Source organism: Methylobacterium sp. Leaf94 (assembly GCF_001426045.1).
In the GTDB taxonomy this organism is placed as follows: Bacteria; Pseudomonadota; Alphaproteobacteria; order Rhizobiales; family Beijerinckiaceae; genus Methylobacterium.
The window spans coordinates 52,822-167,498 of record NZ_LMRM01000003.1 but is presented as its reverse complement, the minus strand read 5'-3'; the positions used below and the strand labels follow the sequence as shown (position 1 = coordinate 167,498).

Annotated in this window: 94 protein-coding genes, 2 tRNA genes and 3 pseudogenes (1 of these 99 running past the window's edge); 40 read left to right on the top strand and 59 right to left on the bottom strand. The window is 68.2% G+C overall.

Annotated features, from left to right (window positions below; translation table 11 throughout):
* Positions 1-65 precede the first annotated feature (65 nt).
* Positions 66-526: pseudogene (locus ASG63_RS03495) on the top strand (helix-turn-helix domain-containing protein); the annotation flags it as partial.
* 259 nt (positions 527-785) lie between these two features.
* Here the strand turns inward: ASG63_RS03495 and ASG63_RS03490 are convergent.
* Positions 786-1,820: an IS110 family transposase gene (locus ASG63_RS03490; RefSeq protein ID WP_056212119.1), complete on the bottom strand. Its 1,035-nt coding sequence runs from the start codon at positions 1,818-1,820 to the stop codon at positions 786-788.
* Positions 1,821-1,868: 48 nt separating this feature from the next.
* On the opposite strand from ASG63_RS03490, the pseudogene ASG63_RS23945 reads away from it, so the two are divergent.
* Positions 1,869-2,302: pseudogene (locus tag ASG63_RS23945) on the top strand (transposase); the annotation flags it as partial.
* Positions 2,303-2,650: 348 nt separating this feature from the next.
* Here ASG63_RS23945 and ASG63_RS03485 read toward each other — a convergent pair.
* The 10 genes from ASG63_RS03485 to ASG63_RS03450 form a co-directional block, all read right to left on the bottom strand.
* A complete protein-coding gene (locus tag ASG63_RS03485) occupies positions 2,651-4,063 on the bottom strand; it encodes a hypothetical protein (RefSeq protein ID WP_056212117.1) in 1,413 nt (470 codons plus the stop codon).
* Between the two features lie 727 nt (positions 4,064-4,790).
* Positions 4,791-6,812 (bottom strand): hypothetical protein, encoded by a 2,022-nt coding sequence (locus ASG63_RS03480; protein ID WP_156394056.1) that lies wholly within the window; start codon positions 6,810-6,812, stop codon positions 4,791-4,793.
* A 446-nt stretch (positions 6,813-7,258) separates the two neighbouring features.
* Entirely contained in the window at positions 7,259-8,755 is a 1,497-nt protein-coding gene (locus ASG63_RS24940) for a hypothetical protein (protein WP_156394055.1), read from the bottom strand.
* Positions 8,756-10,449: 1,694 nt separating this feature from the next.
* A complete protein-coding gene (locus tag ASG63_RS03470; protein ID WP_056212111.1) occupies positions 10,450-10,692 on the bottom strand; it encodes a hypothetical protein in 243 nt (80 codons plus the stop codon).
* Positions 10,685-12,652, bottom strand: coding sequence for an AAA family ATPase (locus ASG63_RS03465; protein ID WP_056212109.1), 1,968 nt, complete (start codon positions 12,650-12,652; stop codon positions 10,685-10,687). The genes ASG63_RS03470 and ASG63_RS03465 overlap by 8 nt, the downstream gene beginning before the upstream one ends.
* A 751-nt stretch (positions 12,653-13,403) precedes the next feature.
* Entirely contained in the window at positions 13,404-14,324 is a 921-nt protein-coding gene (locus ASG63_RS03460) for a Kiwa anti-phage protein KwaB-like domain-containing protein (RefSeq protein WP_056212106.1), read from the bottom strand.
* On the bottom strand, positions 14,321-14,929 hold the full coding sequence (locus tag ASG63_RS24935; protein ID WP_200957524.1) for a hypothetical protein: 609 nt from the start codon (positions 14,927-14,929) through the stop codon (positions 14,321-14,323). The genes ASG63_RS03460 and ASG63_RS24935 overlap by 4 nt, the downstream gene beginning before the upstream one ends.
* Positions 14,930-15,230: 301 nt before the next feature.
* Positions 15,231-15,413 (bottom strand): hypothetical protein, encoded by a 183-nt coding sequence (locus ASG63_RS26320; protein ID WP_244479804.1) that lies wholly within the window; start codon positions 15,411-15,413, stop codon positions 15,231-15,233.
* Positions 15,414-15,521: 108 nt separating this feature from the next.
* Entirely contained in the window at positions 15,522-15,914 is a 393-nt protein-coding gene (locus ASG63_RS26315; RefSeq protein WP_244479803.1) for a metallophosphoesterase family protein, read from the bottom strand.
* On the bottom strand, positions 15,911-16,462 hold the full coding sequence (locus tag ASG63_RS03450) for a metallophosphoesterase (protein ID WP_056212105.1): 552 nt from the start codon (positions 16,460-16,462) through the stop codon (positions 15,911-15,913). Before ASG63_RS03450 ends, ASG63_RS26315 begins: the two co-directional genes overlap by 4 nt.
* A gap of 453 nt (positions 16,463-16,915) precedes the next feature.
* Between ASG63_RS03450 and ASG63_RS26310 the strand changes: the two genes are divergently transcribed.
* The 5 genes from ASG63_RS26310 to ASG63_RS03430 all read left to right on the top strand — a co-directional run bounded on the left by ASG63_RS26310 (position 16,916) and on the right by ASG63_RS03430 (position 22,342).
* Positions 16,916-17,101, top strand: a complete 186-nt coding sequence (locus tag ASG63_RS26310; RefSeq protein ID WP_244479801.1) for a hypothetical protein — start codon at positions 16,916-16,918, stop codon at positions 17,099-17,101.
* 45 nt (positions 17,102-17,146) lie between these two features.
* Complete coding sequence (locus ASG63_RS26305) at positions 17,147-17,653, top strand: hypothetical protein (protein WP_244479800.1); 507 nt, start codon at positions 17,147-17,149, stop codon at positions 17,651-17,653.
* Between the two features lie 31 nt (positions 17,654-17,684).
* On the top strand, positions 17,685-17,855 hold the full coding sequence (locus ASG63_RS24930; protein WP_156394054.1) for a hypothetical protein: 171 nt from the start codon (positions 17,685-17,687) through the stop codon (positions 17,853-17,855).
* A 447-nt stretch (positions 17,856-18,302) separates the two neighbouring features.
* On the top strand, positions 18,303-21,170 hold the full coding sequence (locus ASG63_RS03435; protein WP_056212100.1) for a TrlF family AAA-like ATPase: 2,868 nt from the start codon (positions 18,303-18,305) through the stop codon (positions 21,168-21,170).
* A 158-nt stretch (positions 21,171-21,328) separates the two neighbouring features.
* Positions 21,329-22,342 carry a DNA-binding protein gene (locus ASG63_RS03430; RefSeq protein WP_056212098.1) on the top strand — a complete coding sequence of 338 codons (1,014 nt, stop codon included), beginning with the start codon at positions 21,329-21,331 and terminating at the stop codon, positions 22,340-22,342.
* A gap of 110 nt (positions 22,343-22,452) precedes the next feature.
* Here ASG63_RS03430 and ASG63_RS03425 read toward each other — a convergent pair whose 3' ends face one another.
* The 3 genes from ASG63_RS03425 to ASG63_RS03415 are packed head-to-tail and all read right to left on the bottom strand — an operon-like array spanning position 22,453 to position 25,822.
* A complete protein-coding gene (locus ASG63_RS03425) occupies positions 22,453-23,367 on the bottom strand; it encodes a plasmid partitioning protein RepB C-terminal domain-containing protein (RefSeq protein ID WP_056212097.1) in 915 nt (304 codons plus the stop codon).
* Positions 23,364-24,263 carry a plasmid partitioning protein RepB C-terminal domain-containing protein gene (locus ASG63_RS03420; protein WP_056212095.1) on the bottom strand — a complete coding sequence of 300 codons (900 nt, stop codon included), beginning with the start codon at positions 24,261-24,263 and terminating at the stop codon, positions 23,364-23,366. The genes ASG63_RS03425 and ASG63_RS03420 overlap by 4 nt, the downstream gene beginning before the upstream one ends.
* A complete protein-coding gene (locus ASG63_RS03415) occupies positions 24,260-25,822 on the bottom strand; it encodes a recombinase family protein (protein ID WP_056212092.1) in 1,563 nt (520 codons plus the stop codon). The genes ASG63_RS03420 and ASG63_RS03415 overlap by 4 nt, the downstream gene beginning before the upstream one ends.
* Before the next feature lie 83 nt (positions 25,823-25,905).
* Here ASG63_RS03415 and ASG63_RS24925 point away from each other — a divergent pair, with 83 nt between their 5' ends.
* On the top strand, positions 25,906-26,274 hold the full coding sequence (locus ASG63_RS24925) for a hypothetical protein (RefSeq protein ID WP_156394053.1): 369 nt from the start codon (positions 25,906-25,908) through the stop codon (positions 26,272-26,274).
* Between the two features lie 46 nt (positions 26,275-26,320).
* Here ASG63_RS24925 and ASG63_RS03410 read toward each other — a convergent pair whose 3' ends face one another.
* Positions 26,321-27,937, bottom strand: a complete 1,617-nt coding sequence (locus ASG63_RS03410; RefSeq protein ID WP_056212090.1) for a DUF6538 domain-containing protein — start codon at positions 27,935-27,937, stop codon at positions 26,321-26,323.
* Between the two features lie 99 nt (positions 27,938-28,036).
* Positions 28,037-28,126 (bottom strand) — tRNA-Ser (locus ASG63_RS03405).
* A gap of 244 nt (positions 28,127-28,370) precedes the next feature.
* Between ASG63_RS03405 and ASG63_RS03400 the strand changes: the two genes are divergently transcribed.
* From ASG63_RS03400 to ASG63_RS03380, 5 genes are all read left to right on the top strand, one after another.
* Positions 28,371-29,438, top strand: coding sequence for an HD-GYP domain-containing protein (locus ASG63_RS03400; protein ID WP_056212088.1), 1,068 nt, complete (start codon positions 28,371-28,373; stop codon positions 29,436-29,438).
* Positions 29,439-29,652: 214 nt separating this feature from the next.
* Complete coding sequence (locus ASG63_RS03395) at positions 29,653-30,120, top strand: MarR family winged helix-turn-helix transcriptional regulator (protein ID WP_056212085.1); 468 nt, start codon at positions 29,653-29,655, stop codon at positions 30,118-30,120.
* A gap of 357 nt (positions 30,121-30,477) precedes the next feature.
* Positions 30,478-30,936 carry an NUDIX hydrolase gene (locus ASG63_RS03390; RefSeq protein WP_056212083.1) on the top strand — a complete coding sequence of 153 codons (459 nt, stop codon included), beginning with the start codon at positions 30,478-30,480 and terminating at the stop codon, positions 30,934-30,936.
* A gap of 159 nt (positions 30,937-31,095) precedes the next feature.
* Positions 31,096-31,170: transfer RNA gene (locus tag ASG63_RS03385), tRNA-Thr, on the top strand.
* A 265-nt stretch (positions 31,171-31,435) separates the two neighbouring features.
* Positions 31,436-31,717, top strand: a complete 282-nt coding sequence (locus tag ASG63_RS03380) for a hypothetical protein (RefSeq protein ID WP_056212082.1) — start codon at positions 31,436-31,438, stop codon at positions 31,715-31,717.
* A gap of 465 nt (positions 31,718-32,182) precedes the next feature.
* On the opposite strand, the gene ASG63_RS24920 is transcribed toward ASG63_RS03380, so the two are convergent.
* Complete coding sequence (locus ASG63_RS24920; RefSeq protein ID WP_156389780.1) at positions 32,183-32,335, bottom strand: hypothetical protein; 153 nt, start codon at positions 32,333-32,335, stop codon at positions 32,183-32,185.
* A 522-nt stretch (positions 32,336-32,857) separates the two neighbouring features.
* Between ASG63_RS24920 and ASG63_RS03370 the strand changes: the two genes are divergently transcribed.
* The gene (locus ASG63_RS03370; protein ID WP_056212078.1) at positions 32,858-34,513 is read left to right on the top strand and encodes an acyl-CoA synthetase; all 1,656 of its coding nucleotides are present in this window, start codon (positions 32,858-32,860) and stop codon (positions 34,511-34,513) included.
* Between the two features lie 27 nt (positions 34,514-34,540).
* On the opposite strand, the gene ASG63_RS03365 is transcribed toward ASG63_RS03370, so the two are convergent.
* The 8 genes from ASG63_RS03365 to ASG63_RS03330 form a co-directional block, all read right to left on the bottom strand.
* Positions 34,541-37,516, bottom strand: a complete 2,976-nt coding sequence (locus tag ASG63_RS03365) for an Eco57I restriction-modification methylase domain-containing protein (protein WP_056212076.1) — start codon at positions 37,514-37,516, stop codon at positions 34,541-34,543.
* A 436-nt stretch (positions 37,517-37,952) separates the two neighbouring features.
* Complete coding sequence (gene typA, locus ASG63_RS03360; RefSeq protein ID WP_056212074.1) at positions 37,953-39,773, bottom strand: translational GTPase TypA; 1,821 nt, start codon at positions 39,771-39,773, stop codon at positions 37,953-37,955.
* Positions 39,774-39,930: 157 nt separating this feature from the next.
* Positions 39,931-41,259 carry an MFS transporter gene (locus ASG63_RS03355; protein ID WP_200957521.1) on the bottom strand — a complete coding sequence of 443 codons (1,329 nt, stop codon included), beginning with the start codon at positions 41,257-41,259 and terminating at the stop codon, positions 39,931-39,933.
* Positions 41,260-41,388: 129 nt separating this feature from the next.
* Positions 41,389-42,915, bottom strand: coding sequence for a hypothetical protein (locus ASG63_RS03350; protein WP_244479797.1), 1,527 nt, complete (start codon positions 42,913-42,915; stop codon positions 41,389-41,391).
* Positions 42,916-43,011: 96 nt separating this feature from the next.
* Positions 43,012-44,304: an ArgE/DapE family deacylase gene (locus tag ASG63_RS03345; RefSeq protein WP_056212072.1), complete on the bottom strand. Its 1,293-nt coding sequence runs from the start codon at positions 44,302-44,304 to the stop codon at positions 43,012-43,014.
* Between the two features lie 52 nt (positions 44,305-44,356).
* Positions 44,357-44,695: a DUF3325 domain-containing protein gene (locus tag ASG63_RS03340; protein ID WP_056212070.1), complete on the bottom strand. Its 339-nt coding sequence runs from the start codon at positions 44,693-44,695 to the stop codon at positions 44,357-44,359.
* The gene (locus ASG63_RS03335; RefSeq protein ID WP_056212068.1) at positions 44,692-46,221 is read right to left on the bottom strand and encodes a PepSY-associated TM helix domain-containing protein; all 1,530 of its coding nucleotides are present in this window, start codon (positions 46,219-46,221) and stop codon (positions 44,692-44,694) included. Before ASG63_RS03335 ends, ASG63_RS03340 begins: the two co-directional genes overlap by 4 nt.
* A complete protein-coding gene (locus ASG63_RS03330) occupies positions 46,218-46,556 on the bottom strand; it encodes an iron transporter (RefSeq protein ID WP_407067309.1) in 339 nt (112 codons plus the stop codon). The genes ASG63_RS03335 and ASG63_RS03330 overlap by 4 nt, the downstream gene beginning before the upstream one ends.
* 437 nt (positions 46,557-46,993) lie before the next feature.
* On the opposite strand from ASG63_RS03330, the gene minC (ASG63_RS03325) reads away from it, so the two are divergent.
* Positions 46,994-47,659 (top strand): septum site-determining protein MinC, encoded by a 666-nt coding sequence (gene minC / locus ASG63_RS03325; RefSeq protein ID WP_056212065.1) that lies wholly within the window; start codon positions 46,994-46,996, stop codon positions 47,657-47,659.
* Positions 47,660-47,662: 3 nt separating this feature from the next.
* On the opposite strand, the gene ASG63_RS03320 is transcribed toward minC (ASG63_RS03325), so the two are convergent.
* Together ASG63_RS03320 and ppk2 are read right to left on the bottom strand one after the other, a co-directional pair.
* Complete coding sequence (locus tag ASG63_RS03320; RefSeq protein ID WP_056212064.1) at positions 47,663-48,457, bottom strand: enoyl-CoA hydratase/isomerase family protein; 795 nt, start codon at positions 48,455-48,457, stop codon at positions 47,663-47,665.
* 90 nt (positions 48,458-48,547) lie between these two features.
* A complete protein-coding gene (ppk2, locus tag ASG63_RS03315) occupies positions 48,548-49,465 on the bottom strand; it encodes a polyphosphate kinase 2 (protein ID WP_056212061.1) in 918 nt (305 codons plus the stop codon).
* Between the two features lie 195 nt (positions 49,466-49,660).
* On the opposite strand from ppk2, the gene ASG63_RS03310 reads away from it, so the two are divergent.
* Complete coding sequence (locus tag ASG63_RS03310) at positions 49,661-49,789, top strand: hypothetical protein (RefSeq protein WP_055945825.1); 129 nt, start codon at positions 49,661-49,663, stop codon at positions 49,787-49,789.
* 84 nt (positions 49,790-49,873) lie between these two features.
* Here the strand turns inward: ASG63_RS03310 and ASG63_RS03305 are convergent, their stop codons facing one another.
* Together ASG63_RS03305 and ASG63_RS03300 are read right to left on the bottom strand one after the other, a co-directional pair.
* The gene (locus tag ASG63_RS03305; RefSeq protein ID WP_056212060.1) at positions 49,874-51,499 is read right to left on the bottom strand and encodes an ABC-F family ATP-binding cassette domain-containing protein; all 1,626 of its coding nucleotides are present in this window, start codon (positions 51,497-51,499) and stop codon (positions 49,874-49,876) included.
* 158 nt (positions 51,500-51,657) lie between these two features.
* Positions 51,658-52,851, bottom strand: a complete 1,194-nt coding sequence (locus ASG63_RS03300; RefSeq protein ID WP_056212057.1) for a patatin-like phospholipase family protein — start codon at positions 52,849-52,851, stop codon at positions 51,658-51,660.
* Between the two features lie 424 nt (positions 52,852-53,275).
* Here ASG63_RS03300 and ASG63_RS26770 point away from each other — a divergent pair, with 424 nt between their 5' ends.
* Both ASG63_RS26770 and ASG63_RS03290 read left to right on the top strand, forming a co-directional pair.
* On the top strand, positions 53,276-54,397 hold the full coding sequence (locus ASG63_RS26770; RefSeq protein ID WP_056212055.1) for a histidine kinase dimerization/phosphoacceptor domain -containing protein: 1,122 nt from the start codon (positions 53,276-53,278) through the stop codon (positions 54,395-54,397).
* Positions 54,394-54,834, top strand: a complete 441-nt coding sequence (locus tag ASG63_RS03290) for a response regulator (protein ID WP_056212054.1) — start codon at positions 54,394-54,396, stop codon at positions 54,832-54,834. Before ASG63_RS26770 ends, ASG63_RS03290 begins: the two co-directional genes overlap by 4 nt.
* 6 nt (positions 54,835-54,840) lie before the next feature.
* On the opposite strand, the gene ASG63_RS03285 is transcribed toward ASG63_RS03290, so the two are convergent.
* The gene (locus tag ASG63_RS03285; protein WP_056212052.1) at positions 54,841-56,697 is read right to left on the bottom strand and encodes an ABC transporter ATP-binding protein; all 1,857 of its coding nucleotides are present in this window, start codon (positions 56,695-56,697) and stop codon (positions 54,841-54,843) included.
* A gap of 189 nt (positions 56,698-56,886) precedes the next feature.
* Between ASG63_RS03285 and ASG63_RS03280 the strand changes: the two genes are divergently transcribed.
* Complete coding sequence (locus tag ASG63_RS03280; protein ID WP_056212050.1) at positions 56,887-57,513, top strand: helix-hairpin-helix domain-containing protein; 627 nt, start codon at positions 56,887-56,889, stop codon at positions 57,511-57,513.
* A gap of 89 nt (positions 57,514-57,602) precedes the next feature.
* Positions 57,603-57,818 (top strand): hypothetical protein, encoded by a 216-nt coding sequence (locus ASG63_RS03275; protein WP_056212048.1) that lies wholly within the window; start codon positions 57,603-57,605, stop codon positions 57,816-57,818.
* Between the two features lie 40 nt (positions 57,819-57,858).
* Here ASG63_RS03275 and ASG63_RS03270 read toward each other — a convergent pair whose 3' ends face one another.
* Together ASG63_RS03270 and ASG63_RS03265 are read right to left on the bottom strand one after the other, a co-directional pair.
* On the bottom strand, positions 57,859-58,467 hold the full coding sequence (locus tag ASG63_RS03270) for a GNAT family N-acetyltransferase (protein ID WP_056212046.1): 609 nt from the start codon (positions 58,465-58,467) through the stop codon (positions 57,859-57,861).
* Positions 58,467-60,827: an Orn/Lys/Arg decarboxylase N-terminal domain-containing protein gene (locus tag ASG63_RS03265; RefSeq protein ID WP_056212043.1), complete on the bottom strand. Its 2,361-nt coding sequence runs from the start codon at positions 60,825-60,827 to the stop codon at positions 58,467-58,469. The genes ASG63_RS03270 and ASG63_RS03265 overlap by 1 nt, the downstream gene beginning before the upstream one ends.
* 553 nt (positions 60,828-61,380) lie before the next feature.
* Between ASG63_RS03265 and ASG63_RS03260 the strand changes: the two genes are divergently transcribed.
* Positions 61,381-62,631 carry a NupC/NupG family nucleoside CNT transporter gene (locus tag ASG63_RS03260; RefSeq protein ID WP_056212041.1) on the top strand — a complete coding sequence of 417 codons (1,251 nt, stop codon included), beginning with the start codon at positions 61,381-61,383 and terminating at the stop codon, positions 62,629-62,631.
* Between the two features lie 33 nt (positions 62,632-62,664).
* Here ASG63_RS03260 and minE read toward each other — a convergent pair whose 3' ends face one another.
* The 6 genes from minE to dctP form a co-directional block, all read right to left on the bottom strand.
* Positions 62,665-62,964 carry a cell division topological specificity factor MinE gene (gene minE / locus ASG63_RS03255; protein ID WP_056212040.1) on the bottom strand — a complete coding sequence of 100 codons (300 nt, stop codon included), beginning with the start codon at positions 62,962-62,964 and terminating at the stop codon, positions 62,665-62,667.
* Complete coding sequence (gene minD, locus ASG63_RS03250) at positions 62,961-63,776, bottom strand: septum site-determining protein MinD (protein ID WP_056212038.1); 816 nt, start codon at positions 63,774-63,776, stop codon at positions 62,961-62,963. The genes minE and minD overlap by 4 nt, the downstream gene beginning before the upstream one ends.
* A gap of 13 nt (positions 63,777-63,789) precedes the next feature.
* Positions 63,790-64,503, bottom strand: coding sequence for a septum site-determining protein MinC (gene minC / locus ASG63_RS03245; protein ID WP_056212036.1), 714 nt, complete (start codon positions 64,501-64,503; stop codon positions 63,790-63,792).
* 234 nt (positions 64,504-64,737) lie between these two features.
* On the bottom strand, positions 64,738-66,090 hold the full coding sequence (locus ASG63_RS03240; RefSeq protein ID WP_056212034.1) for a TRAP transporter large permease: 1,353 nt from the start codon (positions 66,088-66,090) through the stop codon (positions 64,738-64,740).
* Complete coding sequence (locus tag ASG63_RS03235; protein WP_056212032.1) at positions 66,087-66,803, bottom strand: TRAP transporter small permease; 717 nt, start codon at positions 66,801-66,803, stop codon at positions 66,087-66,089. The genes ASG63_RS03240 and ASG63_RS03235 overlap by 4 nt, the downstream gene beginning before the upstream one ends.
* A complete protein-coding gene (gene dctP / locus ASG63_RS03230; protein WP_056212030.1) occupies positions 66,800-67,819 on the bottom strand; it encodes a TRAP transporter substrate-binding protein DctP in 1,020 nt (339 codons plus the stop codon). The genes ASG63_RS03235 and dctP overlap by 4 nt, the downstream gene beginning before the upstream one ends.
* A gap of 180 nt (positions 67,820-67,999) precedes the next feature.
* Between dctP and ASG63_RS03225 the strand changes: the two genes are divergently transcribed.
* From ASG63_RS03225 to ASG63_RS03215, 3 genes are all read left to right on the top strand, one after another.
* Positions 68,000-68,656, top strand: coding sequence for a GntR family transcriptional regulator (locus tag ASG63_RS03225; protein ID WP_056212028.1), 657 nt, complete (start codon positions 68,000-68,002; stop codon positions 68,654-68,656).
* A 145-nt stretch (positions 68,657-68,801) separates the two neighbouring features.
* Positions 68,802-70,478, top strand: a complete 1,677-nt coding sequence (locus tag ASG63_RS03220) for a methyl-accepting chemotaxis protein (protein WP_056212025.1) — start codon at positions 68,802-68,804, stop codon at positions 70,476-70,478.
* A gap of 124 nt (positions 70,479-70,602) precedes the next feature.
* A complete protein-coding gene (locus tag ASG63_RS03215; protein ID WP_056212023.1) occupies positions 70,603-71,037 on the top strand; it encodes a YybH family protein in 435 nt (144 codons plus the stop codon).
* 77 nt (positions 71,038-71,114) lie between these two features.
* Here the strand turns inward: ASG63_RS03215 and ASG63_RS03210 are convergent, their stop codons facing one another.
* The 3 genes from ASG63_RS03210 to ASG63_RS03200 form a co-directional block, all read right to left on the bottom strand.
* Positions 71,115-71,813: a GntR family transcriptional regulator gene (locus ASG63_RS03210; protein WP_056212020.1), complete on the bottom strand. Its 699-nt coding sequence runs from the start codon at positions 71,811-71,813 to the stop codon at positions 71,115-71,117.
* Positions 71,814-72,025: 212 nt separating this feature from the next.
* Positions 72,026-73,504: a glucose-6-phosphate dehydrogenase gene (gene zwf / locus ASG63_RS03205; RefSeq protein WP_056212018.1), complete on the bottom strand. Its 1,479-nt coding sequence runs from the start codon at positions 73,502-73,504 to the stop codon at positions 72,026-72,028.
* A 185-nt stretch (positions 73,505-73,689) separates the two neighbouring features.
* Positions 73,690-74,535 carry an SDR family NAD(P)-dependent oxidoreductase gene (locus ASG63_RS03200; RefSeq protein ID WP_056212016.1) on the bottom strand — a complete coding sequence of 282 codons (846 nt, stop codon included), beginning with the start codon at positions 74,533-74,535 and terminating at the stop codon, positions 73,690-73,692.
* Positions 74,536-74,662: 127 nt separating this feature from the next.
* Between ASG63_RS03200 and ASG63_RS03195 the strand changes: the two genes are divergently transcribed.
* On the top strand, positions 74,663-76,402 hold the full coding sequence (locus ASG63_RS03195; RefSeq protein ID WP_082559159.1) for a L,D-transpeptidase family protein: 1,740 nt from the start codon (positions 74,663-74,665) through the stop codon (positions 76,400-76,402).
* A 369-nt stretch (positions 76,403-76,771) separates the two neighbouring features.
* Here the strand turns inward: ASG63_RS03195 and ASG63_RS03190 are convergent, their stop codons facing one another.
* The 3 genes from ASG63_RS03190 to ASG63_RS03180 all read right to left on the bottom strand — a co-directional run bounded on the left by ASG63_RS03190 (position 76,772) and on the right by ASG63_RS03180 (position 79,600).
* Positions 76,772-77,476 carry a carbonic anhydrase gene (locus ASG63_RS03190; protein WP_056212014.1) on the bottom strand — a complete coding sequence of 235 codons (705 nt, stop codon included), beginning with the start codon at positions 77,474-77,476 and terminating at the stop codon, positions 76,772-76,774.
* Positions 77,477-78,086: 610 nt separating this feature from the next.
* Positions 78,087-78,443, bottom strand: coding sequence for a hypothetical protein (locus tag ASG63_RS03185; RefSeq protein WP_056212012.1), 357 nt, complete (start codon positions 78,441-78,443; stop codon positions 78,087-78,089).
* Between the two features lie 110 nt (positions 78,444-78,553).
* Positions 78,554-79,600 carry an alpha/beta hydrolase gene (locus ASG63_RS03180; RefSeq protein WP_056212010.1) on the bottom strand — a complete coding sequence of 349 codons (1,047 nt, stop codon included), beginning with the start codon at positions 79,598-79,600 and terminating at the stop codon, positions 78,554-78,556.
* Positions 79,601-79,876: 276 nt separating this feature from the next.
* Between ASG63_RS03180 and meaB the strand changes: the two genes are divergently transcribed.
* The 3 genes from meaB to ASG63_RS03165 all read left to right on the top strand — a co-directional run bounded on the left by meaB (position 79,877) and on the right by ASG63_RS03165 (position 82,002).
* Positions 79,877-80,875, top strand: a complete 999-nt coding sequence (gene meaB, locus ASG63_RS03175; protein ID WP_056212008.1) for a methylmalonyl Co-A mutase-associated GTPase MeaB — start codon at positions 79,877-79,879, stop codon at positions 80,873-80,875.
* Positions 80,876-80,880: 5 nt separating this feature from the next.
* Entirely contained in the window at positions 80,881-81,507 is a 627-nt protein-coding gene (locus ASG63_RS03170) for a pyroglutamyl-peptidase I family protein (protein WP_056212006.1), read from the top strand.
* A 150-nt stretch (positions 81,508-81,657) separates the two neighbouring features.
* Positions 81,658-82,002, top strand: coding sequence for a CsbD family protein (locus ASG63_RS03165; RefSeq protein ID WP_056212004.1), 345 nt, complete (start codon positions 81,658-81,660; stop codon positions 82,000-82,002).
* A 64-nt stretch (positions 82,003-82,066) separates the two neighbouring features.
* Here the strand turns inward: ASG63_RS03165 and ASG63_RS03160 are convergent, their stop codons facing one another.
* From ASG63_RS03160 to ASG63_RS03150, 3 genes are all read right to left on the bottom strand, one after another.
* Positions 82,067-82,852 carry a 3-hydroxybutyrate dehydrogenase gene (locus ASG63_RS03160; protein WP_056212002.1) on the bottom strand — a complete coding sequence of 262 codons (786 nt, stop codon included), beginning with the start codon at positions 82,850-82,852 and terminating at the stop codon, positions 82,067-82,069.
* Positions 82,853-82,964: 112 nt separating this feature from the next.
* Positions 82,965-83,708, bottom strand: coding sequence for an acetoacetate decarboxylase (locus ASG63_RS03155; RefSeq protein ID WP_056212000.1), 744 nt, complete (start codon positions 83,706-83,708; stop codon positions 82,965-82,967).
* A gap of 29 nt (positions 83,709-83,737) precedes the next feature.
* A complete protein-coding gene (locus ASG63_RS03150; RefSeq protein ID WP_056211998.1) occupies positions 83,738-84,856 on the bottom strand; it encodes a patatin-like phospholipase family protein in 1,119 nt (372 codons plus the stop codon).
* A gap of 454 nt (positions 84,857-85,310) precedes the next feature.
* Between ASG63_RS03150 and ASG63_RS03145 the strand changes: the two genes are divergently transcribed.
* Together ASG63_RS03145 and ASG63_RS03140 are read left to right on the top strand one after the other, a co-directional pair.
* Positions 85,311-86,273 carry an acetyl-CoA carboxylase carboxyltransferase subunit alpha gene (locus ASG63_RS03145; protein WP_056211996.1) on the top strand — a complete coding sequence of 321 codons (963 nt, stop codon included), beginning with the start codon at positions 85,311-85,313 and terminating at the stop codon, positions 86,271-86,273.
* A gap of 330 nt (positions 86,274-86,603) precedes the next feature.
* A complete protein-coding gene (locus tag ASG63_RS03140; RefSeq protein ID WP_082559156.1) occupies positions 86,604-88,109 on the top strand; it encodes a L,D-transpeptidase family protein in 1,506 nt (501 codons plus the stop codon).
* Positions 88,110-88,143: 34 nt separating this feature from the next.
* Here the strand turns inward: ASG63_RS03140 and ASG63_RS03135 are convergent, their stop codons facing one another.
* The 4 genes from ASG63_RS03135 to ASG63_RS03120 all read right to left on the bottom strand — a co-directional run bounded on the left by ASG63_RS03135 (position 88,144) and on the right by ASG63_RS03120 (position 92,799).
* Positions 88,144-88,770, bottom strand: a complete 627-nt coding sequence (locus tag ASG63_RS03135; RefSeq protein ID WP_056211994.1) for a LysE family translocator — start codon at positions 88,768-88,770, stop codon at positions 88,144-88,146.
* A gap of 164 nt (positions 88,771-88,934) precedes the next feature.
* Positions 88,935-89,180, bottom strand: coding sequence for a hypothetical protein (locus ASG63_RS03130; RefSeq protein WP_056211991.1), 246 nt, complete (start codon positions 89,178-89,180; stop codon positions 88,935-88,937).
* 133 nt (positions 89,181-89,313) lie between these two features.
* Entirely contained in the window at positions 89,314-90,030 is a 717-nt protein-coding gene (locus ASG63_RS03125) for a PhoH family protein (RefSeq protein ID WP_055945921.1), read from the bottom strand.
* A gap of 402 nt (positions 90,031-90,432) precedes the next feature.
* Positions 90,433-92,799, bottom strand: a complete 2,367-nt coding sequence (locus tag ASG63_RS03120; protein WP_056211989.1) for an ATP-dependent helicase — start codon at positions 92,797-92,799, stop codon at positions 90,433-90,435.
* Positions 92,800-93,017: 218 nt separating this feature from the next.
* Here ASG63_RS03120 and ASG63_RS03115 point away from each other — a divergent pair, with 218 nt between their 5' ends.
* The 4 genes from ASG63_RS03115 (at position 93,018) to ASG63_RS03100 (ending at position 97,975) form a co-directional block, all read left to right on the top strand.
* Positions 93,018-93,260, top strand: coding sequence for a DUF4160 domain-containing protein (locus ASG63_RS03115; RefSeq protein WP_056211987.1), 243 nt, complete (start codon positions 93,018-93,020; stop codon positions 93,258-93,260).
* A gap of 10 nt (positions 93,261-93,270) precedes the next feature.
* Positions 93,271-93,783 (top strand): DUF2442 domain-containing protein, encoded by a 513-nt coding sequence (locus ASG63_RS03110; RefSeq protein WP_056211985.1) that lies wholly within the window; start codon positions 93,271-93,273, stop codon positions 93,781-93,783.
* A 217-nt stretch (positions 93,784-94,000) separates the two neighbouring features.
* A complete protein-coding gene (locus ASG63_RS03105; RefSeq protein ID WP_056211983.1) occupies positions 94,001-94,252 on the top strand; it encodes a hypothetical protein in 252 nt (83 codons plus the stop codon).
* Between the two features lie 117 nt (positions 94,253-94,369).
* The gene (locus ASG63_RS03100) at positions 94,370-97,975 is read left to right on the top strand and encodes an AsmA family protein (RefSeq protein ID WP_056211982.1); all 3,606 of its coding nucleotides are present in this window, start codon (positions 94,370-94,372) and stop codon (positions 97,973-97,975) included.
* 23 nt (positions 97,976-97,998) lie between these two features.
* Here the strand turns inward: ASG63_RS03100 and ASG63_RS26985 are convergent.
* A pseudogene (locus ASG63_RS26985) lies at positions 97,999-100,356 on the bottom strand (hemolysin).
* A gap of 164 nt (positions 100,357-100,520) precedes the next feature.
* Positions 100,521-102,674 carry a S9 family peptidase gene (locus ASG63_RS03090; RefSeq protein ID WP_056211979.1) on the bottom strand — a complete coding sequence of 718 codons (2,154 nt, stop codon included), beginning with the start codon at positions 102,672-102,674 and terminating at the stop codon, positions 100,521-100,523.
* Positions 102,675-103,127: 453 nt separating this feature from the next.
* Here ASG63_RS03090 and ASG63_RS03085 point away from each other — a divergent pair, with 453 nt between their 5' ends.
* Positions 103,128-103,562 (top strand): MucR family transcriptional regulator, encoded by a 435-nt coding sequence (locus tag ASG63_RS03085; protein ID WP_056211977.1) that lies wholly within the window; start codon positions 103,128-103,130, stop codon positions 103,560-103,562.
* 310 nt (positions 103,563-103,872) lie between these two features.
* The gene (locus ASG63_RS03080) at positions 103,873-104,679 is read left to right on the top strand and encodes a DUF6456 domain-containing protein (protein WP_244479796.1); all 807 of its coding nucleotides are present in this window, start codon (positions 103,873-103,875) and stop codon (positions 104,677-104,679) included.
* A gap of 21 nt (positions 104,680-104,700) precedes the next feature.
* On the opposite strand, the gene ASG63_RS03075 is transcribed toward ASG63_RS03080, so the two are convergent.
* The 3 genes from ASG63_RS03075 to ASG63_RS03065 form a co-directional block, all read right to left on the bottom strand.
* A complete protein-coding gene (locus tag ASG63_RS03075) occupies positions 104,701-105,126 on the bottom strand; it encodes a SufE family protein (protein ID WP_056211975.1) in 426 nt (141 codons plus the stop codon).
* 69 nt (positions 105,127-105,195) lie between these two features.
* Positions 105,196-106,236, bottom strand: coding sequence for a sensor histidine kinase (locus ASG63_RS03070; protein WP_056211972.1), 1,041 nt, complete (start codon positions 106,234-106,236; stop codon positions 105,196-105,198).
* Positions 106,237-106,381: 145 nt separating this feature from the next.
* Complete coding sequence (locus ASG63_RS03065) at positions 106,382-107,386, bottom strand: 2-hydroxyacid dehydrogenase (RefSeq protein ID WP_056211971.1); 1,005 nt, start codon at positions 107,384-107,386, stop codon at positions 106,382-106,384.
* A 276-nt stretch (positions 107,387-107,662) separates the two neighbouring features.
* On the opposite strand from ASG63_RS03065, the gene ASG63_RS03060 reads away from it, so the two are divergent.
* Complete coding sequence (locus ASG63_RS03060) at positions 107,663-108,220, top strand: SH3 domain-containing protein (protein WP_056211969.1); 558 nt, start codon at positions 107,663-107,665, stop codon at positions 108,218-108,220.
* A gap of 28 nt (positions 108,221-108,248) precedes the next feature.
* Here ASG63_RS03060 and ASG63_RS03055 read toward each other — a convergent pair whose 3' ends face one another.
* Entirely contained in the window at positions 108,249-108,665 is a 417-nt protein-coding gene (locus ASG63_RS03055) for a cupin domain-containing protein (protein WP_056211967.1), read from the bottom strand.
* 122 nt (positions 108,666-108,787) lie between these two features.
* Positions 108,788-110,176 (bottom strand): GGDEF domain-containing protein, encoded by a 1,389-nt coding sequence (locus tag ASG63_RS03050; protein ID WP_200957520.1) that lies wholly within the window; start codon positions 110,174-110,176, stop codon positions 108,788-108,790.
* 967 nt (positions 110,177-111,143) lie between these two features.
* Here ASG63_RS03050 and ASG63_RS03045 point away from each other — a divergent pair.
* From ASG63_RS03045 to ASG63_RS03035, 3 genes are read left to right on the top strand one after another with little or no spacing between them, the layout of a single operon-like run.
* A complete protein-coding gene (locus ASG63_RS03045) occupies positions 111,144-111,866 on the top strand; it encodes a hypothetical protein (protein ID WP_056211963.1) in 723 nt (240 codons plus the stop codon).
* Positions 111,811-113,091 (top strand): DNA-packaging protein, encoded by a 1,281-nt coding sequence (locus ASG63_RS03040; protein ID WP_056211960.1) that lies wholly within the window; start codon positions 111,811-111,813, stop codon positions 113,089-113,091. The genes ASG63_RS03045 and ASG63_RS03040 overlap by 56 nt, the downstream gene beginning before the upstream one ends.
* Before the next feature lie 35 nt (positions 113,092-113,126).
* Positions 113,127-114,293 carry a phage portal protein gene (locus ASG63_RS03035; protein ID WP_056211958.1) on the top strand — a complete coding sequence of 389 codons (1,167 nt, stop codon included), beginning with the start codon at positions 113,127-113,129 and terminating at the stop codon, positions 114,291-114,293.
* A gap of 54 nt (positions 114,294-114,347) precedes the next feature.
* Here ASG63_RS03035 and ASG63_RS03030 read toward each other — a convergent pair whose 3' ends face one another.
* Positions 114,348-114,677, bottom strand: partial view of a type II toxin-antitoxin system VapC family toxin gene (locus ASG63_RS03030; RefSeq protein WP_056211957.1) — the 3' portion only. Its footprint extends 117 nt past the window's final position; 330 of the gene's 447 nt are visible here — the last part of the coding sequence; the start codon falls outside the window, past its right edge; its stop codon occupies positions 114,348-114,350.

The following is a 114,677-nucleotide window of genomic DNA, read 5'->3' as shown; positions in this document are numbered from 1 at the left end:
ACGCGGGGTAGCGTCGGCATCTCGGTCGTGATTCATTCCTGGGTTTGGAGCCTGAGGAGGATGCGATGGCTGCTCCGGTGCCGCTGCGATCGGACTTCGATGCGCAAGCCTTGCGCGGTCTGGCCAAGGGGTCGCGTGATCCGGCGCAGACCCGCCGCCTGTTGGCGCTGTCGGTGATCGCCGCGGGTGGTCTGCGCTCGGAGGCGGCCGAGATCGGCGGGGTCGGGCTGCAAACGGTGCGCGACTGGGTCGTGGCCTTCAACGCCGATGGACCGGACGGGCTGATCGATGGCAAGGCCCCCGGGGCCCGTCCGCGCCTGAACGCCGACCAGCGCGATGTCCTCAAGGCGCTGGTCGAACAGGGACCGACGCCGGGTGGCGGTTGTGCGATCTGGCCCAAATCCTGTCCGAGGATCACGGCGTGTCGGTCTCCGAGCAGACCTTGAGCCGGGTCTTGCGGGCCATGGGCTACSSCAAGCTCTCGGCCCGCCCGCGCCATCACGCCCAGGATCCGGGCGCCGCGGCTTTAAACGTATGGCCCGCCCCGTCTGCAAGATGCGTTTTGATGGCGATGCGGTCTGCATCAACGTATCCGGTCTCAGGACCGTGTCCTGGCCAAGATGGATATCCGCGCGCCTCGGGTCCTCATAAAGCCTGCGGTGTCCCGCACCGCATTTAAAACCAGGATCACCACGACGCCGGTTCGACCGTTATGCCATCTGTCCGTCACCTCACGCAGACTGCTTCAACTCCGGCTGGAAGCGCCGGTCGCTGTCGATGTGCGATCAGGCCGTCGCGAGCGCGCCCTGATCGAAAGCTTGTTTTCGACGCAGTAGCGCCCACACGATGCGGGCCAGCTTGGCGGCCAGTGCCACCACGACCACGTTCGGGTGAGAGCGTGCGAGCAAACCTTGCAACCAAACCCCGAGCGGTGTCGGTTTGGCGGCCAGATGGGGCATCGCGGCGCAAGCCCCATGGATGAGCTGCTTGCGCAGATAGCGATTTCCGCGCTTGCTAATGCCCAGCATCTTTGTCCGACCGCCTGTCGAATGCTGACGCGGGGTCAGACCGAGCCAGGCCGCCAGATCCCGAGCTTTGGAAAACGCACTTGCGTCGCCGACCGCAGCAAGGAGAGCGGTCGCGTTGATTATGCCGACGCCGGGGATACTGCTGAGGCGTCGCGCCTGCTCATCGGTGCGCGTCAGGTCGGCAAACTCCTCATCATAGGCTCTGATTCGCTCGTCCAGGGCCGATGCTTCTTCGCAGAGATCCTCGATCAGCCTGCGGGTTCGACCGCTTACGGGCAGCTCGTCCATCCCGATCTCTCGCAAGCGACGCATCAGGACGAGGCGGCCCTTCGGCAGAACGATGCCACGCTCCAGAAGCACCGCGCGTAGCTGATTGATCAAGCTGGTGCGTGCAACCACGAGGCGTTCGCGGGCTCGATGCAGGACCTGCAGGTCCAACTGCGTCTCGCTCTTGAGCGAGACGAACCGCATGGTCGGTCGTGTCGCGGCTTCGGCAATCGCCTCCGCATCGCGGTCATCGGTCTTCTGCGCCTTGACGTAGGGCTGGACGTACTCGGGCGACATCAGCCGGATCGTGTGGCCCTGTGCAGCGAGCGTGCGACCGAGGAAGTGCGCGCCGCAGCACGCTTCCATCGCGACGATGCAGGTCGGCAAGCTCGCCGCGAAGGCAATCACGGCCTCGCGCGTCATGCGGCGCCGAAGCACGATGGCCCCATTTATATCCAATCCCGCCAAGCTGCAGGTGTACTTGCCCAGGTCGATCCCGAGCACTGCGATGGGTGTCTTGATCATCGGTCCTCTCCTGCTGTCGCCGACAGCGTACCGTTAGGACGTGAGGGGCGGAAAGACTTCCCCGACCGTCTGGCGGACATCGCGCAGGCTGTCGGCGGCAAGCCGGTAGAAGTCTGGTTCTGTGACGAGGCCCGTGTCGGCCAGAAGAACACCCTGACCCRACGCTGGGCCAAGGGCGGAACGCGACCCTCGGCCCCCAAGGACCAGCGCACGGCCTCGGCCTACATCTTCGGGGCGATCTGCCCGGCCCGGGGCGTCGGGGCAGGCTTGGTCATGCCCCGCTGCACCACGTCAGCGATGGCCCATCATCTCGAAGAGATTTCGGCGACCGTGGCTCCTGGCGCCCACGCCGTCCTCCTGCTCGATCAAGCCGGCTGGCACACCACCAGGTCGATCACTGCTGCGATGCCTGGAACAAAATCATCGCCCAACCCTGGCGCCTCATGTCCATCGGACTGCGCCGATGGGCCCATGCGTTCTGATCAGTGAGGATTGGTATTACGTTAGCGTTCTGAGAGTGGCGCATGCGAATGCAGAATGCCATTCTGACTGTTTAATTTACTTTCTCTTGCTGCCATCAAATATCCATTGATACGCATTATTCTCGAACAATGAATGCCATCTTTCTATTTACGCAGTTTGATCACCGACGAATCACAGGTCATAGCAATCAGGCATACCTACCTTAAAAGGTGCGGTACGACCGTATGGCCAAATGGCGCCTCAAAGGGGAGACAATAGAATTTGTGCACGATCAGATGGAGGGACCTGTATTGGTCGATGAAAAGCTACCCGATCGGCTCAAAGCTGGAGAGGCCTATACTACTACTTCAGTCATCTCCTACGATGTCATGGTAGCGGTCGATGTACGCCCCCACCGTGATCAACTTGCCATCTTTGTCTTCGATCAAGTCGTTCCAGTGTTTGCGCAATAACTTGACCGTACGGCGAGGATCATCAAACGGGTTCTCCACACGTTTGGAAAGCGCGGCGTTTGTTCGCTGGTAGATCAGCGAAACGCTTCTTCGCTTGATGTTCTCCATGTGTAGTTGCCTTGTGAAGCTCTCGGCAAAGGCGTTCCAGGCACGGGTGTCGACGCGAAAACGCGGCACGTCGATGATCTCGACACCATCGATGAACTGGGTCCGGAACTCGTCGTCGGCGGCTCTCTTGAGGTCGTAGTCAACCCGCTTCTCGAATTGTCGGCCATAGTGCTTCAAGTCGACATGGCTTCCGTTTGAGGACAAATAAATTTTCGCCTCCGTGCCCAACGCCCCCCAAAGTCCTTCGACACGGCCAAGGTATCGAGCCCGGACCCGATTTCGTCGGCTGGGATCCTTCAGCCCAGCCAAGAGCGTGAGGGTACGGGCTCGCCCCACGTGGCCAGCTTTCCGAAAAAGATGCTTACGTTCAGCGTGACAGGCCGCCGAGCACCAGTCGCTCAGTTGAGTCAGGGCAAAATAGCGGCTCCGCCAGTGTCCGCTGCCTTCGGTACCGCCGTCGATAGCTCCGGCGGTCTGCAGATACGGTATGCTGAGCCTTCGGGTCCGCTGGGTCTCGAACCCGACATTAAGTACGATTTGCTCCAACGTCCCGGGTGGAAGGTCTGCATGCAAGTCGATGTGCACGCGTAGGAAGGAAGGATCGGGACGGAAGGTCGCGGCCAAACGGCCCCGCTGCAGCCAAAGGTCGAAGTTGTCAGCCTTCGACGTCGCGTCCTTGACCACGATGGTGGGCAGCCGCACGATAATACCGTCCGCCAGCGTGATGTTCGGTATCTCCTGGACCTTGGCGTGACCATCCGCAACATCGGTCACTGCCCTCCTGACGGCACGCAGCCACTTCAAGATAGGTTTGTGGTGCGTGGCGGTCAGCCAGGCTCTGCACAGCAGCTCGGAGTTGATGCCGCCGTCAAATGCCTGTCGGGTGGCGTTCCCGGAGCCGTAAACGAACGAGTGCGCGCTCTTACCGCCGGGCGTCTCCCACTCGATATGGAACACCTTCGCGTGCACGAGCCCCGACGCCCCGCCGAGCGCCACCTGGACCTGTTGGCCCTTGGAGCGCAGCGCCCGGATCATCTTGACGTCCTCCGGGCGGCATCCATCGTCGATAACGACGGTCAACATGCCGGGAGCGAGGTCCTTCACCAAGCGTTGAAAGAACGTTTTCTCGACGTAGGGTGCCACTACCAGCACCGACCGCGCCTTCCAGCCCGGTCGCTCAAACAGGTCATAGTGGCTCATAGTCGCCTACCTCGACCCCCGAGACACCGAAGTGCGTGCCCGTCGGGAGGATGCGACGGTACGCGGCCGCAGACGAACCCGACGACCGCGGGATTGAGTTCGAAAACCATTTCAGAACCATCCACCGCGGAGGTTCCAGGCAAGTCCCTGAGAGGCCTCAGCTATCGCCCTGCCCCGCGCGGAGGTGGCACGGATGCAGCTAAGTCAGTTCTCACCTGTTCTGATGTGACGAACAGGTGGCCCCGCTCGGCCCGGGATGATGCCGGACACCATCCGCCGAGAGCCGTCCAGGCAAAGTACCGCGCCTTCTAGTGGGCATCAAACGCGACCTCGGGTCGGAAGCTGTCGCCCGAACGGCCAAGCTAATTGAGGTCGGCCCCTCAAGGCTCCCAAGGCGGAGTGAAAATGGTATGCGAAATTCAGCCGATGAGGCCTGAAACGACCTGATTAGGCAGCACGAAACGGACCCAAAACAGCTGCTTCCCTAGGGAAGCCGACCGCGCATGAAATCCCGACCTCCAATTTTTTGAGACGATTTCCCCTCTGCGATAGCGGTTTTTGGTACCGTAATGGTTCCAAAATTCACTGCCCTTGTGAGCATCACTGCACATCAGGCGGCTGCAGCTAGAGCGACGGTTGCTCAAACAGCATGCAGATGTGGTATCTCATGCCCCTGCTTCTCCCCAAGGTATACCGGCACGGGGTCACTCCCGTGCCGGCAACGTCACTATTCAGCAGCTTGCTGGTCTTGGTCGCGGTCCCAGTCAGCAGTCGGATCGTCCTGCGCTTCCGGAGCATCTACCTCCGGATCGCGTCGCTCGGTCCCGGGCTTTCCCATCACCTCACGGTACTTGCGACTCCAAATTAGGAGATCGTCCTCTACCGCACCGAGGAGATCACGCCACTCCCGAACGTCCCGTGTGTCGACACCTTGAGCCTCGACGAGCGGACGCCCATCGTCTCCAAGCACCTTTGAGACGGCCTCATGAGCCTTGCGTAGCCCTTCCATCGCGAGCCCTAGCTCGCTTACGGCATTGTCGAAGCGGTGAGCTGGGGTATCACCTGGCCGTGGCGCCCGAGCCCGTCCAGAGGGGCTGAACTCATTGCGGAGATAGATATCCGTGACGAGCCGGTCACCCCTATCATCGCTCATCTGAAGCACGGTGCCGTCGGGGCCGACAGCCCGAATGGCGACCTCAGCAGCGTAGTCACGAAGTGCTTGGCCTAGCTGCAGAATGCCCTGTGGCCGCTGACGCATAGCCTCCAAGACCTCGGCAGGGGTTCGACGATCGGGCTGATCGTTGTTCGCAGTGCCACGGTCGGCATTGAGCCGGCCCTGGACGATCAGGGGATAGGCAGCACGAACCGCGAGCTCGACGGTATTGGGAGATGGCCCGTCGTCGTTGCCTTCGGCGATGTTACGCCGAGCCTCTTCAAGGGCTGCCGTCACAAGCGCGTCGGTGCCGCGGTCCGTTGGCTTCCACGACTGGTTGTGGGCTGCCTTTCCGAAGGCGTGCCGCAGATAGCGGCGCACCTGATCAGCCTTATCCGGATCGTCAGCGAGAGCCCGCAGGATAAGCGCAGCCGCTAGATCATTGAGTAAGCGCTGATTGACGCGCTTGCGGGTCGACTGACTAGTGACAGCGACCCTGATGGCGGTGCGATAGCTTTCATCCGGGTTCACGAAAAGCCCGACGATCTCCGCCGCCCGTACGGCTGGGTCATCCGAGAGGTGGGCAGCCTTCGCCTCGGCGCGAGTGATTGAGCCTTCATAATAAGCGAGTTGCGTCGCAGTAATTAGATTGCGACGGTAGAGTTCGTCCATCACCTCGTTCGCGAGCGACTCGTTCTCCGGACCGGCACCCCAGGGCTGCGGTGGGTCGACGTGACGGAGCGCAACGTAACTCCGAACTGCGGTCGGGAATGTAGTCGTGCCTCCCGCGAAAGGCTCGAATCCAACCAAGATCAAAGCCGGAATACGCTCACAGCGCAGCGCGACCAAGTCTTCGGGCTCCGCTCCGGCCTCCAACGCCTTGTTTAGGCGCCGTACCGTTCCCCGCACAGGACCTTCGTCTTCATACGGTACATCGCCCGAGCGAACGCCGAGGATGCTGTGGTCCGCTGTAATGCGGGAGGAGCCCTCAGCAGTGACAGGAACCGTTACTGGATCGGTGCCGTCTGCTGGATGGTAGGTGGTGGCGACAAGGGTCACAGCCTCCATCACACCCTGCAGACGGATCGAGTCGCGCCAATCGTTGGCATTGAGAACGTACTTCGCCGCCAGCTGTGCGGCCCAATCCAGATGGTGCCGGCTTTCAATGTCGACCCGAAGTTCGGCAACCGTCGGCGACAGGTAATCAGGCGACCGCGGCTCCGGGATGGGACGGAACTTGCTGTCCTCGCTGCCAGTGCCGGGAGCTACAGCAAATGGGTGCCGACGGGCAGGCAGAATACGAGGATTGCGTGAGTCCGGCATTACCTTGCGAGCCCAGACATACGTCCGGATGCCTAAAAGGGTGCCGCCGGATACAGCAATGCGCTCCGCCTCAGGCTCCCTCGTGTCGCCGATAGACTTCCGCACGGCAGTCGGATTGACGACGGCATCCGCGATTGCCCGCGAGGCGGCTGGAGAAAGCCCAAACGCCTCGACCAGCTTGTCGGCCAGTGTCTGGCGCGCCTTGCTATGGGCATAGTCGGGAAGCGCCTCAACAGGGCGCGGGATGACGTGAGTATCGAAAGAGGCAGTCATGATCAGTTCCTTGGCAATGCGACCGAGCTCGAAGCTCGTCGAAGCCTCGGTCGCGACACGGGAGGTCGTCTTCCGAGGGAGGCCAAGGACGTGAAGTCCGGGCGTATCCTCCTTCCGCTTACCGGCCAGAACCGGCGTCACCGAAGGCGGCAACAGCTTGGATGAGGCCTGATCGAGGCGTACCGGCTTTAGGACAGGGAGTCCTGCTGCCGGCGTAACCGCCCCCCGTCTCGCTCCCGCCTGGCTCCTGGCGGGTGTTAAGGGGGTTGTGGGCCGTCCGCGCTGCGTCGCGGTCCACGTAGACTTATGAAGTTCGGACGGCCTGTCAATAGGTGGGCACTGAAGCGATCCATGGTTTACATGAGTGCTGTGCCGGAACGAAAAAGGCCGGCGATTGCTCGCCGGCCCTAAGCCAATTCAAATTTTTGAAGCCGGAAGACCGGATCTTAGGCCATCACACGCGCTCCAACCTTAACCTCGATGCGAGCGCTCGCCACCATGGCTTCCTGAGGGGTAAGCAGATTGCGCGGCCGGTCGCCTGAGAGGTCGCGCGACGAAAACCGCGGCTGGTGCTTGCTGTTGCCCATTGCGAGAGCTCCGGCCTTGGTCGCCTCCTCGGCAATGTGCCCGTAGGTGGTCCGAACCATCTGCTCGGACATATCGACGAAGGCCGCAGTGTCCGCAATGGAGCATCCAGCGCGAAGACACTGGGTGACTGTGGTGTGGCGGAACTCGTGGACGATAATGTCTCCGAGACCGCAGCGTGAACCCACCAGCTTGATGAGCTTCAGCAGCGAGCCGGCGTCATGCTCAGTGCCGTCCTCCTTCCGGAAGACGTGCATATGCTTCTTCTTAAGATCTTCTGTGCGCCAACGTCGGGTGAAGTCCTTCAGCGCACCTGGAATGAATGACGTCCCTGCTGGCTTCGGCTTACGCTTGGGACCAGCGAACTTCCCTACACGCATGCCAGAACGCCGGATGATGCCACGGTCAGGATCAATCCACCCCTTGTGAGGATGCTCATCCCAGACCAGATTGCACGCCCTCGTGCTTCGAGTGCCTGTGTAGTAGAGAACTAGGATCGCCCGGGCGGCTTGGCGAAAGCTCTCCCGGACCGTCAAGTCCTCAAAATCTTCGGAGACCTTGCGTCGGATAGTGATGCGGCCCGACGCTGGGTCGGTAACCGTTTCCGTAATCCAGCATTCGCGATCCTTGCTCCAGGTGTATCCGCGGTGGCAGACCCAGAGAAGCCGAGCGACTTGCGCGCGCGTCAGCCAATTTTGACGAGGCTCCCCCCGCTCTGGAACCCAAAAACCATTAGCAATGGGCACGGCATGTCGAAACTTGTAGTTGTTCACGGCCGCACGAGCAAAGCTGAGATCCATACGGGTATTTCCAACGGACATTAGGGCGCTTCCCGAACCACCCTTTCGGGCAGGCTTAGTCAGCATATCGGCATTATAAGCCTCGGAGAGGGCAGGCGTTATCTCGCCAATAGTAACTCCCTTTGTGCCTCGCTTTGTGTCCAGCCAGCCAAGCACTCGTGTAAGGCGCCGACACATCTGATTGTAGTCACGCACCTGTTCGACGGTGCCCTTTGCGCCAGGATCGGACCACTTCTTGTAGTCTTCGAAAATTACCGCCACCGGTACGCTTCGAGGGGCATATAAGCCCAGTGCGGCTGCCATGCGGCGCAGCATAGCGCTTTCTTCGGCTGCCGCGATGTTGTCGCCCGTGATCATGAGGGACCGCTTGGGGCCATCGCCGGCCATGTAGGCCATGCCGTGCTTCCCTCCACGGTCCTTCCGGATCAGCACGCGGACGGGCTTCCGCGGCCGTCCACGGCGGGCCTTCGGGAGATCGATCTCGGCAGCCTTGAGACGGATTTCCTTGCCAGCGGCACCTGCAATAAGAGCCATGAATTCTGCAAGAGTGTTGGACATGGTACGCAATCCTTCTACGTTCTCGTCTTATACAAAGATTGTTATTTGCAGGATAGTTTGATGATCTGTATTTACGTTTCATCAGGATGTCCTTTACTTCGACATGGCGGTTGTCTCGGTAGATCCGAAATACAGGCATGAGTATTTCGTCTAGTTTTCAGGAGGCTGGTTGTTGGCCAGCCTCAATTTGGCGGTCTCGGAGCGGCTGACAGGCGCCCATTGCTATGATGGCTTGGCGATTGGTAAGGTGGCGCCCAGCAACAATTGCGACTGCCAAAGCCCCATCCCTAACTGCAACACGCAAGGAGTGCGTGGTGAGGGGGCCATCTGGCCAGAATAGCGCGGCCGCTTCCGGTAGAGTTAGGAGTTCGTCCTCCCTCCAGTCGCTTGGATCCGGCCGCGCCGCGACCCTGGGCGGGATGCGCTTGGTGCTCATTGGGATCCTCCATGGTCCAGGCATGCCACTGCGCTTACGACAATGAAGTCGTTTCCGCCCGAGGGCGCATGCTGCCAAAACGTGAGGTCAAGCTTATGAGCAAGCTCAGTAAGAGTGACCTTTCGTACAGTTGATGTGACGTCGATATCACTCTTAATTTCGGATGCGACTTCGCATTGACGCACCTTTTCGGCTGCGCATTCATTGAACTGGTTCATGCTGTAAACCTCGGGATTGCCCTGTAGGGAGGGCGGACGTCCGGATCGACGCGCAGTTCGAACTACTGCGTCGGCTGGGTTAGCGAGGATCCGGACGGCATTTCAGGTCCCAAGGTGCCTGATCTGCGTTGTCGTCATCCTGGGAGAGGCTCCCAAGATCTTCGATGGTCAATCCCGAGTCTGAAGCGGCAGGGCCGCAAGCATCCAGAAACGCAGCGTCAATGAGTGCAATCACGAAAGCGGTTGCATCAAGTCTGCTGGCGCGAGTGCCTCGATGAAAGGGACGGACGTTAGACTCCACGCCACTTAACGTAGGAATATCGGGGAGCAATATTGCCCCGAGACCCTTATAGGGCCCGAATGAGTTCCTGACCGGTCTAGAAGCGCAGCTGAAGTGTTCGGCGTTCTTCATCGGAATACTCTCCCGATCCTGGGGGACCCGTCGCGTTTAGCGACGACGGGCGGTTGCAGCGAACGGTGTGGGAGCGACGACCTTTCGGGCGACGCATGATCTGAAAAGCAGGCATGGTGGTCTCCGGTCGTGAAGGCGCGAGACGCCAGGAGGCGTTCCTCGCGGGCGAGCGCAAATCTTCTGGCGGCGGAACGCGGTGTTCAGCCGACTGGCGTCGCTGCATCAAGGTGCAGGTAGGTTCGGTTGAATGAGAGCATGGAAGCCTCCCGGATCGCACTTTAAGCGAAGTGCCTGGCCAGAGATGACCGGCGTGAGAGGCTTATGTCGGCCAGGGATCCAAGCCGAAGGTCCGCAACGACCTTAGGCTTTGGTTCCAGCCAGACGATAGGCCCGCATCGCGGCAGCCTGCTGTTGCGTGACATTGCTCATGAAGATCATATGCCCAGAGTTTTCGTTCGCAGTCCAGGACGGAAATCTGCCACCCCGGACAACGTGGTTACTTGGTAAATTAGAGACGAAAGTGTACATAAAATTGATGATGTCGAGTTAACGGAATGTTTCCATTTTCGAGGCGTCGCCATTCCTGACCGCGTTGTCCTCATCCCAGCCCTCGTAGACGAGGCATCCATCATTCAGCATCGCTACGCTCCATCATCCGCGGCGGGGTAGGAAACAGCAGGATGCCCCCTTCATGGTCATGGCGGCGAAGAGCCTTGGTGCGCTTTGCGAGCACCCTACGCTCGGCCTCGACCATCACCTCGGCGGCAATGGCAAGCCTCGCGCGGTCCACGGCGGCCATGTAGACTTCAGAGCCAAGCTCGGTCCTAACCTCGACCAAAGTTCCCAAAAGGGCGAGGACAGCTTCATCCATGGCACGATCCCCCGTCATTGACCCTGGTCAGGTCGGTATGGTTTCGGCCGTAGGCTTCGACGCGCCGTCTGAAATCGACGCCGTCGATACGGCGCATCTCGACCAACGCGGTTGCCAAGGTCTCGATCAGGCCACGGTGACGGGAAACGATCTCGGCGGCACGAGCGGCGCTGGCCTTCAGCGATACCTCAACGAGGCGCCGGAATTGTGCGTCTTCATCTATGAGTGAGGCCGCCTTATCGGCATGGCGGCGCTGGGCTAGGCTTTCCCCCATGCCGTACGAGGCGTGGACGGCCGCCGCCATGTTCGTCGCGAACTCAAGATCGGAATGGGCGCCGGTCGAAGCCTCAAGGCCGAATACCATCTCGCCCGCCCGTCCGGCCAGGGCGGTGGTGATAAGCCTCTCGATGTCGCCGCGCGTGCGGGTGACCTCTCCCCTGGGGTAGGAGGCGACCATGCTGCCACCATGGGCGCCGTCGGTAAGGATCGAGACCGACTTGATCTCGCCCGCTCCTTCCAGGTGGGCGACCAGCGCGTGGGAGATTTCGTGGACGGCGCATCGCCACAAGGAACCGGGTGAGCGGGTGTCCGGCGCCAGGATCTCGGCCCGAAGGTCGGCGATGGTCATAGGCCGCTTGGCGACCCTGGCTTGGCGCCTTGCGGACTTGACCCATCCGGCAAGGACCGCGCCCGTGGCGCCGGCGGCGAGACCCGCGATGCCGGTCAAGTCGGTATCGGCGAGATCCGCGCCCAGGTGCTGGCGAAGGATGCCGGGGATGGCGCTCTCGTCAGGCGGCTTGATCCGAATGATGCGGGATAGCCTGCCAGGGCGGACCAATGCTGGATCGAGGGAGTCCGGGAAATTCGTAGCGCCTATGATGACGAGGTTGGCCGAAGACGGGCCGCTGGATGATACGCCATCCAGGAATTGGAGGATGAACCCTACAATGGGGGCCCAATAGTCGGCGTTTCGAGACCCGACCGTCGCGCGATTGGGGATAGCATCGCACTCATCGAGAAACAGGATGGCCGGTGCCGCATCGGACGCCTTGGCGAAAACGGCCTCCGCCTGCTTGAGGACTCCGTCAATGTAGCTGCTGCCGTCGATGAACCATCTGGCAACACTGGTTGTTATTAATGGTAAATTAGTTGCCTTTGCGATGGATGTAACAAGCGTTGTCTTGCCGGTACCAGGAGGTCCTGCAAACACGACTTGGCGGTCAATTGTTGAGAAGTCTGCGATGTCTCCCCGGCGCCAAGCCTCGACGTCCTCCACGAGGCGCGACGACCATGCCATCGCATCATCGTAGCCGCTGAGGATATGCAGGTCGGGAACGTCGGAACCGAACCGGGAGACCACACTCAGGCTGACCGATGCCGCCTCCAGGCGCCGGATGCAGGTGCGCACGTCGCTTCCGACCCGGATGGCGCTGATCAGGTCAAAGAAGTCGAGGCCGACGCCGAGCTTCTCGGAAGCCGCCCTGGGCTTGCTGCCGGTGGCATCGCGGATGGCCTTGCGGATGACCGCGGGCGTGGGATGGCCGACCCGGATCCGCATGTCCGCGCCGGCAACGAGGGACGGCGGTAGGAAACGCTGGGGCGCGTGGCTCACCGCCACGACGCGAAGCCCAGCGGCCAGGAGCCTGGCGAATTCATCCTCGCCCTCCTGCGGCTTTCTGGCGTGGCGGGTGGTCCCGTCTCGCCCCTCCGTGCGCTGCCAGTCCGCCAAGGCATTGGCAGCGGCCCGCAGCGGAGCGACCCAGGCGGGGGTAGGGGCCTCGATGACGACGCACAGGCCGGGCGAGTGCCGGAAGCGACGGAACTGGGCGGTGGTCATCGCCGCCCGTAGAAGGTGGCGGCCCAACGACCTGTCGGGCGGGATGAGGGTCTCCGCCGGGATGGTCTCGTGTTGGCCGTCCTCGGGATCGGCGAGGAAGTCTTCGGCGATGTCGTAGGTCATGGCTGCCTCTGGACGCGAGGCAGCCGGGCGCACTCACGGCACCGGGTCAACCGTCGCGAAAAATGGGATTGGGACGGCGCATGTCGCGCCTGGAGTGGGATGCGACCGGGCTATGCCTGGCCGGAGTTCCGGCAACCGGTTTTCGAAGGGGAGGGTTGGTTCGTGTCATCGGGAGGGGTCCGTCAAAGAGGCCTCCCGGGCACGCGCAAGGGCGCGAGCTATCCGCGGGAGGGGGAATCAGCTTGCGCCGGCGCGGGAAACCCCGTCCGGTCCGACGTGCATTTATCGAGCGCGAACATGAAGCCCAGGTGCAGCTGATCGTGCCGGAATGCAAGTACTCAAAAAATGAGTTCTGGGGACGACTGTGGACAATGGTTAATCGGGGATAGCCGTTTCTAAGATCCCCAGTCGTTCATGAGCCTTGAGAGGTGACTGCCCGACGTAGCCATTCGAGAGCAGGCACGCCTGCAAACTATGCGGTATAACGCGTAGCGCCATGCTTTACCCACCGCGTCCCGCATTGCTCGTCCAGGACGGCCACCATTGCCGCCGGTACCCACGTCTGCGGCGCCTGGACTTCAATCCGAGAGCTTCGCGGCGATCCATCAGTGCTGAAACGGGCAACCGCAAGATTTCTTGAAAACGAACGAGGAAATCGACGCCACTGCGGCATTACCAACGTCGGCGCCACCTCAATCAGTGCTCCCCCGAATTCATCGAATGATGCTCGATTGCCGCTGAAGGCCGTCCGTCAGCGCACCCGCTCGGTGCTGGGGACATCGAACATCTCCAGGGTCAGGCGCGAGTCTAGGCGGTGGTTCAGGAGAGCCTGGAAGATGGCGCGGCCGCTCTCGACGGTGGGGACGATCCGCCCGTCGTCATCAAAGGTGAGCGCTAGGTTCATGCTCGCGTGTTCCGCAAGCAGCCGCTTCATGAACTCTGGATCCTTGTAGTGCCCCTTCTGCTGGATTGCGACCGCACGGCGGAGATGGATCTTGTTCGTCCCAACATACTCATCCAGGGGTGCGAGATCGGAGAAGATGTTCGCGAACGCCGGTTCCTGCTTGAGCGTCGCGAAGGCGACCTCGTGGCCCGCCTTGTAGGACAGCACGGACTCAAAGCGGGGCTTGCACCTGACGAAGACCCGGTCGTCGAGAACGAAGAAGTCGAAGTCGGGACGGATCGTGAAGACCGGCTCCTCGTCGAGATCCAGTTCCTCATCGGAGAAGATCATCCTGATGAAGCCGGTCGTCTTCCTGGTCGACCAAGACCCGTCGGTTTTGCGCACCGCCAGGAGCGTCCTGCCCTCGTGAACGAACTTGGCCACGCAGAAAACGCTGTTGGCCAGATCCTGCGGGCCTCGGACCTTACGGGCCGGCGTGGGCTCGGCGACCGCAGCCGTGATCAGGTGTGCGTGCGTCTCATCCGCCTGAAGGGTGAGGGCGCTTGCCTCGTTGTTCTGCGCAAGTATGTCGTACTCGATGGTTTCCGCGATCGGCGCGACGCATGAGCCGACCGCACCTCTCAGCCTCGTTCCGAGCTCATCCGTGATGGACACCCACCGCCCCGAGAATTTAGGGAGTCCTCCCTCTGCCGGAGAGGTCTTGAACACCCACACCGATACTTCCGCTTTCGTAAGGTCGAACGCCTTCAGGTCCGTAAGCGTGGTCATCCCCCGGCACTCTCCCCCTCGGTCCTTACGACCATCACGTCCTGCAGGCTGCCTTGAGGGTAGCTCCGCTCCGGCTCGATATCGACCTTAGAGAGAACTCGTCCCACGAAAATCCGCACGCCGGCGCCGTATATGTATTTGACCTCGAACAACTTCCAGCCGAACACGGCCAGGACTGGATTGAGTGCGATCTGACCGGATTTGTAGGTGATCCAGAAGATCCAACCCAAGAACACGCCGAACCCGATCAGCTTCGTCGGTTGGTCGTATTCGAGGCTGATGAACGAGACGACATAGGGGATGACGTAATTGATCAGGTCGGCGGGGATGTGCTTGCTCTCCGTCACCTTCACGCTGTGGGGGGTCGGCAGGCGGCGAAGCGCGAGGAAAGTGGCAAGCATGCCGACCGCGCAAATCACGACCGCGGACAATGACCAAACTGGGTTCTTCAGGGGACTCGCGCATTCCATGGCAGCCATCGACGCCAATGGACAAATTCCCCGCTTCATGGCTTCGACGTCGACGTCCTGGGCAAGCAGGATCACGCTCAGGGGAAGGTAGGACCCGAGGTAGATCGCGACCGCAAAAAGAATTCTGAGCTGCATGCCAGCCGGCTTTCGACGGGCTTGTACACTTAGCGTCGGACAGGCTGTCCGAAGTGTCGTCCCCAGCGCCTAAGATGGTGTCTGGGATAGCGATTTTCGACCTTGTGAGGCTGTTTCCAGTCACGGTCGCCAGCCGCCCCCGTCGTGGATCGACAGGCTGCTCTTCGGCCTCGGAACGGGCAACCTCGACGACGAGATTAGGCACGAACCCCGAACGCTCCTCGACGTGGCCGCGCGGATTGCAGACGATGCGGGTCGGCCCCACCACGTAATCCGAGGCATGGTGGATGTGGCCGTGGACCTACAGGTCCGGCCCCCGGTCCAGGATGAGGTCCGAGAGGTCGGAGGCGTAGCACCATTGAAGGTCCTCGGCCCGGGAACGAAGGCTTGCAGGGTGCGGGGCGTGATGGGTCACCACAACGGTTGGGCCGGCATGCTCCACGGCTAGAGTCGCCTCCAGAAAGGTCCTGGTCGCCCGGTGCATCGCGAAAACTTCCTCGGGCTCGATGCGGTCGCGCGACCTCGGACCTGTGCGGATCCCGCGGTAATCGACCATGCCTCCGCGCCCCCTGGTCGCTCCTGAAGCCACGAGTCAAGCTAAACGAGCCCAAGCGGAAGTCCGTCCATAGGTGCCTCCCAGGAACCGCGTACCGCCCAGTGTGACCACGTCATTGAGCAGGAGGTGGATGCCGAGCGCGGCGGCCCGCTCCCGGCCTCGATCAAGCTGGTAGTGGATCGTGTAGCGTTCGTCGCCCCGGTCCCACCAGAAGTCATGATTGCCCGGTACGTAGATCATCGGCACGCCGGGCAAGCGCTCGCCCAACCAGTCCAGGGCTCGCAGCAGCGGCATGTTCACGTCCCCGGCGACAACCGCTACGTCGAAACCGTCCGGTGGCGCGTGCGCGCCAGGATCCCAGGCGTTCTCGGGCCATTCCTGGTGCAGGTCCGACCATATCCACAGGCGGTTCGCTGCTGGCACGGTCATGGCCGCTCTCCGGCGGCAGTGTTCTCGGCAAGGCGCTCACGAATCCGCTCCAGCGTCACCGGCGCCAAGTCAAAGCAATCGACCCCGATATCGGTGCTTGCCGCCGTGCCCGGCAGGGTGCCGTGGGAATGGCCAAAGAGGTGGATGTCGCCGCGGTGCATGCGCGGCCAGACCGTATGGGCGTAATGGCTCAGCCAGACGCCCTGAGGCACCCCAGTGGTCGGGTCCGTGACCACGACATGGGCCACGTCGGTCGCCGGACCGTTCCACGGCAGGCGCGCACCGATGCGATCGTGGTTGCCCCGGACCAGGGACTTCCTGCCGTTCAAGCGAGCGAAGATCGACCTGGCATAGGCCTCGGAGCAGCGATAGGCGAAATCGCCCAGGTGCCAGACCGTATCCTCCGGACCAACAACGGCGTTCCAACGCGCGACCAGGGCTTCGTCGTGCTCCTGGATCGAGGCGAACCGCCGGTGGATGTGCATCCTAGGGCTCAGGATGCCCCTATGGCCGAAATGAGTATCAGAGGTGAAGAGAGTTTGGGTCAACGAAGCCTCCCGCGGTTGCGGAGGCTGGGCACGCGGCGTCGCTCTCCGGGGTCAGTCGGTCGGAAGCGGCGGCAAGCGTTTCATGGCTAATGATTCCTTTGGATGGCCGTGATCGCCTGGGCTTTGGTCAGAGGCAAGCCTTTGCCTCTCTCATCCACACCCCGAAAATTCGATGCGGGAGCTTCGGCGAAGGACGGGATATTCCGCCACCCGAAGCCCGGGCTCATTCGGCTGCCTCATTCACTTCCGTCGCTGCCGGCCAGCAACGGGCTAGGCGTCCGAACACCCTGGCGTCGCTCCATGTGGATCCTGGGTGCGGCGCTGACCGCCGCATCGGCCGAGCCGGCGCGTCTGGAAAGTGGGAGCGTTCCATCGTGACCGGCGAAAACCACCATTGAGGCTTGGTTCGCGTCCGGCCGTGGGACGCCCTGCACCGACCGAACGGGGGCCGAGGTGGCATGCGGCCTCGACCGCGTGGCGGCGGTGAGAACCTTCTACGGCTCCGACGGCGCCACCGCGTTGGTCTTCGTCCTCTACTCGCCGCAAGTCGCCAACACCGTCCACCAGGCCATCGGGCAGATTCGGCGGACCGGCGAAGCGTGGGCCTTGGTCCGCGAGATCCGGGGCGTGACGGGGTAGGGACCGGAGAGCCTGTCCTTCGAGGACGGCCGAGCGAGCTTCACGATGGCTGCCGCCTTGCCGGGGGACGCCCGCTGCTGCCTGACCGGCAGGCAGCATCATGAGATCGACCTCGACACCGGTGCGGTGAAAACCGGCCCGAAGCTTCCCGACCTCACCCCGGGCCAATCATCCGCCTCCCTGGATGTGCCGACCCGGCCGGCTGGCTACCAGGGCGTCACGTACCTCCATAATGGCAGCCAAGTGCTGGTGGACGAGCGAGCCGGGACGATCACGTACGAGGTCCCCATGGCCTCCATTCGCAAATCCGTGTCGAAGGTGACGCTCCTGTTCCGGGGCACCGTTCGAGTGAACGGGTCATTCGAAGGCATCGCCTACGTCTTGAAGGCCGGCTGCGCGTCCGCACCGTACCCCGTCGCTGGCTGGTCGAAGGGGTCGACGATCACCCTTAAGGGATCGGCCCCGCACCGGGATCCGCACTCCTGTGCTGTGATGGCGAGAGGGGGCGGTGCCCATTCGAAGTTCACCTTCGTCGAATACGGCGATTTCTAAAACTCGTCCCGCTCCGACGAAAAGGCATCTCATGGCTCACTGGCACATGGGCGCCCATGTCATCGAACTCGGCATTGTCGATATGGGCGACAACTTCGTCACATACCACGGCGTGAAGGTCATCATGCCGAATGGCAAGAGGACCTTCGTTGGCAGGGTCATGATGCACAACGAGATCAATGCCCTCTTCCGCGAGACATAAGGTCAATTCGTGGATCTGTACCTACCCGGGTCGGGCGGCCAAAACCCCGCCTTGCTGTACGGCATGAAGACGGAGGTGGAGGATTCCTACAACAAGGCATCCCCCTTCTACGCGGAGAAAGCGCAGTGGGGTGGCTACCTCGTCATGTCGTTCGTGGCTTGGTTCCTACTGATTGGGTTTGTGATGGTCCCGTATGCCTCTTCGCGCTCGACCGTCTGGCGAAACGGGATCCGCTGTCCCGGAAAGTGTTCGATGCTCATTGGCCGCCCGCCGGAACGGGGGAAGATGCGCTCCTCGCCACCGGACAGGTGGAACGAAAGGCCGCCTGACCTGTCCCAGCCGGTGACGGTGGCGTTATTCTCGTGGGCGTGACGGTGGATGTGGGCTTGTTGGCGTGACTGACGACGGCTACTCGCCGGAGGCGACGCTTCAGCTGACGGACACAGCATGCTAAATGCCATCGGCCATCACCCCGGCGCGGTTTGGCTAAAGCTCGATTTCCAGTGCCACACGCCACGCGACAGGGGCTGGATCGGCTCTCCGAACCTGGCTGGTGGCAGTCCTGCGAACGAGGCTGGGCGTCAAGCCTGGGCGGACGCCTTCATTGCCGAGGCCATCGCGCGCGGGCTTGGGGCCGTCGCGATCACGGACCACCACGACGTCGCGTTCCTGCCCTATGTCATCGACGCGGCCGCGCGGGCAGCGGCGGATGCGGCGCCGGTGATCTATCCAGGCATCGAGGTCACCTGCGCCGACAACGTGCAGTGCCTGGCGATCTTCGAACCCGGCACCACACCGGACGAATGGCGCCGCCTCCTGGCCAAGCTCGTCGCCGTCACCGAGACCGACGCGAAAGCCGACAGGACGGCACAAATCCGGCACTGCGGCTTAAGCGTCGAAGCATTGTTCGATGCGGTCGCGGTCGACGAGATCCTCGCCCCGCGCATGCTGTTGATTCCGCATTTTAGTCGCGACGATGCCCACAAGTCCCTGAACGCCGAAGGCCATGCCCCTCGCTTCGCACGTCTGCCGTGCGACGGCGTCTACATCGAGTGCCCCCATGCAACCCTCGATCAGCCGACGCTCGACAAGGCACATGGCAAGATCGACGAGTGGGGCCGCCGTCGACGCGCAATTCTGGCCACCGGTGACAACCGAAACGCGGGCTGGGACCGCCTCGGCGTGCACGACTGCTGGGTGCGCCTCGGCGAACCGACCATAGAGGCCTTGAGACAGGCGTTCCTCGCGGACGAGGCGCGGATCGTCTACGTGCCGCCGCAGTTGCCGGTGAACAGGGTCGTGAGGATCGATGTGCAATCGACCATTACGGGCCCGGCCCCCCTCTCGATTTTGGTCAACGACGGGTTCACGGCCCTGATCGGCGGCCGAGGATCCGGCAAAAGCGCCGTGCTGGAGTTCCTGCGCTTCGGGCTCGGCAAGTCCGAGATCGACCTCGCTCCGGAGGAGAGGGCCGGGCGGAGGCCGCGCGAACGCGAACGCACGCTCATCGACGAAACGCTCAGCGGGGGCTGGGTCGCCGTCGAGCTCGACCGGGGCGGCCTTCGCGAGCGCTGGCAGAGATTCGGCGACAATCCGGCGACCATCGTCGTCACGACGCCCGGCCTCGACGACGAGCCGATCACGGTCGCCGACGCGCAGCGTCGGTTCCCGGCTCGCGCATTCCACCAAAAGGAGCTTTCGACGACGATGGTCGATCCGGAGGCCGCGGCGGAAAACATCACCGGCATCGCGGCCGCCGAGGTCATCGAGGAAAGAAGGCGCATCGACGGCGAAATCGCCGTCGTGAAGCGCGAGGTGACGACGGCCCTGCAGGATGTGGCCGCACACTGGCAGGCGGAATTGGAGCTGGGCCGTGCCCGTGGACGGGTCGCCGACATGCGGCGGAGGCTGGATGCCGCGCGGGTCAGGATGGCTCAGGGCGGCGTGCAGGAGGCCGACCTGGCCATCCTCCGCGAAGCCCCGCGATATGGCCGCGGGCGAAACTACCTCGACGACGTCGGAAGACGTATCGCCGACGACCGGGACAGGATCGGCGCCATCCTGGAGTCCCTCCTTGTCGTCGACAAGGAGCGATATGGGGACGCGCTCGAATTCGGTCCCCTCGCGGAACTCGACATCCGCCTCAAAGCCGTCCGAAGCAATATCGATGGCCGCCTAAGGTCCGTGCTGCGGGACCTGAGCGACCTTTCATCCGCCCGTGATGCCGCCGGCGCCGAATTCCAGGTCATCCGGCAGGCCTTCGAGGAAGGGTACGCCAAGGCGCGCGAGCGTCAGGTGGCCCACGGCGCGTTGATCAAGGAGGCGGAGGCTCTCGCCGGGCAGCTGGAGGAAATGGAAGCCCAGGAGGCGCGAGCCTCCGAACGCTTCAACATGACCCACGCCGCGCCGGCCATCCTAATCGACGCGCGACAGAGGCTGGCGCAGCTCGTAGTCGACCGTCGGACCCTGCTCGCACGCGCCGCCGATGAGGTCGCGTTGAAATCGGCTGGCACCCTTCTCGCGCGGGTTTCGAAGGATCGCCGGCCCGTCGAGTGCATCCAATCGCTCTGTGCCTGGATGGAAGGATCGATGATCCGCAACTCCGACCGGAGCTGTTCCGATTGGGTGGTGGCGACGTGCCGGGACGGTGGCCAGGGCTGGACGGCCTTGTGCGACGCCCTGCTCAAGGTCTACCGCGACAGGATCATGGCCGGCAGCCCGACCGAGCCGGGCGTTGAGGCCATGGCGGAATTGAAAACCCTGGTGTTCGGGGGCCAGGAGCGGCTCACCGACAACCAGGCGAACCGGCTCTACGCTCGTTTGAGCGACCAAAGCGTCGAAGTCATGCTCTCGGCCGTACCGAGGGATTCCATCGTGCTGACCTACGTCAGCGACGGCCAGAAGATCGGGTTCGCGCGCGCATCCCCCGGGCAGCAGGCATCCGCGCTCCTCGAATTGCTGCTGCGACAGGAAGCGGGAACGCTCATCGTCGACCAACCGGAGGACGACCTCGACAACCGAGTTATCATGCGCATCGTGGAACGAATTCGGACGTCCAAGACGGCCCGGCAGATCATCTTCGCGACCCACAACGCGAACCTCGTCGTGAACGGCGACGCGGACAAGGTCGTCACCATGGTGTCCACCATCGCGGAGGATCGGGCGCCGGAAGGAACGACGCACGTGCGTGTCGAAAGCGACGGCGCCATCGAGACCCCCGCCGTCCGCCAAGCTGTCACGCGGATCATGGAAGGTGGCTTGGATGCCTTCGACCTCCGTGCACGGAAGTACGGTGTCGAGGGAGCACAAAGATAGGTCCGACCAATCCTCGCGCAGGGATACGGGCAACTGACGGTCGAAGGGGCGGCGGTCGAGGTATGCCAAGCCGCGAGGACCCTGGACATGCTGAGGGTGACGATCTTTTCATCGACGCTCCGGCATGATCGCCGGGAAGGCGTTGGTGCAGGCAAGCCATGACGGACGAGGACCGACAGAAGATCAAATCCATCGCGGGGCGCTTGAGGGATGCCGGTTTCCGGGTCTCCACCCGTGCGGTGTACGACGAACTCGGTCGCAAGGGGTCCTACAACGCCATGGCCGCCGTGGTCGCCGAGTGGCGGGCGGAGGTCGACTACCAGCCGGAGGTCGAGACCCATGACTTACCGTCGGGGCTCAAGGTCAGGCTGCTCGACATAGGCGCCGAGATCCTCGCCCACGTACGAGCCGAGCAATCGGCGGCGCGGGATGCCGAACGGGTCAACGCCGACACGAGGCGGCGGGCATACGAGGCGGAAACCGCCGAGGCCGGGGCCATGGTCGGTCAACTCTTGGAGCGTGTCCAAGACCTACAAGCGGAAGTGGCATATCTACGGGCCTTGACGGGATTGGAGGGCACGACCGGGGGCGAGGCCTCGGCGGTCGAGACCGTGATCACGCGCCCTGGTCCCTCCGGGGAAGCGGACGCCCTTTGGACACGCATCGGCACCGAAGTCCGTGAATTGCTTGGCCGGCGGGGTCCCATGTGGGAGCCGGAAATCCTGGATGCGTTGCCCGTCGAGATCCGTCGCCGCTCCGTACAGGTCGGATTGCCCCTCTTCGCCGGCTGGCTGGGCTTCCATCTCCGCCGGATGGCCAATGCCGGCGAGGGGATCCGCATCGACGACGGACGCTTCGTCGCCAGCGAGCCGCAGGACGCAACGGAGGAGCCACCCACTTCCAAAGCCGAGGCGACGCGGTTTTGGCGCCTCGTCATGCGGGAGGTCATCGGCATCGTCCGACGGACCGGACGCCCAATGGCGGCGGCAGAAATCCTCGGGGAACTCGCGCCCAACACCATTGAGACCGCGCGGCGGTTCGAAGTGATGAAACCGGGAATGTTGGCCGAGAAGATGCGTGTTCGCGCGGAGCGCAAGGACGATCCGTACTTCGTCGAGTTAGAGGACGGTCGCTTCGACCTCAGCGACTTGATGAAGGCAGTGGCGGCGTAACGGATCGGTCGTAACGATACCCGGCGACGTTACGTTACGGCTAATGCTTGATGCTCTCGGCCCCGGCCGGCGCTGGGACCCCGCTCGACACCATCGGTCGCCCGGGGGGATCAGGCAGCCTCTCCCACCGGCAGAACGGCCTTGGCGTCGGTTATGGCTTGGAACTCGTCGAGGAATTCAGGACGGTGCTGGACGAGGTATCGCACGACCCGTCCATTGCTGAGCAGTTTCGCAAGGTAACCTCGGACCACCGTCAGTTCCAACGTGTCCCTTCCGAAGGTTTCTTGGACCGCAGTGACGGATTCTTGCAGTTTGGCGAGTTCGCGCTCCATTCGAGCCAACGTTTCCGGCGTTACGCCTTTCACCTTCTTGCGTTCGTTTCCGTCAACAAGCCCGGATTGCGGCGTGGTGGCCAGGATCGCCGAGGCATAATTCACTGAGTAGTTGTGCGCCCCGACCAGCAGCTCCGCGGCTTCGATTTGGCGAAGGGGCCGCATCTTCTGCATGAGTTCGAACACGGCGATGGGGCACGGCTTGTCCTTCAGCAAAGAAACGGCCTCGTCGCAGATTCCGTCGAGCATGCGCACCCGTCGCTGAACGCTCACCGGATGGATGCAGAGGGCCGTCGCGATACGTTCGGCGGGCACGCCCCTATCCATGGCCCTGACGATCATCGCCCTTTCCTGCACGGCGGAGAGGCGGTTGATGCGGCGATTGTAGGTGAAGGCCTCGTCGTCGGTGGAGACCAGGCATTCCACCTCCGACTGGCCGAGCTCCTTCAGAACCTCGACGCGCAGATGACCGTCGAGAAGAAGGTAGACACCTGGCATCCTACTGTCGCGAGCAACCACGGGCGGTTCGACGAGGCCGATTTCGCGGATGGACGCGGCGATCTGCAGATATTTCTGGCTGGCCTTCATCGTGGGCCGAAGGCTCTTGACGGGCAGCAGCGACGCCAGGGGCAACGTCACCAACTCGGTCTCGAACGCAAGGGTCAACGGGTGAACTGGAACGATGTCGCTCATGACGGCCTCGCAATCAATCGGTTGTGAAGGTCGAGCGGCATGGTGGCCAACCCCTCGGCACGCAGCAGGTCGACGAAGGTCGCGTCGGACCTCAGCACCTTGAGGGCCTCGACCGTGAAGAGCAGCTTCGTCTGGGTGACCTCGGCTTTCTTGACGAGCAGCCTCTGCTTGTCCGCTTCCTGGTGATACATCCGTAGCAGCGCGTCCGTAGACATCGGGCGCTTGGCGCCGTCCTTCCGCCCATAGGCGCTCTTGAGGAGGCCACGGCCTCTCTGGCGACGCGCTTCGAGCAAGCGCCGGACTTTCGCCAGCTTGCCGCCTGAGAGCTTGCGTTCCGAATAGGCCTGCGCGAGCAAGGCTTGTTCGCCTTCTTCGTCCGTCCGAGAGATCTCGACCGCCACGCTGACGGGTAGGACACCGGTTTCGACAGCGGTGAGGAGGCGCTCCTCGCCACGTTCGATGAGGCCGACCACCATGTTGACCCACTGCTGGGTGCAACCGATTTTCTTCGCGATCTCCCCGTCGCAGTACCCGCGCTTCCTCAGGGCTGAAACATCGTGAAGAAGGTCGATGGGGCGATGCTGGCGCCGGGCGCAATTCTCCACGATGCTCATGACGAGGCAGTCGCGTTCGTTCGCCTTAATGACGATGGCTGCGACTTCCGTTTGCCCAAGCTGAATGCAGGCTTCGAGGCGCCCCTGACCGCAGACGAGGCCAAACGATGGCATCCCATCGAGGTCCGGAAGCGGCGTCACCGTTACCGGGCGCTTCAAGCCAACCAGGGAAATGCTTTCCACGATCTCGCGGAATTTGCGTCGGTCCCGAACCCTGGGGTTCAGCACCGTGATCCTGTCCACCGGGATCATACGGACGCTGCGCTTGGAGGAATTCGTCATGCGGCCTCCTCGAAAGGTGCGCGGGCGGAAAGAGCGAAGAAGCCGTCCAGTGTCTCGAAACGATAGACATCAAGGGAGAGGCCATTCCGCTCGGCGAGCCGAAGCCCTGGGCCGCTCATGTCCAGCCGCGGCAGGAGATAATGGTCGAGAACGGCACGGTTCCCGACGTCCATCCGCATCACGACCGTGATGTCGGGCATCAGCAGGGCGTCGAGCCGAATGCGCCACCGAAGCGAGCCCGCTGGCGTCTCGCGGCAGCGCGCGATTACGACCGAAGCGGTGAACTCGGTATTGACGGTGAGAAGGTCCGTGACGCGGTCGCGCTCAACGCTACCGCCGACACCGCGGATACCCCACATCACCGCATCGAGAACGTCGGGGTGCATCCTGCGCAGGGTCCGGTTGACCTCAATGTAGCGGTAGTCGTGGTCGGGCCTGTAGCCGATGAGCTCGTAGGCGCGGAGCAAGCTGCCGAAGCGGCGACGGTATACACTGCTCGACGGCATCTCCTCGCGTTCGTCGATAACCAAACCGGACAGTGCACCTTCAGCCTGAAGTAGTCCCCGCAGCAAGTCGAGGAGTTTGGCATCGTCATATCTGCGGCTACGGGCCTCGATGATGATGCGGGCCTGCTCGAACAGGTCCTTCTCGACCAGGGGCACGAATACATCCGGCGCGCGCACCCAGATCTCCGGAGGGTTCGCAACCCGGTGTTGCTTAAGCTTGAAGGAGCGCCGGTTGAAAACGTTGTGCCCGATGTACTTCTCGTTCGTTAGCACTTCGTGGACCGTAGCCCGCGACCACGGATGCCCGCTGTCCGTCCTCACACCTTCGCGGTTCAGCGACGTCGCAATCTCCGCCTCGGCTCGACCCTCATCGACGAACATCCGGTACATTCGCCTGACCGTGCAGACTTCCTCGTCGGGACCTGGCACGAGGATCACCCGGTCGGTCTGAAGACTCTTGCGCTGGCCGAGCCCGAGCTCGCCCTTCGATGCCCCCGGCTCGTCCACCAAGCGCCTGCGAAGCCCGAAGCCGGCCATTCCCCCTTGACGGAACCCTTTCTCGACGAGTCGGCACTGGCCAGCGAAAACCTTGACTGACAGCTCGCGGCTGTGCTCCCGCGCCATGACGCGCTTGACCGCCTTGAGCAAAACGGAACTCGTCGTCCCGTCGTTGTCGAACTGCTCGGCGCAATAGTGGACTTGGATGCCGGCACGCGAGCACAGAAATTCGTAGTGGGCGCTCTCGTCGGCGTCTTGGAACCGGCCCCAGCGGCTGATGTCATAAGCCAGGATGGCGACGAACTCCGCCTCTCCCGAGGCGACGTCCGCCATCAGGCGCGTGAGGCCCTCGCGGCCGCCGATCGTGAGCCCGCTGCGCCCCGCATCCTCGTAGACCCTGATGATCTCGAAGCCGCGCAGGTCGGCATACCGCTGGATTTCGGCGAGCTGGTTCTCGATGGAAAACTGTTGGGGATCGGTCGACATCCTGACATAGGCCACCGCCCTGGCGGAGCCACCGGTCTCCGTCTCGCCCCTCGGTCCCCCAGGATCCATGCCACTACGTCCGAAGGCTGATCGCGACGGCCCATCCATCGGGTCCAGTCTCTTGCCCGCAACATGAGCGTGCGGAGGCTGGAATGTCGTTTCCTAAGAAGGGCAATTCTTTTCATGGTCGCGGCGGTGGACGGATGCCGCCGAGCCAAGGCGAGACGTTCGCAGCGATGGTGTCCAACGTCCTGCGGATCTCGGTTGGGGGCCGTCCCTCGGCGGTGAAGCTGGTCGCACGATGGACAGGTGCTGGCGAGCGTAGCGTCAAAAATTGGTTCAACGGCTCATGCGCGCCGAAAGGGGATCACTTCCGAGAACTCGTCCGCCACTGCCCTGAAATGCTTCACGCCTTCCTGGTGTCGGCCGACCGGCACGACCACCTTGTCAGCGCCAAGGTCAACGAAGCGGAGGAAGCACTATTGGATGCCCTAGCAGCGATCACGAGAATGAAGCGTTGAAGTTCGTTCGCTTTCTTACGGTCTCGACGTCGATCCAGCAGGGCATTCAAACAGTCGCTCCGGTCATCGAGGATTTCTTGGATTTTTTAATGCGGCGATCGACGGTCGGTCCCGCAATGACCTCATAGCGCGGTATCTTGTCGATCTCCGGTTTCAGCGCGTCGGGAGGAAAATCGCCGTAGCCGTCGCCTTCCGACGCTGCCGCATGGCCTTGGATGGCATCGAGCTTGGCCGAGTCTATACCGATCCTTCGTCCGACGGTTTTGAACCGATGTCGCCAAGCATGGTTCGGCTGGACGTTCTCGTCGTCGACGCCGAGCGCTCGGACCCACTCAGCGAGCTTGCCCCCCACCTTCACGTAGGTCGGATTGGCGGCGGAGGCCCCACGTTGGCGCTCGACGCTGTAGAACAATGGCCCGGAACCTTTCGAGCGCACGAAATCGAGGAAACCCTGTTCTACGAGGTGATCGTGAAGTGGCACCTCGCGGGAGTCGTTCGTCTTCGTGGTGCCGGCCTCGGGCGTGATGTCCATCACCCAGACCCCCTCGCTGAGCCTCACGTCCTGGGCCCGGAGCTGGGTGATCTCGTTCACCCTGGCGCCGGAATAGGCGCACAGCCAAGGGACCCAACGGCGGGCGTCCTTCAGCTCCTGAGAGGCCAGACCGTTCTGTGGAGCGAGGGATGCCGCAAGGATCTGGTTTGCTTCCTCGGCAGAGAAACCCGACTTGCGCACCTTCCTCTTCCTCTTCCCCACCTTCACGACCACGCCTGCGGCCGGATTGCTCTCCATCCTGGACTGGGCGACGGCGAAGCTGAGAAGGGCTTTCGGAGCTGCGAGGTAGACGTCCCGCACCGTCAAGGGACTGAGGCCGTATGCCGTGCCCATCATCTTGTCACGCCAGCGAACGACGTCCGCGGCGGTGATGCGCCGGACGTCCTCGGTGCCGACGAAGGCCATGAATTTCCTCAGGATCGGGTACCACCGCTTGACGGTGGCCTCGCTCGGCTGAACCGAACGTCGGTACTCCGCCCAAACGTCAGCGAATTTCAGAGGTCCCGCCGAGGTGAAGGGCGGAGGGAAACGCTTGGCATGCTCGTCGGGCGTATAATCGCCCTCGGCGTTCCGCAGAAGGCTTTCGTGCGCCAACCCGTTCGCTTCCGCGGCGGCGAGGATGATGCGCCGACGGTCGCCCTCCGTGACGACGAGGCCCTTGTCCGAGATGACCTTGTCGGTGGCTTGCCCGTAGCGCGCCCGCACCAACGCCTCCGCCTCGGACCAACCCGTCGCGAGCCGCAATGCCGACGGACTGCCAGAGGTGCGCATCCGGAGGCTTTTCAGCCCATTGTCCGCCACAGCCTCCCGACGCCATTGCTCGGCTGCGCCCGGATCGTCTGCGTGTTCGGCGACCTTGCTGTGATAGATTTCGCCGGCAATGGCCTGGACCTGGCGATTGGTGAGCGGCTGCAGGCCCTTCCTTAGGTTGGCCCAGCGCTCCTCCAAGGCGGTGTTCTCGGCGAAGTGGCGGGCCCTGGCCTCGGCCGGGTCCTTGGTTTTCAAGGAAAACTTCACCTCCACCTTGCCAACGAGCTTCACCAGGTCCTCGGGCACGCGCCTGCGGAGTTGGTAGACGCCGGTCTTAGGATGCTTCGTGGGGCGGGGCATGGGCAACGGCACTGTGTACCACCTGTGTGTACCACCAGGCGGATAAAAAAGCCTTACTTGCCAATAGGTTCTGTAGGATCAAGCACTTAGGGGGGTGCGTGGCGGAGAGGGGGGGATTCGAACCCCCGATGCCCTTGCAGGCATGCCGCATTTCGAGTGCGGTGCATTCAACCGCTCTGCCACCTCTCCGCGAAGGCGCCTCGATGAGACGGGCGGTCACTAGCACGAGTGCTCCGGCTTTCACAAGCGGGGATCGCGGGAAAGCGTGACCGAGGAGAAGACGAGGGAGCCGGCGGTGTCGCGGTTCGGATGCGCCGGGGTCTTCAGCGTTGCTTAACCGGGGCGGTGCGACGGTCTGCGGGACGCGAATCGGAAACCCGTCGGCGACGCCTTGGACGCCGTACGGGGATTGACAGGATCGGGAAGCCCAGGGATGGCATCGGACGCCGCCACTGCCGTGATCGCCGTCCTGGCCGGCTCCGCGCCCCTGCATCTCATCCGCGTCCTGGCCCCCCTCGGCTGCGTGATCCGCCCCGTCAGCGGCCTGCCCCAGGATCTCGCGACCGATCGCGGCCCTCTGCCGGCCTGCGACCTGATCGTCGTCGAGGCGGGCGCCCAGGAGTCCTGCGCAGTGCTCGCGCTGATCGCACGGGTGCGCGGCCTGGGGGCGCAGGCTCGGACGCCCATCCTGCTGATCGCGGCCGACGATGCGCCACCGGTCCGGCGCGCGGCCGCGGCCGCCGGGGCCACCGATCTCATGGCGTATCCGGTCGATCCCTTCGATCTGCGGACCCGGGTCGGCAACCTGATCGAACTCGCCCTCGCCCGCCGGGCCGCCGAGCACCAGGGCCGGCTGGCGGCACACACCGTCGAGCGGGCCGTCGTCGAGGCCGCAGCCCGGGAGCGGGAGATCATCCGCCGCCTGATGCTGGCCGCGGAGTTCCGCGACGACCAGGCGGGGGGCCACCTGACCCGCGTCGCCGGCTGCGCCATCGCGATCGCCGAGGGCCTCGGCCTCCCGGAGCAGGAGGCGAACGACATCGCCTTCGCGTCGACCATGCACGACATCGGCAAGATCAGCATCCCGGACCATATCCTGATGAAGCCGGGCGCCCTCACCGAGGCCGAGCGCGAGGAGATGAAGCAGCATGCCCTACGGGGCTACCGCATGCTCCACGACAGCCCGTCCCACTTGCTGCAGCTCGCCTCCGACATCGCCCTCACCCATCACGAGCGCTGGGACGGCGAAGGCTACCCCCAGGGCCTGAGGAACACCGAGATTCCCCTGGCCGGCCGGATCATCGCGGTGGCCGACGTGTTCGACGCCCTCATCTCCGAGCGGGTCTACAAGAAGGCCTGGTCCCTGGAGCGGGCTCGCCAGCACATCGAGGCACAGGCCGGGACGCATTTCGATCCCGACTGCGTCGCCGCCTTCGTCTCGCGGTGGACCGACATTGTCGGCCTGATCGCGGAGCATCCGCCCGAGAACGCGGCCGCCTGACCCCGGCCGGACGCCGCGGATCCCGGCTCAGCCGGCGAGACATCACCGGATCCGGAGGGCGACAGAAGGCCGGGATCCTGTTACCGCTGCGGCGAAACAGGCATATACTAGAGGCATCTACGTCCGCTATCCTCGATTGTCCGCAGGGGCGGTCCCCGTCGTCTTGCTGGGACGCCGCGGTCGCGGGCTTCGGGATTTCAGTGGCATGGCATGCATGATGGACGCTTCCCGCGAGACAACCGCGCCCCTCACCGATCCGCTGCTCCTCGACAACCAGCTCTGCTACGCCCTCTACGCGGCCGCCCACCGGATGACGAAGTCCTACCGCCCGATGCTGGAGCGGATGGGCCTGACCTACCCGCAATACCTCGTCCTCCTGGTGCTGTGGGAGACCGACGGCATCACGGTTTCGGAGATCGGGCGGCGCCTGCGCCTGGATTCCGGCACCCTGACCCCTGTCCTGAAACGCCTGGAGGTGGCGGGCTTCCTCGTCCGGAGCCGACGGCGCTCCGATGAGCGCGAGGTCGAGATCGCGCTCACGCCGCGCGGACAGGGGCTCCGGGCCGAGGCGGCCGCCGTGCGAGAATCCGTGATGTGCCAGCTCAACATGTCGGAGCCGGAGGTGCAGGCCATGCGGGCGGACCTGAACGCCCTGATCGAGAACCTCAGTGCGGCCGGGTAACGGACCGGAGCGCCGGCCCCGCACCCCGCCGAGCCGCCGAGCCGCCGAGCCCGGCTTCGGACGCCGCCGCTCCCTGGAAGGCCGGGAATTTTGCCGGATAAGTTTTTCTTGAACCGAACGGGACAGTGCCGTTAAGGCGGTGCTGTCGAGCGCGCGATGCCGCGGACAAGCCCTCGTTCACAACCTGTGCGGGATTGAGCGTATCGTGGATTCCCACCGACCGGTTCAGCAGGCCATCGCGACCCCGTCCCCGGTTCCGACGAACGGATTCCCCGGGCCGTGCCCGTCGATCGCTGGCGTGTCCGGGCCAGGACGCATCAGGGTCGAACTTGCCGGTCGGTCCGGCGTTTCCGACCGATGAGTGCGCATGCGGGCGAAGCGGATCTGGCCCCGCGACGGCAGGTTGGTGTTCTGCCGTTCCGGCGAATGCCCGATGGCGGCTTCATGATCATGCTCATCACCTCGCGGGAGAGCCGGCGCTGGGTGATTCCGAAGGGCTGGCCGATGAAGGGGCGCAAGCCCTACGACGCCGCCGCCCGGGAAGCCTACGAGGAAGCCGGCCTCCTCGGCACCGTCGGCAAGCGTCCCCTCGGCTTCTACCTCTACGAGAAGCGCCTGAAGAGCCGCGATGCGGTCCTGTGCCAGGTGAAGGTGTTTCCCCTTGAGGTGCGCAAGCAGCTCAAGCACTGGCCGGAGCGCCATCAGCGCGAGGATCGCTGGTTCAAGCCGTCCGAGGCGGCCGACGCCGTGGCGGAGGCGGGGCTCGCCGCGATCATCCGTGCCGCCTGCAAGCGGGAAACCGGCGCCCTCGCCTGAGACGGGCGGGCGACGTCCCCGCCGCGCCCGTGGGAATTCGGCCACCGACCCGAGAGAAACCGACACAATTCGCTGCGATGCGATTGCCAAGGGGATGATGATCGGCTAATTGCCCGTCCGTCCGGTTCGCACGGCCCTCGCCGCAACCCAGGACGTTTAGCTGCTGTAGCTCAGTGGTAGAGCACCTCATTGGTAATGAGGAGGTCGACAGTTCAATCCTGTCCAGCAGCACCATTATTCTCCAACAAAAACAGCGCGTTCGGGGTGATGGTGCCGACTGCCGCCCGGTCCGGCTTTTTGTCTGGGCAGCACGCGGGCGGTCCAGGTTCGGAACGCGGTTTTCGCACCCTTGCGTCAGCCGCCCGCACGCCCCGTACGACCCTGCTATCGGCCGTTCGAAGCCCCCCCCGACCGGCAGCGGACGGCGAAAGCGGACACGGGGCGAAGCAGGGTGTAGGACCGTGCATGGGTCTGGAACCGCCGGCCTCGGAGCATTCCCATGAAACGCGCGACCCTATCGCTGATGGCCATCAGCCTGTTCATGGCGGTGCATGCGAGCGCGCAGAGCCTTCAGCCTCCATCCGATGGCCCGAGCACGCGCGAAGCGCCACGCACGAAGCGTGAGCGTGATCTCGGCCTGGACGGGAAGCCACGCGGGCAAAGAGAACTGTCGGCTCCGGACCGGGACGGGTACTCCACCGAGGAGCCCGATGACGAGGAGGACGACGATCTCGGGGAGGCCCTCCGTGGGGCTCAGCCCGCTGAGCCGCAGGCCCGTTGATCGTCTGCGGACCGCATGCGCTCTCCGATCCTCGCCCTGGTACTGGCCGTCGCGATCACTCCCGCCGCCCGCGCTGAGCCGGCATCGACCCTGGCCGGGCTGTGGCAGGCACTCGGCTCGTGTTCGCAGTCGGTGGGGGGCCCGGCAGGCTCGGCCGGCTCAGAGGTCACGGTGCTGCTCAGCATCAGGCGTGATGGCAGCCTCCAGGGGCAACCGCGGATCACGCACGCGAAGCTTACGGGCGACGATGCGGCTCAGAAAGAGTTCCTCGCTGGCGTACTCGGGAGCATCGCGCGGTGTTTCCCGCTCTCGATCACGGACGGTCTCGGCGGTGCCGTCGCGGGGCGCCCCCTTCGCCTGAGGGTCATGAACCGAGCGAGGGAGCGCGGCGCCTGAAACGTTGCCGCATGCACAAGCTTTGCCGACAGCCGCGAAGAGAAGCCGGGCGATGATATCGTAACCATGTCACGCCGCGCATATCGCTATGGAAATCGCCTGCCGCATTGCGGCAGCCTGGGCAGCAAGTCTGGACTGCGGAAGATGCTTCGATACGGCCTCCGGCAGCGGGAGGGCGAAATGGGAAGCGACGTTGAGGCCGATGTCGTGATCGGCTTTCATGCCGCAGCGTATCCGGCATTCGCCAGATCCGAAGCAAAGCGTTCTGAGCGAAACGCAGACGCGCAGGATCCATCTGCCTTACGGTCGCTCGGAGCAGCGCATTCGTCTGGCAGCCCGTCAGCTCCCGCGGATCGTCATGTCCGCGCCGTCGGCAGCTCACTACCCTGCGTCGCCTGGATGTGCGCGTTCAGGAGGTTGTCCGTCCGGTCCGAACCGAGGACGCTGGAATCGCGGCGGAGGGTCTGCTCTCCCGCACGATGGCCGTGTCCCTGTTCCCGAACGGGCTCGGGCAGACCCAGCCGCGCCTCGTCTCCCTCGCGGGGGACACCCTTCCCCCGGGCACCGCGTCGCCGATCCGCTCCGGCGGCCGGGAGATCGCCTACCACCTGAGACAGGGCGCCGCTGCCGCAGCTGCCGGCCGTTCGGGCCTGCGTCGCCACGCAAGGCCCCTTGTGGGCGATGATCCGGGGCGATTTGTCGGAACGCCGCGACGGGGTACTCTCTCGCCAGGGAGATACGCCGATGACCGCCTCAACGACGGCCGCCAGGGCCGCGCCATCGATCTATGACCGGGACCTCGACCGGAACCCGGCGAATTACCAGCCGCTGACGCCCCTGAGCTACCTCGACCGGTCGGCGCGGGTCTTCCCGGATCACTGTGCGGTGATCCACGGCCCCCTGCGGCGCAGCTATGCCGAGCTCTACGCGCGCTGCCGCCGCCTCGGGACGGCCCTCGCGGCACGCGGCATCGGGCGCGGCGACACCGTCGCGGTCGTCCTCGCCAACACGCCCGAGATGATCGAGGTCCATTACGGGGTGCCGATGACCGGCGCCGTGCTGAACACCCTGAACACCCGCCTGGACGCCGCCGGTCTCGCCTTCTGCCTCGACCACGGCGAGGCCAAGGTGCTGATCACCGACCGGGAATTCTCGAAGGTCGTGGCCCCGGCGCTGGCCCAGGCCCGGGTCAAGCCCCTGGTGATCGACGTCGACGATCCGGAATTCACCGGCCCCGGCACGGCGGTCGGCAGCCTCGGCTACGAGGCCCTGCTGGCGGAGGGCGACCCGGCCTGGGACTGGGCGATGCCCGGCGACGAGTGGGACGCGATCTCGCTGAACTACACGTCGGGCACCACCGGCGACCCGAAGGGCGTGGTCTATCACCATCGCGGCGCCGCCCTGCTCTGCCTCGGGAACGTCATCACGGGCAACCTCGGGCAGCACCCGGTCTATCTCTGGACCCTGCCGATGTTCCACTGCAACGGCTGGTGCTTTCCCTGGACCCTCTCGGTGGTCGCCGGCACCCATGTCTGCCTGCGCCAGGTCCGGGCCGGCGCGCTCTATGCGGCATTGGCCGAGCATGGCGTTACGCATCTGTGCGGCGCGCCGATCGTGATGCAACTCCTCTTGAACGCGCCCGCGGCGGAGCGCCGCCCCCTGCCCCGGCGGGTCGCCTTCCTGACGGCGGCCGCGCCGCCGCCCCAGGCGGTTCTCGGCGCCATGGGGGCCGCCGGCTTCGACGTCACCCACCTGTACGGTCTCACCGAGACCTACGGCCCGGCCGTGGTGAATGCCTGGCATCGGGACTGGGACGCCCTCGACGACGAGGTCCGCGCCGCCAGGATGGCGCGCCAGGGCGTGCGCTATCCCGTGCTCGAGGGCTTCGACATCCGCGATCCCGAGACCTGCGAATCCCTGCCCGCTGACGGCGAGACGATGGGCGAGGCGATGTTCCGCGGCAACGTGGTGATGCGCGGCTACCTGAAGAATCCGAAGGCGACGCAGGCCGCCTTCGCGGGCGGCTGGTTCCGCTCCGGCGACCTCGGGGTCAAGCATCCGGACGGCTACATCCAGCTCAAGGATCGCTCGAAGGACATCATCATCTCGGGCGGCGAGAACATCTCCTCCATCGAGGTGGAGGACGCCCTGTTCCGCCACCCCGCCGTCTCCGCCGCCGCGGTCGTGGCCCGCCCCGACGCGAAGTGGGGTGAGACCCCGATGGCGTTCGTCGAGCTGAAGCCCGATGCCACCGTGGAGGCCGACGCCCTCATCGCCTGGTGCCGCGAGCGGCTGGCCGGCTACAAGCTCCCGCGCCACATCGTGTTCGGAGAGCTGCCGAAGACCTCGACCGGCAAGGTGCAGAAGTACCTGCTGCGGGAACGGGCGAAGGAGACGTGAGCGGGCGACGGCCCCGCCCGTCGCCGATCACGGTGGGGCCGCGAACCTGCGATGGACCAGAGCCGCTTCATCCGTCGTCAGGCTGTAGAGCGTCTCGATCGTCCGATCGAGGCCGGAGTGAACCTCTCGGAAGCGCTCGATCGCCTCCGCCCGGACCTTCACGCTGGGATTGGCATTAAGGCGCGCACCCAGCTGCATCAGGTGTCCGACCTGGGCGACGATCGCAGCGTGCGTCCGCGCCTCGCCGGCATCTCCGAGGTCGAGCAACTTGATCGGCAGGGCGGCGAGTTCGTTCGTTCCGACATTGTTGTTGGAGCTGGTCAGCTGGAATCGCCATTGCAGCAGCTGGCTGTTCAGGCAGGCGAGGATGTATTCCGGGGACAGATCGCAGGTCGGTGCGACGACGACCGCGTTGGTCGAATCGGCGAAGTACCAGCCCGGCTCCGAGAGGGTCGCGACGATCCGATGCCGCTCGTCGACGCCGGTGATCCTCTGGGTCGCGATGCGCCGGACGCCGACGGCATCCGGCGTGATGTGGGCCTGCTCGTAGCGCGCACGGTCGAACCATTCGACGCGCCCCTGGCTCAGGGTGCGATGGATCGCGTAGGCGGAGACCTCCACGCCCTTCAGGAGCCTGCTGTGTCGGGGATCGTCCGTGATGTAGGCGCGGTAGATCGTCTGGTTGATCTCGCCGCGGGCGATCCGAATCCCCGCGATTCCGTCGAGGCGCGCGACCGAGTTCGCCTGATGCAGCTTCTTGGCCAGCTCCCATGAGGCCTGATCGGTGATCGGGATCGGCAGGCCCAGGGGATCGATGGCCGCCAGTTCGCTCCGTCGCATCGTGACGTCCCGGGAGGGATCGTCGAACGACGCCCGGGGATAGACGTGGAGGCTGATGCGCGGGTTGTGCTTGCGCCGGGACGGCGGGCGCTTGCGGCCTCCGACGACCACCGTCGACAGCTTGGCATCGTAGAAGACGCGATGCTGGCGGATGTCCTTCTGGGGAAAGGCCCGCGCGTTCAGCTCGTCGACCTGATCCAGGACCGCGAGGCGCGTCGTCTTGCAGCTGAAGTCGGCGAGCAGCGCCATGGGCACGATCATGCCCAGGGAACCGTTGTGCCTGACGAGCTGCAGGCTCTGGATCAGGAAGAACCGGAACAGGTTCAGCTTGCCGCCCTTCGCGGCGTCCAGTCGGTCCGTCCGGGCGAGGTAGGCGCGGAAGACGTCGTGGGGCCAGGAGGCCGCGCCGCGCTCCTTCTCGATGACGTCGTAGGGCGGATTGCCGATGACCGCGTCGAACCAGCCGCGGGCACGGACCTCCGGAAACGACAGCTCCCAGGAGAACGGTTTCGCCTCGGTGATCCGCAGGCCGGCCGGCAGAAGCGCGTAGGCATCCTGTCCGACGAGGCTGTTTCCGACATGGATGTTGCCGGTCAGGTCCGGAAGAAACGTCTCGTTCGGGAACAGTACCCCCTGCCGCCCCAGGGTGGATTGGGTCTCGCCCTCGAGGATCTTGAGATAGATCGACATCTCCGAGACTTCGGTGGCCTGGCGATCGATATCGACGCCGAAGATACAATCCTTGGCGATGCGCTTCTTCAGCTCGCTGGTCAGCTTCAGGTCGCCATGGGCGTCGAGATAGACGGATTTGCCGTCCCGCTTGTCCACGTTGAGATGGTAATAGTGGATATGCGCCTGAAAGAGCTTTTCCAGTGCACGGATCAGGAAGGTTCCGGACCCGCAGGCCGGATCGAGGATCCGGATGCGACGCATCTGTTCCGGCGTCTTGCCGTCGAGGAGCGGCGCCAGGGCGCCGTCGACGATGTGGGCGACGATGTGCTCGGGCGTGTAGAAGACGCCGCCCTGCTTCCGGATCTCGGGCTTCGGGGTGACGTTCCCCTGTTCGTCGATGACCGACCCGAGGAAGCGCTCGTAGACCGACCCCAGGATCTCGATCGGCAGGGTGCTGAAGAGATAGGGCGACTCGTCACCGGCCAGATGATCGATGAAATCGGCGAGCCATCGGTCATCGACCACGCAGGACTCGACGAAGTGGGCCGGCGCTCCGGCCCGTCCATAGAGCCCGCCGTTGAAGGCCGCCCGCATGTTCGCCTGGTTGCCGACGATCACGGTCCACAGCTCGCCCTTCCGGCGTCCGTGCCGTTCCCAGAGCGACAACGCCTGCCGGAGCGTCTGGAAGGTATCGATGTCGCGGTCCTCGCAGACCCTCTGAAAGATGAGGCGATCGAGGATCACCTGGACGGCCTCGTTGATCGACTCCACGTCCCAGTGCAGGGCTGCGTTGTGCCGGATCAGGGACTTGGCCAGCCGGGCGCGCTCGCCTTCGAGGTATTGCAGGAAATCGGTATCGACGGCCCGGTTGCGGTCCGGCTTGATCAGCCAGAGTTGCCGGTCGGTCCGGGAGGTGACCTTGGGCAGGTTCTGGATGAAGGCTTCCAGGGAACCGGCCGCGACGGCTTGCCGTGACAGCAGGTCCCAGATCTTGGGCGCCGCATCCCGGTAATCCTGGTAGCAGAGGCGCCAGCCCGGCACGACGCTGAACGGCTTCTCCCGACTCGGCCTCCCCCCGACGACGAACAGGTTCAACTCGTCGAAATTCGTCGTCAGCCCGATCCAGAGACGCAGGTTGTAGACGTAGTTCTGCAGCTGGAACCGGTGGTTCTCCAGCTTCTCGGGAAACTTCTTCGCCTCGCAGACGAAGCGATCGAACCCGCCGATCCGGAAGACGTAATCCGCCTTGCCGTTGATGACGCCGTCGTAGGCCCTGTACTCGACCCGCACGTCGCGCATGAAGGGCGGGTCGTCCTTCGTGTTCCTGACGTCCCAGCCCAGCGCCTCGAAGAATGGATCGAGGTACTCGTTCCGCAGCGAGTACTCGTCCAGCCCCTTGCGATACTCCGGACGATACTTCGCGAAGCGCTGGCACAACCGGTCCAGGACGACGAGAAACTGATCGAACTCGCGGCCTCGCTGCAGGTCCATCCGAAACACTCCAACGCTTGCGCATCCATCTCGACCGCGTGTTCCGGCGTCATCCGATCGCCGGACCGGCACCGGGGCGAAGACGGACAGGCCCGGCCGCCTGCCGGGCTTCCCCGCACGGCGTTGCGGAGCACCACAGCGCGGGCGCCCGCGACTCGCGTCCGAACGGACCGGGCAGACCCGAAGAGGCCGATCTCCGACCGGGGCGGGATCGAGGTCGTCGCAGGGGCCACCTGGGGAAGGCTGCAGGGCGGGGGCGATCGAAAGCGGGGACGCTGAACATGATCAAACCTAACGTTGGTAATAAATATATTCTAGGTATTATTTTGCGATCCTGAGGCGCCGCCGAGGGCGCGAGAGGCGGGACGGAAAAACGAAAAAAGGCCGGGCTTTCGCCCGGCCTCCCGTCATCGGTGCTTGAGAAGGGTGTGCGTGCTTAGGCGACGCCGCCCGAGCGCTCGAAGCGCTTGCGCTCATTGGGGTCGAGGTAGGTCTTGCGCAGGCGGATCGACTTCGGCGTGACCTCCATCAGCTCGTCGTCCTGGATCCAGGCGAGCGAGCGCTCCAGGGTCATGCGGATCGGCGGCGTCAGGCGCACGGCCTCGTCCTTCGAGGTGGTGCGGATGTTGGTGAGCTTCTTACCCTTGAGCACGTTCACCTCGAGATCGTTCTCGCGGTTGTGCTCGCCGATGATCATGCCCTGGTAAACCTTGGCGCCGGGCTCGATCATCATCGGGCCGCGATCCTCAAGGTTCCACATGGCGTAGGCCACGGCCTCGCCCTTGTCGTTGGAGATCAGCACGCCGTTGCGGCGGCCGGGCATCTCGCCCTTGTAGGGCTCGTAGGCCTTGAACAGACGGTTCATGATCGCGGTGCCGCGCGTATCGGTCATGAGCTCACCCTGGTAGCCGATGAGGCCGCGGGTGGGCGCATGGAAGACGAGGCGCAGGCGGGAGCCTCCCGACGGCTTCATCTCGATCATCTCGGCCTTGCGCTCGGACATCTTCTGTACGACGACGCCGGAATACTCCTCGTCGACGTCGACCACGACCTCCTCGACCGGCTCGAGGACGTTGTCGTTCTCGTCCTTGGAGAGCACCACGCGGGGACGCGAGACGGCGATCTCGAAGCCCTCACGGCGCATGGTCTCGATCAGGATGGCGAGCTGGAGTTCGCCGCGGCCGGAGACGAAGAACGAATCCTTGTCGGCCGCCTCCTCGATCTTGAGCGTGACGTTGCCCTCGGCCTCCTTGAACAGGCGGTCGCGGATCATGCGGCTCGTGACCTTATCGCCCTCGGTGCCGGCCAGCGGCGAATCATTGACGATGAAGGACATGGTGACGGTGGGCGGATCGATCGGCTGGGCCTGGATCGGGGTCTCGACCTGCGGATCGCAGAAGGTGTCGGCCACGGTGCCCTTTACGAGGCCCGCGATGGAGACGATGTCGCCGGCCTCGCCCACATCGATGGGCGCGCGCTCCAGGCCGCGGAAGGCCAGGATCTTCGAGACGCGACCGGTCTCCACGAGCTTGCCCGTGCGGTCCATGACCTTGATGGCCTGGTTCGGCTTCACGGTGCCGGACGCGATGCGGCCGGTGATGATGCGGCCGAGGAACGGGTTGGCCTCCAGCAGGGTGCCGAGCATCCGGAACGGACCCTCCTCGACCTTGGCCTGGGGCACGTGTTCGAGCACGAGGTCGAACAGCGGGGCGAGGCCCTCGCTCTGGTCGCCGTCGGGCGCCGTCGCCATCCAGCCGGCGCGGCCGGACCCGTAGAGGATCGGGAAGTCGAGCTGCTCGTCGGTGGCGTCCAAGGCCGCGAAGAGGTCGAACACCTCGTTCACCACTTCGGTGATGCGGGCGTCCGGACGGTCGACCTTGTTGATCGCCACGATCGGCTTCAGGCCGATCTTGAGGGCCTTGCCGACCACGAACTTGGTCTGGGGCATCGGGCCCTCGGCCGCGTCGACGAGCACGATCACGCCGTCCACCATCGAGAGGATGCGCTCCACCTCGCCGCCGAAATCGGCGTGGCCGGGGGTGTCCACGACGTTGACGCGGGTGTCCTTCCAGACGACCGAGGTCGCCTTGGCCAGGATGGTGATGCCGCGCTCCTTCTCGAGATCGTTCGAGTCCATGGCGCGTTCCTCCACGCGCTGGTTCTCGCGGAACGATCCGGACTGCGACAGCAGCTTGTCGACGAGCGTCGTCTTGCCGTGGTCGACGTGGGCGATGATGGCGATGTTGCGAAGCTTCATAGGGTATCCGGAAGCGAGAAGAGCCCGTCACGCGACGGGCCGCAGGAATGCGGCCGGCTGCGCCGGGTCACGGGATCGAGCTATCGCGTCGCAATATAAGGTGTGAGGCTCCGGGGCAAGGGGCGACCGCCGTCGGACCAAGCATGCCCCACCCCCGTCAGGCGCGGGCGGCCTCCAGGCGCATGGCCCGACCCCGGTAGCGGCCAAGCGCGGTGACGCATACGAACGAGATCGCCGCGAGCGTGGTGCCGAAGGCGGCGATGGGCCACCAATGGCCCTGGAAGCGCTCGGCCAGGAGGGTGCCGATGATCGGGGTCAGGCCGCCCGCGATCGCGCCGCAGACCTGGTAAGCGACGGAGATCGCCGTGTAGCGCACCCGCGTGGGGAAGGCGCCGGCCACGTAGCCGGCGATGACCGCGTAGAAGGTGGCGCTGCCGAGCACGTTGAGGGCAAGGCCGAGCATCAGGGCGGGGACGGAGCCGAGATCGACCAGGAGGAACAGGGGATAGGGCGCCAGCATCGCCCAGATCAGGGTGCCCTGGAGGAACAGGCGCTCGTTGCGAATCGCCTCGGCGATCCGCGCGCCCACCGGCGTCATCACGAACTGGACGCAGGCCGCCACCAGCAGCGCGTCGAGGATCGTTGCCCGGGGCAGGCCGAGATACTGGGTCGTGTAGGTGATCATGAAGGTGTTGAAGAGGTAGACCGATCCGATCGCGAAGGTGTTGGCGCCCGCCGCCAGGGCGAGCGGCGTCAGGCTGGTGGCCAGAACCTCGCGGATCGGGGCCTGGGCCGGGGCGGCCGTCCGGCTCGCGGCGTCTTGATCCTTCTGGAAGTCGGGTGATTCGCCGACGCCGAGGCGGATGAACAAGCCGACAAAGAGCAGCACGACGCTGACGAGGAAGGGCAGGCGCCAGCCCCAGGCGAGGAAGCTCTCCCTGTCCATCAGGCCGGCGAGGCGGAAGGCCAGCAGCGACAGGATCTGCCCGGCCGGGCTGCCGAGCTGGGCGAAAGAGGCGAAGAAGGTCGAGCGTCCCTTTGGGGCATGCTCGGCGGCGAGCAGCACCGCCCCGCCCCACTCGCCGCCGACCGCGATGCCCTGCAGGATGCGCAGGACCACGAGGGCGAGGGGCGCCCAGATGCCGATGCTGGCATAGGTCGGCAGCAGACCGATGCCGGTGGTGGCCAGGCCCATCATCACCAGGGTGACCACCAGCGCCTTCTTGCGCCCGAGCCGGTCACCGACATGTCCGAAGACCAGCCCGCCGAGGGGCCGGGCGAAGAAGCCGACCGCGAAGGTGCCGAAGGCCGCCAGGGTCGCCACGAAGGGCGTCGCCTCGGCGAAGAACAGCGGCCCGAACACCAGGGCGGCGGCCGTGCCGTAGATGAAGAAGTCGTACCACTCGATCGTGGTGCCGACGAAGGCCGCGACGGCGGCCCGGGCCGGCTGGCGCGGCGCGGACTCTGGCATCGAAGGTTCGGACATGCGGTGGTCTCCCGGGCGATCGAGCGGGGCGGAGGGACGGTCCAGCAAGCCCCGGACCGCCCCGCACGCAATGGGGCACACGGTCGAGCCCGATGCCCCGCTCCAACCGATACGCGCCGGGCCCGGCCGCTACTTCGCCGCCACCGGCCGCACGGACCAGGTGGCCCAGTAGACGGGGCGGCCGAACACGCTGGACGCGTTCGCGCCGCCCGGCCCCGGCGCGAGCCGGTCGAGCCAGGTCAGGAAGCCGGCCTTGGCGCGGTAGTTCGTCGGGGTCGCGAGGTTGCCGTACCGGTCCGTCATCCAGAAATGCTGGCCGCGTCCGAAACGGCCCGACCCGTCGCCGCCCGAGCGCAGGCCGAGATAGGCGGTGGAGCGCATGATCGCCTGCGGCTCCGAGAACCAGGTCAGGCCCGCGAGCGAGCCCGGCGCGAGGTCGGCGGTGTACTGCACGCAGATGTCGGCCACGGGACCGTCCATGGTGTTGGCGGGGCGGTTGCAGCGATAGGCCGCCACCCAGCGGTCCATGTCCCGGGCCTTGGCCACCCGCACCAGGCTCTGGGCCGGCAGCGGCTCGGCGACGGTCCGGGCCGGCGACCAGACGCGGTCGGCGGTGAGATCCCGGCTGGTGCGCAGGTAGAGGCCCATTCGCCGGTTCGCCGCCGGCTCGTTGCAGTCCGAGGGCAGCACGTCGGTGTAGTAGTAGTGGTAGACTTGATCGACCACGCTGATCGCGCCGACCAGATCGGTGCGGTCGAAGCCCTGCCCGGCGCAGTTGCCGATGAGTGCCGCCCCGGTCTCGTCGAGGACGGCGCTGGGGCTCGGCGCCTCGGGCGTCCGCGACCGGCCGCGGCGGGATCGTGCTTCCGGACGGTCCCCGCCGAACGGCGTCCAGACCGTGCCCGCCTCCGTGCGGCCGCGGATGTCGAAGCTGGCGAAGTCCAGCGTGCGGGCCTGGAGCAGCGCGTGCCGGTTGCCGGCCTCGGTGGGCACCGCCGCGAGGAAGAACACGTAGCTGTAGGCATCCCCGCCCCAGGCGCGCCCCGCCACCGTCATCGGATGCCGGGCCGCGATGCCCTCGCCGGCCGGCTCGGGCGCCGGGGCCGGTGCGGGTTCGGCCCGGCGACGGCCGCGGCGGCGTCCGCGCTCCTGGGCACCGGCGCCCTCCTGGCTGCGGGCGACTTCGCGGGCCATTTCCCACAGGCGCCCCTGGGCCGGCGGCATCGTGGTGGCGAGTTGCTCCGGCATCGCCCCGGAGCGGACCGAGCCGCCGTCGAGGGGGTCGGTGGCACGGCGCGGCGCGCAGGCCCCGTCCGCCGCGCCGCGCCGGGATTTCTTGGCGATCAGGGGCGTCTCGGCCTGGTACACGGCCTGGAGCGGTCCGGTGCTGGGCGTCGTGCGGATCACCTGCACGCCGCTGGCGGATTCACAGGCCGGGGGCGCGAAGAACACCCCTTCGGCCTCGCTCCCCCGGCAGATCTCCAGGGTGCCGCCGCCGGTGACGTAGCAACTCGTATCGGTGGTCTGCGCGCCGGCAGGGCTTGCCGCGAACCCCAGGAGAAGCGGCAGAAACGCCGACGGGACGACCCGCGGGCGAGCCGGCTGACGGGGAGCGCCGGAGGGCGCAGCGAGGGGGAAGGTCCGCGGATGTGTCACGGTGGAGAGGGTTAGCGTAGCCCCGCGGTTCGACAAGGCTTCGCCGGGGCGCCATCCACACCGTCGGTCCTCACATTTCCGCGCAGGGTCGCCGGGTCAGCCAGCGTCCCGGGCCTCCGTCCCGCACCACTCGGCGATGAACAGGGCCATCGCGGTGGTAATCCGCTGCACGGAGGCGAGGCTGACGCGCTCGTCGAAGCCGTGGATGTTCTGGCTGATCGGGCCGTAGCAGAGCGCCGGCACCCGGTCGTAGAGGGCGTAGACCCGGGTATCGAGATAGCTCGGCGACATGAAGCTCTGCAGGTCCGCGCCGGTCGCGGTCCGGTGTGCCCGGCCGAGTGCCGCCTCGGCCTCCGATCCCTCCGCCAGGGCGTAGCCCTCGGCGAAGAAGCCGTCGAAGCTGACGCGGGGCGGCGTGTTCGACAGGAAGGCGTCGTCCCGGGCGAAATCGCCAATCGCCTGCTCTACCGCGCGGGCGGCCTCCGCCGCCGAAACGCCCGGATAGAGGGCGATGCGGCAGTCGATCCGGCACCAGGCCGGCACCGAGGAGGCCCAGTCGCCGCCCGCGATCCGGCCGACATTGAGGTTGATGGCGTCGGGCTGGTCGGCGAAGTGGGGATGGGCCGCCTTCTCGCCGTTCCAGCGCGCCTCGAGGGCCCGCAGGGCGCCGATCACCCGATAGGTGGCGTCGATGGCGTTGGCGCCGGCGCCCATCTCGCGGACATGGACCGGACGGCCGCGGACCTCGACGGTGAACCACAGCACCCCGACATTGGCGCGCACGAGTTTCTCGTCTTCGGGCTCGGGGACCAGCACGGCATCGGCGCGGTAGCCGCGCAGATGGGTCATCAGGGCGCCGTTGCCGGTGGATTCCTCCTCGACCACGGATTGCAGGGTGACGGTGGCCGCGGACTGAAGGCCGATCCGGGCCAGCGCGTCGAGAGCGAACAGGTTGGCGGCGTGGCCCGCCTTCATGTCGGCCGCGCCCCTGCCGTACATCCAGTCGCCGTCGATGACGGGCTCGAAGGGCGGATGGGTCCAGAGATCCGCGGGGCCGGGCGGTACCACGTCGACATGGGCCTGGAGGATCAGCGAGCGCCCGGTCTCGGCCCGCGGCCGATGGATGCCCACGACGAGGGGCGCCTGCGAATGCGCCTCCGACATCGCCGCCCCGCCCGGATGGGCGGCAAGGGCGGCCCCGTCCATGGTGAAGCGGTCGATGGCATAGCCGCGGGCGCGGAAGGCCCGGAAGACGAAATCCTGGATCGCGTGCTCCGCGCCCCGCGTCGACCCGAACCGCACCAGGGCCTGGGTGTGGGCGACCTGCTCGGGAAATCCTGCCGCGACGGCCTCGGCGATGCGGGCGGCAAGGGCGGGATCGAGGGGCATCGGCGCTCCGGCGCTGGCGAGGGGTGCGGCCAGGATAGCGGTGCCGGCCGGTTCAGGCGAGCAGCGCCGCCGCCAGCGCCACGGGCAGGGCAAGCAGCGCCGCCGGGCGGATCCAGGCCGGGCGGTAGGACACCAGCCCGACCACCAGGAGCGCCGCGCCGGTGAGCGAGCCGATCCACTGCACAGGGCCGAAATTCCAGTCCGAGGTGACCACGGCGGCCGCGAAGGAGGCCGCGATGGCGGCCCAGCCGGCGAGCCGCAGCGCCCCGGCGCGGGTCCGCGTCTGGCTGCGCCCGGCGATGGCCCGGTGGTGGCGGTCCATGGCGAGGCAGAGGGCCGCCAGCCCGGCGAAGCTGAGGGCGAGGTTGAGGGCGATGGAGAGCGGCGTCATGCTTCGGCGAAACCTTCGGGCACCCGGGCCGGACCGGGGCGTGCAGCCTGCCGGTGCGCCTCGTAGTCGGAAACCTTGCGCGCCCCGAGGGCCAGGGCGAGGCCCAGCCCCAGCATGGCGGCGTCGAAGGCCAGGAAATCCAGGCCGCGATCCGTGGTCAGCGCCCCGACCACCGGCACGGCGCCGAACAGGAAGCCGGCGGCGAGGCCCAGCTCGGTCCAGGCCCTGCGGTGCGGGCGAAGCAGGGACACGAAGGCAGCCAGCGCCCAGGCGCCGAAGAAGACGCTTCCCTCCCAGGTCGCCCGGTGGGCGAGGTCGACGGGCAGCAGCCGGTTGCCGAGGAGAAACGCCGCCATGCCGATGGGCAGGCCGAGGATCGTCCCGAGGTTGAGGCCGCGCACCAGGCGCAGGCCGAAGCCCGGCGCCTCGCCCGCCTTCGGCGCCCGGGCGACGGTCCAGAGGACGAGGCCCGTGGCGATGGTGGCCGAGCCGAGCAGCCCACAGAGGAAGAACAGTGCCCGCAGGGCCGTGCTGGCGAAATGCGCCTCGTGCAGGCCCATGAAGCTGGTGAAGACCTGGGCGGCCGCCTTCAAGGGCTCGACCCGCTCGACGACGGTCCCGGAGGCGGCGTCGAAGGCGATCTGCGGATGCTGGTGGGCGAGGCCGTGGGGCTCCTCGAAGACGGCGACCACGGTGGCGTTGGCATCGCCCGGATTGTTGACGATGACCATCTCGAGGGGTTCCGACACCTCGCCCTGGGCCCGGGCCAGCAGCGGCGCCAGCGGCACGGCCTCGCCGGGTCGGCCAGCGGCCGGGCGCCAGGTCGTGGTCTGGGCCGCCTCGACGTAGAAGCGCAGGTCGTCGCCCTTGTAGGCCGCCGTCACGCCCCAGGGCATGTACATCACGCCGAGGGTCACGATCCCCGTATAGGTGATCATCAGGTGGAACGGCAGGGCTAGGACGCCGGTGACGTTGTGGGCGTCGAGCCAGCCGCGCTGGGCCGACTTGTCCCGCCGGAAGGTGAAGAAATCGGCGAAGATGCGCCGATGCGTGACGATGCCGGAGATCAGGGCGATGAGAAGAATCATCGCCGCGGCGCCGACGATCCAGCGGCCGAGGACCGGCATCATCTGGAGCTCGTAATGGAAGCGATAGAAGAAGTCGCCGCCCTGGGTGTCGCGTGCCTTGGTGGGCGCGCCGGTCTCGACGTCGAGCATGGCCTGCCCGAGGGGAGCCTCCAGGCTGTCCATCCAGTAGACGGCGATCATCGGCCGGTCCGGCTGCGGCACGGAGACGTACCAGGCCATGGCCTTCGGCGCATGGGCCTTCAGGTAGGCGACGCCGCGCTCGGCGGCCGGAACCGGATCGGAGGGACCGGCGTGCAGCTCCGGGCGCATCCAGAGCGAGAGGTCTGCGCGGTAATAGGTGGCGGTGCCGGTGACGAACACGGCGAACATCACCCACCCGGTGACGAGCCCGGCCCAGGTGTGGAGCCAGGCCATCGACTGGCGAAATCCCTGTCTCATGCGGGCGGTCCCATCGCGACGCCGTCGAGGGCCAGCCAGAGGCCGAGGCCCACCAGCGCGATCGGAAGCCCGAGGCCCAGAGCTGCGCGCAGCAGGGTCCGGGCGGCGAAGACCCAGATCACGGCGCCGGCCAGGATGGCGAAGCTGATCAGGGTCGCGGTGGCCACCGCCTCGGAGCGCACCATCGGCAGGGTCAGCGACAGGAACGCCGTCGCGAGCCCGGCCAGGGCGTATCCGCCGAAGGCCGCCAGCCCCACGCGTGCCGCCACCGCGGAGCGGTAGCGCCAGCCACGTCGCAAGCGGGCCCTGTCGAGGGGACCGGAAATCTCCGTCACGGGCAAACCCTTCGAGACTTACACGGGCGAGACCGGTGCGGAGACAGGCCCCGCAACGGCAGGCAAGATCGGCAATCCCGGCCGGGACAAAGCGCCGGCCGAGTCCCCAACGCGTGAGGATCACCCCCGCTATAGCGATCCTGGTCTTGGGCTCGCAAACCCTATGTTATGGAATCATTCCAATTCGACTTTGGGATGCTGCGTCGCGCCTGCGGCAACGTTGCGGTTCGCGCGCCGGTGTGACGGCGCGCAGGACGGTGGCGGCGCGCGGAATTCGTGTTGACGGGCCGCAGGTCGCGCCCTGTGCAACCGGACCGCGGGTTAGGATAAGGTGACGGCCAGCGTCCGCTTCCCGCCCACACCGCCCGAGAACAAGACACCCGATCGTGACCGCAAGCTCCCCCCGTCCCCCGATCCGCTTCCGCGGCCGCTCGTTCATGGCCCTGGTCCTCGCTCCGGTGCTGCCCGTCTCGGACTGGCTCGACGAGCTCGACGCGCTGGCCCGGCGCTCGCCGGCCTTCTTCGTGGGTCGCCCCGTCATCCTCGACGTGGCCGGGCTCGGGCTCGAGCGGGAGGCCCTCGTCGCCCTGGTGGCCGACCTCGCCGCCCGCGACGTGGCCGTGATGGGCATCGAGGGGGCCGATCCGGGCCAGCTCGGGGCCGGCCTGCCCCCGCCCCCGGCGGGCGGGCGCCCGGTCGATGCGGTCCCGACCCCGGAAGCGACAGCGGATACCGCGCCGGACGCGCCGGTCGTGCCGTCCGCGCCAGCTCCGTTCCGCTCGCTGATCCTCGATGCGCCCGTGCGCTCCGGGCAGACGATCCTGCACCTGGAGGGCGACATCACCGTGATGGGCTCTGTGGCCTCCGGGGCCGAGGTGATCGCGGGCGGCTCGCTCCACGTCTACGGCGCCCTGCGCGGCCGGGCGATCGCGGGGGCGGCCGGCAACCCGGAGGCGCGCATCACCTGCCGCCGGTTCGAGCCGGAACTCATCGCCATCGACGGGCTCTACCGCACCGCCGACGACCTCGGCCCGGTCCAGCGCGGGTTGCCCGCCCAGGTCCGTCTCGAGGGCGACGCCATCAAGGTGGCCGGCCTGGACTAGGCCCTACCGGCCCGTCCAGGCCGGGGGACGCTTGGCGAGGAACGCCTCCATGCCCTCGCGAAAATCCGAGCTGGTGTAGCAGAGGCGGATCAGGTCGTCGCCGGGACGCTCGTCGCCCGCATCGTCCGCGTCCTGAAGGCGGCGCAGGCCCTCCTTGGTCGCCCGCAGGGTGAGCGGCGCGTGACCGGCCACCAGGGTCGCGAGCTCCGTGGCGCGGGCCGCCAGGGCCTCGGCATCGGCCACGACCTCCCCGACGAGCCCGATGGCCAGGGCCTCCTCGGCCCCGACGAGGCGGGCGGTGAAGATCATGTCCTTGACCCGCGCCGGCCCGATCAGGGCGGAGAGCCGCCGCAGGTTGCCCAGCGAGAGGCAGTTGCCCAGGGTCCGGGCGATGGGAAAGCCCAGGCGGGCGTCGCGGGTGGCCAGCCGCAGGTCGCAGGCCGCCGCGATGGCAGCGCCTCCGCCCGTGCAGGCGCCGGCGATCGCCGCGATGGTGGGCACGGACAGGCGCTCCAGCGCGCCCATCACCCGGTCCATGAAGCGCTCGTAGTCGATCGCGTCCTGCGCGCTCGTGAAGCTCCGGAACTGGGCGATGTCGGTGCCGGCCGCGAAGGCCTTCTCGCCCGCACCCGTGATGACCAGGGCCTTGACGCTCCCGTCCGCCTCGAGGCGCGCACAGGCGTCGATCAGGCCCTGGTACATCCCGAAGGTGAGCGCGTTGCGCGCCTGCGGCCGGTTGAGGGTGAGACGCGCGATGCCGCCCTCGACCGTGAAGAGGAGTTCGTCGATCTGGGTCATGCGGGGTCCCTGGGCGCCGGGCGCGGATGCGTGCCCCTTCCTCTCGCCCATCGGGGCCGGGCGGAGCAAGCGGCCGGCCCCCTTCCCGCCTCAGAACACGGACGGCACGAACATTCCGGGCGGCACCGGGTGGCGGGTGTAGTCGTCGTGGCGCTCGCGGTCCGGCAGGTGCACGGGCGGATGCGCGACGTCGCCGTAGGGGATCTGCGTCAGGAGGTGGCTGATGCAGTTGAGGCGGGCGCGCTTCTTGTCGACCGCCTCGACCACCCACCAGGGCGCCTCGGGGATGTGCGTCCGGGCCAGCATGTCCTCCTTCGCCTTGGTGTAGTCCTCCCAGCGGCGGCGGGACTGCACGTCCATCGGCGAGAGCTTCCACTGCTTCAGCGGATCGTGGATGCGCATCTGGAAGCGGAAGGCCTGCTCCTCGTCGGTGATCGAGAACCAGTACTTGAGCACGATGATCCCGGAGCGGGTCAGCATGCGCTCGAATTCGGGCACGGAGCGGAAGAATTCCTCCACCTCGTCGGGCGAGCAGAACCCCATCACGCGCTCGACGCCGGCGCGGTTGTACCAGGAGCGGTCGAACAGCACGATCTCGCCGCCGGCCGGCAGGTGGGTGACGTAACGCTGAAAGTACCACTGGGTGCGCTCGCGCTCGTTCGGGGCGGGCAGCGCCGTGACGCGGCAGACGCGCGGGTTGAGCCGTTGGGTGATGCGCTTGATCACGCCGCCCTTGCCGGCGGAGTCGCGGCCCTCGAAGATCACCACGACGCGCAGCTTGTGGGCCTGGACCCAGTCCTGCAGGCGCACCAGTTCGTGCTGCAGACGGAACAGCTCGCGGAAATAGACCTTGCGGTCGAGGCCGGGCGGACGGGCGGGCTGCCCGAGTCCGTCGGCCAGGCGCTCGAGGCGCTCGTCCTCCATCTCGAGCTCGAGTTCCTCATCGAAATCGTCGGCGACCTCCCGGCGGATCGCCTCGATCTGCGCTGCCCGCTGTCCGCCGTCCATGTGGAAGCCCCGTCCCCGCCGAATTGCCGGCCGCGCTTAGACCACGGCATCATGACAGGCTTGATACGACGTGAGGGGCCGGCGACGGTCCGAGGGAACGGGGACCGCACATCGCGGGTTGAACGACAAGCTGCGCCATTTCGCGGGCCGCGAGCCCGGCTCGCCCGGCGCCCCACACATCTAGAGGGTCCACCCATGAGCCTGATCGGACGCATCGTCACCAAGCTCCTCGGCAACGAGGATCGTCCCGTGGTCCGCGACGACCGCAACTACGATTCCGGCACGCCGCTCGGCCGCCTGGTGACCAAGATCCTGCGGAAGTAAGAGCGCTCTCCGGGCGGCCGAGGCCGCCCGGTTTCCAAAGCCCTGGGCGGCTGAGTCCGCCCGGCTCCGGGCTGTGCTCGCGGCTCAGGCCGCCCGGCGCTTGGCCTTCTTCTCGCGTCCCTGGCCCGGCGCACGCTGGCCGGCCCGGGTCCGGTCGAGCACGAATTTCGCGTAATCGTCCATGTCGCCCGCAAAGGGCTTGATCGTGTTGTCGGCCGCCAGCCACAGTCGATCCGCCACCAGCTCCATCAGCGAGCGGTCGTGGGTGATGAGGATGACCGCCCCGCCGTAATCGTTCAGCGCGTCGAGGAGCGCCCTCCGGCTGTCGATGTCGAGATGGTTGGTCGGTTCGTCGAGGATGAGCAGGTGCGGCGCCTGCATCGCCAGGAGGTTGAGCAGCAGGCGCGCCCGCTCGCCGCCCGAGAGCGCGTCCACCGTCGTCTCCTGCTTGTCGAAGGCAAGGCCGAAGCTTGCGAGCTTGGCGCGCCGGGCCGACTCGCTGTCGTCGGGGCGCTCGCGCCGGATGATCGCGAGCGGCGTGTCCTTCGGGTCGAGGGCCTCGATCTGGTGCTGGTGGAACCAGCCGACCTGCACGCGCCCTTCCCGCACCATGCGCCCGTCCCGCACCGCGAGGGCGCCCGCCGCCATCTTGGCGAAGGTCGACTTGCCCGCGCCGTTGACCCCCAGCAATCCGATGCGGTCGTCGACGTCGAGGGTCAGGTTGAGGTCGCGCAGCACCGGCGCGTCGTCGCCATACGCGATGGTGGCGTCGGTGAGGTGCATCAGGGGCGGAGCCAGCGGCCGCTTCGGCGAGGGCAGGTGGAACGGTGCCACGTGCTCCTCGATGGTGGTGGCGATCGGCTCCAGCTTGGCGAGGCGCTTGACGCGGGACTGCGCCTGGGCGGCCTTCGAGGCCTTCGCCTTGAAACGATCGATGAAGCTCTGCAGGTGCGCGCGCTCCGCCTCCTGCTTCTGCTTGGTCGAGGCCTGGAGGCGGGCCTTCTCGGCCCGGCGCTTCTCGAAGTCGTCGTAGCCGCCGGTGTAGAGTTCGAGCTTGCCGCCGGCCACGTGCAGGATCGCGTCCACCGAGTTGTTCAGGAGCTCGCGGTCGTGGCTGATGATCAGGGCCGAGTGCGGGTAGCGCTTCAGGCGCGCCTCCAGCCAGAGGGCGCCCTCGAGATCGAGGTAGTTGGTGGGCTCGTCGAGGAGCAGCATGTCCGGCTCGGCGAAGAGCGCGGCGGCCAGGGCCACGCGCATGCGCCAGCCGCCGGAGAATTCCGCCATCGGCCGGGTGAGGTCCTCCACGGAGAAGCCGAGGCCGGCGAGGATCTCGCCGGCGCGCGCCGGGGCCCGGTCGGCGTCGATCTCGATGAGGCGGGCATAGATCTCGCCCAGGCGCTCGGGCGCGGCGGTCTCGAGCTCGGCGTTCAGGGCCTCCCGCTCCACGTCGGCGGCCAGGATCGTATCGATCAGGCTGACGGGGGTCGCGGGGTGTTCCTGATCGACGGAGGCGACGCGGGCGGTCTTCGGCAGCAGGATGGCGCCGCCGTCCGGCTGCAGTTCACCCAGGATGATCTTGAAGAGCGTCGACTTGCCGACGCCGTTGCGGCCGACGAGCCCGACCTTGGCGCCGGGCGGCACCGCGACGCTGGCGCGATCGAAGAAGCGCCGGCCCCAGGCGCTGAAGGTGAGGTCGTCGATCTGAATCATGCGGGGGCTCGTCGGGGGCGGGGGCACCGGACGGACCCGGACGCGGGCCGGACCCTATCGCACCGCACCATCCGGCGCGAGGGGTGCGGCACGCAACCGGCCCCCTCGCCCCACGCGCCTCGGGGCGTGCCCGGGCGGGAAACGACCCGGGCGCCGGCCTATTGCGCGGCCACCACCGAGGCCTTCACCAGCGGCGCCACGGGCACGCTCTTGCGCCAGAACGTGCCGGTGCGGCCGGTCTCGTAGCCGGTCTCGTACAGGCTGCGCATGTAGCCGGTGTCGAAGCCGCGGGCCGTGGAGGTGTTGGGCGCGGATTCGTCGATGTAGGCGAGGTTGAAGCCGATGCCGTTGTTGCGGGTGAAGGCATAGGTCGAGGCCAGGGTGGCGCGGCTGCGGGCTCGGCTCGCCGTGGTGAACGCGCGCTCGACGATGGAGAGCGTGTTGTTCTGGGCGAGGTCGAATTCCGGCTCCAGGCGCCCGTTGATGATGACGTAGATGTCCGACTTGGCGCCCGCCTTGAACCGGCCGTCGCGCAGCAGGAACGATTGCGGGAGGGTGAAGACCGGCGTCACCACGGAGCCGTCGACATGCATCTCCTGGAAGGTGCGCTGCGCCGCCTGGACGTCGATGAGCTGCGGCGGGAACACCGCCGGGATGCTGGCCGATGCGGTGAGCACGTCGGTGAAGAGGTCGAGGGCGGCGGGGCCGCCGCTGGTGGCGATGGCGCCCATGTTCCAGATCACGGCGCGCTGGGCATCGAGGTTCGTCGTCACCACGAGGAGGCGACGGCCCTTGGCATGCTGGGCGGCGACCGCCGCCAGGAGGTCCGGCGTCACGTAGCGCCGCACGAGGTCCCGCAGGCGCCCGTCCCCGAACAGGCCCGAGCCGAACAGCACGTTGGCGAAGCTCGGCGACTGGACCAGAGTCGAGGCGACGCCACTGGTGTAGATGTCCTTCAGGATGGCGTCGTATTCCGGCCCGACGAAGGCGAAGGGCGCGATCAGGGCACCGGTGGAGACGCCGGAGACCAGGGAGAATTCCGGGCGCTTGCCGGACTCGGTCCAGCCGTTCAGCAGGCCGGCGCCGTAGGCCCCGTCGCCGCCACCGCCGGACAGGGCGAGGTAGGCGAACGGCACCCTGCTGTTCTGGGGGCGCGCCGACATCTCGGTGAAGGTCTTCTCCGAGGCATCCGCGTAGGCGCGGACGTTCGGATCGAGCCCTGGCAGGACCGCGTCGGCCGCCTCGCTCGCCGTGTAGGGCGTGCGCGGCGTGCTGCCACAGGCCGCGACCTGGCCCGCAACGAGCAGGGCCAGGAGCCCCCGGGTCCAACGGCGACGACGCAGGTTCGACATGTCCACAGCCAAGTCCACAGCCTCAATCCCGGAGCCCGACCCCGGCACGACCCTAGCACGGAAAATGAGCTTGGCCGTTGCCGCGTTCCGGCTACGCTTCGCGACGCTGGACCGGTGTGGCATTCGGGCAGCAGCCGCGCGATCCCACGGGATCGTGTGGAAGCATGTCGACGGCCGGAGCCTCCGCGGCCCGGCCCGACATCAAATGAACTTCCTGCGCACACGTCCGTTGGAGCACCATACGGTGACGGTTGACCGTTGCGGTCACGACCCGACGTCCAGTTCCCCTCGCGAAACCTGCTTTCGCCGACCGGTCGCGCTCACGCGGAGCGGCCGTGCCGCCCGCATGTGCCGTCGATGGTCCTGACGATGACGGCGTGAGCAGGACAGCCCCAGGGATCAGTGGCGCGAGGAGGCAGAGGCGATGGAACGAGACGACGCGTGGCACCTGACGGGTGATCTGATGATCGAGCACGGCAAGGGCGATCCGTTCGCCGCCGCCATCCGGGCCACCCGCATGCCCATGATCGTCACGGACCCGCGCCGCGACGACAATCCGATCGTCTTCGTCAACGATGCCTTCCTGCGCCTCACCGGCTACGAGCGCGGCGAGATCATGGGGCGCAACTGCCGCTTCCTGCAGGGCCCCGACACCGACCCGAACGCGATCCAGCAGCTCCGCGAGGCCGTGGGTGCCCGGCGCGACATTTCCGTCGACATCCTGAACTATCGCAAGGACGGCACCTCGTTCTGGAACGCCCTCTACATGAGTCCGGTCATCACCAAGGGTGGTGACCTGCACTACTTCTTCGCCTCGCAGCTCGACGTCACCGACCGGGTCGACGCGCAGATGCGGACGCAGAACGAGAAGGAGCACTTCGAGCGCGAGGTCGCCAAGCGGACGCGCGAGCTGTCGGACGCCCTGGCGGCCAAGACCATGCTCGTGCACGAGGTCGACCACCGGGTGAAGAACAATCTCCAGATGGTGGCCTCGCTCCTCACGATGCAGACCCGGAGCATCTCGGACCCCACGGCGCGCGAGGCGATGAAGTCGATGCTGACCCGGGTCGAGGCCCTGGGAACGGTGCACAAGCGCCTCTACCAGTCCCACGACGTCGAGCGCTTCGACGTGGCCGAGTTCGCCCGCGAGCTCGCCACGGACCTCGTGCGCGGCTCCGGCCGATCCGAGATCAGCCTGCACCTCGACCTGGAGCCCGTGGAGGTCCCGGTGGAGAAGGCGCCGCCCGTGGCGCTGATGATGAACGAGCTCATCACCAACGCGCTGAAGCACGCCTTCCCCAGCAACCGGCCGGGACGCCTCTCGATCCGGGTCCAGCCCGATGGACGCTACTTCGGCATCCGGATCATCGACGACGGCATCGGCATGCCCCAGGAGGTCGTCGGCACGCGCTCCTTCGGCAAGCGCCTGATCGAGAGCTTGGCGCGCCAGCTGAATGCCAGTATCGCCTGGCAACCGGGCGATCCCGGAACGTCGATCGACATTCGCCTCCCGCGCGAATCCCCGGGCGCCAAGGACAGCACGTGAGCGAACCCCTCCGGGTACTGATCGCGGAAGACGAGGCGCTCATTCTGATGCAGCTGGAATTCCTCGTGGAGGATGCCGGCCACGTCGTCCTCGGCAGCGCGGCGACCGCCGCGGAGGCGATCGGGATCGCCCGCGAGGTGCGGCCGGATCTCGTTTTCGTCGACCTCCAGCTGCGCGGCGGCTCGTCCGGCATCGACATCGTCCGGGCGTTGCGGGACGATGCCGCCATGATCCTGGTCTTCGTCACCGCCAATGCCCAGCACCTGCCCGAGGGATTCGAAGGGGCTGCCGGCGTGATCGCCAAGCCCTTCACTGAGGCGGTTATCTTCGACACCCTGGCGTATTTCAGCGAGTGCGTGCACGCGCCGCCGCCGCGCTCCCCCCTGCCCCTCGGCCTACGCCTCGCGCCCGCCTATCGCGACGCCCTCGGCGTCTAGGCCGGCTCAGCGGTAGCCGGCCGCCTGCAGCTCGAACAGCTCGGCGTAGCGGCCACCCAGCGCCTGCAGCTCCGCATGACTGCCCGATTCGATGACCCGACCACCGGCAAGGACCAGGATGCGGTCCGCCATGCGCACCGTGGAGAAGCGGTGCGAGATCAGCACCGCCGTGCGCCCGTGGCTCAATTCGCGGAAGCGCTGGAAGACCTCGAACTCGGCCCGGGCATCGAGGGCGGCGGTGGGCTCGTCGAGGATCAGGATCTCGGCTTCGCGCATGTAGGCGCGGGCGATGGCGATCTTCTGCCACTCGCCCCCCGACAGGTCGACGCCCTCGGCGAAGCGCTTGCCCAGCGGCTGGTCGTACTGGAGGGGCAGCCGGCCGATGACGCCGTCGGCGAGGCTGCGCCCGGCCGCACGGGCGATCCGGTCGGGGTCGTCGCGCGCCTCGATGCGGCCCACGGCCACGTTCTCGCGGGCGGTGAAGCTGAAGCGCACGAAATCCTGGAAGATCACGCCGATGCGGCCGCGCAGGTCCTCGAGGTCGTAGGCGGAGAGGGGCCGACCGTCGAGGAGCACGCGGCCCTCCGTCGGGTCGTAGAGCCGGGTGAGCAGCTTGACGATGGTGGTCTTACCGGCGCCGTTCTCCCCCACCAGGGCCAGCACCTCTCCGGCCGCGAGGTGGAAGCTGAGGTCGCGCACCGCCCAGGTTTCGGTGCCGGGATAGCGGAATCCCACCGCCTCGAAGACGATTCCGCTCCGGATCGGACGCGGCAGGGGCGCCGGGTTCGCGGGTGAGCGGATCGCCGGCACCACGGCGAAGAACGAGAACAGATCGTCGAGATACTGTGCCTGGGCGGCGATCTGTGAGAAGCCGAGGAGCAGCCCCTCGATCAGGCCGCGCAGGCGCTGGAAGGAGCCCGCCAGGAAGGCGAGGTCGCCGATGGAGAACTGGCCCGCGGCGGTGCGCCAGACGATGGTGGCGTAGGCGAGATAGTAGGCCAGCGTGCCTAGGGCCGCGAAGGCCCCGCCCCAGCCGGCGCGGCGCAGCGCCAGGGCTCGGTTGTCGGCCACGAGCTTGGACGCCAGCCCCCGGTAGCGCTCGGCGATGTAGCCGTTCAGCCCGAACAGCTTGACCTCTTTGGCGGATTCCACGCTCGCCCCGAGGAAGCGCAGGTAGTCGATCTCGCGCCGCTCGGGCGTCCGGGTCCAGGCCAGCCGATAGCCCTCGCGGTTGAAGTAGGTCTCGTTGAGGAAGGCCGGCACCAGGGCGACCACGAGCAGCAGGATCAGCCCGGGCGCGAAGGCCACGAGGCCCAGCGCGAAGGCCGCGAGGGTGATGAGATCCTGCCCTTGACCGAAGAGCTGGAACAGGAGGTTCGAGCGGCCGGTGACCTGACGGCGGGCCCGCTCGAGGCGGTCCTGCTCCGCGCTGTCCTCGAACTGCTCGAGGTCGAGCTCGGCGGCGTGCCGCATCAGCTTCAGGGTGGCGGACGTGCCGTAGAGGTCGGCCACGAGGCCGTCGACCAGGGTGCTGGCCCGCCCGAGGAGGTCGGCGAGGATGGCGAGGCCGAACTCCGCCGCAACCAGCACGGCGAGGTGCCGCAGGGCGGGATCGGACAGCCAGGCCTCGGGCCCGAGGCCGCCCGGATGCGGCCGGCCATGCTCGGCCACGATCGCGTCGAGGATGAGCTTGGCGAGGTAGAGCATCGCCACGGGCAGGCTCGCCCGCGCCAGACGCAGGCCGAGGCTTACCACGAGCAGGCGGGGGCTCGCGGCATAGACGAGGCGCGCCAGGGCCGGGAGGTGGCGCAGGGCGCCGAGGCGCGCGGAGAGGACGGTCAGAGGGGAGAGACGGTCGGGCATCGGCCGGGACCATGACCGGGAGCGGCACCTCCGTCGATGCCGCAGACGCCGCACCCAGTCGCGCAGATGTCAGCGCGGGACCGACCAACGTCTTCAAGCTCTTGAGGACAGGCGATTCGCCGGCGAGACTTCACTTTATCGCCTATGTTAGGCGTTCATCCTCTTCTCAGGCGCGAGGCCGCCCTCACAATGCTCAGCGGTTCAGCGGTCCTGCGGGTCGGCATTCTCATCGTGGTGGCAGCCGTCCTGGCCGGGATCATCCAAATGCTGCGTCCGCAGGACAGCGGAACGCCGGAGACGCCCATCACCCGGACGGCCCCGGAGACCGGGGCCGCCGGAACCCAGGCGGCGGTGCCGCCGGCCGCGACGCGGCCCGTCTCCCCGGTGGCGCCGGCGCCCCTGCCGCAGGCCGTGCCCGCCCCGGCGCCACAAGCCGCCGTGCCGCCGACGCCCGCGCCCGCACCGAATGCGCCCCTGCCGGTGCCCGCGCCGACGGCGCCGTCGCCCCATTCGCCAGCGCCGAGCGACCCGGCGCCGGCCCTCCCGGACCTCGGGACCGCCTCCCGCCCGACGCCCCCGTCGGCCGGCGAGGAGGCCATCGACACCGCCGCCGAGACGGCCGGGCCGAGGGGCGTCGCGATCGTCGACCTCAACACCGGAACCGTCGCCGAGCTGAACGGCCTCCGGGGCGGCGGCATGATCGGGCGCGCCATCGTGCAGAAGCGGCCCTACGCCTCCGTCGGCGAGCTCCTGTCGAAGCGCGTCCTCAGCCGGGCGGTCTATGAGCGGATCAAGGATCAGGTCACGGTGCGCTGAGCCCCGTTTCGGGTAGCGCGCCACGCGCCGTCTGCCTAAGATACCCCTCCGGCACGCCGGAAAATCGCTTCGATCACCAGGGACGAGCCATGTTTGCGCAAGCCGGGGGCGTTACCTTTCGCGAGGATCTCGGCGTCGAGGAGACCACCGAGACCGACAACATCGTCCGGTGGGACGGCGAGAAGCTCTACGTGGAGCACGACATCTATCACAACGGCCAGCTGGTCCACCGCAAGTACCGCAAGAACGTCAGCGAGGCGGTGGCCCGGGCGCTGCAGACGCTGATCAACCGCGCGCAGCAATAGGCGGCCGGATCCCTGCGCGGGCGCCTCCGGCGCCGGCGCGCTACTTTCCGATCCAGTCGTGCCCCGCCACCACGGCCTCCACGGTGCGGGTCCAGGTGCCGGGCTGGTCCGTGGACCCGGTTCCGAGCGCGCACTGCACCATGACGCTGTCGCTCCAACGCCCGTACTTGTAGCCCACCGCCGGCAAGAGCCCGACGCGGACGAAGCCGCAGGCTTCGTGGAGGCGCAGGGACGCCTCGTTCTGGGCGTCGATGTAACCGATCATCTGCCGGTAGCCGCCCGCCGCGCAGGCCTCGATCAGCGCCGGCAGCAGGCGCCGGCCGATCCCCGCGTTCAGGTGCGCGTGGTGGACGTAGATCGAGTGCTTGAGGGTGTAGCGATAGGCGGGACGCTTGCGGAACGGCACCGCGTAGGCGTAGCCCGCCACGATCCCGTCGCGGTCGGCCACGAGGTGCGGCAGGCGCTTCTTGCGCATGGCCTTCCGACGCTTCTTCAGGTCGTCGGGATGGAGCGGGTCCTCCTCGAAATCCCCGACATCGCCGACGCCGCGCCGGATGTGGTGGGCGTAGATGTCCACCATGTCCGGCACGTCGGCATCCGACGAGGGCCGGATGACGAGGTCGGGATCGCTCTCGGCCACGCCCGCCATCAGCGCCCCTCGCGCATGACGCGGGGCTCTCGCATGACATACGTGTGGAACCGGATCGTGCCGTCCGGATCGACGTCGCGGAACACGCCCTGGATCTCGGCCTCGAAGCCCGGGAACAGGTTCGCGGAGCGCTCGAACATCTTGAAATAGTCCAGCATGGGTTTGGCCCGCTCGTCCAATCGCTCGCCCGGCAGCACCGTGCCGATGCCCGGCGGGTAGACCAGAAGCAAGGTCGTCGCCACGCGGCCCTCGGCTTCGGCGATCGGCACGTAATCGACGTTGTTGCGGGTGAGCTGCTGGACCGCCTCCTTCGGCGTCATCACCATCTCGGGCAGGTGCCCCGGCTCGAACTGCTTGCGCTGGAGCGTGCTGGTGCCGTGCTCGCGATGGAAGGCGTGGAAGTCGGCGCACAGGTCGCGCAGGCGCACGCCCTTGTAGCGGTTGGGCCGGCGCCGGACGAATTCGGGCATCGCCTCCTCCAACGGCACGTTGTCGTCGTGCAGGCGCTTGAAGGCGACCAGCCCCGAGATCAGCGTGCCGGCCTTCGAGGATTCGACGCCCGGCGTCAGCAGGAAGAGCAGCGAGTTGAGGTCGTTCTTCTCCGGCACGATGCGGTTTTCCCGCAGGTACTGCGCCACGATCGGCGCCGGCACCCCGTGCGCGGCATATTCCCCGGTGTGCCGGTTGAAACCCGGGGTCAGCACGGTGAGCTTGTTGGGGTCGGTCATGGCGTAGTCGGGCGCCACATGGGTGAAGCCGTGCCAGTCGGCGCCGGGCGCCAGTTCCCAGTACTTCACGTTGCCGGCGAGTTCGTCCGTCGACAGGCTTTCCCACGGCACCTTGCCGTCCGGTCCCTCGACCGTGTCCGGCACGAAGGGATCGAAGAACCAGCGCTTGAGCGGATCGCCCTCCTTCTCCTCGAACTCGCGGCGGATGGCGCGGACCTTCTTGCGCCACTCGATGCCGAGGCGGATCGTGTCGTCCCACAGGACGACGCCGGAGCGCCCCTTCATCATCTGCGCGCCGACGTCGAGGGAGGCGAACAGGGGGTAGAACGGCGAGGTCGAGGCGTGGACCAGGAAGGTCTCGTTGAAGCGCCGGTGCTCGATGCGCCGGGTCTGGCCGCGGATATGGCTGTCCTTGGTGTGGATCTGCGAGGCCTGCGAGAAGCTCGCCAATTGCTTGTGGGTCGATTGCGTGGCGATGATGCCCGGCGAGGTCTCGTCGAGGCCCTTCAAGCCCATCGCGAAGCGGCCGGCGAAGAGCGGGTGGAACTTCATGAAGCCCGCCCAGGCCTCGTCGAAGAGGATGTAGTCGCAGAGATGCCCGATCTTATCGAGGATCATCTGTGCGTTGTAGATCGTGCCGTCATAGGTGCACTGCTCGACCACCGCGACGCGGAACGGCCGCTCGCGCCGCCAGGCCTCCGTGTCGGTGATCAGCGGGTTGGTGCGGATCTTCTCGCGGATGCGCGTCTCGTCCAGGGCCTCGTGGTACATCGGGCCGATCAGGCCGTAGGCGTTGCGGTCGGTCTCCAGGAAGACCGGGATCGCACCGCCGAGGAACAGCGCGCCGTGATGCGCGGCCTTGTGATTGTTGCGGTCGAACAGCACGAGGTCGCCCTCGGCGACCAGGGCCGAGAGCACGATCTTGTTGGAGGCCGAGGTGCCGTTGAGGACGAAGTAGGTCTTCTCCGCCCCGAAGATGACGGCCGCCTCCTTCTGCGCCTTCAGGGCCGGGCCCTCGTGGACGAGGAGATCGCCGAGATCGAGCACCGAGTTGTCGAGGTCGTCGCGGAACACCGCCTCGCCGAGATGCTCGACGAAAATCCGCCCGATCGGCGAGCGGTTGTAGAAGATGCCGCCGTTGTGGCCCGGGCAGGTCCAGAGCTGGTTGCCCTGCTCGGCGTAATCCACCAGCGCGCCGAAGAACGGCGTCTTCAGGGTCTCGGCATACTGCTTCACGCGGCTCACCAGGCCGCGGGCGATGTAGTCCGGGGTTTCTTCCGCCAGGAAGATGTAGCCGTCGATGAAGTCCAGCACCTCGACGGGGATGTCCTCCAGGCGCTTGCGGCGGACCATGATGACGATGGGCATCTCCAGCCCGCGCTTTCGCATCAGGTTGATGAGGGCCGCCGCCTTGCCGTCGAGGCCGCGCTTGCCCCAGTCCACCACCATGCAGCCGATGGCTGAATCGGTCTGGACCGCGATGGCCGCATCCTCGACGCGGCGGGCCCGCACCACCTCGAAGCCGAGCTTCTCCACGGAGCCGATGATCTGCTGGACGCGCACGCCCTCAAGATCGTCCGGGTCGAAGTTCGGCGCACACATCAGGACAGTGAAGCGGCGAAAGAAGTCCATGCGGAAAAGGCTCCCAGGGGCGTTTGGCGCACCGTTCGCGACGGGACGTGACGGTTCGATGACGATCTTGCGGCAGTCGCGGTGTTTTCAGGCGCCGCGCGGCGCGACAGGGAGCCGGCTTACGATCCGCCGCGCCGTTTGACGAGCCCGAGCCGGCGGATCACGCCGTGGATCGCCGGCGCCGCGAGGCCGCAGATCGCGAGGGCGCGGAGCAAGCCGTTCTCGATTTCGCCGATGAACAGCCCCTCGATGGTCGGGCCGAATACGCCGGTGATCCGGGTCGGCGGCGAGACCGGCGCGGTGCGGATCGACAGGGTGACGAGCGGGCGCTTGGTCTCGGCGGCGTTTCACCCGGCGATCTCGTCCCGCGGCAGGCGCGAGCGCCCGGAGAGGACCGGCCGGGCGCGGCGGAGGGAGTGGAGGCGCGGAACCACGCGGGCGGCCCTGTCTCCGGCAATCCTTCCCCGCCGGCGCCGGGAGACAGCGCCATTTCACCCGCGACAAACGCCCCGGCATCGGGCTTGCTCCGCGCAAGGCAGAACAGCGGGGCGGCATGGTCGAGAAGCTTTTTCACGCAGGGATGAGCCTCGCCCTGCTGCTGGCCGTGGCCGTGCTGTTCTCCACCAACCGGCGGGCGATCTCGCCCCGCGTGGTCCTCTCGGCCCTGGCGCTGCAGGTGGCGGTGGGGGCCCTGGTGCTGTTCATCCCGGCGGGCCGGACGGGCCTCGCGGCGGCGGCGGGCTTCGTCCAGACCGTGCTGAACTACGGCGACCGGGGCACCGCGTTCCTGTTCGGCGGCCTCGTCGAGCCGCGGATGTTCGAATTGTTCGGCGGCAGCGGCTTCATCCTGGCCCTGCGCATCCTGCCGCAGATCCTCTACGTCTCGGCGCTGATCTCGGTGCTCTACCATTTCGGGGTGATGCAGGCGGCCGCGCGCGGCATCGGCGCGGCGCTGCAGCGGGTGATCGGCACCTCGCGGATCGAGACCTTCTCGGCGGTGATCACCATCGCCCTCGGCCAGAGCGAGATCGCCATCGCGCTGCGCCCGTTCCTGGGGGCGCTGACCTCGGCCGAGCTGTTCGCGGTGATGTCGAGCGGGGCCGCCTCCACGGCGGGCACGATTCTGGCCGGCTACGCGGCCCTGGGCGTGCCGATGGAGTACCTCCTGGCGGCCAGCGCCATGGCGGTGCCGGGCGGGCTTCTCTACGCCAAGATCCTGGTGCCGACGACGGAGCCGAGCCGGGTCACCTCCACGCGGGTCACCTTCGCGGAGACGCGGGCGGTGAACGTGATCGAGGCGGCGGCCGACGGCACCCAGAAGGGGCTCGCCGTGGCGGTCTCGGTGGGGGCGATGCTGATCGCGTTCACGGGGCTGATCGCCCTGCTGAACGGGTTCATGGGCTGGGCCGGTGGCCTCGCGGGCTATCCCGCCCTGAGCCTGGAGGGCCTCCTCGGCGCGGTGTTCGCGCCGCTGGCCTGGCTGATGGGCGTGCCCTGGGACCAGGCCGGCCTCGTCGGCGGGGCGCTCGGTCAGAAGATCGCCTTCAACGAGTTCCTGGCCTACGCGCAGCTCTCGCCGGTCCTGAAGGCGGGCAGCCTCGATCCGCGCACGGCCGCGATCCTGTGCTTCGCGCTCTGCGGCTTCGCCAACCTGACCTCGGTGGCGATCCAGCTCGCGAGCCTCGCCAGCCTCGCGCCCGAGCGCAGGGCGGAGATCGCCCGCTTCGGCCTGCGCGCGATCCTGGCCGGCACCCTGTCCAACCTGACGAGCGCGACGCTCGCCGGGTTGTTCATCGGGGCCTGACGGCAGTGCCGGCCGGGATGCTTGCGCGGAGGGTCATGCGGCGGCGAGTTTCGCCGCCTTGACCTTTGCGGGGCCGGCCTTGGCGACGGCCGTGAGCGGCAGCTCGATATCGATGTCGAGGGTCGACATGTCCTGGCCGCGGTCGAGGCGGATCTGGACCTTGTCGCTGTTGACCTCGACGTGCTTGGCGATGACCGCGAGGATCTCCTCGCGCAGCACCATCACGAGATCGGAGCCGCCGACCCCCGCCCGTTCATGGGCGAGGATGAGTTGCAGGCGGTCGCGGGCGACCGGCGCCGAACCGCGCCGGTTGAACATGTTGAGGAGGCTCATGCTGCCCTCCGGGTGAAGAGTTTGTCGAGGAAGGACTTCTTGTCGGTGGGGACCGACATCGGGACCGCATCGCCGTTGAGGCGGCGCACGGCGTCGGTGTAGGCGCGGGCCGGGGCGCAGAGCGGGTTGTTCAGGGTCACCGGGCAACCGACGTTGGAGGCGCGCAGGACCTCCATGCTCTCCGGAATGATGGCGAGCAGCGGGATCGAGAGGATCTCGAGCACGTCCTCGATCTTGAGCATGTCGCCGCGATCGGCCCGGGCAGGGTCGTAGCGGGTGAGGATCAGGTGCTTCTCCATGGTCTCGCCGCGCTCGGCCTTGAGGGTCTTGGAGTCGAGCAGGCCGATGATCCGGTCGGAGTCGCGCACCGAGGAGACCTCGGGGTTGGTGACCACCACCGCCACATCCGCGTGGCGCATGGCCAGCGTGGCGCCGCGCTCGATGCCGGCCGGGGAGTCGCAGATCACCCAGTCGAACTTCTCGCGCAGCTCGTCCATGACGCGGGCGACGCCCTCGTCGGTGAGCGCATCCTTGTCGCGGGTCTGCGAGGCGGGCAGCAGGTGGAGCTTGTCCAGGCGCTTGTCGCGGATGAGGGCCTGGTTGAGCTTGGCGTCGCCGTTGACCACGTTAATGAGGTCGTAGACGACGCGCCGCTCGGCGCCCATCACGAGGTCGAGGTTGCGCAGGCCGACATCGAAGTCGACCACCGCCACGCTCTTGCCGGCCTGCGCGAGCGCCGCGCCGAGGGCAGCCGTCGTCGTCGTCTTGCCGACGCCGCCCTTGCCTGATGTCACGACCAGAATTTTGGCCATATGAGCTGTCTCCTCAATCCAAGGATGCGAATTTGATGGCGCCGCCATCGAGCCAGATTTGCACGGCCTTGCCGCGCAAGTGGTTGCCCATCTCCTCGGCCGTACGGACGAGGCGGTCGATGCCGAGAAGCTCGGGCTCGAACTTGCGGCAGCAGATGCGGGCGCGGGGGTTGCGGGCGGCGCCGGCGATGGCCCGGCCGCGCAGCGCGCCGTAGACGTGGATGGAGCCGCCGGCGAGGATCTCCGCGCCGGAGGAGACCGACCCCATGACGGTGACGTCGCCGGTGGGGTGGACGATGGATTGCCCGGACCGGACCGAGCCCTCGATGGTGAGGGACGTCGTGGCCGGCTCGGGCGGTGCCGGCGGCACCTCGGGCTCCGGCTCCGGCTGGGCCGGAATCTCGATCGTGTTCGAGGGCCGTCCCTGGACGAGGAGCGGCGGGCGCCCCGGTCCGAGGAGAGACACGTCCGTACCCTCGATGCCGAGGATGCGGATCTGCCGGCTGCCGAGTTCGGCGAGCAGGCTGTCGAGGTCCGGCGCGGCGGGCGCCAGCGCCGCCACGTCGAGGATCAGGGCGCGCCCGTCGAACAGGGTCGGCGAGCGCTGGAGCGCCTCGTCCAGATCGGCGAACCAATCGGGAAGCGGTGTCTCCGGGGCCAGCACCAAGGACTTGAAGGCGCGGCCACGAAGCTGAACGGGTCTGCGGGGAGGGCTTGTGTCAGTCACGGGCTCTCGCGATTCCTTACCAGACCATTGATGCCCGGTATGGTTACCGCTTCGTTAACAACCCGTGTTCAAAGGATTAAAGGCGCGCATTTTCCTCTGATCCGATGATCCAGGGATGGGGCACGCGAACAAGCATCGGCCCCGGACGGCGCGCGCGACGGCCTGGGGCCTGTCGCACGCCCCCTCCGAGGCCGGGTCCGTGTGTAAGGGTCGTCGCCCGAGCGACGCCCGCCGTCACCGCGTGGTGGGCAGCAGCCAGTTCGGCAGCCACATGGCGATGCCGGGGACGAGGCAGAGGATCAGGATCGCCACCGCCATCAGGATGACGAAAGGCAGCGTGCCCCAGATGATGTCCTTCAGCGGGATGTCGGGGGCGATGTTCTTGATGACGAAGATGTTCAGGCCCACGGGCGGGTGGATCAGGCCCATCTCCATGGTGATGGTCATCACGACGCCGAACCAGACGAGGTCGAACCCGGCCGCCTTCAGGGGCGGCAGGATGATCGGCGCCGTCATCAGGATGATCGAGACCGGGGGCAGGAAGAAGCCGAGCAGGATCACGAGGCCGAGGATCGTCACCAGCAGCACCCAGGGGGAGAGCTGCATCGCCACGATCGCGGCCGCAGCCGACTGCGAGATGTGCAGGTAGCTCATCACGTAGGCGTAGAGGAGCGACATGCCGATGATCAGCATCAGCATGGTCGATTCCCGCAGGGTCGCGGTGAGGATCGGGCTGACGTCGCGCGGGCGCCAGACGCCGTAGATGACGGCGATCAGGCCCAGCGCCAGGAGGCCGCCGAGGCCCGCCGTCTCGGACGGGGTGGCGTAGCCGCCGTAAAGCGCCACCATCACGCCCGTGAGCAGGATCACGAAGGGCAGCACCCGCGGCAGCGTCGAGAAGCGCTGACGCATGCTGTAGGTGTCCTCCGCGAGGATCGCCGAAGCGGTGCCGTTCCGTTCGTAGGCGACCTTCGCGGCGGCGTATTCCGCGCGGAACCGGTAGACCGACCAGGCTGCGAACAGGCCGACCAGGAGCAGGCCCGGTCCGATGCCGGCGAGGAACAGGCGTCCCAGCGACTGCTCGGCCGCCACCGCGTAGAGGATCATGGTGATCGAGGGCGGCAGCAGGATGCCGAGGGTACCGCCCGCCGCGATGATGCCGGCGGCGAAGCCCGGCGAGTAGCCGCGCTTGCGCATCTCCGGGATGCCGGCCGAGCCGATGGCCGAGCAGGTGGCCGGGCTCGACCCCGCCATGGCGGCGAAGAGCGCACAGGCGAACACATTGGCGATGCCGAGGCCGCCGGGGATGCGGTGCATCCAGGCGTGCATGGCCGAATAGAGGTCCTGGCCGGCCTTGGACCGCCCGATCGCCGCGCCCTTCAGAATGAAGAGCGGGATCGACAGCAGGGTGATCGAGGCCATCTCCTCGTAGACGTTCTGCGCCACCGTATCGAGGGAGGCGCCCGGCATGAAGACATACATGAAGGCCAGGGCGACGAAGCCCAGGGCGAAGGCGATGGGGATGCCGGCGAGCATCGCGCTCAGGGTGGCCCCCGCATAGAGGAAGCCGATGGCCGCGACGCTCATGGATGCCTCCCGGTGACCTTCGTGTCCGGCACGGTGTTGGCGAGGGGATCGCCGAGGGGCCGCGTGCCCGTCGGTGTGGCCCCGGACTGCCCCGCTGCGTCGCGGTTGAGATCGGCCCCAAGGCCGATCTTGGGGTTCGCCCAGCCCGCCTTCTCGGCGCCGTAGAGGATCTCCTCGGCGATCTGCAGGGCGAACTGGAGGCCTAGCAGGGTCATGCCGATCGCCATCAGGATGTAGGGGATCCAGAGCGGCGGCCCCCAGCTCGACTGCGACACCTGCCCGTCGACCCAGGCCTCATGAAGCAGAGTCCAGCTTTTCCAGGCGAAGAACGTCACGAAGACGAAGCTGATCACGTCCGCCACCAGGAGGCGGGCGCGGTTGACCCGCGGCGAGAGCAGGCCGGTCAGCGCCTCGATGGCCACGTGGCCGCGCTTGGCCTGCACGGCGGCGGCCGAGAAGAAGGTGGCGCCAACGATGAGGAACACCGCCATCTCGTCCTGCCAGTCGGTGGGCTCATGCAGGACGTAGCGGATGACGACGCTGTAGCTGAGGACCAAGCAGGCGCAGACGAGCGCGATGCCGCCCAGCAGCATGATGACGTGATTGACGCCCTTCAGGGCCCGGTCGATGGTGCCGAGGAGCCCCGGAACCCGGGGCTCTGCCGTCGTGTGCGTCGCGGCGGCGGCCGAGGCCGCGTCGAAGGCGTGGCTCACGACACCTGCTCCGCCAGCTTGAGGAGCTCGGCGCAGCCGGCCGACTTGCCGGCGAAGTCCTTCCAGGCGGTATCCCGGGCGATGTCACGCCACTGGCCCAGGGTCTTCTCGTCGAGGTTCTGGACCTTCGCGCCGGCCTTGGCGAAGATCTCCTCGACCTTGGTGTCGTCCGCCTTGGCCCCGGCCTGCCCGAACGGCTCGAGTTCGGCGCCGATGGTCATGATCAGGTCCTGCTGGTCCTTGGGCAGGCGCTCGAAGGCGAGCTTCGACATCATCAGCGGCTCCAGCATGAACCAGTAGGAGCGCTCGCGGCCCGAGGTCAGGGCCTTGCCCAACTCTTCCAGGCGGAACGAGATCAGGCTGGTGGACGAGGTGATGACCGCGTCGCAGGCGCCCGTCTGCATGGCGGCGTAGGACTCGCTCGAAGGAATGGAGAGCGTGGCGGCGCCGGCCTGCTTCATCATCAGGTCCATCTCGCGCGACCCGCCCCGGACCTTGAGGCCCTTGGCGTCGGCCGGCGCGTAGAGGGGACGCTCCCGGCTGGCGACGCCGCCCGCCTGCCAGACCCAGGAAACGAGGATAATGCCCTTCGCGTCGAGGATCTCGGTGAGCTTGCGGCCCACCGGCGCCTTCTTCCAGGCGATGGCCTGCTCGTAGGAGCTCACCAGCGCCGGCATCAGCCCGATGTTCAGCTCCGGCACCTCGCCGCCCGCGTAGGGCGAGGGGTAGAGCGAGAGGTCGAGGGCGCCCTTCCGCATGGCCGCGAACTGGGCGTTCGTCTTCATCAGCGACGAACCCGGATAGACCTGCACCTCAAGGGCGCCCTTCGAGCGCTCGGCCAGGGCCATCGCGAACTTGCGGCACATGCGGTCGCGGAAGTCGCCCTCGTCGATGGTGCCGCCGGGGAACTGGTGGGAGAGCTTCAGGGTGGTGGCAGCCTGGGCCCGCGAGCCCAGGGACAGGATGGCTGGGGCGGCGAGGCCGCCGGCAACGAGGGCACGGCGTGTCAGCATCATGGCGTGTCTCTCCCTAGGCCGGACCCCGGCCGCTCGTTTTTGCAGCGCAGCATTTATACTGCACCGCGTCTTCGTTATACATGAAACGACGCCTTGTATATTTTGTCAACGCGATTGAATAATGGTGGACGCCTGATTTTTGCGAGTCGGCGGGATTAGGACGGGCCGGGATCTCAGCGCATGAACCAATCGCGCCGCCTCAGGCAGACCATCGAGACCGAGATCGTGGACGGTCGCCTCGCCATCGGCGCGCGCCTGGACGAGACGGAACTCGCGGAGCGCTTCGGGGTCTCGCGCACGCCGATCCGCGAGGCGCTGCTGCAACTGGCGATGACGGGCCTCGTGGAGATCAAGCCCCGGCGCGGGGCCATCGTCAGCGCCCCCGACCCGCAGCTCCTGATCGCGATGTTCGAGACCATGGCGGAGATCGAGGCCTCCTGCGGGCGGCTGGCGGCGCGCCGGCTCATCCCCGACGACGAGGCCGCCCTCAAGGCGGCCCTAGCGGCCTGCGCCGCCTCGGCCGCGGCCGGCGACCCCGAGACCTATTACGCGGAGAACTACATCTTCCACACGGTGGTGTACCGGGCCTGCCGGAACGGGTTCCTGGAGGAGCAGGCGCGCCAGTTGCACCGGCGTCTGGCACCGTTCCGACGACTCCAGCTTCGCGCCCGCAACCGCCTCGGCCAGTCCCTGGCCGAGCACGACGCCATCGTGGCCGCCATCGTGTCGGGCGACGAGACCGCGGCTTCCGACCGGCTGCGGGCGCACGTCATCGTCCAGGGCGACCGCTTCTCGGATCTCGTGGCGGGTCTGCGCTCGATCAACGCCGCGGCCTGACCCTTCGCGGAGGGCCTCGCGCGGATCGCCGCCCGGGGCGACGACACAACCGATGGATGTCGTCGGGCGAAGGGCAAGTCAATCTTAAGGGAGGCCCGCTAATCGAGGAACGCTCTTTCTCGCCAAGCGGTCACCGGCTTTCCCCATGCGCCTCTCTCTCAAGTCGACGCTGATCGGCCTTTTCGGTCTACTGGCGCTCATCACCACCGGGCAGGGCCTCGTCTCGTTGGCGAAGATGGATGCCATCGGCGACCGCATCACGGTCCTGTCCGACAACGCCCTCCCCTCCGTCGATGCCGCCCATGCCATGAACGCCCTGGTGATGCGGATCCGGCTCTGGCAGTTCCGCTACGTTATCGCCGACACCGCCGAGGAGCGCACCAACAGCGTCGCGCAGGCCGCGACCCTGGCCACGGACCTGGAGACCCGGCGCGCGGCCTACGGGACCCTGGTGAGTTCCCGCGCCGAGGGCGCCCTCTACGACGAGGTCAGCGCCAAGCTCGCCCAGATGGGCCAGGACTGGACCCAGCTCCGGGCCATCGACCCCGCCCGGCGCGACGAGGTCCTGACCCTGTTCCGGGGGCCGATGAACGCCAACTACCTCGCCACCAGCGCCAGCATGCGCAAGCTCGTGACGCTCAACGGCGAGGCCGGCGAGGCCGCCAAGGCGGCGGCGCGGGCGGAACAGGCGAGCGCCGTGCGAACCACCCAGGTCACGCTCGGGCTCTCCGTCCTCATGGCACTGGCCGCCATGGCCCACACGATCCGCGGTATCACACGGCCGCTGGGCGCGATGACGGCGGCCATGCGGCGCGTGGCGGACGGCGAGGCCGAGACCGAGATCCCGAGCGTCGGCCGCCAGGACGAGATCGGCGCCATGGCCGACACCCTCGAGACCTTCCGGGCCAACCTCCTGCGCAGCCGCGTCCTCGAGGAGGAGACCCGCCTCGCCCGCGCCGGCGCCGAGGCGCAGCGCAAGGCCGCGATGCGCGAGATGGCCGACGGGTTCGAGGGCGCCGTCGGCGGGATCCTCGACCGGGTGACCGCGGCGGCGGGCCAGTTGCGCGGCACGGCCCAGAGCATGGCGACCACCGCCTCCGAGACCGCCCAGCAATCCGGCACGGTCGCGGCGGCGGCGGATCAGGCGGCCTCCAATGTCGGCATGGTGGCGGCCGCCGCCGAGGAACTCGGGGCCTCGGTCCAGGAAATCGGGCGCCAGGTCGACGGCTCCACGGAACTCGCCCAGCGGGCGGTGGACGAGGCCGCCCGGACCGCGTCGCAGGTCCAGGAACTCAGCGCCGCCGCCGCGCGGATCGGCGACGTCGTCGCCATGATCTCGACCATCGCGGGCCAGACCAACCTGCTGGCCCTCAACGCCACCATCGAGGCGGCGCGGGCCGGCGAGGCCGGTCGCGGCTTCGCCGTGGTGGCGGCCGAGGTGAAGGAACTCGCCAACCAGACGGCGCGGGCCACCGAGGAGATCAGCGGCCAGATCGGCCGCATCCAGGGGTCCACCGGCCAGGCCGTGACCGCGATCGAGGGCATCAGCGGGCGGATCCGCGAGATCAGCCACGTGGCGACCTCGATCGCGGCGGCGGTGGAGGAGCAGGGCGCGGCCACCCAGGAGATCGTGCGCAACGTCGGCGAGGCCGCCACCGGCACCGGCGAGGTCACGACCAACATCGCCGGGGTCGCCGGAGCGGCCGAGGCGACCGGCGCCGCCGCGTCCCAGGTCCTGGCCTCGGCCTCCGAGCTCTCGCACGAAGCGGAGCACCTCGCCCAGGAACTGGCACGCTTCCTCGGCACGGTTCGCGCGGCTTAATCAAATAGAATGTCCCCGCGGGCAATCACGCCAGATCCTAGCGCGGACTCTTTACTTTCCTCGGTTTCGATCGTCCAATAACCCTTGCGGGGCGTACGGAAACGGTCTTGCGAGGGAGGGAACGATGATGACCCGACATCTTCTCGGTGCGGCTCTGGCCGCGTGCCTCGTCCTGCCGGTGGCGGCCCGCGCCGACACCGCCGCCACGGCCGGGCGCAGCGCCGCCGAAACCTGGGACAAGACCTACAACAGCGGCGACATGGACGCCCTGGGCACGCTCTACGCCCCGGACGCGCTGGTGATCCCGAAGGGCGCGGCGATCTCGGGACCGGGCGAGATCAAGACGTTCTTCTCGGGGCTGAAGGCAAAGGGCTTCGACGATCACCGGATCACCGTCCAGTCCGCGCGGGAGACAGGCGACGTCCTGGTGCTGTCCGGGCGCTGGGAGATGAACGGCCCCGGCGAGGGCGGAGCCCGAAAGAAGTTCGAGGGCAACTGGATCAACGTGATGGAGCGCCGCCCCGACGGCTGGCGCACCGTGCTGCACACCTGGAACTAGCGCTCGGAGCGGCGCCGCCCGCGCCCCCCCCGGCGGATGGCCGGCCGGGTCGGGCCGGCGCGAGGAGGGATGGCGGCTCAGGCCGCCGACCCGGCCGCCTCGCGGCTGGCGGCGCCGAAATTCTCGGCGATCACCGGGGTCCGGGCCCGGATGTGGGCGCGCATGAGCAGGGCGAGCGCTTCGCCGTCGCGGGCGCGCAGCAGCGTGATCATCCGCTCGTGCTCGGCCACCGACTGCGCCCACTGCTCCGGCGTCTGATGGACGGCGTAGCGCGAGCGCTGGATGCGGCCCGAGAGGCTGTCGTAGATGCCCCCGAGGGTGGCGTTGCGGCTGGCCCGCATGATGGCCTCGTGGATCTCCCGGTTGAGGGCGAAGTAGACCCCCTCCTCGCCGGCGCGCCAGGCCGCCACCATGGCCTCGTGGTCGCGGGAGATGCCGTCGATCTCCGCGTCGGTGATGATGCGGCAGGCGAGATCGGCGGCGGTGGCCTCCAGGCCGGCAATGACCTCGATCATCTCCTCGATCTCGGACTGCGACAGGCTGGCGACGCGGGCGCCGCGATTGGGCAGCAACTCGAGAAGCCCCTCGGTGGCGAGGATCTTGATCGCCTCGCGCAGGGGCGTGCGGGAGATGCCGAAGCGTTCGGTCAGTTCGCTTTCGTTGATCCGCGCCCGCGGCTCCAGCTCACCCGAGCGGATGAGGTCGCGCATTCGGTCGACGACCTCATCGTGCAGATAGCGCCGGTTGATGCCGAGGCCCGGTTCGATCTTGTTCATGGGTCCACGACGTCTGGAAGAGGAATGAAAAATACTCCCTCTGGTAATGCGTCGACTGAGACCTGTCGAGGGAGTGCGGAACTATAGCCCGGTTCCGCGCACAGGCCTCCGGCGAAAGCCGGGCGACCCCACCGGGATGACGGATTCGCGAGTCTTCGAGCCGCCTGCGGCCTCACCCGACCCCACCCCGCCCTGATCCGGCGGGGGGTCTCTCAGCGAAGCTCCTCGTGCCAGGTCCGGCCGTCGCGCTCGATCAACGCGATGGCGGCGGTGGGACCCCAGCTTCCGGCGGGATAGGGGCGCGGCGGCTCGGGCCGGTCGGCCCAGGCCTTCAGGAGGGAATCGGCCCAGGCCCAGGCGACCTCGACCTCGTCGCGGCGCATGAACAGCGTGGCGTTGCCGCGCACCACGTCCATGAGCAGGCGCTCGTAGGCATCGGGGTAGCGCTGCTTGAAGGTCTCCTCGAAGGAGATGTCGAGGTTGGTCGGCCGCAGCCGCATCCCGCCCGGACCCGGATCCTTGGTCATGACTTCGAGCTTGATCCCTTCTTCCGGCTGGAGCCGGATGACGAGGCGGTTGGGCTCGCGCCCGAAGGACTCCGCCGGGAAGATCGAGAACGGCGAGGCGCGGAACTGCACCACGATCTCGGACAGCTTCCGGGGCAGGCGCTTGCCGGTGCGCAGGTAGAACGGCACGCCGGCCCAGCGCCAGGACTGAACCTCGAGTTTCAGGGCGACGAAGGTCTCGGTCCGGCTGTCGACGTCTCCGCCGAGATCGTTGCGGTAGCCGTCCACCGGCTGGCTGCCGACGGCGCCGGCCGAGTACTGGCCGCGCACCGTCACGCTCTGCACGTCGTGCGGCGTGATGGGCTTCAGGGCCCGCAGGACCTTCAGCTTCTCGTCGCGCACCGAATTGGCGTCGAGGGAGAGCGGACTCTCCATCGCCATCAGGCAGAGGAGCTGCAGCATATGGTTCTGGACCATGTCGCGCAGCGCGCCCGAGGTGTCGTAGTACCCCGCGCGGCCCTCGACTCCAACGGTCTCGCCCACCGTGATCTGGACGTGGTCGATGACGTCGGCCGTCCAGAGCCGCTCGAAGATGGTGTTGGCAAAGCGCAGGGCCAGCAGGTTCTGCACCGTCTCCTTGCCGAGATAGTGGTCGATGCGGAAGATCTGCTCCTCGGGAAACACCGTGCCGACCGCATCGTTGATGGCGCGGGCCGACTTCAGGTCCTTGCCGATGGGCTTCTCCAGCACGACGCGGGACTTCTCGCCGATCAGGCCGTGCTTGGCGAGATTCTGGCAGATCGAGCCGTAGAGGTCGGGTGAGGTGGCGAGGTAGTAGGGCCGCACCTGGTCCGGGCGCTCGGCGAGCTTGGCGGCCAGATCCTCCCAGCCCTCGTCGCCGGCTCCGTCGACCGCGACGTAATCGAGGTGGTCCAGGAAGGCGGCGAGCTTGTCCTCGCCGATGTCGCCGGCCGGAACGAAGCGCTTGATGGCGTCGCGGGCGCGCTCGCGGAAGGCCTCGGTGGTCATCTCCGAACGCGAGGCGCCGATGATCCGGCTCGTCTCCGGAATCTGTCCGTCCATGAAGCGGTAGAACAGGGCCGGCAGCAGCTTGCGCGTGGTCAGGTCGCCGGTGGCGCCAAAGACGACACAATCGAAGGAGGCGACGGGGATAATGGTGGCCAAGTGCGGCTCCCGTTCGGTTTGCAAGTCAGGCGGTTCGCGGGTCGGCAAGTCGGCTGGCGAGTCGATTTGCGGGTCGGTTTGCGGGTCGCGACGAATCGCCCCCGGTGTGTCGGCTTCCCCGCGACGCTATGCAAGGCATCCGCCACCCGAGGGGCGTGCGGGAGGGCACCCCTCCCCGCGCCCGGTCACGATCCGGCGAAACGCGTGAACGCCGCTCCATGGTTCGGATGCCAGCGGGACAGCGCCGGCCGGTTCTCGATGATGTCCCCGGCCGCCCAGGCGATCCGCTTCTCGTCCTGTGCCCGGGTGGTCTCGTTGTCCGGACACAGGATGTAGAAGTCGCCCCGGGCCAGTCCGGCCATCAGGGCATCCACGGTCTCGTCCGGCGTCCAGGCGCCGGCGGGCTTCTCGCTGACCCCGCGGGCCCGCGTCAGCCCGGTATAGACGAATCCCGGGATGAGCAGGTGCGCGCTGACGCGGACGCCCTCGCGTTCGCGCAGGTCGTGGGCCAGGGCCTCGGTGACGACCTTCACCCCCGCCTTCGAGACATTGTAGGGCGTGTTGCCGGGCGGCGTGGTGATGCCCTGCTTCGAGCCCGTGACCACGATGGCACCAGGCTCGGTCCCGGCGATCATCGCCGGTGCGAAGGCCTGGATGCCGTTGATGACGCCCCACAGATTGGTGTCGAGGATGCGCGCCCACGTCTCGGGGTCCGAGAACAGCCGTCCCCCGGCCTCGATCCCGGCATTCAGCATGACCACGGCCGGCGGCCCCTCCGCACAGGCCGCCGCGCCCAGGGCCGCGACGGCCTCGGGCCGGGCCACGTCCGTGGCCATCGCGTGGACGGACGCCGCCGTCCCCCCGCGCGCGACCTCGGCGCGGGCCGAGTCCAGCGCCGCGCCCGGCAGGTCGGCGAGCCAGACCCGCATGCCCGCCGCGGCGAAGCGCCGGGCGGCCGCCAGCCCGATGCCGCTCGCCGCCCCGGTGACGACGGCGGTCCGCCCCGCCTGAATTGCCGGATGGTTGGTCATGGCCGCTGCTCCTCTGCCGTTCCGGGGCGGGAGTTAGGGCGCGCGCCGGCCCCCGTCACGGCACGGCAGGAGATTGGTAACCGTCTGTGCGCATGGTCGGGGAGACTTGCCACTCGAAAGGTTCGCGATGCTTTCGCGCCACAGGACCGTCGCTCTCCGCCCGCACCGCCTCCGCGCGGGCCTGTCGCCCCTGGCCCTCCTCTGGGTGCTGGGCGGCGCCGCCACGGCTCAAGTCTCCGGCGCGCCGGAAGCCCCCGCGCCCGCGAAGGCTCCGAAGATCGAGAGCCTCACCACCACCACCGCTCCGGCGACGCCCGCCGTCCAGGCGATCGCACCGGGCGCAGCCGAGGCCACCGCCGCCCCGGCTGCCGCCCAGGCCCGGAAGTCGCGCGAGCTGCCGCCGCTGGTGGTGGCCCGGGTCTCCGCCGACCCGGTGCCGACCCTCAGTCCCGCGACGTTCCTCGACACCCTGCGGATGGCCGACCGCTATCAGGCCATGGTGGATGCCGGCGGCTGGACCGCGCTGCCCGCCGACCTCGTGGTCAAGCCCGGCGCCGGCCATCCGGCCATCCCGGCCCTGCGCAAGCATCTCGCGCTCGTGGGCGACCTAGCCGCCGATGCCCCGATGAACGACCAGCTCGACGCCACCCTGGTGGCGGCCGTGAAGGCGTTCCAGGCCCGCCACGGCCTGCCCGAGACCGGGCTGATCGGCCGCCAGACGGTGGCGGCGCTCAACGTGCCGGCGGCCACCCGCCAGCGCCAGCTCGCCGCCTCCGCCGCGCGCCAGATCGGCTCGAACTTCGCCTATGGCGACCGCTACGTGGTCGTGAACATCCCCTCCGCCACGGTGGAGGCCGTGGACCACGGGGTCGTGGTGCGCCGCTACGTGGCGGTGGTCGGCAAGCCCGACAAGGCGACGCCGCGGATCGAGGCCCGCATCACCGACGTGAACCTCAATCCGACCTGGACCCTGCCGGTCTCCATCATCAAGAAGGAGATCATTCCGAAGATGCGCAAGGATCCCGGCTACCTCGCCCGGGAGCGCATCCGCATCCTCGGTCCCGGTGGCGTCGAGGTCGACCCCACCGCGATCGACTGGTCGAGCGAGAAGGCGGCCAACTACACCCTGCGGCAGGATTCCGGCCTGGACAATTCCCTGGGTCAGGTGCGCATCGACATGCCGAACAAGCAGGCGGTCTACATGCACGACACGCCGTCGAAATCGTTGTTCGCCCGCGAGGTGCGGTTCCATTCCCATGGCTGCGTGCGCGTCGCGCAGGTGAAGGAGCTCGCCGGCTGGCTGCTCGAGGGCACGCCCGGCCCCAACGGTCCCGGCTCGACCTGGGGCCCGATCGAGATCGAGACCAGCATCGCCACCAACGAGCGCCTCGACATCAAGCTGCCGAAGCAGATCCCCGTGACCTTCGTGTATCTCACCGGTTACGCCACCCCGGACGGCCGCGCCCATTTCCGGGACGACATCTACGGGATCGACAGCCCGGCGGTGCCGATGCCGGACGTGGCGGCGACGGGGACGATCGCGCCGCCGACCGCTCCCAAGTCGGCGGCCGTGCCCGCGACGCCGAAGGCGTCCAGCACCGGGTCCGCATCCGCCCGGACTCCCGGCGACAAGCCGTCCCTCGCCAGCCCGTCCCTTGCCAAGCCGGTTCAGGCTGCGCCGGTCCCACCCAGGCCCGTGCCGAAGGTGATCGCGGATAAGGGAGCCGTGCCCGGCGCGGCCCCGGCTCAGAGCCCCGGCAAGGCAGCTGCGCCCAGGCCGACCAGTACCGGCGCCGAGAAGACGGCAGGCGATTTAGTCCCCCCGGGATCGATCCCCAGCCGCGCGGCGCTTCCCCCCACGGATTGAGCCCAAGCCGGCCGTTCCCCTATCGCAAGGGCTCGCCCGGCGCGATGGGGGGCGCCTTCCTCCGGTCCGCCCCGGCCACCTGTCGTGGCCCGTCCGCTCGGACGCTCTCGGGAGTCGACGCGCGGCTGACAAGACCCGGGATCGCCATCAATTGAATGGTATCATCTTGCGAGCGCGTTCCGACGGGGGCCGTGCGAGGAGACGGATCACCCAGGGTCCGGCGGAACGCGCGGAGCAGCGTCGCAGAGCGAGGTGGTGAGCCTAATGCCTGGCACCTGGCCATGGCGGTCTCGTGGGTTCTGTCTCGACGTGCCAGCGGCCTTGATCGAGGGCGTACCGCGCGTGGCAAGGTGCGTCGGACGAGGCGCCTCAGAGAAGCGTGACCTTGCCGTTGCCGATGTCATAGAAGCCTCCGACGACCTTCACCTGCCCGCGGGCGACGCGGTCCGAGAGGATCGGCCCGGCCTGCTCGAGACGCCGGACGTTGTGCCGGACATTCTGGGCGATCGCCTCGGCAAGGGGATCCGGTGCCCGCGCTTTCTCGGCCAAGTCGACCGCCGGCCGGATCGCGTCGATCAGCATCGGCAGATGGCCCGGAAGCACGACGTTCGTTTTCATGACCTCGATCGTCGCCTTGACGGCACCGCAATCGGAATGGCCCAGCACGAGGATCAGCGGCGCGCCCAGCACCGCCACGCCGTATTCGAGGCTGGCGAGGCTGTCGGTGTTGACGAAATTGCCCGCGACCCGGACGACAAACAGGTCCCCGGGTCCCTGATCGAAGACGAAATCCGGTGCGACTCGGGCATCGGCGCAGCCGACCACGCAGGCGATCGGATGCTGTGCGGCGACCCTCGCCGCTCGGCCGGCGGAAAAGTCCCTGTACGACGGCGTATTCGCTGCGTAGCGCCCGTTGCCTTCCAGCAGGCGCGCGAGAGCCGCGTCGGGCGTCATGACGTTCGACCCCGAGACCTCCGCGGCCGCTCCGGGTGCCGGCGGCATGGCGAGCGCGCCGGCAGCGACGGCGGTCAGCAGGGTGCGGCGTGAGACATGAGATGCATGCTGATCACACACGGTCGCAATTCCCAGTCGAAAAAGTTCTAGATAATCATCTCAGGGTTGTACCACGCTGGTTTTCCGTCGCCAAGTCCGAACTCTGCGGGAAGTTCGGGACGTGACAGGGCTCACGGGTCAGCGCTGACCGACCGCTCCGATAGACGGCAGGGCAGGCAGGCTGGACGATCATGTTCGCGCGGGTTGATGGGCTCGGGTCGAGGCCCGTTCTCCGCGAGCTATGGGGATTTCCGGTGACGGAGGTGGTCAGGCGGCGCGGTGATCTGGGTTCGCTGCGACCTAGGTCCCGTCGCGGACGACGACGCCGGCCACGACCTTCGGCACCGGGTTCTCGCCCTCAGCCGAGCTGGACCACGTCCTGAACGACCGCGAGCAGCCGCGCGTCGCCGTGATCGTCAACGGCCTGAGCGCGGTGAACATCGACGCGGATCTGGTGCGAGGCGGCCATCCGGACCGCCCTTCGACGTCCGCCCGATCGACCCGGGGCCGGGGCGCCTTCGAGGCCGCCCCCTATCGCGGAAGGCCCGATCCGTTCCCGGTCCGGCAGCGGGGCGCCTGAACGGCGCCCCCGTCCGGTCTCCCGCGACGGAGCGACCGGACGGGTCGGCGATCAGGAATCGAGGCCGCCGTCCTCGTCGATGTCGACCAGGAACACGATGTCGGCATCCTCCTCGTCCTCGTCGTCCGCCTCGTCGTCGTTCGAGGCCTCGGCGTGGCGGGCATCCGGCTCGTAGGGCTCGTCCTCCTCGGAATCGTCCTCGGCGAGGGCGTCCTCGAAAATCTCGATCTCCTCCTCGGTGGCCGCTCGGACCTTGAGCGGGGAGGTGCCGTTCCACAGCACCTTGCCGTCGCTCTTCATGGTCTGGATGTCGTCCTTGAAGCCATCGCAAGTGAAGAGGTCGTTGGCGACCTCCTCGGAGCCGTTGATGACCGCGATGGCCACGCCATCGATCTCGAGTGTGAACATCGCGAATCCTTGTTGTCTGCAGCCTCGGGGCCGCCGTCCGTGTAGGGGCGAACGGGGCGGAGGCCAAGGCCCGGACGGGCGGGGGTTGGTTTGCGGCGGGTGGCCGGGCCTCAGGCCCCGCCGCTCGCCCGGGCGATGGCGCGCTTGACCACGCCCTGCACGTCGGGATTGGACAGGAACAGGTCGTGGTTGATGAGGCCGCCGCCGTAGTCGGAGGCGTCGGCCACGCGGACCCCGAGGGCTTCCAGGCGCTCGCGATCCGCCGCGCCGGCGCGCACGATGCCCCCCGCGATGGCCCCGGAGAGCTCGAGGGCGCGGTCGTTCGTCGACGAGATCACCGTGATCTTGTGCACGTCCGGCCCCATCCGCTCCACCGCGCTGGTGAAGAGGTCGATGTCGATGTCGGGGGCGGCCAGCACCACCGCGCCGATGCGGGCCATGGCGGCCTCGCCGGCCTCGGCCCGCAGCATGCGCAGGGTCTCCAGGGTCAGCAGCGTCCCCATGGAATGCGCGACGATGTTGATGCGCCCGCCCGAGGGGGAGTTCGCCAGCGCCTTCAGCAGGTCCTCGAAGCCGTCGCGCGACCACAGGGCGCTCTCGCGGTCGTAGCCGTAATCGAAGGTGGCGGCCGCCGAGGGCCAGGTGAACAGGGCCGAGGCGCCGCGGAAGCGGATGCCGTCGGAAAGCTTGGCCGCACTCAGGGCCGCCGACTGGAAGCTCTCGCGGTAGCCGTGGACGTAGATCAGCACGTCGCGCCCCAGCGCCGCCTGGGCGAAGGCGGCGGCCGCCCCCGCGCCGGTCTCGACCTGCGGCACCGCCGTCACCGCCCAGTCGCCCGTCACCACGGAGGAGACCTTGCCGATCAGCGAGCGGTCGGGCGCCGACAGCCGCACCTCGGCGAAGCTGAGGCCCCGGCCACGCTCGGAGGTGAAGTAGGGGCTCTTCGGCGGCGAGCCGACGGGTTTGCGCGTGGTGGCCACCAGCAGCACCGGGCTGACGTCGAGGGCCGACTGGCGCTCCGGCGCGCCGCCCCCCACCGCATCGGTGACGAGGCCGTCGGCGACGCAGCCGGCCAGCCCGGGCGTCAGGCCGGCCACCCCCGAGAGGGCGGCGAAGCGCAGCAGCGCGCGACGGGTGGGAGGCTGGGATCGGATCATGGGTCGGAGCTCGGGTCGGATCATGTCGTGCAAGGCGGCCCTGAACGTGGTGGCCCCGGGACGGGCGCAGCGCGTCAGTATCCTGTCGATCAGGATCGTGACCATGGCGGGGCGGAGGCGTGGCCGTGGCGATGTGGATTGCGGGCAGAGGCAGGGCTGTGGCCCCGGACCCACAGGGCGGCACGCCCCCGGTTCACGCCGGTTTGCGGGGGAAGCGCCCGCGCGCCGGGCCGCCCCCCTCGACGAAACCGGGCCGGACCGGCAAAGAAGACAACCATGGCCGCCTCCCCCGCACCCGCCCTCGACATCGATGCCCTGCGCGAGCGGCTGCTCGCCGGAGACCGCGCCGCCTTGGCGCGGGCGATCACGCTGGCCGAATCGAAGCGGCCCGATCATCGGGCGGCGGCGCGCGGCCTCATCGACGCGGTGCTGCCGCAGACCGGCACGGCGATCCGCGTCGGCATCACCGGCGTGCCCGGCGTCGGCAAGTCGACCACCATCGACGCGCTCGGCGCCAACCTGACGGCGGCCGGCCACAAGGTGGCGGTGCTGGCCGTCGACCCCTCCTCGACGCGCACCGGCGGCTCGATCCTCGGCGACAAGACCCGGATGGCGCGCCTCGCCCTCGACCCCAACGCCTTCATCCGGCCCTCCCCCTCCTCCGGCACCCTGGGGGGCGTCGCGGCCAAGACCCGCGAGACCATGCTGCTCTGCGAGGCGGCGGGCTTCGACGTCATCCTGGTGGAGACCGTCGGCGTCGGCCAATCCGAGACGGCGGTGGCGGACCTGACCGACTTCTTCCTCGTCCTGATGTTGCCGGGAGCCGGCGACGAGCTCCAGGGCATCAAGAAGGGCATCCTCGAACTCGCCGACATGATCGCGGTGAACAAGGCCGACGACGGCGAGGGCGAGCGCCGGGCCAGCGCAGCCGCCTCGGAATACCGCGCCGCCCTGCACATCCTCTCGGCGCCGAGTTCGACTTGGACGCCCCCGGTGGTCACGATCTCGGGCCTGAACAACAAGGGCCTCGACGGCCTGTGGGAGCGGATCGTCGACCATCGCAACAAGCTCACCGCCACGGGCGAGATCGCCGCGAAGCGCCGGGCCCAGGACGTGAAGTGGATGTGGGCCCTCGTGCACGAGCGCCTGCATCAGCGCCTCGTCGGCTCGGCCGAGGTGCGCCGCCGGACGGCGGAGGCCGAGGCTTCGGTGGGGCGCGGGGACGCCTCGCCCGCCGCCGGGGCGGAAGCCATCGCCACCTTGATCGGCCTCTGATCCGCATGACGGGACCGCTGCTGGTCACCGGCTTCGGTCCGTTTCCCGGCGTGCCGCGCAATCCGAGCGCGGCCCTGGCCCGGCGCATCGGTACCCTCGCGCGCCCGAAGCTGGGCGGCATTCCGGTGCGCGTGCTGATCCTGCGCACCACCTACGCGGCGATCCCCGACAGGCTGGCGCCGGCCCTGGCCGAAGCGCCGGCCGCGATCCTCATGCTCGGCGTCGCGACCCGCGCCAAGCGGGTCCGGGTGGAGATGCAGGGACGCAACCGCACGAGCCGCCTCTTTCCCGATGCCTCCGGCCGGACCGCGTCGCGCCTGACCCTGGAGCGGGATGGCCCGCCCGCGCGCCGCTCGCCCGCGGCGGCCTCCGCGCTCGCGACGCTGCGCGGGCACGGGATCGCGGCGGTCCCCTCGCGGGATGCGGGGCGCTACCTCTGCAACGCCAGCTATTTTCGCGCCTTACGCGAATCACCCCCGGCGCTGTTCGTGCACATCCCACTCCCGCCCCGGACGCAGCGGCCCGCGAAGGCACCCGTGCGGCCGCGGCGCGAGGCCCCCGGGGAGCGTCTCGCCCGGGCCTGCGCGGAGGTCGCGCGCCGCCTGGTGATCCGCGGCCGGGCGCGCGGCTGAGGGGCGGGCGACAGGGCCCTTTGCCGGCGCGGGAAGATTTTCACCCCCGGCATGGGTCTCCTTTGCGCCGTCGGGCGTTCTGTGAACGTCGGATGCGGGCGCCCCGACCCGGACGGGCGGTCCGCATCATCCACGTTCAGGAGAGAGACCATGGTCGATACGGATCGCATCGTCGGCGCCGCCAAGGAGTTCGGCGGTAAGGTTCAGGGCGCCGCGGGAGACCTCGCCGGTTCCTCGCGCACCTCGGCCGAGGGTCGCTACCGCGAGGCCGAGGGCCGCGCGCAGGACATCTACGGGCAGGCCAAGGACACCCTGCGTGACGTCGCCGACAACGTCTCGGAATACGCCGGCGACGCCTACGAGCGCGGCGGCACCTACCTGCGCGACGGCGGCCGGGTGGTGGGCCACCGCGTCGAGGAAAACCCGTTCATCGCCCTCGTGATTGCCGGCGCCGTCGGCTACGGCCTCGCCCTGCTGCTGCACGGGCGCCGCTGAGCCTCGGTCCATCGGTCGCCCCCGCCGCCGCGTTCGGCGGAAGGGGCGGCCTCGCGGAACCGCGCTACTGCGCGGTCCAGCCGCCATCCATGGCCATGTTGGCGCCGGTGATCTGGCTTGCCGCATCCGAGGTCAGGAACACGGCCAGGGCCGCCACCTGGTCGATGGTGACGAACTCCTTGGTCGGCTGCGCCTTGAGCAGCACCTCGTTGATGACCTCGTCCTCGGTCATCCCCCGCGCCTTCATGGTGTCGGGGATCTGGCTCTCGACGAGCGGCGTCCAGACATAGCCCGGCGAGATGCAGTTCACCGTAATGCCGTGCGTGGCGAGTTCGAGGGCCGCGGCCTTGGACAGGCCGACGAGGCCGTGCTTGGCCGCCACGTAGGCGGACTTGAAGGGCGAGGCGACCATGGAGTGCGCCGAGGCCGTGTTGATGATCCGGCCCCAGCCGCGCTGCTTCATGCCGGGGATCGCGGCGCGCATGGTGTAGAAGGCCGAGGACAGGTTCAGGCCGATGATCTGCTCCCACTTCTCCGGCGGGAAGTCCTCGATCGGCGAAACGTGCTGGACGCCGGCATTGTTCACGAGCACGTCCACGGAGCCGTAGGTCTCCTCCGCCAGTCGGATCAGCCCCGCGATCTCGCCGGGCTTGGTCAGGTCGGCGGGCGAATGGGCGGCCTTCACGCCGAACTCGGATTCGATCCCGGACCGCGCCGCCTCGATGTCCTCGGGCTTGCCGAAGCCGTTGAGGACGATGTTGGCGCCCTCCTTGGCGAAGGCGCGCGCGCAGGCCAGGCCGATGCCGCTGGTGGAGCCCGTGACGACGGCGGTCTTGGATTTCAGGATCATGGAAGTCTCCTAGGGGCACTCTTCGACGCGGGGGATCCTAGCGCGTCCGACAGGCGCGCGGTCGAACAAAGCCTGAGCGCGGGGTCCGGCACGACGCGCGACATCGGGTCGATCAGGCGAGATAATCGTGCAGCACCTGCCCGTAGGGCAATGTGAAGTCCACGACCATGTGCCGGCCGCCGACGATGCGGCGCACGGGCAGGTCGGCTACCCGGCAGTTCACGTGCGGAATCAGGTGAAGGCGAGCCTCCCCCTCCCAGGCGCCGTGGACGGTGATGTCCTCCAGGCGGTAGCCGACGAGCTGCGCGACCTTCGGGCCGCCGTCGACATCCGGGAGCAGCTTGAGGTTGACGTTGAGCTTGCCCAGGCCCTGCTTCACCGCGGCGAGATCGTGCTCCAGGCTCCGGTGCTTGTAGGTCATGGTGCCCATCGCGACCCGCTCGTCGTCGTAGTGCAGCGTCCCCGTGAGGGTGTCCTTGGTGAGCCTGAGGCGGGGCACGCCCCACTTCTTCGGGAAGCCCCAGATCTCGCGCCCGGCCGTGATCGGCGGCTCGTCGTCGAGGTACATCTGGATCGAGAAGTTGCAGGGCTCGCCGTCGAAGGTGGCGAGAGCGCCCGAGCCGCTCTCCTCGTAATCGCCGAACCCGGAGGAATCCGGCATCTTCATCCACTCGTAATAGACGCGATTGTCCGGATGCGGCTCCAGGGGCTCGGGCAGCGCCCGGCGCAGGGCGTCCGCATCGGTCTCGTAGGTCACGATCAGGTATTCGCGCCGGAGGAAGCGAAACGGCCCGCGCGGATAGCTCGGGCTGAAGGCGGGCATCGAGGGCGTCTCGAGGATCTCGTCGCGGGTCACGGGCTCGTCTCCCTGGGGGTGAAGGGCGTTCAGTCCTGCGCGTCGCGGGTCAGGTCGAGCACGCAGATTCCGCTCGCGTCGGGCCGGCGGTCGCGCCAGGCCGGCGCGCGCAGGGACCGGCGCAGGTCGCCGAGCCCCGCGGCCCAGTGCTCCAGCATGGTCGCGCGCGAGAACTCGTAATCCTTCGAATTCCCCTCGTAGGCCTTGCGACGATAGATCAGCTGCAGGATCGTCACGACGTTGTCGTGACTGATCCGTCGCAGAAACGCGGCATCGGGGTCGTCGCGCCATTCGGGCGGCAGCTTGCCCAGGAGGCTGCGCGTGGCGGCCTTGGCCTTGCGGATCTCCAGGCTCATGTCGGTGTTGAGCCGGGTCCGGCTGGAGAAGCGGATATCCTTCTCGCGCTCGGCCGCGTCGATCAGGGTCCGGGGCATCGCTCCGCGCGCGGAGAACAGGTCCACCTGGAACACCACGAGGTCGCGCCGGCGCTCCTCGTCGAGGACGTATTGCAGCGGCGTGTTCGAGACGATGCCGCCGTCCCAGTAGGGCTCGCCCGCGATGGTGACCGGCGGGAAGCCCGGGGGCAGGGCACCGGAGGCCATGATGTGCTCGGGCGTGATGCGGTCGCACCGGGTGTCGAAGTAGGCGAAGTTTCCGGTGCGTACGTTGACGGCACCGACGCTGAGGCGGGTCGCCCCCCCGTTGATCAGGTCGAAATCCACGAAGCGCTCGAGGGACGCCCGGAGCGGGGTCGTCTCGTAGTAGCTCAGCGCCTCCGGCGCGCCGGCCGGATAGAAGCTGGCGGGAGGAAAGCGAGGGTTGAAGAAGCCGGGCACCCCGAAGGCGGCGACCCAGCCGGCACTGGCCTCGTTGAAGGCCGCCCGCGCCCGCTCCCCGGGAAACCAGGGAACCCCGGTCACCCCCGAGGAGACCAGCTCCCAGAAGGCTCTCATCCGCTCCACGCGACGCTCCGGCGGGTTCCCGGCGATCAGCGCCGCGTTGATGGCTCCGATGGAGATGCCCGCGACCCAATCCACGGCGTGGCCCTGGGCGGCCAGCGCTTCGTAGATGCCGGCCTGGTAGGCGCCGAGCGCCCCGCCGCCCTGGAGCACGAGAACCTTCGTTTCGCCGCTGGGACATGCCGTCACGACCGGCCCTCTTCTATCCGGACCACACCCCGCCTCGGGGGATCCCGGGAGGCGTCCCGCCCACGGCCCGCCCAAACCCAATCCACGGTTGCCGTAAGCGTGCGGTACCACCATGACGCAAGGCCTGGGCGACCACCATCCCTCGGGTGGGACGAAGCGGCCCGGTTGTCAGGCCCTCGGCCTGCGCGCTCAGGCGCCCGGGTGCGGCGGCCGGCGGTGACGACCCGGCACGATTCGCATCCGAGCCTCTCGGCTCGACCGACGGACTCCCGGCCGAAACGCGCCGGCGGGACACGCGGTCGAGCCTCGCCCCGGTCCCGTGGACGGTTGACAGGCGCAGTTCCTTCGCCAACACCCCCCGCCCAGTCGCGGCTTTTCCCGCACGCCCTCCGCCGCAATCGTCCCTGACCCGGCCGCCCCGCGCGCGATGGCGACGAACAAGGATCCCTGACCCATGTCGGTGACGCGCTCCTATCTCGACTTCGAGAAGCCGGTGGCCGAGCTCGAATCCAAGCTGGAGGAGCTGAAGACCATGGCCGCCCGCGACGGCGCGGTCTCGATCAGCGAAGAGGTCGGGCGCCTGGAGGCCAAGGCCGCTGCCGCCCTCTCGGACATCTATGCCGGCCTGACGCCCTGGCAGAAGACCCAGGTCGCCCGCCACCCGCAGCGCCCCCACTTCATCGATTACTGCGCCGGCCTGATCTCGGATTTCAGCCCGCTCGCCGGGGACCGCGCCTTCGGCGAGGACCAGGCCATCGTCGGCGGCTTCGGACGCTTCCGCGGCCGTCCGGTCTGCGTGCTGGGCCAGGAGAAGGGCTCCACCACCGAGACCCGCCTGCGGCACAATTTCGGCATGGCCAAGCCCGAGGGTTACCGCAAGGCCGTACGCCTGATGGAGCTCGCCGACCGCTTCGGCCTGCCCGTGCTGGCCTTCGTCGACACCGCAGGCGCCTTTCCGGGCATCGAGGCGGAGGAGCGTGGACAGGCCGAGGCCATCGCCCGCTCGACGGAGGCCTGCCTCGCCCTCGGTGTGCCGAATGTCGCGGTGGTCATCGGCGAGGGCGGCTCGGGGGGCGCCATCGCGCTCGCCACTGCCAACCGGGTGCTCATGCTGGAGCACGCCATCTACGGCGTGATCTCGCCGGAAGGTGCGGCCTCGATCCTGTGGCGCGACCAGGGTCGCGCGGCGGACGCCGCCACCGCCATGAAGATCACCGCGCAGGACCTGCTGCGCCTCGGCATCATCGACGGCATCGTGCCCGAAGCGACCGGCGGGGCCCATCGCGGGCGCGACGCCGCGATCGCGGCGACGGGGGCCGCCATCGAGGCCGCCCTGGTGGAGTTCCAGGGCCTCGGCCCGGACGAGATCCGGGACCGGCGCGCGGCGAAGTTCCTGGAGATCGGTCGCAAGCTCTAAGAGTGCGACACTGCGCCGCGGATGCGAGCGGGAACCAAACCTCCCGATGCGTCCGTTGCGCCCGCCAAGGTTTCGCCACACCGACGCTTGGCGGATCGGCGGCGAAAAACCTGTGAAATCAATCCTCTTTCCGTCGGCACGCTCCGCGCGGCATCAAATGCGGCGAGATCGGGTCGACGGGCCGATGATGTCCGCAATCCACATCCCGCCCGGGCCACGACGGCGGTCTCCTTGCGGTAACAACCGGGTAAGTTTAACGACGCTAAGGGGTTGGGGAGTGGCATGCCACGGGCGCGAGCCCGGGGCTGCGTGACTGAGGATAGGTTCCCCATGGCTATGCGCCCGCTCGTGGCCGCCGGTTTCGCTCTGCTCGCCCTGTCGCTCGGCGCCTGCCAGGACGGTTCGATGGGCGGTGGCGTTCCGCTGCGGGCCCTGGCCCCGGTGCCGCCGAAGACCCTCGCGCTGATGGCCCAGAAGGGCATGTCGCAGAGCGATCCCATCCTGATCCGCGCCTACAAGCGGGAAGCGGAGATGGAGGTGTGGAAGCGCGGCACCAACGGCCAGTACGCCCTCCTCAAGACCTTCCCGATCTGCCGCTGGTCGGGCCAGCTCGGCCCGAAGACCAAGCAGGGCGACCGCCAGGCGCCCGAGGGCTTCTACACCGTGACGCCGGGCCAGATGAACCCGAACTCGTCCTACTACCTCTCGTTCGACACCGGCTATCCGAACGCCTACGACCGGGCGAACGGGCGCACCGGCAACTACATCATGGTGCACGGCACCTGCTCGTCGTCGGGCTGCTTTGCCATGACCGACGAGTCGATGGGCGAGATCTACGCCCTGGCGCGGGATTCCTTCGCGGGCGGCCAGCGCGCGTTCCAGTTCCAATCGTACCCGTTCCGGATGACGGCGGCCAACATCGCCAAGTTCCGCAACGACCCCAACGCGCCGTTCTGGAAGAACCTCAAGGAAGGCTCGGACTACTTCGAGGCCCTGCGCGACGAGCCGCGGGTCGGCCTGTGCGGAACGAAGTACGTCTTCGGCGGCGCCGACGCGGCGGCCGGCTCCTGCACGCCGCGGGTCGAGCCCCAGGTGGCGGAGAAGCGCGAGCGCGACAATCGCGAGATCGCCGATCTGATCGCCAAGGGCACGCCCGCCACCCGCCTCGTCTACGACGACGGCAGCCAGAACCCGGTGTTCCGCGGTCAGCAGACGCCCGCCAACACCCTGACCTTCGCGAGCCTGGGCAAGGCGCCCCCCGAGCCCGAACTGCCCTACGACCCGAAGGACTATGCCCAGCACAAGCTCGGCGACGTCAGCCGTCCCGAGAGCCTGGCCGCCGGCGAGCGCGAGATCGAGGTCGACGCCAAGGGCCGTCCGGTGATGATGGCCGCGGCCGCCCCGATCCCCACCAAGGCGGCCGCCGCGAACCTCGCCCGGAAGGGCACCGCCCCGGCGGCCAAGCCCGAGCCCGTGGTGGCCGAGCCGGCCAAGCCCGCCCGCGTGATGGTGGCCGACGCCGAGGGCGATCCGGCCGCCTACAAGAAGCTCTTCGGCAACGTGTTCAGCAACGGCGCGCCCGCGACACCGGCCACCGACGCCGCCACCGTCCCGGCCGTGGCCGCGGCGGTGCCGGAGCCCATCGCCGCCAAACCTGCGCCCAAGCACGCCCCCGCGAAGGCGGCACACGCCGCGCCCGCCCCGGCCAAGGGCGGCAAGCCGGACGAGGAGAAGGCGGCGAAGCCGGTCCACAGGACCGCATCGGCCGCCGCGACCGCCTCGCCGAAGACCACCGGCTCCACCACGCCCAAGAGCTCCCCTACGCCCAAGGATTGAGGCGAGGAACCGAGGCGGGCCGGGCCGTCCCGCCTCAGCGCGTGCCAAGGAGCATGGCGCCGAAGCCGAGGAAGATCCCGCCGGTGATCCGGTCGAAGGCCCGCCGGAGCGCCGGGCGGGTCAGGGATGCGGCGAGCCGGCGGCCGCCGAGGGCGTAGACCCCGTACCAGAACAGCTCCGCCCCCGCGAAGGTGACGATCAGGATCGCGAATTGCGGGGCCTGCGGCCGTGCCGGCTCGACGAATTGCGGCAGGAAGGCGCTGGCGAACAGGAGGAGCTTGGGATTGCTCAGGCCGATCAGCAGCCCGTCGCGGTAGAGACGCCCCAGCCCGACCGGCGCAGGGCTCCCCGTGTGCCCGGGGACGTCCAGCGCCCCGTCCCGCCCGCGCCAGGCCCGGATGCCGAGCCCCACGAGATAGGCGACGCCGGCATAGCGCAGGCCATCGAACAGGACCGGCGACGCCAGGAGGACGGCGCTCAGTCCCGCCGCGGAGGCCACCAGCACGAGGACCACGGCGCTCAGGCACCCGGCCATGGCGGCGAGGCTGCGACGCAGGCCGACGCGGACGCTGCGCGCCAGGATGTGCAGCATGTTCGGCCCCGGCGTGCCGGACAGGAGGAAGACGGCGCCGAAGAACAGCCACCAGGTCTGGAAGGTCACGGCCGGGCTCCCGGATCGAACGCGCACGCCCTGGTGCGCTCCGGCAGCCTCTTAGCAGACCGCGTCCGGGGCCGCGCCCGGCCGGGAGGCGGGGCAGCCCGGCACGCAACGAAAAAGGGCCCCGCGAGGGACCCTTCTCCAGATCAGTCAGATCGGTCGACCGATCACATCCGGCGCATCATGCGACGGTGCATCATCCGGCGCTCCATGTGACGGCGCATCATGCGGCGCTCCATGCGACGGTGCATCATGCGACGCTCCATCCGGCGCTCCATGCGCATCTGCACGGTGGACACGGTCTCGGGGGCGGTCACGCCCAGCGGGGCACCCGGTGCGGCCGAGGCGGAGGTGGCGAGGCTGGCACCGCCGAGCGAGGCGAGCACGGCGAAGGCAAGGGTCAGTTTCCTCACGTGAAGACTCCCATTCTCATTTGTCCGAGCGCGGCACCCGGTTTGTTCTCTCGCACCCGAGGCCGAGAAACTCGTGTCGCGCACCGGAGTGAGCGGCAGGCCCCGTTCCGGCCCGCCGCTGACAACACCTGAGTCAGAGATTCGTTTCCTCGAAAGCCCGCACCCACTCAGCACAAATTCCGGAGCGGACGATATCGTCGAGGGTAAATTCTACCACCGGGATCGGCATCATCCGACTCTTGATCAGGTGAATCACCGTGCGCAGGCCAGACGTCTCGCGTAAGTCCGTCTGGGACACGTCGCCGTTGATGATCACCTGGCAATCGTCACCGATGCGGGTGAGGAACATCTTGATCTCGGCGGTGGTGGTATTCTGAGCCTCGTCGAGGATCACGAGGCAGTTCTTGAAGGTGCGCCCACGCATGACCTCGAAGGGCACCACCTCGATGTCGCCGGTCTTCACCGCGATCTCGAAGGCGGCCTCGCCCATGCGCTCCTTCATGGTCTCCGTAAGGGGAGCGACCCAGGGGGCGATCTTCTCTTCCAGCGTTCCGGGAAAGAAGCCGAGGGAGCGGCCGGAGGGCACGTTCGGCCGGGTGATGATCACCTTGGCGATGCGGCGCTGGCGGAGCTGGTCGGCGGCGCGGGTCCCGGCGATGAAGGTCTTGCCGGTGCCGGCGGGGCCGAGGACGATCACCTGCTTGTGAAGGGCAAGGGCGTCGAGGTACTGCGCCTGCCGGTCGGTGAGGGGCTGGATCGGACTTAGGTTGCGTTCTTCGTCGAAGCGGGTCTTGTGCAGCCGGACCGGACGGTCCTCAACGAGTTCAAGTCGTGCGCGGCGTCTCTTCATCGATCAACACTCCAACCGGACTTGCCAACCTGGATTTAATCTGAGCCTGACTTGCTGAACTTGCTTCGCATCACTTTCGATTGATCCCGTTTCGGCGATCCTTTCGACTTCGCCCGCTTCACAGCCAATCCGGAGACCGCCCTCAAGTTCCGGACGGGTCCCTCAAGGCTGTGGATTCCCGATACGGTCCCGATGACCGCAGGACTGTGCGTTGCACGCACCATGCCGCGCCGGGCGCGACAGGGGCGTGACATCCACTATTCTTCGGAATGATGTAAAAAGTCTGCGTCGATGCTGCGCTGCGGGAGCCGATCCGCCGCGGCGGTCGATTGCCCTGGGCTGTGTCGCAGAAGACGCAGTCCGCATCCGCCCGACGTCCTCCGCAGCCCCCGCGTCCCGCGATCAGGCCGCCTGGATGAAGCTGTCGAGGACCATCTTCCGGCCGGCCTTGTCGAAATCAACGGTCAGCTTGTTGCCGTCCACACCCGCGACGGTGCCGGGGCCGAACTTGGTGTGGAACACCCGCATGTCGACGCTGAAAGCGGAGGGCGCACCCGTCGATTTGGCGATGAGCTCGCCCTCGATCTGGCGCGGGCCGCCCCGACTGGCCGGCGAACGGTTGCCGACCCCGTAGCCGTTGGCGTTTCCGGACTGCGCCGTATTGGCCTGGGCCCGCTGCCAGCCGGGCGTGCCGTAGGACGAGCCGAAGGGCGCCGGGTTCCGGTCGAAGCGCGAGGCCCCGGCCGCGAAGTGGGCGGGGGCATCGATCACGTCGACGCTGTCCTCGGGCAACTCGTCGATGAAGCGGCTCGGCACCGTGGAGGACCACAGGCCGTGGATGCGCCGGTTGACGGCGAAGGACAGCTTGGCGCGCTTGCGGGCCCGGGTCAGGCCGACATGGGCGAGGCGGCGCTCCTCCTCCAGCCCGGCGCGGCCGCTCTCGTCGAGCGCCCGCTGGTTCGGAAACAGGCCATCCTCCCAGCCCGGCAGGAAGACGGTTTCGAATTCCAGGCCTTTGGCGGCGTGGAGGGTCATCAGCGAGACCCGGTCGGCCCCCTCCTGCTCGCTGGCCTCCATGACCAGCGAGACGTGCTCGAGGAAGGCGGCGAGGTCCGGGAACTCCTCCATGGAGCGGACGAACTCCTTGAGGTTCTCCAGGCGTCCGGCGGCGTCGGCCGACTTCTCCTTCTGCCACATCTCGGTGTAGCCGGATTCCTCCAGGATGGTCTGCGCCACCTCCGAATGCGGCTGGGTTCCCACCAGCCGGGCCCAGCGTGAGAAGCTCTCGACCAGGGCGCGGACGCCGGACCGGGCGCGGGGCTTCAGCTCGTCGGTCTCCACGACGAGGCGGGCCGCCTGGAGCAGCGGCACCCGCTCGGCCCGGGCATAGGCGTGCAGCGCCTGCAGGGTGGCGTCGCCGAGGCCTCGCTTGGGCGTGTTGAAGATGCGCTCGAAGGCGAGGTCGTCGGAGGGGTTGGCGGTGACGCGCAGATAGGCGAGCGCGTCGCGGATCTCGGCCCGCTCGTAGAAGCGCGGGCCGCCGATGACCCGGTAGGGCAGGCCGAGCTGGACGAACCGGTCCTCGATCTCGCGCATCTGGGCCGAGATGCGCACCAGCACGGCGATCTCCGAGAGGGGATGCTGCTGGGCCTGGAGACTCTCGATGGCTTCCGCCACCTGGCGGGCCTCCTCCTCCGAATCCCAGGCGCCCGACACCGTCACCTTCTCGCCGGCGACGTCCTCGGTGCGCAGGGTCTTGCCGAGGCGGCCCTCGTTCTTGGCGATGAGGCCGGAGGCGGCGGCGAGGATATGGCCGGTGGAGCGGTAGTTGCGCTCCAGGCGGACCACCACGGCGCCTGGAAAGTCGTGCTCGAAGCGCAGGATGTTGTCGACCTCGGCGCCGCGCCAGCCGTAGATCGACTGGTCGTCGTCGCCCACGCAGGCGACGTTGCGGTGGCCCTGCGCCAGCAGGCGCAGCCAGAGGTACTGGGCGACGTTGGTGTCCTGGTACTCGTCCACGAGGATGTAGCGGAAGCGCTGCTGGTAGTTTTCCAGCACGTCCGGGTTCTCGCGCCAGAGCTTGAGGCAGAGCAGCAGCAGGTCGCCGAAATCGGCGGCGTTGAGGGTCAGGAGCCGGGCCTGATAGGCGGCATAGAGCGCCCCGCCCTTGCCGAAGGCGAAGGCCTGGGCCTCGCCGGGCGGCACCTGCTCGGGCAGGAGGCCGCGGTTCTTCCAGCCGTCGATGGCCGAGGACAGGGCGCGCGCGGGCCAGCGCTTCTCGTCGATGTTCTGATCGACGATGACCTGCTTCATCAGCCGCAGCTGGTCGTCCATCCCGAGAATCGTGAAGTCGGAGCGCAGGCCCACCAGTTCGGCGTGCCGGCGCAGGATCTTGGTGCCGATGGAGTGGAAGGTGCCGAGCCAGGGCATGCCCTCGCCGGCCGGCCCGATGAGCCCGCCGATGCGGTGCTTCATCTCGCGCGCGGCCTTGTTGGTGAAGGTCACCGAGAGGATGTCGAAGGGCCGCGCCCTGGCCGTCGCGATCAGGTGGGCGATGCGCGTCGTCAGCACCCGTGTCTTGCCGGTGCCGGCCCCGGCCAGCACGAGCACCGGCCCGTCCGTCGCCTCGACGGCGCGGCGCTGCTCGGCGTTCAGCCCTTCGAGGTAGGGCGAGCCCTGCGGCCGGAGGGAGGCCATGGCACGGGCGGCGATGGAGGTCGGGGCGGCGTCGGAGGCGGATGCGCCGGCCGCGTCGAAGCGTTGAGTCATCGCGCATCCCTGGACCAAAACGCGAACGGCGTCGAGGGTCGCGCGCGTTTCCGGAGTGGCCCGGCCTCCGCCTGGACGGTCTCCGAGGCTCCATCTCGGACGCACCTCGTATCCCGGAGAGTGTCGGATCGGCGATTAAATTCATCCGAAAATCGGATGAGGAATTTCCGCCAGCCCGGGCCAGGACTATGTCTCGACGGGATGGGTGAGGCGCGGCGATGGGCGAGCTCTATCAGTCGGGGAGCATCATCATTCGGTTCTATGCCAACGATCATCTGCCGCCGCATTTCCACATCCTGACACCGGATGACGAGGCTCTCGTGGAGATTGCCACCCTCCGACTGTTGGCCGGCGCCCTGCCGGGCAAGATCGAGCGCGAGGCCCTGGCCTGGGCCGCCGAGAACCGCGCCGCCGTCGCGGCCGAATGGAATCGGACCAACGCCCGCTTCCCGATTGCCTGAGGAGGTTGCCGTGAACGATCCCCTGCCCCGCATCTCAACCGTCATCGCCACGGGTCCCACCGGCCTCGGCGTGATGTGGCGCGACGACCGGTCCGACCGCGTGGACCTCGCCGGATGGATCGCCACCGGCGGTGAGATCCTGTCGCCTCTGAACGATCCGGCCCTGTTCGCGACGGTCCGGCTCGGAGATCACGGGACCTCCGTGGAATGGGGCAGCGAGGACGGGGACCTCGCCATCGATGCGCATCATCTCAGGCTGATCGCGGACGAACAGCGGCGGTTCGGCCGCGCGGAGGTGACTGCGTGGCAGACAGCCGCCGGACTGTCGAACCAGGAATCCGCGGATTTCCTCGGCCTCTCGCTGAGCACGTGGAACGCCTACAAGGCGGGCATCAGCGCGGTGCCGACTCCCGTTGCGATGGCGTGTCGGGCGGCCCTGCGCGACCCGATCCTGCTCCACGCCCATTACCGGCCGCGCAAGCGGGGCCGCCCGCGCCGCGTGGGCGCACCCAGCGCGGCGTAGGGTGGCGCGGTCCGCCAGGCAGAGACCGCGACACACTGAGACTCCGGCGGCCAAGGACGGAAGAGGACTGAAACCCGCAACCTCCCGTCGCTGCCGACGATCGATGCGGCAGTCTCACGCAGCGTCGCAGAACCTTCGAAAACCGGAACCCGCCTTCCCACCGGCAGGTCGTCTCACCAGATCACGACATCACAGTGCACCTGACAAGGACGCCGCCATGCGTAGCTCCCCCGCCCTTCTCGCCGGCCTCGCGCTCCTCGCCGCCGGTCCGGCCCTCGCCCAGGTCTCGTCGCGGGGCGTCGACAGCCTGAATGCCACCAACGAGCGCCTGTCCAACCGCAGCGAACTCCGGGGCATCGAGCAGCGCCAGCAATTCGACACCAACCAGACGCGTCTGCAGATCCAGCGCGGCGACCTGTTCCGGCCGAGCGCGCCCCCCGCCCCGATCGTCGTTCCGGGCCGTCGCTGAGCCGCGGCCCCGGGGCGCCGGACGCGGCGCGCCGGCCCTGGCGCGCGCGTGCGTTCCCTGTGCTATGTCCGCCGACGGAGCGGGGCCCGACCCGGGTGACGAGGCGGAACAGAGACGGTGCGTGACATCCTGACCGCGCTGGCGGGCGCCGTCATCCTGCTCCTCGTCGCGGCGCTCGCCGTCCCGCCCTTCGTGGCCTGGGAGGGCTATCGCGGCACGATCGACCGGACGATCGCGCGCTCCCTCGGGGTCGCGGCTCAGACCGAGGGCCGTATCGGTGTCCGGCTCCTGCCCTCGCCGCGCCTCAAGCTCGATCGCCTGCGGCTGGGGTCCGGGGCCGGCGCCGCGCAGAAGCCCGCCCTCGACCAGCCCCAGCTCGACCTGCAGTGGATCAAGGCCGAGATCGCCCTGGCGCCCCTGCTGAAGGGCGAGATCCTGTTCACCGAGACGCGGGTCGGCCGGGCGGAGGTCAAGCTCCCCGTCACCGATGGCGAGGCGATGCTCCTGCCCACGCGCGGGCTGTCGGCGGCCCTGCGGCGCGACCTCGCCATCGAGGACCTGTCGATCCGGCAGTTCGTGCTGACGACCCAGGTGCTCGCGACGGGCCGGACCGAGCAGTTCTACGCCGAGGCCCTTCAGGTCTCCGCGCCCGCCCTCGTCGGCCCCTGGCGGGCCGAAGGCACGAGCCGGGGCGTCCCCTTCCGGGTCTCGACCGGTGAGCTCGGGCCCGACGGCGTCAACGTGAAGATCGCGGGCGGCGGCGACACGCAGCCCCGCTTCGAGGCCGATGCCCGCATCGGCCTCGCACCCGCCGGCACGGCGACGGGCGGACGGCGCCTGACCTCGGCGGTGGCCGAAGGCAGCGCCCGGATCGTCGTCGGGCCGCCGGTCCAGGCGGCGGGCGCCTATCTGCCCTTCTCCCTTGCCGGCAAATTCAAGGGGCGCGGCCTGACGGCCCGATTCACCGACGTCGCCCTGGAGATCGATCCCGGCGGCCAGGCCCTGCGCCTGGGCGGCTCGGGTCAGCTCGACCTGAAGCAGTGGCGCGGCGCCCTGGCGCTCTCCGCCCGTCGCCTCGACCTCGACGCCTTCCTGACCTCGGCGGCCGGACAGGCGCTGATCGCCCGCGGCCTGCCGAACACCGGCGGCCGCAACGGCCTCGGACTACCGATCATGGTGGATCTGGACCTCGCGGCGGAGAGCCTGGCCCTCGGCCACGACGAGTGGACGGGGCTGGCCGCCAGCGGCACCCTCGACCGCACCGGCGGCGTGGTGCTGCGCCGCCTCGACGTCACCGCGCCGGGCGCCACGGCCCTGGGCGCCAGCGGTGAGATCGACACCGAGACCGGCCTGCGCTTCACCGGGCGCCTGTCCCTCGACACGCCGGCCTCCGACGGGTTCGGCCGCTACCTGCGGCGCCTCGGGCTCGAAGGCCCGGCCGTGGCGGTGATGGACGGTCGTCCGGTGCAGGTGAATACCGACCTCTCGGTGGCCGCCGGCACGGTGTCCCTGCGCAACCTGCGCCTCGGGCTCGGCGAGGCCCGCATCACCGGCAATGCCCGCTACACGGCGGCCGAGGGACCGGCGCGCGGCCGCTTCGATGCACAGCTCGCCGCGCAGGGCATCGACATCGCCGCCCTGCCGGTGCTGAGCGGCACCCTCGCGGACCTGCGGGGCCACGATGTCGGGATCACGCTCCAGGCCCGGGACGTGCGCTACGGGCCCGCCGGCGCTCATTCGGGCAACGGCACCATCGCGGCGAGCATCCAGTCGGACGGCCCGAGCCTCGTGGTCGACAGCCTCGCCATCACCGACCTGGCCGGCGCCAATGCCAAGCTCTCGGGCCGGATCAGCCCGGACGGCACGGGCCGGATCGCCGGGCAAGTCTCGGCGGCGGTGGCCGCCCCCCTGTTCGCGCTCCTCGACCGGGTCTGGGTGGCGGAGGCCCGCCGGGTCCCGGCCTTCCTGCGAAACGGGGCTCTCGACCTCGCGGTCAACCTCGAGCGGGATGCGGGCGCGGCCGACACCCTGCGGGTCGGCGCCAAGGGCGACGCGGCGGGCGGCACCCTCGACCTCGACCTCCTGAGCCGGGCGGGCCGCATCGACACCCTCGACCTCACCATCGCGACGGCGAACGCGGCCCCCTGGTTCGGGCGCACCGATGTCCAGGCCCTGCGCCGGCCCGGATACCTGCGCATCGCCGGCGTAGCCGCCCCGTCCGACGGCACCGCGTCTCCCGGGGGGCTCGCCCTGCGCCTGAGCGGGACGGTCGCCGACATCACCGTCGCGACGGTGCAGCCGATCCTCCTCGACGCCGCCGAGCCCCTGCCGCGAGCCGGCGCGCTTCAGTTCGCCCTGCCCGATCTCGCGCCGCTCCTCACCCTGGCGGGCAGCGCCGTGCCGATCCCCGGGCCGCTGCCGGCCGATCTCGGTCTGCGCCTGTCGCGGGCCGGCCCGGACCTGCGCCTGGGCGTCGTCGGCCGGATCGCCAGCCAGCCCGTCTCGGCCGACCTCACCCGCACGGCCGAGGGCGCGATCGGCGGCAGCGCGTCCCTGACCCGCCTCGCCCTGCCGCTTCTGGCCAGTGCCACGATCCTGCCGACCGAGGCCCCGCGCGGACCCGGCCAGAGCCCCGCGAGCGCGCGGTTCGCGCCGGTTCCGGCCGGCCGGCCGGCGGTCTCCCTCGGCCTCCGGGTCGACAGCCTCGACCTCGGGCGCGGGCTCACGGCGACCGGCGCGACCCTCGGCGTCACCCTGGACGGCGAGACCCTGACCCTGCGTGACCTCGACGCGACCCTCGCCGGTGGACGCATCGCGGGACGCGCGACCTCGACACGTCAGGGCGGCGCCGCCGCGCTCTCCGGCGAGGGCCAGATCACCGATGCGGCGATCCCCGGCTTGGTCGGCCCGGGGCCGGTGGACGGTCGGGTCTCCGCCCAGCTCCGCTTCGGCAGTTCGGGCGAGAGCCTGACCGGATTGATGAACAACCTCGGCGGGAGCGGCACCCTCACGCTCACCGGCCTCAGCCTGCCGGGGGCCGATCCGGCCGGTCTCGATCGGGCGCTGACACGGGCGCTCGCGGAGGACGATCCCCTGCGGGAAGGCCGCCTGCAGGCCCTCGCGGCCGAGGAACTCGGCGCGGGCCCGCTCACCGTGAAGGGGCCGGTCTCGAGCCCGGCGAGCCTCGTCGGCGGCACCTTGCGGGCCGGCCCGCTGACCTTGCCCCTCGGATCCGCGCGCTGGAGCGGGACTCTCGGCGTCGACCTGAGGGACGCGCGCATCGATGCGCGCGGGTCTCTCCTCGCCGGCCAGGCGCCCAAGGGCTGGAGCGGGGCGAACCCCTCGATCCAGCTCGGCTTCAGCGGTCCGATCCGAAACCCTGAGCGCAGCATCGACGCCGGACCGGTGACCAACGGGCTCGCCGCCCTGGTGCTCCAGCGCGAACTCGAGAAAATCGAGCTGTTCGAAGCCGACCAGAGCGAGCGCCAGCGCCGCCGCGCCCGCATCGAGATGGACAGGGTCCGCGCTCTCGCCATCAAGGCCGCGGCGGACAAGCTGGCGGCCGAGAAAGCGGCCTCCGAGGACGCCGCCCGCCAGGCGCGTCTGCGGGCACAGCAAGCGGCCCAGCAGGAGGCCGAAAGGGCCGCCGAAGAGGCGGCGCGCCGCCAGCGCAGCGAGCCGGAGCCGCCCCGGGACCGGGAGGGTCCGCCCCCGGGCCCCTAGCGGAAGGGGTGGGCGGTGCCGTTCTACATGAAGATCAGCTCGTTGATCTGACCGGCCAGGTCGGCATCGTAGGACCAGTTCGACTTCCCCACCAGATCGCTGGTGCGGAGCACATCGCGGGGAACGCCCCCTGGACCCTCGGCCATCAGGGTGTCGTTCTTGAACAGGCGCATGTAGCCCCCGTCGTCCACACTGGCCTGCCATCGGGCCGTTTCGCCTTCCACGATCGCATCGTAGGCGGTGATCCGGTAGGTTTCCGACCCCGCGATGATCTCGAAGGCCATGTCGTCACTCGTCCAGGCTTGACCGAGCCAGACGTTGTCCTCCCAGGCCCCGTTGCCGGTGTCGAAGATGCGCTGGTAACTGCCACCGGCCAGATCGTCGAAGCGGGCTTCGGCGAACACCTTGAAGGCGCCCTCGATCTCTGGGATCCCTTTGTACGCGGTGACCTCCAGGTCGCTGACCTTGCCCGCCAGTGGCGCATCGATGGACCAGGGGGATTTGCCGACGAACTCGTTGGTCCGTTCGATGTCCTTCGGCACGACGCCCTGCCCCTCGGCCAGGATCGTACCGTCCTTGAACAGGCGCATCCAGCCCGCCTCGTTGACGCTGGTCGTCCAGGACGCCTCCCGTCCCTCCACGATCGCATTCCTGGCAATCAGGGTTCCCTCCCTGCTCCCGTTCTGGATCGTGAACTGCATGTCATTCGACGTCCCAATCTGGCCGAGGAAGACGTTGTCGCCACTCGTTCCGTTGCCCAGGTCGTAGACCCGCTGCCAGGGACCCGCATCGAGATCGTCGAACCGGACCTTGGCGGTGGCCGAGAAGGCGCCGTGAAGATCGGCGACTCCGTCCGCCTTGAAGCTCAGGTCGTAGACGGTGCCCATGAGGTCCGTGTCGTATGACCAGTTGGACTTGCCCACGAGGTCGCTCGTACGGACGATGTCGCGGGGGACCTCACCCTGCCCCTGCGCCAGGAGGACCCCGTCCTTGGACAGGCTCATGCGCCCGTTGGGGTCCACGGCAGCCGTCCAGCGCGCCTCGACCCCCTGCACGATCGCATCCTTGGCCACGATGCGATGCACGCCGGAGCCGGCATAGATCTCGAAGCCCATGTCGCGGCTGCTGCCGACCTAGCCGAGCCAGATGTTATCGCTCCACGCTCCGTTTCCGGTGTCGAAGACGCGCTGATGGCTGCCGCCAGCGAGGTTATCGAAGCGCACCAGGGCGCTGGCCACGAAGCCGCCGTCGATCTCCGGGATGTCGGCCACGAAGGCCTCGTCGGAGGTGTCCGTCAACAGCATCTCGAACCGGCTCTTGGAGTCGGTCCCGATGGGGCCGAAGCGTGCCCGGAGGTGAGCCAACAAACCCTTCACATCAAGTTCGACGTCGCCGATGCGCAGGGATTCGATCCCCGTGAGGATGTCGACCTCGCCGCTGGCGATGTTCTTGATCCTGAGGGCGCCGCCCCTGCTGGTGGCATCGTAGATGACGGCAAAGTCGGCGGGGTTACCGGAATACATCGCCCGGTCGCGGCCCTCGCCGCCATCGAGGGTGTCGTACCCCCACCCCCCATCCAGGATATCGTCGCCCGCACCACCGATCAGCGTATCGTTGCCGCCGCTGCCGAACAGGCTGTCGTCGCCGGTCCCCCCGTCGATCCGATCGTCGCCCCACCCGCCATCGACCCAGTCATCCCCACCAAACGCAAAGAATTCCTCGTTCGGGTAGTCGAGCCCGATCCGGTCAGCCCGCTCGGTGGCGATCGGCATGCCCATATCCTGGAAGATCGCGAGATCGAGATCCGTGATCGGCGCACGGCTGCCCACAGAAGACCAGGGGTCCATCAGATCCTCTCGACCGGCGACATGGGAGCGGGAGTCGTCGAGCGGGATCGAGCGGCCGTTCGAAGCCTGAACGTTGGGCCCAGAGAACTCGTTGTTCCCGTTGGACCATGTGGCCGGAAGGTCGACGAATCCCAGGGCATGCCCGAATTCATGCTGGAACAGCGAATAGGCATCGATTTTATCCCACGGAACAGAGGCCGCACCCGTCGGATCGTAAAACAAGCTGTCGAGCCGGTGCTCGCCCAAGGTTACCTTCCCGTCCGGAGCGCCTCCATTTCCGTCCCAACCCAAGCGCGCCTTGTGAATGGCTGCCGAGAAGCGTCCGTCCCAGGTTCCGTTCGGACCCCCGTTCGCGAGATAATTCCCACCTCCGACGTTGCCGATTGCGACGGTGAGGTCGATCGTGCCGTTGCCCTGGATATACTTGCCCCAACCATCGGCGGCAGCTTGCGCAGTGGCTAGGATGAGGTCCGCTCGCCCGCCGGCTTGGCTCCGGGACCAATCGTCGGCCCATGTCACTGAAATTCTCGTCATGCACACCCCCTCGGGACACAACCAAAAGTTGCCTCACGGGAGAATGCCGACCAGGGATGCGGCGGATCTTACAAGGACCAATAAAGTTGCGCGGTTCGAAGCAATTCGGGGCGGGATTTCGTCCCGCCCCTCGATCTGGCTCGACCTTCGCCCGCGTACGCCTCTCAGGCCCTGCCGACGGCCAGCAGGGCGAAGGCCTGGATCAGGCCGACCTCCTCCAGGCGATCGAAGCGCCCGGCGGCGCCCCCATGCCCCGCCTCCATGTTGATGCGCAGGAGGATCGGGCCACCGCCCGTCATGGTCGCCCGCAGGCGCGCGACCCACTTCGCCGGCTCCCAGTAGGTCACGCGCGGGTCGGTCAGGCCACCGAGCGCCAGGATCGCCGGATAGGCCTTGGCCGCCACGTTGTCATAGGGCGAGTAGGCCAGGATCGTCTCGAAAGCCGCGAGGCTCTCGCGCGGGTTTCCCCATTCCGGCCATTCGGGCGGCGTCAGAGGCAGTTCACCATCGAGCATGGTGTTCAGCACGTCGACGAAGGGCACGTCGGCGACGATGCCGGCAAACAGCTCCGGCGCGAGGTTGGCGACCGCCCCCATCAGCATGCCGCCGGCCGAGCCGCCATGGGCCACGATGCGGCCCTGGGCGGTATAGTCGGCTTCGATCAGAGCGCGGGCACAGGCAACGAAATCCAAGAAGGTGTTGGGCTTCTTGTCGCGCTTGCCATCGAGGTACCAGCGCCAGCCCTTCTCGGTCCCGCCACGCACGTGAGCGATGGCGTAGACGAAGCCGCGGTCGACCAGCGACAGCAGGTTGGTGCGGAAGGCGGCCGGCATCAGCGTCCCGTAGGAGCCGTAGCCGTAGAGCAACAGCGGGGCGGTACCGTCGAGCGGGCAATCGCGCCGGTGTAGCAGCGAGATCGGCACGGTCTCGCCGTCCGCCGCCGTGGCGAACAGGCGCCGGGTGACGTAGTCCGCCGGGTTGTGGCCGCTGGGCACGGTCTGACGCTTGCGCAACTGCCGGGCCCGGGTGACGCAGTCGTAATCGTAGGTCTCCGCCGGCGTCGTCATCGACGAGTAGGTGAAGCGGATCACCGCCGTCTCGAACTCGTGCCCCGGCTGCAGGCCGAGGGAATAGGCCTCCTCGGCGAAGGCCACCACGTGCTCGTTGCCCTTGGTGTCGCGCACGACGATCCGCGGGCGTGCATTCTCGATCTCGAGGCGCACGAGATGATCGGCGATCACGTGCTGGTGACGGATCATCACGCCGGGACGATGGGCGATGACGTCGGTCCAGTTCTCGCGACCGGGAGCCTCCACCCGGGCGGTGACGATCTTGAAGTCCTCGGCTCCGTCGGCATTCGTGAGGATGAAGAGGTGGTTGGCCCAGTTCTCGACCGAGTAGATCAGCAGCGGCTCGCGCGGCTGCACCACGGTGAGCGTACCCTCCCCCGTCCGACGGTCGAGGAGATGAACCTCGGACGTTTCGTGGTCGCTGGCCGTCACCATGAGGTAGTCGCCCGATTGCGTCTCCTCGATATGGACGAAGAAGCCGGAATCGGCCTCCTCGTAGACGAGGGTATCGGCGTCCTGCGCGGTGCCGAGACGATGGCGCATCACTCGCGCGGGCCGGTGGTTGTCGTCGACGGCGACGTAGAAGAAGGCTCGGGAATCGGCGGTCCAGACCACCTCCCCGGTGGTCGCCTCGACGCGATCCGTCAGCTCGGAGCCCGTCTCCAAATCACGCACCCGGATGCTGTGCAGTTCCGAGCCCTTGGTGTCGGCGCTCCAGGCGAGCAACCGGTGGTCATCGGAATGGACCGCTGCGGCGATCTCGAAGAAGGTCAGCCCTTCACCTTCGCGATCACCATCGATGAGGATGACCTCCCCCTCTTCCGGCCCCCCATCGGCCGCCGTCTCAGCGCCCTGCCCGGGGATCACCACGACGGTACGCGGCCGCCGACACACCAGCGGATACTGTCCGCCCTCGCGATGGCGGGTGTAGTAGGCATAGGGGCCGTCAGGCTCGGGCACGCTGCTGTCGTCCTCCCGGATCCGAGCACGCATCTCGGCGACGAGGGTTTTGCGCAGCGCAGTGGTGTTCGCGAGCGCGGCGTCCGAATAGGCGTTCTCACCTGCCAGATGCTCCCGTATATCGGCGGGCAGGGCCGCCGGATCCTTAAGGACATCCCGCCAGTTTTCAGCCTTCAGCCAAGCATAGTCGTCGCGGATCACATGGCCGTGGACTTCGTAGGTGTGCGGGCGCACTTCCGCGACCGGAGCGGTGGCTGAAACCGAAAGGCTTGTTGATTGGGAGGCCATCGCAAAAAATCCTGGCGCAGGGTCGAGACACGGAGACGCGTCGCTCCATATTGCCGTGCCATGTGGCGCGAGCGTGAGCTGCAAGCAAGCGCGTGGGGAGTGCGGGACATGGAACGAGGGATGCGGCCGCTGCTGCGGCAATCTGTCCGACGGTCTCTCGGGGGCTCATGCTCGGACGCCTGGATGAAGATCCCGAGAATTCGGCAAGGTTGAAATATTGTTCGCAACAGTTGCTTGACGTTATCGAACTGCGCACGCCCGTCTTGCGATGTCATTGAGAATAGCATATCAAGAAATCGTAGCGGGCGAAGTTGCTGCGCATTCTATAGCGCATGCAGGACAGACGGTGACGCCGCGGGTTCGATCCGCGGAACGAGCGAGCATCGGCGCGAAGGCGGTCGAGTTGCTTGCGTACCCTATTCACTGCATCGCGTCAGGAGAGCTCTTCCGATTATGACCGACATCGAACACTCCGCGGATTATGTCGAACTGACCGTCGACATCGTTTCGGCTTATGTGAGCAACAACCCGGTGCCTCCCGGCGAACTGGCTCAGTTGATCACGCGCATTCATGGGGCACTGACCCAGATTGCCAGCGGCCAGATCGAGGCCAAGACGCCTGCCGCGCCGCTTCAGCCCGCAATCTCCGTGAAGAAGTCGGTGACGGCCGATCACATCATCTGTCTCGAAGACGGACGGACCTTCAAGTCGTTGAAGCGCCACCTGCGCGCCAAGTACGACATGAGCCCCGAGCAATACCGCGCCAAGTGGGGCCTGCCGCCCGACTACCCGATGGTTGCTCCGAACTACGCCAAGGCGCGTTCGGACCTCGCGAAGGCGATCGGTCTCGGACAGACCCGCAGCGGGAACTACGACGAAGCGGCTTGAGGCTACGACCACTCCGGAGCACCCGTGGTCTCCGGAGCCCGTCTCCATTGGCAAAAAGGCCTCGATCGCGTCGCGACCGGCCCCAACCACCCCGAACCGGGACGGGCTGACGAGCGGTCGGCAAAATGGCCGTCAAGACTTGAACTAGGATATTTTTCCCGTACTGTCGGCGTTCTGGCGCGTGCCGCCGCTGTCCTGAGTATTGGAACAAACCATGAACATTGATCGGACTGCCCCGTCGATCGCTGCCGTGCGTCCGGCCCGGGAGTATGGCGCCCACCCTCTGCACGCCCGTTGCGGGAACGAGGTGTTGAGCCCCAATGCCCGGCGTCTTCTCAACGCCCTCGCGCAGGAAGGCGCTTACGCGCTGCCCGATCCCACCGAGACCGAGGAATGGATCGTCCGGGAGGGCGGCACCGGCATCTCCGTCGGCGGCGGTCGCTTCGGGCGAAGCGCGGGCGCCGAATTGCTGGCCCGGGATCTCGCGGAATGCGGCTCGGGACGCCGGGCCCGCCTGACGATCAGCCCGGCCGGACGGGCGCGGTTGCGCCGGGAAGCGGCCGGCCCGCAGACACCCTATCTCGCCCAGCATCTCGACCTCGTGAGCAGCCTCGTCGCGCCGGACCGGCCGGTCCGCGATGCTTCCGAGAGCCCCCTGGCCTGGATGGCGCGGCGGCGGGATCGCGACGGCACGCCTCTCATCGACGCAGCCTGCTTCGAGGCGGGGGAACGCCTGCGCCGGGACCTGACCGGAGCCGCGCTGATGCCGCGGATGGGTCAGGATTGGAGCGGCGTAAAGGTCGATGGATCAGGTCCGCGGGATCCGGCCGCCGGCTCCGACGCGATGCTGGCCGCACGCCAGCGGGTCCGGGCGGCCCTCGATGCCGTCGGCAGCGACCTGTCCGGCCTGCTGATCGACCTGTGCGGCTTCCTCAAGGGCCTGGAGCGGATCGAGGCGGAGCGACGCTGGCCGGCCCGCTCGGCGAAGGTGGTGGCGCGGATCGCCCTGGCGCGCCTGGCCGAACATTATGGGCTGGAGCGCGCGGCGGTCGGGCCGGACCGTGCCCGGTCGCGCCTGTGGCGGGAAGCCTCGGTGCAAGCGGCGCGGCGGGGCTGATCGGTTCTTGGCGGGGGCCGTTCAGGCGGCTGTCAGGCGGATCGCATCCCGGTGGATGCGCTCCGCCATGGCCCGGACGCCGTTGGAACGCTTCGAGGTCAGATGGGCCCCGAGCCCGATCTCCTTGAAGGTTTGGAAGACGTCGACCTTGGCGATGTCCTCCGGCGCCTTGCCGTCGTGAAGGGCCATGACGAGGGCGATCAACCCCTTGGTGATCACCGAATCGCTGGTCCCCCGCAGGTGCAGGCGGGGCGGGGTCTCGGCGCGATCGATATGGGCGTCGACCCAGACTTGGCTCTCGCAGCCATGGACCCGGTTCTCCTCGGTCAGCAACTCCTCCGGGAACGGCGGCAGGGCACGCCCGAGTTCGATCAGATACTCGTAGCGGTCCGGGCCCTCATCGAGGATGCCGAAATTGTCGATGATCGTCGCAATATCTGGAAGCATGGGTGGGGGAACGGCTCCTGTGCGGCGGCACCCCTGCGCATATAGTCCATGCCGGCGCCAATGCGATCCTCAGGACGGCTGCGCCAGGACCTCGGGGAGTTGCAGCGCCAGGGGTTCGGCGGCCGTACCGATGCCCCGAACAGCGATCTCGGCCTGCGAAGCATAGGCGGCGATCAGGCGAGGGCCGAGATTCGGCACCTCGAGCTTGCCGGGGGCGGCGCCCTCTCCCGCTCCGGAGACAATGCTGAGGCGCACGGGACCGCCCGCCGCCGCGTCGATCTGGATCGCGATGGTGCAGGCGACCGTCTCGGCGGTGGTGTCGAGGCATTCCGACACAACCTCGGCGACGATCATCCCGAGGGCGTTGGCGGTGCGCGGCTCGACGAGGCTGGTGCCATGACCGCCGACGGTGACGCCGATGCGCCCCGCCCGGCGCAACTGGCCAAGGCCGGAGGCAAGCCGGTGCAGGTAGTCGCGCAGGTCGATGGAGGCGATGTGGGGTGCCTCGTGAAGGTGCTGCTGCACGAGGGCGATGGCGCGGACCCGTTGACCGAGCGCCTCGAAGCTGCCTCGGCAGGGGGCCGGCGCGGCACGGCCGTAGAGACCGATCAGGCTGACCATCACCTGGAGGTTGTTGCGCACCCGATGGTAGACCTCGGCGAGGAGCGCCTCCTTCTCCACCAGCGCGCGCTCGGAATGCTCCTCGGCATGCTTGCGGTCGGTGATGTCGAAGCAGGTACCGAGAAAGCCGACGAAATCGCCGTTCTCGCGCAAGGGCTTGGCGGTATCGAGCAGCCACCGGTAGGCGCCGTCGTGCCGGCGCAGGCGGAACTCGGACGTGAACGGTTCCTGCGCGGCGAACGCCTTGGCCACGATGGCGGCGTGGCGCTCGAGGTCATCGGGATGGAGGCCGCGACGCCAGCCGTGGCCGAGCTCCTCCTCGACCGAGCGGCCCGTGAAGGCGAGCCAGGATTCGTTGTGATGGACGGCGGCCCCCTGGGGATCGGCACGCCACATCATCAGGGGCACGAAATCGGCGAAACGCCGGAACTCGCCGCACCCCATAACACTCACCGATGCCGCCTCGGTCGACGGTGTGTCCGCGGCCATGATGTCTCGATCCACCCGTTCCAAACACCGGCCCCGTCCGAGCCAGCGCCGGTCAACGTGCCGGGCATGGGCCCGTTCCGATCCTACGTTGTGATGGGGGGCCGCCATCCGCTGCCGGCATGGATGCCGCGGGACGGCGGCGCCGTCAGAGCATGCTGGGCAGGATCCGGTCGGGCGGCCGATGCCCGTCCATGAAGGTCTTGATGTTGATGATGACCTTCTCGCCCATGTCGACGCGGCTCTCGTGGGTGGCCGAGCCCATGTGGGGCAGGAGCACGACCTTGCCGGCGCGGGCGAGCTTGACGAGGCGGGGGCTCACCGCCGGCTCCTGCTCGAACACGTCGAGGCCAGCGCCGGAGATGTCGCCGGCCTCGATCAGGCGGGCGAGGGCGGTCTCGTCGATGACCTCGCCGCGGGCGGTGTTCACCACCACGGCCTCGGGCTTGAGGAGCTTGAGGCGGCGGGCCGAGAGCAGGTGGTAGGTGGCCGGCGTGTGCGGACAGTTCACCGACACGATGTCGACGCGGGCCAGCATCTGGTCGAGGGATTCCCAGTAGGTCGCGTCGAGGTCGCGCTCGATCTGCGCGGGAACGCGCCGGCGGTTGTGATAGTGGATCTGCAGGCCGAAGGCCTTGGCCCGGCGGGCCAGGGCCTGGCCGATCCGGCCCATTCCGACGATGCCGAGGCGCTTGCCGGTGATTCGGCGGCCGAGCATCCAGGTCGGCGACCAGCCGGTGGTCCAGGCGTCGTCCGGGATGATCCGGGCGCCCTCGGTGACCCGGCGGGCCACGGCGAGGATCAGCGCCATGGTCATGTCGGCGGTATCCTCGGTGAGGACGCCGGGGGTATTGGTGACGGTGATGCCGCGCTCCAGGGCCGCGGCGACGTCGATGTGGTCGACGCCGTTGCCGAAGTTGGCGATCAGCCGCAGGTTCGGGCCGGCCTGGGCGAGGAGTCCCGAATCGATCTCGTCGGTCACCGTCGGGACCAGGACGTCGGCCTCGCGCACGGCCGCCATCAGGGCGTCGGGCGCCATCGGGGCATCGTCGGTGTTGAGTCGGATCTCGAAGAGCTCGCGCATGCGCGCCTCAACGACCTCGGGCAGACGCCGCGTGACGACCACGAGCGGCTTGCGCTTCAACGACGACATGCACCCTCCCCGCGAACGGTGTCGGCCAGCCCCGATCCGACCCGGCCGGTCTCCGGCGCGATCTCCGATGCGGGGGCGACACCGCCGGCTTACCGCGCGTTAACCACGCACCGGTCAAGACATTCGAGACGACCGGGCCGACGGCCGGAAGGCCACGACCCCAGGGTCCCCTCGACCCTAGGGCCTCTCTACCAGAGAGGCCGCGGAACACAATGCACGCCGGGGCCGGCCGCCACCCTTCGGCTCGCACCGGACAGCGTGAAGGATCACCGGACGATGCGCGCGCCTGCCCTGCTCCTCACCCTCGCGACCCTGCTGTCGGCCGGCGCCGCCGCGGCCGCCCCGGCGTCGGGGGCCGGCCCCGACGTCGCCCTCGGGCCGGTGACGAAGCTGCCCCTGCCGCGCTACGCCAGCCTGAAGACCGACCGGGTCAACCTGCGCGAGGGCCCCTCGAAGGACCACCGCACCCTCTGGGTGTTCCAGCGGGCCGGCCTGCCCGTCGAGATCGTGGCCGAGTTCGAGACCTGGCGCCGCATCCGCGATTCGGAGGGCACCGAGGGCTGGGTGCTACACTCGCTGCTCTCGGGCCGGCGCACCTCCATCGTCACCGCCGGCAAGGGGGGCGACAAGGCCCCGGTGCCGCTCTACGCCAAGGCCGAGGAGGCCTCCGGCGAGGAAGCCCGCCTCCAGGCCGGCGTCATCGGCAGCGTCAAGACCTGCACCGGCGCCTGGTGCCGGATCATCGTGGCGCTGCCCCAGCGGCGCGGCGACGTGGACGGCTACATCCGCCAGGACCGGCTCTGGGGCGTCTATCCCAACGAGAAGGTCGAGTAGGCCGCCCCCCTTCGGCGACGGGCGCCCCTCACGATTGGCGCATGAAGGTGTCGGGCGTCCCCGTGCCATCGGTGACGAAGCGGATGTCGCGCGGCTCGCGCCGGGGCGTGTCGACGGAGAGGAACACCATCGGCTGCTCGAGGATCTCGGGGACCGCGTGCACCACCCCGCGCTTGAAGAACACCAGCTTGCCGGGGCCGACCTCCACCGGCGCCTCGTCGCCGAATGTCATCAGGCAGCGCCCGGACAGCACGTAGAGGTACTCGTCGCAGGAGGCGTGGCTGTGCGGCGGCGTCGGATGGTAGACCCGGAACACCCGGGCGCTGGCTGCCGGATCGTCGGTGAAGCGGTGATCCGCCACCATGGTGTCGGAGGTCTCGGGCAGGCGCGCGGCCTGCTCCGCCACGTCGAAGACGCCGTGCGCCGTCAGGCTGTCCGTACTCATCGCATGCGTATCCTTGATTTTGCCGGTTGTCTCGCAGCCCCGGCAGAGTAGCGGGAAACGCTGCCGCCGGGGAGCCGGTCCCGGGCGGCCCCCTCGGGCCCGGAAACCGCGCGCGGCGCGGCTCAGCCCGCCCACCGGATCGTGTTGCGGCCGGCCTCCTTGGCCTCGTAAAGGGCGCGATCGGCCCGCCGCGCCAGGTCCTCGTAGCTCTCGCCCGACCGGGCGGCGGCGATTCCCATGCTGAGGCTGAGGGACGCCACCGGCTGGCCGCCCAGGGCCAGCGGTGCGTTCTCCACGGCCGCCCGGACGCGCTCGCCGACGCCCCTGGCGAGGTCGAGATCGCTGTGGGGCAGGAGGATCATGAACTCGTCGCCGCCGAGCCGGCCGACCCGGTCCCCGGCGCGGACATGCGACGACACCAGGGCGGCGAAGTGCCGGAGCGCCTGGTCGCCGGCCTGGTGGCCCCAGCGGTCGTTGATCTGCTTGAAATGATCGAAATCCACGGCGATCAGGCTCAGGGAACCCGGCGCCTCCGCGCGCAGCCAGCGCCGGGCCTCGGCCTCGAAGCCCCGGCGATTGAGGGTCCCGGTCAGGGCGTCGGTGATCGCCGAGGCGGTCATCTCCTGGCCGTGCGCGGCCAGGGCCGCGGTGAGGCGGGCCCGGGCGGTCACCTCGGCGGCGACCGGCAGGCAGGTCACGAGCGTCACGGCCAGGAAGGCCTGGAAAGCCTGGGCCTGCGTCGCCGCGTCGGCGGCGATCAGGATCATCGGCCCGCGCCCCTGCATCGTGGCGATCCCCCCGATGACCGCGACCAGCATCACGGCAGCCTCCACGCCGAGGCGTCCGACCCGGAACGTGACGAGCATCAGCGGAGGAAAGATCGCGAAGAGCAGGGGCCGCGTCGCCAGGAAGAAGACGCCGTAGGCGACGAGGCCCACCAGGACCAGCAGCGCGGCCGAAAGGCCTCGTTCGCGCCAGGTCTTCCGGGCGAAGCCGTCCACGAAGTCGCCCCGGACGACCGTGGAGAGGAAGGGTGTGAAGACCAGGAGGCCGAGGCCGTCGCTGGCGACCCAGGTGGCGAAAGCCTTGGGCAAGGGTTCGCCGTACAGGGCGAAGGCCGTCAGGCTGCCGGGAACGGCGCTCACCGCGGGCGCCACCAGGCCCGCCACCAGGATGAAGCGCAGGACGGCGCCCGTCGTGTGCAGGATGTCCTCCCGCTCGCCCGATCGCCGCAGGAGGGAGACGGCCAAGCCGATCTCGATGAGATTGGCGAGGCCGTAGAGGATCGCTCCTGCAGAGGCCCCCCGGGTGATCAGGTTGGCGGCGACGCCGGCCACGAAGCCCGCGCTCAGCACCGCGCCCCAGCGCGGCCGCTCCTGCGCGAGCAGGAGGGCCACGAGGATTGCGTTGGCCGGCCAGATGGTGGCGATGTCGCGTCCGTTGCTCGTCAGATGGATCGTCAAAGCGGCGGCTGCGAAGTACGAGATCGCCGCGAGGAACCAGATCCCCACGATCGGATGCCCAATCAGTCTGACTAAGTCTCTGATGATCATGCCTAAATCTAAGGCTTGTCAGATTAATTATCAGTTAAATCCGATAAAACTCGACTAAAGGCTGAATCCATGACTGTAGTTGCATCGTGGATCTGCGTATCAACCCGGATCATCCCGGAGCGTCGCGGTTTGCCGGCGAGGCCGGCGGTCGCGGCTCTGCGGGCCGCCACGGCCGATCACCCGGCCTTTTAGACCCTGCGCAAGCCGCCCCGATCGCGTGCGCGAATCCGGATCGGCGCGTCCACCGCCCGGTGCAGGGTCGGCCTGCGCCGGTGCTTCATGCACGCCCCCTCTCCGGGAGATGGGCTCGTCCGGGCACGACGCAGGCGGGCGCGCATGATGTCCTGTTCCCTCCGATGCGTCGTCGCGCATCGCTGTCCACTCGGAAGACTTCCGATCATCTTGTTGGGCGAGCAGGATGATTCGTCTTAACAAAGGACTGATGACGAAATTGTGATTTCGTCTTGGATGATGCCATTCAGGTCTTTTCGGGGGCTCTCGAAACGTCGGCGTCCCACCAATGCCCTCCTTTCGATCATGTCCGTTTGCCGGCACGGATCGCTCGCCGGACGCCGCGGTGACGTCCGCGCGTCTCGATGTCCAGGCGGCGATGAAGCTCAGGATCGAACCAATCCGGCCGCTTCAACGCCTGATCCTGAGGGAACATCCGGTCGTTGCCGGCCGAGGCCGGAATGGAGCGCGGGCCGTCCTGCCGCGCGATGCCCGGGACCGGGGAGCGCCGGGCGGTTCCATCGACCCGGGATCGGGTCGTAATCGGGCGTCTGCCCTCTTCGCGACCGGCAGAATCCCACCATCGCGCGACGATGAATAAAGTCCATGAATAGGATTTTATATTTGACAGCGCAACGCTCCTGGGGTATCAACAGGGCACGCTCAGGAAGTGTGAGTGGCACGGGAGACGGCGATGGCGAAGCTCGTGCCGATCGTCGCCTCGATCCGGGGGGCCGTCGAGGCGGCCATGCGGGACACCACGCGCCCCGTCACCGCCATCGCGGCCGAGACCGGGGTGCGGGTCACCACCATCCGGACCTGGAACAAGCGCTTCGGCTGGCGCCCCGCGGCGGCGACGGCCTCCACGGCCTTCACCCCCGCGCGCTGGAAGCCGGCGCGGCGGGCGGCGGTGGCCCGGCTCTACCGCGAGGACTGGATCGATATCGGCGACCTCGCCCAGGCCCTGGGCGTCGCCCGGCACCGGGCCGAGGCCCTGTTCGCCCAGTGCGGCCTGGAGGGGCGCCGGCCCGGCGAGGTCGGGCGTGCCCTGGGGCTGGACGCCGATCCCCGCCGGATGCGGGCGGCGCTCCGGGCGCAGATCGCCCGGCAGATCCTGCATTTCGACGCGGCCCTGAACGGGGCGGCGGGCGCTCCGGCCTTCGACAGCGCCCGGGTCCTGCGGGATCTCGGCGGCCTGAAGCGCCTTCTCGACGAGACGACCGACGACGGGGCGGGGGGAAGCGATGGGGCAGGCTCCGGCGACCACGACGCGACCGCCCGCGACGGGGCGGGCGACGACCTGCCCGCCCTGCGCGCGGAGATCGCGCGGCGCGCTGCGGCACTCGGCGGCGAGCGGGCGGATGCCGGCCCTGCTGGCGAGCCTGCCGCCGCCCCTGATCCGGGCCCTGGCGACTGACTGGCTGCTGGCGGCGCGGGACGACCAGCTTCCGCCCTGCCCGGCCCTGCCGGACTGGACCACCTGGGCGGTGATCGGCGGGCGCGGGGCGGGCAAGACCCGCACGGGGGCCGAGTGGGTCCGCGCCCTGGCCCTGGGCGACCCGGCCTTCACCGCCCGGCCGGTGGGGCGGATCGCCCTCGTGGGCGAGACCTTCGCGGACGTGCGCGACGTCATGGTGGAGGGGCCCTCCGGCCTCCTCGGCCTGGCCGGGCAACGGCCGCGCTGGTCGCCCTCCCGCCGGCGCCTCGACTGGGACAACGGCGCGGTCGGCCTCGCCTTCTCGGCCGAGGAGCCGGATTCCCTGCGCGGGCCCCAGTTCGGCGCGGCCTGGTCGGACGAGATCGCCAAGTGGCGCTACGCCGAAGCCGCCTGGGACATGATCCAGTTCGGCCTGCGCCTGGGGCACCGCCCGCGGGGCCTCGTCACCACCACGCCCCGGCCGATCCCGCTGCTGCGGCGGATCCTCGCCGACCCGCGCACCGTGGTCAGCCGGGCGCGCACCGCCGACAACGCGGCGAACCTCGCCCCGGCCTTCCTCGAGGCGGTGGTGGGCCGCTACGCCGGCACCCGGCTGGGGCGCCAGGAGCTCGACGGCGAGCTGATCGCGGACCGGGCCGACGCCCTCTGGAGCCGCGACCGCCTGGAGGCGGCCCGCGTCCCGGCGGCGCCGGAGGCCCTGCGCCGCATCGTCGTGGCGGTGGACCCGCCGGCCTCCTCGAAGGCCGGGGCGGATGCCTGCGGGATCGTCGCCGCCGGCCTCGACGCCGCCGGCCACGCCTACGTGCTGGCCGACGCCACCTTGGGCCGGGCCGCCCCCGAGGCCTGGGCCGCGACGGCGCTGGCGCTCTACCACCGTCTCGCGGCCGACAGCCTCGTGGTCGAGGTCAACCAGGGGGGCGAGATGGCCACCGCCGTCCTGCACCAGGTCGACGCCGCCGTGCCGGTGACCCCCGTGCGGGCGACGCGCGGCAAGTACCTGCGGGCCGAGCCGGTCTCGATGCTCTACGCACAGGGCCGCGTCCACCATGTCGGCGCCCTGCCGGCGCTGGAGGACGAGCTCTGCGACTTCGGGCCGGACGGCCTGTCCTCCGGCGCCTCGCCGGACCGCCTCGACGCCCTGGTCTGGGCCCTGACGCATCTCCTCCTGCGCAGCGGCCCCGAGCCGCGCATCCGGCGGCTCTGACGCCCCGTCCACACCGACGCTTCCGCGAGGCCCCGATGGCGAACCTCCTCTCCCGGCTCGTACGCCGTGCCGCGCCCGCGGCCCCCGACAGCAAGGCGGCGCCCCTCGCGGGCCTCGGCGTCGCCTTCTACGGCGAGGGCCCGGCCTCCTGGACGCCGCGGGACATCGGGGCGCTGGCCCGCGCGGGCTTCCAGAGGAACGCCATCGTGCACCGGGCCGTGCGGCTGGTGGCCGAGGCCGCCGCCGCCCTGCCCCTCGGGCTGGCGGGGACGTCCGCCGCAGGGCCGCACCCTCTGGCGGCGCTGCTGGCCCGGCCGAACCCGCGCCAGGGCGGCGCGGCCCTGCTCGAATCGCTCTACGGGCACTTGATGGTCTCCGGCAACGCCTACCTCCAGGCCACGGGCCTCGACGGCGTGCCCCGCGAGCTCCACGCCCTGCGGCCCGACCGGATGCGGGTGGTGCCCGGCCCCGACGGCTGGCCGGCGGCCTACGACTACGCGGTGGGCGGCCGCACCCTGCGCTTCGACCAGGGCGCGGACGGCGTGGCCCCGATCCTCCACCTCACCCTGTTCCACCCCACCGACGACCATTACGGCCTCTCCCCGATGGAGGCGGCGGCGGTGGCCCTCGACATCCACAACGCGGCGGGGGCCTGGAACAAGGCGCTCCTCGACAACGCCGCCCGGCCCTCCGGCGCCCTGGTCTTCGCCACCGCCGCCGGCTCCACCTTGAGCGACGCGCAGTTCACCCGGCTCAAGGGCGAGCTCGAGGCGAACTACCAGGGCGCCGGCAATGCCGGGCGGCCCCTGCTGCTGGAGGGCGGGCTCGACTGGAAGCCCCTGGCGCTCTCGCCCAAGGACATGGATTTCGTCGAGGCCAAGAGCGGGGCCGCCCGCGAGATCGCCCTCGCCTTCGGGGTGCCGCCCCTGCTGCTGGGCCTGCCCGGCGACAACACCCACGCCAACTACGCCGAGGCCAACCGCGCCTTCTACCGCCAGACCGTGATCCCCCTGGTGCGCCGCACCGCCGAGGCGCTGGCCCACTGGCTGGAGCCGGCCTTCGGCCCCGCCCGCCTGGAGCCCGACCTCGACGCCATCGAGGCCCTGGCCCCCGAGCGCGAGAGCCTGTGGCGCCGGGTCCAGGCCGCCGACTTCCTCACCGAGGCGGAGAAGCGCGAGGCGGTGGGCTACGGGCCGCGCTGAGGTCGGACGGTCCGCCGGCCCAAGCCCGCCGGCCCAAGCCGCAGATCCCGTGTCTCAGGTCTTGTCCAAAGCCGGAGGGTTCGTCTCGGACTGGCCGGCCGGCCGCACCTGCGCCGACCCGGAACAGCGGACGAACGCCACGGGATAAGCCGGAACGTGCCGATCCTCGGAGACGAAGACGGCGCCCTCGGCGTTTGCCTGGGCGATGAGCAGGTGATCCCACGGATCCCCGTGGTGGCGCGGAAGGTCACCGAGGGCGAGCAGATGCGCCGGGGCGATCCCGATGATGTCGAAGCCCTGGTCCCGCACCGCGTCGAGGATCCTGTCGAGGTCGGCCTTCAGCTTTCCGACCCGCACCTTCACCTGGATCTCCCAGAGGGACGC

Coding starts and splice junctions, on each gene's coding strand:
- ASG63_RS03470 (WP_056212111.1), bottom strand. CDS start 10,692: ATGGATGAAGCTGTCCTCGCCCTTTTGGGAACTTTGGTCGAGGTTAGG.
- ASG63_RS03065 (WP_056211971.1), bottom strand. CDS start 107,386: ATGTCGTCGTTGAAGCGCAAGCCGCTCGTGGTCGTCACGCGGCGTCTG.
- ASG63_RS03200 (WP_056212016.1), bottom strand. CDS start 74,535: ATGACCAACCATCCGGCAATTCAGGCGGGGCGGACCGCCGTCGTCACC.
- ASG63_RS03125 (WP_055945921.1), bottom strand. CDS start 90,030: ATGAAGAGACGCCGCGCACGACTTGAACTCGTTGAGGACCGTCCGGTC.
- ASG63_RS03195 (WP_082559159.1), top strand. CDS start 74,663: ATGCTTTCGCGCCACAGGACCGTCGCTCTCCGCCCGCACCGCCTCCGC.
- ASG63_RS03160 (WP_056212002.1), bottom strand. CDS start 82,852: ATGATCCTGAAATCCAAGACCGCCGTCGTCACGGGCTCCACCAGCGGC.
- ASG63_RS03460 (WP_056212106.1), bottom strand. CDS start 14,324: ATGACCACGCTTACGGACCTGAAGGCGTTCGACCTTACGAAAGCGGAA.
- ASG63_RS03420 (WP_056212095.1), bottom strand. CDS start 24,263: ATGACGAATTCCTCCAAGCGCAGCGTCCGTATGATCCCGGTGGACAGG.
- meaB (WP_056212008.1), top strand. CDS start 79,877: ATGGCCGCCTCCCCCGCACCCGCCCTCGACATCGATGCCCTGCGCGAG.
- ASG63_RS03260 (WP_056212041.1), top strand. CDS start 61,381: ATGGTCGAGAAGCTTTTTCACGCAGGGATGAGCCTCGCCCTGCTGCTG.
- ASG63_RS03120 (WP_056211989.1), bottom strand. CDS start 92,799: ATGACTCAACGCTTCGACGCGGCCGGCGCATCCGCCTCCGACGCCGCC.
- ASG63_RS03395 (WP_056212085.1), top strand. CDS start 29,653: ATGATGGACGCTTCCCGCGAGACAACCGCGCCCCTCACCGATCCGCTG.
- ppk2 (WP_056212061.1), bottom strand. CDS start 49,465: ATGGACGGCGGACAGCGGGCAGCGCAGATCGAGGCGATCCGCCGGGAG.
- ASG63_RS24920 (WP_156389780.1), bottom strand. CDS start 32,335: ATGAAAGCCGATCACGACATCGGCCTCAACGTCGCTTCCCATTTCGCC.
- ASG63_RS03225 (WP_056212028.1), top strand. CDS start 68,000: ATGAACCAATCGCGCCGCCTCAGGCAGACCATCGAGACCGAGATCGTG.
- ASG63_RS03305 (WP_056212060.1), bottom strand. CDS start 51,499: ATGATTCAGATCGACGACCTCACCTTCAGCGCCTGGGGCCGGCGCTTC.
- ASG63_RS03180 (WP_056212010.1), bottom strand. CDS start 79,600: ATGATCCGATCCCAGCCTCCCACCCGTCGCGCGCTGCTGCGCTTCGCC.
- ASG63_RS03465 (WP_056212109.1), bottom strand. CDS start 12,652: ATGACCTACGACATCGCCGAAGACTTCCTCGCCGATCCCGAGGACGGC.
- ASG63_RS03220 (WP_056212025.1), top strand. CDS start 68,802: ATGCGCCTCTCTCTCAAGTCGACGCTGATCGGCCTTTTCGGTCTACTG.
- ASG63_RS03105 (WP_056211983.1), top strand. CDS start 94,001: ATGCGTAGCTCCCCCGCCCTTCTCGCCGGCCTCGCGCTCCTCGCCGCC.
- minC (WP_056212065.1), top strand. CDS start 46,994: ATGGCCCTGGTCCTCGCTCCGGTGCTGCCCGTCTCGGACTGGCTCGAC.
- ASG63_RS03320 (WP_056212064.1), bottom strand. CDS start 48,457: ATGACCCAGATCGACGAACTCCTCTTCACGGTCGAGGGCGGCATCGCG.
- ASG63_RS03355 (WP_200957521.1), bottom strand. CDS start 41,259: ATGTCCGAACCTTCGATGCCAGAGTCCGCGCCGCGCCAGCCGGCCCGG.
- ASG63_RS03335 (WP_056212068.1), bottom strand. CDS start 46,221: ATGAGACAGGGATTTCGCCAGTCGATGGCCTGGCTCCACACCTGGGCC.
- ASG63_RS03285 (WP_056212052.1), bottom strand. CDS start 56,697: ATGCCCGACCGTCTCTCCCCTCTGACCGTCCTCTCCGCGCGCCTCGGC.
- ASG63_RS03275 (WP_056212048.1), top strand. CDS start 57,603: ATGTTTGCGCAAGCCGGGGGCGTTACCTTTCGCGAGGATCTCGGCGTC.
- ASG63_RS03085 (WP_056211977.1), top strand. CDS start 103,128: ATGACCGACATCGAACACTCCGCGGATTATGTCGAACTGACCGTCGAC.
- ASG63_RS24925 (WP_156394053.1), top strand. CDS start 25,906: ATGTCGTTTCCTAAGAAGGGCAATTCTTTTCATGGTCGCGGCGGTGGA.
- ASG63_RS03140 (WP_082559156.1), top strand. CDS start 86,604: ATGGCTATGCGCCCGCTCGTGGCCGCCGGTTTCGCTCTGCTCGCCCTG.
- ASG63_RS03435 (WP_056212100.1), top strand. CDS start 18,303: ATGCTAAATGCCATCGGCCATCACCCCGGCGCGGTTTGGCTAAAGCTC.
- ASG63_RS03485 (WP_056212117.1), bottom strand. CDS start 4,063: ATGAGCCACTATGACCTGTTTGAGCGACCGGGCTGGAAGGCGCGGTCG.
- ASG63_RS03240 (WP_056212034.1), bottom strand. CDS start 66,090: ATGAGCGTCGCGGCCATCGGCTTCCTCTATGCGGGGGCCACCCTGAGC.
- ASG63_RS03145 (WP_056211996.1), top strand. CDS start 85,311: ATGTCGGTGACGCGCTCCTATCTCGACTTCGAGAAGCCGGTGGCCGAG.
- ASG63_RS03170 (WP_056212006.1), top strand. CDS start 80,881: ATGACGGGACCGCTGCTGGTCACCGGCTTCGGTCCGTTTCCCGGCGTG.
- ASG63_RS26770 (WP_056212055.1), top strand. CDS start 53,276: ATGGAACGAGACGACGCGTGGCACCTGACGGGTGATCTGATGATCGAG.
- ASG63_RS03310 (WP_055945825.1), top strand. CDS start 49,661: ATGAGCCTGATCGGACGCATCGTCACCAAGCTCCTCGGCAACGAGGAT.
- ASG63_RS03365 (WP_056212076.1), bottom strand. CDS start 37,516: ATGGACCTGCAGCGAGGCCGCGAGTTCGATCAGTTTCTCGTCGTCCTG.
- ASG63_RS03055 (WP_056211967.1), bottom strand. CDS start 108,665: ATGAGTACGGACAGCCTGACGGCGCACGGCGTCTTCGACGTGGCGGAG.
- ASG63_RS03300 (WP_056212057.1), bottom strand. CDS start 52,851: ATGTCGAACCTGCGTCGTCGCCGTTGGACCCGGGGGCTCCTGGCCCTG.
- ASG63_RS03090 (WP_056211979.1), bottom strand. CDS start 102,674: ATGGCCTCCCAATCAACAAGCCTTTCGGTTTCAGCCACCGCTCCGGTC.
- dctP (WP_056212030.1), bottom strand. CDS start 67,819: ATGATGCTGACACGCCGTGCCCTCGTTGCCGGCGGCCTCGCCGCCCCA.
- ASG63_RS03035 (WP_056211958.1), top strand. CDS start 113,127: ATGGCGAACCTCCTCTCCCGGCTCGTACGCCGTGCCGCGCCCGCGGCC.
- ASG63_RS03370 (WP_056212078.1), top strand. CDS start 32,858: ATGACCGCCTCAACGACGGCCGCCAGGGCCGCGCCATCGATCTATGAC.
- ASG63_RS03430 (WP_056212098.1), top strand. CDS start 21,329: ATGACGGACGAGGACCGACAGAAGATCAAATCCATCGCGGGGCGCTTG.
- ASG63_RS03045 (WP_056211963.1), top strand. CDS start 111,144: ATGGCGAAGCTCGTGCCGATCGTCGCCTCGATCCGGGGGGCCGTCGAG.
- typA (WP_056212074.1), bottom strand. CDS start 39,773: ATGAAGCTTCGCAACATCGCCATCATCGCCCACGTCGACCACGGCAAG.
- ASG63_RS03215 (WP_056212023.1), top strand. CDS start 70,603: ATGATGACCCGACATCTTCTCGGTGCGGCTCTGGCCGCGTGCCTCGTC.
- ASG63_RS24930 (WP_156394054.1), top strand. CDS start 17,685: ATGGCTCACTGGCACATGGGCGCCCATGTCATCGAACTCGGCATTGTC.
- minE (WP_056212040.1), bottom strand. CDS start 62,964: ATGAGCCTCCTCAACATGTTCAACCGGCGCGGTTCGGCGCCGGTCGCC.
- ASG63_RS26305 (WP_244479800.1), top strand. CDS start 17,147: ATGGCTGCCGCCTTGCCGGGGGACGCCCGCTGCTGCCTGACCGGCAGG.
- ASG63_RS03380 (WP_056212082.1), top strand. CDS start 31,436: ATGAAACGCGCGACCCTATCGCTGATGGCCATCAGCCTGTTCATGGCG.
- ASG63_RS03115 (WP_056211987.1), top strand. CDS start 93,018: ATGGGCGAGCTCTATCAGTCGGGGAGCATCATCATTCGGTTCTATGCC.
- ASG63_RS26315 (WP_244479803.1), bottom strand. CDS start 15,914: ATGACCGTGCCAGCAGCGAACCGCCTGTGGATATGGTCGGACCTGCAC.
- ASG63_RS03270 (WP_056212046.1), bottom strand. CDS start 58,467: ATGGCGGGCGTGGCCGAGAGCGATCCCGACCTCGTCATCCGGCCCTCG.
- ASG63_RS03490 (WP_056212119.1), bottom strand. CDS start 1,820: ATGATCAAGACACCCATCGCAGTGCTCGGGATCGACCTGGGCAAGTAC.
- ASG63_RS03340 (WP_056212070.1), bottom strand. CDS start 44,695: ATGACGCCGCTCTCCATCGCCCTCAACCTCGCCCTCAGCTTCGCCGGG.
- ASG63_RS03345 (WP_056212072.1), bottom strand. CDS start 44,304: ATGCCCCTCGATCCCGCCCTTGCCGCCCGCATCGCCGAGGCCGTCGCG.
- ASG63_RS03165 (WP_056212004.1), top strand. CDS start 81,658: ATGGTCGATACGGATCGCATCGTCGGCGCCGCCAAGGAGTTCGGCGGT.
- minD (WP_056212038.1), bottom strand. CDS start 63,776: ATGGCCAAAATTCTGGTCGTGACATCAGGCAAGGGCGGCGTCGGCAAG.
- ASG63_RS03415 (WP_056212092.1), bottom strand. CDS start 25,822: ATGGATCCTGGGGGACCGAGGGGCGAGACGGAGACCGGTGGCTCCGCC.
- ASG63_RS24940 (WP_156394055.1), bottom strand. CDS start 8,755: ATGTCCAACACTCTTGCAGAATTCATGGCTCTTATTGCAGGTGCCGCT.
- ASG63_RS03070 (WP_056211972.1), bottom strand. CDS start 106,236: ATGGCCGCGGACACACCGTCGACCGAGGCGGCATCGGTGAGTGTTATG.
- ASG63_RS03425 (WP_056212097.1), bottom strand. CDS start 23,367: ATGAGCGACATCGTTCCAGTTCACCCGTTGACCCTTGCGTTCGAGACC.
- ASG63_RS03390 (WP_056212083.1), top strand. CDS start 30,478: ATGAGTGCGCATGCGGGCGAAGCGGATCTGGCCCCGCGACGGCAGGTT.
- ASG63_RS03060 (WP_056211969.1), top strand. CDS start 107,663: ATGCGCGCGCCTGCCCTGCTCCTCACCCTCGCGACCCTGCTGTCGGCC.
- ASG63_RS26320 (WP_244479804.1), bottom strand. CDS start 15,413: ATGCACCGGGCGACCAGGACCTTTCTGGAGGCGACTCTAGCCGTGGAG.
- ASG63_RS03280 (WP_056212050.1), top strand. CDS start 56,887: ATGCTCAGCGGTTCAGCGGTCCTGCGGGTCGGCATTCTCATCGTGGTG.
- ASG63_RS03400 (WP_056212088.1), top strand. CDS start 28,371: ATGGCATCGGACGCCGCCACTGCCGTGATCGCCGTCCTGGCCGGCTCC.
- ASG63_RS03075 (WP_056211975.1), bottom strand. CDS start 105,126: ATGCTTCCAGATATTGCGACGATCATCGACAATTTCGGCATCCTCGAT.
- ASG63_RS24935 (WP_200957524.1), bottom strand. CDS start 14,929: ATGCAGCTCAGAATTCTTTTTGCGGTCGCGATCTACCTCGGGTCCTAC.
- ASG63_RS03265 (WP_056212043.1), bottom strand. CDS start 60,827: ATGGACTTCTTTCGCCGCTTCACTGTCCTGATGTGTGCGCCGAACTTC.
- ASG63_RS03480 (WP_156394056.1), bottom strand. CDS start 6,812: ATGACTGCCTCTTTCGATACTCACGTCATCCCGCGCCCTGTTGAGGCG.
- ASG63_RS03040 (WP_056211960.1), top strand. CDS start 111,811: ATGCCGGCCCTGCTGGCGAGCCTGCCGCCGCCCCTGATCCGGGCCCTG.
- ASG63_RS03210 (WP_056212020.1), bottom strand. CDS start 71,813: ATGAACAAGATCGAACCGGGCCTCGGCATCAACCGGCGCTATCTGCAC.
- ASG63_RS03410 (WP_056212090.1), bottom strand. CDS start 27,937: ATGCCCCGCCCCACGAAGCATCCTAAGACCGGCGTCTACCAACTCCGC.
- ASG63_RS03185 (WP_056212012.1), bottom strand. CDS start 78,443: ATGTTCACACTCGAGATCGATGGCGTGGCCATCGCGGTCATCAACGGC.